The sequence below is a fragment of the Candidatus Pelagadaptatus aseana genome (genome assembly GCF_040362265.1).
Taxonomy (GTDB): domain Bacteria; phylum Pseudomonadota; class Gammaproteobacteria; order Pseudomonadales; family Cellvibrionaceae; genus Pelagadaptatus; species Pelagadaptatus aseana.
Map to the genome: position 1 here is coordinate 318112 of NZ_BAABNJ010000001.1, position 115343 is coordinate 433454.

The 115343-nt window shown below is 53.1% G+C and carries 106 protein-coding genes (2 of these 106 only partly in view); 37 read left to right on the forward strand and 69 right to left on the reverse strand.

Going from position 1 to position 115343, the window contains the following annotated elements; genetic code table 11:
- Positions 1-139, reverse strand: partial view of a helix-turn-helix domain-containing protein gene (locus ACPXV9_RS01485; protein ID WP_423893967.1) — the start only. The gene continues 866 nt to the left of window position 1, outside the view; 139 of the gene's 1005 nt are visible here — the first part of the coding sequence; its start codon is at positions 137-139; its stop codon lies off the left edge, out of view.
- Positions 140-294: 155 nt separating this feature from the next.
- On the opposite strand from ACPXV9_RS01485, the gene ACPXV9_RS01490 reads away from it, so the two are divergent.
- The 3 genes from ACPXV9_RS01490 (at position 295) to ACPXV9_RS01500 (ending at position 3249) form a co-directional block, all read left to right on the forward strand.
- Positions 295-1218: a fatty acid desaturase family protein gene (locus ACPXV9_RS01490; RefSeq protein WP_423893969.1), complete on the forward strand. Its 924-nt coding sequence runs from the start codon at positions 295-297 to the stop codon at positions 1216-1218.
- 123 nt (positions 1219-1341) lie between these two features.
- A complete protein-coding gene (locus ACPXV9_RS01495) occupies positions 1342-2235 on the forward strand; it encodes a sterol desaturase family protein (RefSeq protein ID WP_423893971.1) in 894 nt (297 codons plus the stop codon).
- A gap of 15 nt (positions 2236-2250) precedes the next feature.
- Positions 2251-3249, forward strand: coding sequence for a helix-turn-helix domain-containing protein (locus ACPXV9_RS01500; RefSeq protein ID WP_423893972.1), 999 nt, complete (start codon positions 2251-2253; stop codon positions 3247-3249).
- Positions 3250-3257: 8 nt separating this feature from the next.
- Here the strand turns inward: ACPXV9_RS01500 and ACPXV9_RS01505 are convergent, their stop codons facing one another.
- From ACPXV9_RS01505 to ACPXV9_RS01515, 3 genes are read right to left on the reverse strand one after another with little or no spacing between them, the layout of a single operon-like run.
- A complete protein-coding gene (locus ACPXV9_RS01505) occupies positions 3258-3476 on the reverse strand; it encodes a cysteine-rich CWC family protein (protein WP_423893974.1) in 219 nt (72 codons plus the stop codon).
- A gap of 12 nt (positions 3477-3488) precedes the next feature.
- On the reverse strand, positions 3489-4661 hold the full coding sequence (locus ACPXV9_RS01510) for a M48 family metallopeptidase (RefSeq protein WP_423893975.1): 1173 nt from the start codon (positions 4659-4661) through the stop codon (positions 3489-3491).
- Between the two features lie 29 nt (positions 4662-4690).
- A complete protein-coding gene (locus tag ACPXV9_RS01515) occupies positions 4691-6100 on the reverse strand; it encodes a YjgN family protein (protein ID WP_423893977.1) in 1410 nt (469 codons plus the stop codon).
- A gap of 185 nt (positions 6101-6285) precedes the next feature.
- Here ACPXV9_RS01515 and ACPXV9_RS01520 point away from each other — a divergent pair, with 185 nt between their 5' ends.
- Positions 6286-7062 carry a type IV pili methyl-accepting chemotaxis transducer N-terminal domain-containing protein gene (locus ACPXV9_RS01520; protein WP_423893979.1) on the forward strand — a complete coding sequence of 259 codons (777 nt, stop codon included), beginning with the start codon at positions 6286-6288 and terminating at the stop codon, positions 7060-7062.
- Between the two features lie 93 nt (positions 7063-7155).
- Here the strand turns inward: ACPXV9_RS01520 and ACPXV9_RS01525 are convergent, their stop codons facing one another.
- The 4 genes from ACPXV9_RS01525 to ACPXV9_RS01540 form a co-directional block, all read right to left on the reverse strand.
- On the reverse strand, positions 7156-8574 hold the full coding sequence (locus ACPXV9_RS01525; RefSeq protein WP_423893981.1) for an aldehyde dehydrogenase family protein: 1419 nt from the start codon (positions 8572-8574) through the stop codon (positions 7156-7158).
- 144 nt (positions 8575-8718) lie between these two features.
- A complete protein-coding gene (locus tag ACPXV9_RS01530; protein WP_423893982.1) occupies positions 8719-10155 on the reverse strand; it encodes a hypothetical protein in 1437 nt (478 codons plus the stop codon).
- A 145-nt stretch (positions 10156-10300) separates the two neighbouring features.
- Positions 10301-11710, reverse strand: a complete 1410-nt coding sequence (locus tag ACPXV9_RS01535) for a hypothetical protein (protein WP_423893984.1) — start codon at positions 11708-11710, stop codon at positions 10301-10303.
- Entirely contained in the window at positions 11707-13089 is a 1383-nt protein-coding gene (locus tag ACPXV9_RS01540) for a hypothetical protein (protein WP_423893986.1), read from the reverse strand. The genes ACPXV9_RS01535 and ACPXV9_RS01540 overlap by 4 nt, the downstream gene beginning before the upstream one ends.
- Before the next feature lie 193 nt (positions 13090-13282).
- Here ACPXV9_RS01540 and ettA point away from each other — a divergent pair, with 193 nt between their 5' ends.
- The gene (ettA, locus tag ACPXV9_RS01545) at positions 13283-14947 is read left to right on the forward strand and encodes an energy-dependent translational throttle protein EttA (protein ID WP_423893988.1); all 1665 of its coding nucleotides are present in this window, start codon (positions 13283-13285) and stop codon (positions 14945-14947) included.
- Positions 14948-15017: 70 nt separating this feature from the next.
- On the opposite strand, the gene ACPXV9_RS01550 is transcribed toward ettA, so the two are convergent.
- Together ACPXV9_RS01550 and ACPXV9_RS01555 are read right to left on the reverse strand one after the other, a co-directional pair.
- Positions 15018-17312, reverse strand: coding sequence for a fatty acid cis/trans isomerase (locus ACPXV9_RS01550; protein ID WP_423893989.1), 2295 nt, complete (start codon positions 17310-17312; stop codon positions 15018-15020).
- Positions 17313-17448: 136 nt separating this feature from the next.
- Positions 17449-18045, reverse strand: coding sequence for a DUF2780 domain-containing protein (locus ACPXV9_RS01555; RefSeq protein ID WP_423893991.1), 597 nt, complete (start codon positions 18043-18045; stop codon positions 17449-17451).
- A gap of 259 nt (positions 18046-18304) precedes the next feature.
- Between ACPXV9_RS01555 and ACPXV9_RS01560 the strand changes: the two genes are divergently transcribed.
- Both ACPXV9_RS01560 and ACPXV9_RS01565 read left to right on the forward strand, forming a co-directional pair.
- Positions 18305-18667 (forward strand): STAS/SEC14 domain-containing protein, encoded by a 363-nt coding sequence (locus ACPXV9_RS01560; RefSeq protein ID WP_423893993.1) that lies wholly within the window; start codon positions 18305-18307, stop codon positions 18665-18667.
- 217 nt (positions 18668-18884) lie between these two features.
- Entirely contained in the window at positions 18885-19217 is a 333-nt protein-coding gene (locus ACPXV9_RS01565; RefSeq protein WP_423893994.1) for a hypothetical protein, read from the forward strand.
- Between the two features lie 70 nt (positions 19218-19287).
- Here the strand turns inward: ACPXV9_RS01565 and ACPXV9_RS01570 are convergent, their stop codons facing one another.
- The 3 genes from ACPXV9_RS01570 to ACPXV9_RS01580 form a co-directional block, all read right to left on the reverse strand.
- Positions 19288-19725: a PaaI family thioesterase gene (locus ACPXV9_RS01570; protein ID WP_423893996.1), complete on the reverse strand. Its 438-nt coding sequence runs from the start codon at positions 19723-19725 to the stop codon at positions 19288-19290.
- 107 nt (positions 19726-19832) lie between these two features.
- Positions 19833-20216: a DUF2750 domain-containing protein gene (locus ACPXV9_RS01575; protein ID WP_423893997.1), complete on the reverse strand. Its 384-nt coding sequence runs from the start codon at positions 20214-20216 to the stop codon at positions 19833-19835.
- Positions 20217-20229: 13 nt separating this feature from the next.
- Positions 20230-20877 carry an MBL fold metallo-hydrolase gene (locus ACPXV9_RS01580; RefSeq protein ID WP_423893999.1) on the reverse strand — a complete coding sequence of 216 codons (648 nt, stop codon included), beginning with the start codon at positions 20875-20877 and terminating at the stop codon, positions 20230-20232.
- Between the two features lie 166 nt (positions 20878-21043).
- Here ACPXV9_RS01580 and ACPXV9_RS01585 point away from each other — a divergent pair, with 166 nt between their 5' ends.
- The gene (locus tag ACPXV9_RS01585) at positions 21044-21820 is read left to right on the forward strand and encodes an SDR family NAD(P)-dependent oxidoreductase (protein WP_423894001.1); all 777 of its coding nucleotides are present in this window, start codon (positions 21044-21046) and stop codon (positions 21818-21820) included.
- Positions 21821-21877: 57 nt separating this feature from the next.
- Here ACPXV9_RS01585 and ACPXV9_RS01590 read toward each other — a convergent pair whose 3' ends face one another.
- From ACPXV9_RS01590 to ACPXV9_RS01600, 3 genes are read right to left on the reverse strand one after another with little or no spacing between them, the layout of a single operon-like run.
- On the reverse strand, positions 21878-22729 hold the full coding sequence (locus tag ACPXV9_RS01590) for an adenylate/guanylate cyclase domain-containing protein (protein WP_423894002.1): 852 nt from the start codon (positions 22727-22729) through the stop codon (positions 21878-21880).
- The gene (locus ACPXV9_RS01595) at positions 22730-23602 is read right to left on the reverse strand and encodes a HAMP domain-containing protein (protein WP_423894003.1); all 873 of its coding nucleotides are present in this window, start codon (positions 23600-23602) and stop codon (positions 22730-22732) included.
- Positions 23592-24050, reverse strand: coding sequence for a hypothetical protein (locus ACPXV9_RS01600; RefSeq protein ID WP_423894004.1), 459 nt, complete (start codon positions 24048-24050; stop codon positions 23592-23594). Before ACPXV9_RS01600 ends, ACPXV9_RS01595 begins: the two co-directional genes overlap by 11 nt.
- A 240-nt stretch (positions 24051-24290) precedes the next feature.
- Between ACPXV9_RS01600 and ACPXV9_RS01605 the strand changes: the two genes are divergently transcribed.
- The gene (locus ACPXV9_RS01605) at positions 24291-25547 is read left to right on the forward strand and encodes a valine--pyruvate transaminase (protein ID WP_423894006.1); all 1257 of its coding nucleotides are present in this window, start codon (positions 24291-24293) and stop codon (positions 25545-25547) included.
- 22 nt (positions 25548-25569) lie between these two features.
- Here ACPXV9_RS01605 and ACPXV9_RS01610 read toward each other — a convergent pair whose 3' ends face one another.
- The 17 genes from ACPXV9_RS01610 to ACPXV9_RS01690 all read right to left on the reverse strand — a co-directional run bounded on the left by ACPXV9_RS01610 (position 25570) and on the right by ACPXV9_RS01690 (position 44168).
- Positions 25570-26016, reverse strand: coding sequence for a hypothetical protein (locus tag ACPXV9_RS01610; protein WP_423894007.1), 447 nt, complete (start codon positions 26014-26016; stop codon positions 25570-25572).
- Between the two features lie 29 nt (positions 26017-26045).
- Positions 26046-26486, reverse strand: a complete 441-nt coding sequence (locus ACPXV9_RS01615) for a hypothetical protein (RefSeq protein ID WP_423894009.1) — start codon at positions 26484-26486, stop codon at positions 26046-26048.
- A gap of 41 nt (positions 26487-26527) precedes the next feature.
- A complete protein-coding gene (locus ACPXV9_RS01620) occupies positions 26528-28402 on the reverse strand; it encodes a tetratricopeptide repeat protein (RefSeq protein ID WP_423894011.1) in 1875 nt (624 codons plus the stop codon).
- Between the two features lie 94 nt (positions 28403-28496).
- A complete protein-coding gene (gene parE / locus ACPXV9_RS01625; RefSeq protein WP_423894012.1) occupies positions 28497-30380 on the reverse strand; it encodes a DNA topoisomerase IV subunit B in 1884 nt (627 codons plus the stop codon).
- Positions 30381-30579: 199 nt separating this feature from the next.
- A complete protein-coding gene (locus tag ACPXV9_RS01630) occupies positions 30580-31158 on the reverse strand; it encodes a YqiA/YcfP family alpha/beta fold hydrolase (protein ID WP_423894013.1) in 579 nt (192 codons plus the stop codon).
- A 30-nt stretch (positions 31159-31188) separates the two neighbouring features.
- Positions 31189-31989, reverse strand: coding sequence for a 3',5'-cyclic-AMP phosphodiesterase (gene cpdA / locus ACPXV9_RS01635; protein WP_423894014.1), 801 nt, complete (start codon positions 31987-31989; stop codon positions 31189-31191).
- Positions 31986-32522, reverse strand: coding sequence for a DUF1249 domain-containing protein (locus tag ACPXV9_RS01640; protein ID WP_423894016.1), 537 nt, complete (start codon positions 32520-32522; stop codon positions 31986-31988). Before ACPXV9_RS01640 ends, cpdA begins: the two co-directional genes overlap by 4 nt.
- 121 nt (positions 32523-32643) lie before the next feature.
- Positions 32644-33270, reverse strand: coding sequence for an NUDIX domain-containing protein (locus tag ACPXV9_RS01645; protein WP_423894018.1), 627 nt, complete (start codon positions 33268-33270; stop codon positions 32644-32646).
- A gap of 27 nt (positions 33271-33297) precedes the next feature.
- Complete coding sequence (locus ACPXV9_RS01650; protein ID WP_423894019.1) at positions 33298-34689, reverse strand: hypothetical protein; 1392 nt, start codon at positions 34687-34689, stop codon at positions 33298-33300.
- Positions 34686-35375 carry a tetratricopeptide repeat protein gene (locus ACPXV9_RS01655; protein WP_423894020.1) on the reverse strand — a complete coding sequence of 230 codons (690 nt, stop codon included), beginning with the start codon at positions 35373-35375 and terminating at the stop codon, positions 34686-34688. The genes ACPXV9_RS01650 and ACPXV9_RS01655 overlap by 4 nt, the downstream gene beginning before the upstream one ends.
- The gene (locus ACPXV9_RS01660) at positions 35369-36358 is read right to left on the reverse strand and encodes a VWA domain-containing protein (protein ID WP_423894021.1); all 990 of its coding nucleotides are present in this window, start codon (positions 36356-36358) and stop codon (positions 35369-35371) included. The genes ACPXV9_RS01655 and ACPXV9_RS01660 overlap by 7 nt, the downstream gene beginning before the upstream one ends.
- Positions 36355-37377, reverse strand: coding sequence for a VWA domain-containing protein (locus tag ACPXV9_RS01665; RefSeq protein ID WP_423894022.1), 1023 nt, complete (start codon positions 37375-37377; stop codon positions 36355-36357). The genes ACPXV9_RS01660 and ACPXV9_RS01665 overlap by 4 nt, the downstream gene beginning before the upstream one ends.
- 2 nt (positions 37378-37379) lie before the next feature.
- Entirely contained in the window at positions 37380-37946 is a 567-nt protein-coding gene (locus ACPXV9_RS01670) for a DUF4381 domain-containing protein (protein ID WP_423894023.1), read from the reverse strand.
- Positions 37947-37949: 3 nt separating this feature from the next.
- Positions 37950-38915 carry a DUF58 domain-containing protein gene (locus ACPXV9_RS01675; RefSeq protein ID WP_423894024.1) on the reverse strand — a complete coding sequence of 322 codons (966 nt, stop codon included), beginning with the start codon at positions 38913-38915 and terminating at the stop codon, positions 37950-37952.
- Between the two features lie 10 nt (positions 38916-38925).
- Positions 38926-39891, reverse strand: a complete 966-nt coding sequence (locus ACPXV9_RS01680) for an AAA family ATPase (RefSeq protein WP_423894025.1) — start codon at positions 39889-39891, stop codon at positions 38926-38928.
- Positions 39892-40002: 111 nt separating this feature from the next.
- Positions 40003-43077: an efflux RND transporter permease subunit gene (locus ACPXV9_RS01685; protein ID WP_423894026.1), complete on the reverse strand. Its 3075-nt coding sequence runs from the start codon at positions 43075-43077 to the stop codon at positions 40003-40005.
- A gap of 5 nt (positions 43078-43082) precedes the next feature.
- Positions 43083-44168, reverse strand: coding sequence for an efflux RND transporter periplasmic adaptor subunit (locus ACPXV9_RS01690; protein ID WP_423894027.1), 1086 nt, complete (start codon positions 44166-44168; stop codon positions 43083-43085).
- A gap of 240 nt (positions 44169-44408) precedes the next feature.
- On the opposite strand from ACPXV9_RS01690, the gene ACPXV9_RS01695 reads away from it, so the two are divergent.
- The gene (locus tag ACPXV9_RS01695) at positions 44409-45803 is read left to right on the forward strand and encodes a TolC family outer membrane protein (protein ID WP_423894028.1); all 1395 of its coding nucleotides are present in this window, start codon (positions 44409-44411) and stop codon (positions 45801-45803) included.
- On the opposite strand, the gene waaA is transcribed toward ACPXV9_RS01695, so the two are convergent.
- Positions 45800-47080: a lipid IV(A) 3-deoxy-D-manno-octulosonic acid transferase gene (gene waaA, locus ACPXV9_RS01700; protein ID WP_423894029.1), complete on the reverse strand. Its 1281-nt coding sequence runs from the start codon at positions 47078-47080 to the stop codon at positions 45800-45802. The two genes, ACPXV9_RS01695 and waaA, sit on opposite strands and share 4 nt — an antisense overlap.
- A 120-nt stretch (positions 47081-47200) precedes the next feature.
- Between waaA and ACPXV9_RS01705 the strand changes: the two genes are divergently transcribed.
- The 4 genes from ACPXV9_RS01705 to ACPXV9_RS01720 all read left to right on the forward strand — a co-directional run bounded on the left by ACPXV9_RS01705 (position 47201) and on the right by ACPXV9_RS01720 (position 50900).
- On the forward strand, positions 47201-48427 hold the full coding sequence (locus tag ACPXV9_RS01705) for an FAD-dependent oxidoreductase (RefSeq protein ID WP_423894030.1): 1227 nt from the start codon (positions 47201-47203) through the stop codon (positions 48425-48427).
- Between the two features lie 8 nt (positions 48428-48435).
- Positions 48436-49233, forward strand: a complete 798-nt coding sequence (locus ACPXV9_RS01710) for an aldo/keto reductase (RefSeq protein WP_423894031.1) — start codon at positions 48436-48438, stop codon at positions 49231-49233.
- A gap of 6 nt (positions 49234-49239) precedes the next feature.
- Complete coding sequence (locus ACPXV9_RS01715; protein WP_423894032.1) at positions 49240-49887, forward strand: lipopolysaccharide kinase InaA family protein; 648 nt, start codon at positions 49240-49242, stop codon at positions 49885-49887.
- A gap of 119 nt (positions 49888-50006) precedes the next feature.
- Complete coding sequence (locus tag ACPXV9_RS01720) at positions 50007-50900, forward strand: glycosyltransferase family 9 protein (RefSeq protein ID WP_423894033.1); 894 nt, start codon at positions 50007-50009, stop codon at positions 50898-50900.
- 92 nt (positions 50901-50992) lie between these two features.
- On the opposite strand, the gene ACPXV9_RS01725 is transcribed toward ACPXV9_RS01720, so the two are convergent.
- From ACPXV9_RS01725 to waaF, 17 genes are all read right to left on the reverse strand, one after another.
- On the reverse strand, positions 50993-52993 hold the full coding sequence (locus ACPXV9_RS01725) for an acyltransferase family protein (protein WP_423894034.1): 2001 nt from the start codon (positions 52991-52993) through the stop codon (positions 50993-50995).
- A 36-nt stretch (positions 52994-53029) separates the two neighbouring features.
- Positions 53030-53557, reverse strand: a complete 528-nt coding sequence (locus ACPXV9_RS01730) for a serine acetyltransferase (RefSeq protein ID WP_423894035.1) — start codon at positions 53555-53557, stop codon at positions 53030-53032.
- Positions 53554-54984 (reverse strand): bifunctional D-glycero-beta-D-manno-heptose-7-phosphate kinase/D-glycero-beta-D-manno-heptose 1-phosphate adenylyltransferase HldE, encoded by a 1431-nt coding sequence (gene hldE / locus ACPXV9_RS01735; RefSeq protein ID WP_423894036.1) that lies wholly within the window; start codon positions 54982-54984, stop codon positions 53554-53556. Before hldE ends, ACPXV9_RS01730 begins: the two co-directional genes overlap by 4 nt.
- 90 nt (positions 54985-55074) lie before the next feature.
- Positions 55075-56820: a lipid A export permease/ATP-binding protein MsbA gene (msbA, locus tag ACPXV9_RS01740; protein ID WP_423894037.1), complete on the reverse strand. Its 1746-nt coding sequence runs from the start codon at positions 56818-56820 to the stop codon at positions 55075-55077.
- A 19-nt stretch (positions 56821-56839) separates the two neighbouring features.
- On the reverse strand, positions 56840-58057 hold the full coding sequence (locus ACPXV9_RS01745; protein WP_423894038.1) for an O-antigen ligase family protein: 1218 nt from the start codon (positions 58055-58057) through the stop codon (positions 56840-56842).
- Entirely contained in the window at positions 58047-59174 is a 1128-nt protein-coding gene (locus tag ACPXV9_RS01750; RefSeq protein ID WP_423894039.1) for a glycosyltransferase, read from the reverse strand. The genes ACPXV9_RS01745 and ACPXV9_RS01750 overlap by 11 nt, the downstream gene beginning before the upstream one ends.
- 21 nt (positions 59175-59195) lie before the next feature.
- On the reverse strand, positions 59196-60041 hold the full coding sequence (locus tag ACPXV9_RS01755) for a DUF6625 family protein (protein WP_423894040.1): 846 nt from the start codon (positions 60039-60041) through the stop codon (positions 59196-59198).
- Positions 60042-61007, reverse strand: a complete 966-nt coding sequence (locus ACPXV9_RS01760; protein WP_423894041.1) for a glycosyltransferase family protein — start codon at positions 61005-61007, stop codon at positions 60042-60044.
- Positions 61007-62107, reverse strand: a complete 1101-nt coding sequence (locus tag ACPXV9_RS01765; RefSeq protein WP_423894042.1) for a glycosyltransferase — start codon at positions 62105-62107, stop codon at positions 61007-61009. Before ACPXV9_RS01765 ends, ACPXV9_RS01760 begins: the two co-directional genes overlap by 1 nt.
- 9 nt (positions 62108-62116) lie before the next feature.
- Positions 62117-62824, reverse strand: a complete 708-nt coding sequence (locus ACPXV9_RS01770; RefSeq protein ID WP_423894043.1) for a sulfotransferase family 2 domain-containing protein — start codon at positions 62822-62824, stop codon at positions 62117-62119.
- The gene (locus tag ACPXV9_RS01775; RefSeq protein ID WP_423894044.1) at positions 62824-64560 is read right to left on the reverse strand and encodes a carbamoyltransferase family protein; all 1737 of its coding nucleotides are present in this window, start codon (positions 64558-64560) and stop codon (positions 62824-62826) included. Before ACPXV9_RS01775 ends, ACPXV9_RS01770 begins: the two co-directional genes overlap by 1 nt.
- 24 nt (positions 64561-64584) lie before the next feature.
- Positions 64585-65955, reverse strand: a complete 1371-nt coding sequence (locus ACPXV9_RS01780; RefSeq protein ID WP_423894045.1) for a lipopolysaccharide kinase InaA family protein — start codon at positions 65953-65955, stop codon at positions 64585-64587.
- Positions 65956-65957: 2 nt separating this feature from the next.
- On the reverse strand, positions 65958-66704 hold the full coding sequence (locus ACPXV9_RS01785; protein ID WP_423894317.1) for a lipopolysaccharide kinase InaA family protein: 747 nt from the start codon (positions 66702-66704) through the stop codon (positions 65958-65960).
- On the reverse strand, positions 66704-67504 hold the full coding sequence (rfaP, locus tag ACPXV9_RS01790; RefSeq protein WP_423894046.1) for a lipopolysaccharide core heptose(I) kinase RfaP: 801 nt from the start codon (positions 67502-67504) through the stop codon (positions 66704-66706). The genes ACPXV9_RS01785 and rfaP overlap by 1 nt, the downstream gene beginning before the upstream one ends.
- The gene (locus ACPXV9_RS01795; protein WP_423894047.1) at positions 67501-68634 is read right to left on the reverse strand and encodes a glycosyltransferase family 4 protein; all 1134 of its coding nucleotides are present in this window, start codon (positions 68632-68634) and stop codon (positions 67501-67503) included. Before ACPXV9_RS01795 ends, rfaP begins: the two co-directional genes overlap by 4 nt.
- A gap of 30 nt (positions 68635-68664) precedes the next feature.
- Positions 68665-69660, reverse strand: coding sequence for a lipopolysaccharide heptosyltransferase RfaC (gene rfaC / locus ACPXV9_RS01800; protein ID WP_423894049.1), 996 nt, complete (start codon positions 69658-69660; stop codon positions 68665-68667).
- A complete protein-coding gene (gene waaF, locus ACPXV9_RS01805) occupies positions 69660-70712 on the reverse strand; it encodes a lipopolysaccharide heptosyltransferase II (RefSeq protein WP_423894051.1) in 1053 nt (350 codons plus the stop codon). The genes rfaC and waaF overlap by 1 nt, the downstream gene beginning before the upstream one ends.
- 167 nt (positions 70713-70879) lie before the next feature.
- On the opposite strand from waaF, the gene ACPXV9_RS01810 reads away from it, so the two are divergent.
- Entirely contained in the window at positions 70880-71878 is a 999-nt protein-coding gene (locus tag ACPXV9_RS01810) for a branched-chain amino acid aminotransferase (RefSeq protein WP_423894052.1), read from the forward strand.
- 120 nt (positions 71879-71998) lie between these two features.
- On the opposite strand, the gene glnE is transcribed toward ACPXV9_RS01810, so the two are convergent.
- On the reverse strand, positions 71999-74926 hold the full coding sequence (glnE, locus tag ACPXV9_RS01815; protein WP_423894054.1) for a bifunctional [glutamate--ammonia ligase]-adenylyl-L-tyrosine phosphorylase/[glutamate--ammonia-ligase] adenylyltransferase: 2928 nt from the start codon (positions 74924-74926) through the stop codon (positions 71999-72001).
- A gap of 96 nt (positions 74927-75022) precedes the next feature.
- Entirely contained in the window at positions 75023-76840 is a 1818-nt protein-coding gene (locus ACPXV9_RS01820) for a GspE/PulE family protein (protein ID WP_423894055.1), read from the reverse strand.
- Between the two features lie 200 nt (positions 76841-77040).
- Here ACPXV9_RS01820 and ACPXV9_RS01825 point away from each other — a divergent pair, with 200 nt between their 5' ends.
- Positions 77041-77721 carry a TIGR00153 family protein gene (locus ACPXV9_RS01825; RefSeq protein ID WP_423894057.1) on the forward strand — a complete coding sequence of 227 codons (681 nt, stop codon included), beginning with the start codon at positions 77041-77043 and terminating at the stop codon, positions 77719-77721.
- 50 nt (positions 77722-77771) lie between these two features.
- Positions 77772-79040, forward strand: coding sequence for an inorganic phosphate transporter (locus tag ACPXV9_RS01830; protein ID WP_423894059.1), 1269 nt, complete (start codon positions 77772-77774; stop codon positions 79038-79040).
- Between the two features lie 352 nt (positions 79041-79392).
- Here the strand turns inward: ACPXV9_RS01830 and rpiA are convergent, their stop codons facing one another.
- Positions 79393-80061 carry a ribose-5-phosphate isomerase RpiA gene (gene rpiA, locus ACPXV9_RS01835; RefSeq protein WP_423894061.1) on the reverse strand — a complete coding sequence of 223 codons (669 nt, stop codon included), beginning with the start codon at positions 80059-80061 and terminating at the stop codon, positions 79393-79395.
- A gap of 160 nt (positions 80062-80221) precedes the next feature.
- On the opposite strand from rpiA, the gene ilvA reads away from it, so the two are divergent.
- Positions 80222-81736: a threonine ammonia-lyase, biosynthetic gene (ilvA, locus tag ACPXV9_RS01840; RefSeq protein ID WP_423894062.1), complete on the forward strand. Its 1515-nt coding sequence runs from the start codon at positions 80222-80224 to the stop codon at positions 81734-81736.
- Between the two features lie 52 nt (positions 81737-81788).
- On the opposite strand, the gene ACPXV9_RS01845 is transcribed toward ilvA, so the two are convergent.
- Positions 81789-81995, reverse strand: coding sequence for a hypothetical protein (locus ACPXV9_RS01845; protein ID WP_423894064.1), 207 nt, complete (start codon positions 81993-81995; stop codon positions 81789-81791).
- 92 nt (positions 81996-82087) lie between these two features.
- Positions 82088-82912 (reverse strand): 3'(2'),5'-bisphosphate nucleotidase CysQ, encoded by an 825-nt coding sequence (cysQ, locus tag ACPXV9_RS01850; RefSeq protein WP_423894066.1) that lies wholly within the window; start codon positions 82910-82912, stop codon positions 82088-82090.
- 112 nt (positions 82913-83024) lie between these two features.
- Between cysQ and ACPXV9_RS01855 the strand changes: the two genes are divergently transcribed.
- The 10 genes from ACPXV9_RS01855 to ACPXV9_RS01900 all read left to right on the forward strand — a co-directional run bounded on the left by ACPXV9_RS01855 (position 83025) and on the right by ACPXV9_RS01900 (position 93732).
- Positions 83025-83738, forward strand: a complete 714-nt coding sequence (locus ACPXV9_RS01855; protein WP_423894068.1) for a lysoplasmalogenase — start codon at positions 83025-83027, stop codon at positions 83736-83738.
- Positions 83735-84388 (forward strand): GMP/IMP nucleotidase, encoded by a 654-nt coding sequence (yrfG, locus tag ACPXV9_RS01860; protein ID WP_423894069.1) that lies wholly within the window; start codon positions 83735-83737, stop codon positions 84386-84388. Before ACPXV9_RS01855 ends, yrfG begins: the two co-directional genes overlap by 4 nt.
- A 15-nt stretch (positions 84389-84403) precedes the next feature.
- Positions 84404-84790 (forward strand): RNA-binding S4 domain-containing protein, encoded by a 387-nt coding sequence (locus tag ACPXV9_RS01865; protein WP_423894071.1) that lies wholly within the window; start codon positions 84404-84406, stop codon positions 84788-84790.
- The gene (locus tag ACPXV9_RS01870) at positions 84787-85215 is read left to right on the forward strand and encodes a DUF4124 domain-containing protein (protein ID WP_423894072.1); all 429 of its coding nucleotides are present in this window, start codon (positions 84787-84789) and stop codon (positions 85213-85215) included. The genes ACPXV9_RS01865 and ACPXV9_RS01870 overlap by 4 nt, the downstream gene beginning before the upstream one ends.
- A 141-nt stretch (positions 85216-85356) precedes the next feature.
- Positions 85357-87573 carry a type IV pilus assembly protein FimV gene (locus tag ACPXV9_RS01875; protein ID WP_423894073.1) on the forward strand — a complete coding sequence of 739 codons (2217 nt, stop codon included), beginning with the start codon at positions 85357-85359 and terminating at the stop codon, positions 87571-87573.
- Positions 87570-88271 (forward strand): FecR family protein, encoded by a 702-nt coding sequence (locus ACPXV9_RS01880; protein WP_423894075.1) that lies wholly within the window; start codon positions 87570-87572, stop codon positions 88269-88271. Before ACPXV9_RS01875 ends, ACPXV9_RS01880 begins: the two co-directional genes overlap by 4 nt.
- Positions 88272-88367: 96 nt before the next feature.
- Entirely contained in the window at positions 88368-89255 is an 888-nt protein-coding gene (gene hslO / locus ACPXV9_RS01885; protein ID WP_423894077.1) for an Hsp33 family molecular chaperone HslO, read from the forward strand.
- Positions 89256-89427: 172 nt separating this feature from the next.
- Positions 89428-90984: a phosphoenolpyruvate carboxykinase gene (locus tag ACPXV9_RS01890; RefSeq protein WP_423894079.1), complete on the forward strand. Its 1557-nt coding sequence runs from the start codon at positions 89428-89430 to the stop codon at positions 90982-90984.
- Between the two features lie 427 nt (positions 90985-91411).
- Positions 91412-92602, forward strand: a complete 1191-nt coding sequence (gene ubiM, locus ACPXV9_RS01895) for a 5-demethoxyubiquinol-8 5-hydroxylase UbiM (protein ID WP_423894080.1) — start codon at positions 91412-91414, stop codon at positions 92600-92602.
- Positions 92603-92655: 53 nt separating this feature from the next.
- The gene (locus tag ACPXV9_RS01900; protein WP_423894082.1) at positions 92656-93732 is read left to right on the forward strand and encodes an AraC family transcriptional regulator; all 1077 of its coding nucleotides are present in this window, start codon (positions 92656-92658) and stop codon (positions 93730-93732) included.
- On the opposite strand, the gene ACPXV9_RS01905 is transcribed toward ACPXV9_RS01900, so the two are convergent.
- The gene (locus ACPXV9_RS01905) at positions 93690-94361 is read right to left on the reverse strand and encodes a fumarylacetoacetate hydrolase family protein (protein WP_423894083.1); all 672 of its coding nucleotides are present in this window, start codon (positions 94359-94361) and stop codon (positions 93690-93692) included. The two genes, ACPXV9_RS01900 and ACPXV9_RS01905, sit on opposite strands and share 43 nt — an antisense overlap.
- A 145-nt stretch (positions 94362-94506) precedes the next feature.
- Here ACPXV9_RS01905 and serA point away from each other — a divergent pair, with 145 nt between their 5' ends.
- Positions 94507-95736 (forward strand): phosphoglycerate dehydrogenase, encoded by a 1230-nt coding sequence (gene serA / locus ACPXV9_RS01910; RefSeq protein WP_423894085.1) that lies wholly within the window; start codon positions 94507-94509, stop codon positions 95734-95736.
- Positions 95737-95812: 76 nt separating this feature from the next.
- Here the strand turns inward: serA and ACPXV9_RS01915 are convergent, their stop codons facing one another.
- The 12 genes from ACPXV9_RS01915 to ACPXV9_RS01970 form a co-directional block, all read right to left on the reverse strand.
- On the reverse strand, positions 95813-96592 hold the full coding sequence (locus ACPXV9_RS01915; RefSeq protein ID WP_423894087.1) for a substrate-binding periplasmic protein: 780 nt from the start codon (positions 96590-96592) through the stop codon (positions 95813-95815).
- 53 nt (positions 96593-96645) lie between these two features.
- Positions 96646-97038, reverse strand: a complete 393-nt coding sequence (locus tag ACPXV9_RS01920) for a rhodanese-like domain-containing protein (RefSeq protein ID WP_423894089.1) — start codon at positions 97036-97038, stop codon at positions 96646-96648.
- Between the two features lie 98 nt (positions 97039-97136).
- On the reverse strand, positions 97137-97487 hold the full coding sequence (locus tag ACPXV9_RS01925) for a HopJ type III effector protein (protein WP_423894091.1): 351 nt from the start codon (positions 97485-97487) through the stop codon (positions 97137-97139).
- Between the two features lie 23 nt (positions 97488-97510).
- Positions 97511-98485, reverse strand: coding sequence for an alpha/beta hydrolase (locus ACPXV9_RS01930; RefSeq protein WP_423894092.1), 975 nt, complete (start codon positions 98483-98485; stop codon positions 97511-97513).
- A 79-nt stretch (positions 98486-98564) separates the two neighbouring features.
- Entirely contained in the window at positions 98565-99629 is a 1065-nt protein-coding gene (gene fba, locus ACPXV9_RS01935) for a class II fructose-bisphosphate aldolase (protein WP_423894094.1), read from the reverse strand.
- Positions 99630-99686: 57 nt separating this feature from the next.
- A complete protein-coding gene (locus tag ACPXV9_RS01940; RefSeq protein WP_423894096.1) occupies positions 99687-100847 on the reverse strand; it encodes a phosphoglycerate kinase in 1161 nt (386 codons plus the stop codon).
- A 137-nt stretch (positions 100848-100984) separates the two neighbouring features.
- Positions 100985-102622 carry a methyl-accepting chemotaxis protein gene (locus ACPXV9_RS01945; protein ID WP_423894098.1) on the reverse strand — a complete coding sequence of 546 codons (1638 nt, stop codon included), beginning with the start codon at positions 102620-102622 and terminating at the stop codon, positions 100985-100987.
- A 98-nt stretch (positions 102623-102720) separates the two neighbouring features.
- Positions 102721-103749: a type I glyceraldehyde-3-phosphate dehydrogenase gene (gap, locus tag ACPXV9_RS01950; protein WP_423894100.1), complete on the reverse strand. Its 1029-nt coding sequence runs from the start codon at positions 103747-103749 to the stop codon at positions 102721-102723.
- Positions 103750-103779: 30 nt separating this feature from the next.
- Complete coding sequence (gene tkt, locus ACPXV9_RS01955; protein WP_423894102.1) at positions 103780-105780, reverse strand: transketolase; 2001 nt, start codon at positions 105778-105780, stop codon at positions 103780-103782.
- A 145-nt stretch (positions 105781-105925) separates the two neighbouring features.
- Positions 105926-106996, reverse strand: coding sequence for a hypothetical protein (locus ACPXV9_RS01960; RefSeq protein WP_423894104.1), 1071 nt, complete (start codon positions 106994-106996; stop codon positions 105926-105928).
- Between the two features lie 131 nt (positions 106997-107127).
- The gene (locus ACPXV9_RS01965) at positions 107128-108270 is read right to left on the reverse strand and encodes a PilT/PilU family type 4a pilus ATPase (protein WP_423894105.1); all 1143 of its coding nucleotides are present in this window, start codon (positions 108268-108270) and stop codon (positions 107128-107130) included.
- Positions 108271-108320: 50 nt separating this feature from the next.
- Complete coding sequence (locus ACPXV9_RS01970; RefSeq protein ID WP_423894107.1) at positions 108321-109355, reverse strand: type IV pilus twitching motility protein PilT; 1035 nt, start codon at positions 109353-109355, stop codon at positions 108321-108323.
- 42 nt (positions 109356-109397) lie between these two features.
- On the opposite strand from ACPXV9_RS01970, the gene ACPXV9_RS01975 reads away from it, so the two are divergent.
- The 8 genes from ACPXV9_RS01975 to hemW all read left to right on the forward strand — a co-directional run.
- Positions 109398-110075: a YggS family pyridoxal phosphate-dependent enzyme gene (locus tag ACPXV9_RS01975; protein ID WP_423894109.1), complete on the forward strand. Its 678-nt coding sequence runs from the start codon at positions 109398-109400 to the stop codon at positions 110073-110075.
- Between the two features lie 63 nt (positions 110076-110138).
- Positions 110139-110960, forward strand: coding sequence for a pyrroline-5-carboxylate reductase (proC, locus tag ACPXV9_RS01980; protein WP_423894111.1), 822 nt, complete (start codon positions 110139-110141; stop codon positions 110958-110960).
- Between the two features lie 93 nt (positions 110961-111053).
- Positions 111054-111653, forward strand: a complete 600-nt coding sequence (locus ACPXV9_RS01985) for a YggT family protein (RefSeq protein ID WP_423894112.1) — start codon at positions 111054-111056, stop codon at positions 111651-111653.
- Positions 111654-111686: 33 nt separating this feature from the next.
- Positions 111687-112835 carry a homoserine O-succinyltransferase MetX gene (gene metX, locus ACPXV9_RS01990; protein WP_423894114.1) on the forward strand — a complete coding sequence of 383 codons (1149 nt, stop codon included), beginning with the start codon at positions 111687-111689 and terminating at the stop codon, positions 112833-112835.
- A gap of 13 nt (positions 112836-112848) precedes the next feature.
- Positions 112849-113442 (forward strand): methionine biosynthesis protein MetW, encoded by a 594-nt coding sequence (gene metW, locus ACPXV9_RS01995; RefSeq protein WP_423894318.1) that lies wholly within the window; start codon positions 112849-112851, stop codon positions 113440-113442.
- Positions 113443-113459: 17 nt separating this feature from the next.
- On the forward strand, positions 113460-113915 hold the full coding sequence (locus ACPXV9_RS02000) for a DUF4426 domain-containing protein (RefSeq protein ID WP_423894116.1): 456 nt from the start codon (positions 113460-113462) through the stop codon (positions 113913-113915).
- The gene (rdgB, locus tag ACPXV9_RS02005; RefSeq protein WP_423894117.1) at positions 113908-114516 is read left to right on the forward strand and encodes an RdgB/HAM1 family non-canonical purine NTP pyrophosphatase; all 609 of its coding nucleotides are present in this window, start codon (positions 113908-113910) and stop codon (positions 114514-114516) included. The genes ACPXV9_RS02000 and rdgB overlap by 8 nt, the downstream gene beginning before the upstream one ends.
- Positions 114516-115343, forward strand: partial view of a radical SAM family heme chaperone HemW gene (hemW, locus tag ACPXV9_RS02010; protein WP_423894119.1) — the 5' portion only. The gene runs 372 nt beyond the window's last position; 828 of the gene's 1200 nt are visible here — the first part of the coding sequence; its start codon is at positions 114516-114518; its stop codon lies off the right edge, out of view. The genes rdgB and hemW overlap by 1 nt, the downstream gene beginning before the upstream one ends.

Here is a 115343-nt window from a genome sequence, read left to right on the forward strand (position 1 = left end):
AAGCCTCCATGGAAATATTGGCACCGGATTCCAGATCCTCGCGGGTCAGACCGGTGTCGAGCAACATCGCCTCCTGCACCTCGGCAGCGGCCACACTCTGCATCAGAAACAATGCGTAGACAGGGGAAATAAAATCCATTCGATTCGCCAAATAGTTTATTTGTGGCGAATTATGACACCGTTTTGGCGCAACAAACACTCCGATGCCATCACGCTTTTGGCGACCATAAAGCAACCGAAGACACCAATAAACAAGCAACCGACAACACAAATAAACAACCTATGGATACCGCCATGAACACAGACACTGCCGCAACCAGCCCCGATCATCAGGCGCTCAAGGTTGCATCCGAGCACATGGGCCAACTGGCCTGGCCAACGGCGATCTACGCCAGCAGCGTACTGCTCGGCTACGCCCTGCTGATCGTCTTCACACTGCAACAACTGATCCCCCTGTGGGCGGTCGCTCTGGGCAGTGCCCTGCTGACCTATCTGGCCTACACCACCCTGCATGAATCGGCCCACAACAACATATCGGGCAAGTACGCCCAGTGGCGCTGGCTCAATGAAGCGCTGGGTTATCTGTCAGCCATGGTGCTGTGCATGCCCCTAACCGCTCACCGGGTCGAGCATCTGGCGCACCATCGCTTTACTAACGACCCCGACACCGATCCGGACGCCATACTGGCCGGCTGCGGCAACTCGCCGATTAAAGTGTTCACCACCGCGATTCATCTGTTGATCCGACAGTACAGCTATTATCTCGACACCCGCTGGGGTAAGGCGCCTACCAAAGAAAAATGTATTTTTCTGGCGGAAGTCTGCGCCGCCATCACCTTTCGCGGTATGTTTATCGCACTGGGGCTGTGGCAGGAAGCACTGGCGCTGTTTGTGATTGGCAACATTGGCGGGCTGGGCATCACCCTGTATCTGTTCGCCTACATCGTTCACCACCCACACACCCAAACCGCCCGCTATGAAGGCACCTCCACCATTCGCGTACCGGGTAAAATGAACAGCCTGCTGACCGGTCTGTGGGTCTACCAGAATTACCACTCCATTCACCACCTGTTCCCCAAGGTGCCCTTCTATCGCTATCGCCAGGTGTTCGATCGCATCGAGCCCATCATGCGGGAGAAGAACGCCCCGGTGTATCGGCTGACATGGCGAGGCTTACAAACCGACCATGTGCAAACCGACTCTTGTCAAACCGACTAGGACAGGGTTGAACAAACCACCCAGATGGCCGAATCGGATATAAACTGGCAGTCTGGGTGATGTCTGACAGCATCGGCACATCACACAATATCCCCACGCTAACAACAACATGGGGATCTGCCGATGCAGGATTTTCTGATTCACGCCAGTCTGTTTCTAGCCATCGTCATCGCCTTTGTTCTGGTACTGGTGAGTTATGAAAACTGGTACTGGAGCAAGCGCGACAACAGTAAAACGCTGGGTTTGAAAGAGGTGCTCAGTAACTTTTCTCTGGGCTCCAGTTACAAATTGATCGACGCGGTTGTGATCGCCCTGACCGTGGTTCTTTTTTATGATGAGATCAAATCCTTCGGCCTCAATCTGGCCATGGGCGATCAGTGGTATATGTGGCTGGTGACGTTTTTCGCGGTAGATCTGGGTTTTTATGTTCTGCACCTGACCATGCACAAGGTGCGCTGGTTCTGGACATCCCACGTCACCCATCACTCGTCGGACCGCTACAACTATTCCGTGGCGTTGCGTCAGAATTTTACCATCGCCCTCAATGGCACCATGTTGATTCTCTGGGTTCCGGCCGCCTTGATCGGCTTCGATATGAACATGGTGCTGCTGGCACTGGAAATTAATCTCTTGTACCAATTCCTGCTCCATACGGAGATGCCTTCGCCGCTGGATCGTCTGGGCCTGATATTCAACACCCCCTCCCATCACAGGGTGCACCACGGCTGCAAACCCGAACAGATCGACACCAACTTCGGCGGCACCCTGATCATCTGGGATCGCCTGTTCGGTACCTTTGTGTCGGAGCAGGACGCGGGTGAATTGAGTTATGGCATCACCCGCAACCAACCGCGCAGCTACAATCCGTTTACACTGCTGTTTCACGAATGGCGCGACATGCTGGCTGATCTGTGGCAGACCAGAGATTTGCGGGTATTATGGAAAGGCCCCGGCTGGATTGATCAGCGCCAGACCGATAAAAGCCAAGCGCCATCTGAAACCGCCAATACCCTATAAGGTCGCCAACCCGTCATGCCTTACCGTTCCGAAATTCACGTCGACTACCTCTATGGGCTGCTGGAGTTACTCGAACAATCCGGTGCCAGCCCGGTTGAATTGTGTGAATCACTGAACATCCAATTGCCCGAGGAGGGCATGGTCAGTCTGGATCTGCTCGCCAGTCTGGTTGACTACGCTCAAACCAGCCTGCAGGGAGCTTCACTGGGCTATCAATTGGGCAATCGCATGGCCCCGGGCATGCACGGCTATCTGGGTTACGCCGCGCAAAGCAGCCACACCGTTTATGACGCGCTACTGATTGACGAGCAGTACATCAGCACCCGCATCACTTCTCTGGGGTTTATTGCCAGCCCCTATCAGGAAGGCATGGAGCTGACCCTGAGCTTTTCGGAACCCATGGGCAATCTGGAACAATTTATTGTCGAGTTTGTTATTTTTTCCCTGTCCCAGTTTTATCGGGCATTACTGCCCAGCTCACAACTAACGATGACGGCCAAAGTGCGTTACCCCCAACCGGCACACAGTTACAGTCACAGGGGGCACATCCATTGGCAATTTGATTGCGCCAACAACAGTCTGTGGATTCCCAACTCGGTGCTGCAACAAAAATTGCCTTCGGCCGACAAGATTCTGCTGCAACTTTCCACGGAGCAATGCCGCGCGCAACTGCAGAGCTATAAAACCAAATTCGACAACATCAGCCGGCGCACCCGCAGCCAACTGGCCAGTCGGCTGGCCTCACCACCGACCCTGTCGGAGCTGGCAAAATTTCAGGGCGTCAGCGAGCGGACCTACCGGCGCCTGCTGGAAAAAGAAGGCACGTCTTACAATGAATTACTGCGGGAGTTGCGCATCGAGCGCGCGCAACATCTGCTGAGAACCACGCCACTGGCTGTAGACGACATTGCCCACATCATTGGCTATGACAGCCCCAACAGTTTCAAGCGGCTTTTTAAAAGCTGGACTCACCAGACTCCCGGTCAATACCGCAAGTCCGGTCGAAGCGAATAGCAACCGGGTCAGGCCAGACTGGCTTTGAAAGCGGCCGGGTCCTGATTGAACGATTCAACACAGCGCTGACAGACACAGGCCTTGCGTCTGGCCTGCTCGGGCAACAGCGCCAGCAATTCCTGCGGCACACTCAAGGTAAAACACCAGCAGGGTTTATCGTCCTGGGCACCACAGGCATTGGACTGGTGACAAAAGGGGCACTGAAACTGATCGAACTGCTCAACCATAAAAACTTACCGTTACTCGTCTCTGAATTTAAGCAGCCGCTCTTCGGTGGCGGGATGACTGCTCAGGTAATCCCCCCAGCTTTCTCCCATGTTCGTCGGCGCTTCGATTTCTCCCGCCAACACCTTGTGCAGGCAGCCCTGCTCAAACTGGCGATAGGCGGCCTCGGCATCCACCTCGGCCTCGGGGTCAGCGCAACTGCCGTCCGGTGACTGCATACAGATACTGAACAACTGCAGCCGCGACATCAAATCAGGGAAGCTGGATTTATCGATGTTGTGCTCCAGCAAATAGCTCAGGGCAAAATCGTCCGACTCCCGTTCATAATTTCTTGAGTAGGCCATCTCGGTGAGAAAAATCGGCAGGGCCAGAAAAATTTCAGCCGTGGCGCCCACATCGCCGGACATCATCAACAGCATAAAAGCCAGCATCGAGTTCTGAACCAGAGAGCGCATGCCATGCCGGTAATACACGTGACCGATTTCATGAGCCAGCACCGCCAGCAGTTGATCGTCATGCTGGGCCAGCCGCACCATCTGATCGGTAAACACAATCGTGCCATCGGGCAGGGCAAAGGCATTGGCTCCCATTCCGGCACCATCGCGAAACAACACCCGAACATTCAAGTCGGCGTAGTGATCCAGCGCCGGTTGAAAATGTTGGAGCACCCGATCGCTGACTTCCGGTTCCAGCGTGCTGGCTTCAAACACACTGCTGTCGAGCAACTCCATGGTCTGCTCCGATGCCAGACTCAACACATCCGGCGGCAACTGATAGGCAATCCATTTGGATACAGCCGGCACACCATAAACCGTTGACCAGGTACCGACGGCAATCACCACCAGCAGCGCCAGCAACCCATAGCGGATTTTTGACTCCATCAGGTGCAGCAATTTTGCCATGGCGCTGGCGGGATGGCTGATGCCTTCGGCGCGCAACTGCTCAATCAGGGCATCCACGCCGTCGTTATCCAGCGTTTCAAATTTCTGACCATCGGCGAACTCGAAATAGCGCGGCGTATTACCAAGCCGGGAGGAAAGTTTAACGTTTAACCACTGGTCCTGATGCAATGGCAGCGAGTCATCGTCAGCGACCACCTGCATGTCACCGCGTTCACTTATCTGCAGAGTGCAAACTTGCTGGCGCGAACTGCTGCCGTCGTACCAGCGGCCTTCAAAACGTCCCACAAACTTTCCTCCGGCGTTGCTCACGGTGATTACAATCCGAAATCAAAATCGAACACTTCACCCAGCTCTTCACCCAGGGCACTGACTTGTTGTTGCTCATCGGCAACAAACTCGTCGAGATCCGACTGCGCTTCAAAACTGACGTGCTCGGCAATGTAATTGGCCGTTCGCACCGCCGCCCAGGGACGATACAAACCAATGGTCAACACGGTAAACAGAGTGTTGGTAAACAGCAGCCAGGCGTAAGAATTCAATTGCAACCGGGCACTGAAACCATTCAACCCCAAGGTCGCGTTATTGAAATTCAGGTTTTTAATGTGCACCGTAAAATACGCAAACAAATACAAGTACATGGTCAGCACAATCAAACCGAACAGCAAGGGCAGGGTCGCCTGCACCAAACCTGCCAACACCCCACCCAGCAGACCGATACCAAACAGCATCAGAAAAATGCGGTAGTAATCGCGGGCACCGGCGTGATACTCAAACTCACTGGTGCCATAGCGGTAGCCATTGATCATAAACTGATGCTGCTTACAGACTGCCAGTGGCATCAGAATACCCAGCGTTAGGGCGCCCAATACCGGCCAGACAATAAACGCCATCAGGGCGCCTTTGATATCACCCTTAAAATTAAAGCGAATGTTGCGATACGCGCTGTAGCGGGCATTAAAGGCCAGTGAGCGAACCACCATCCACGGCAGAAACACGATCAGCACCAAAAACAGGGCAATCCCCAGCGGCGGGAAAAAATTACCCGCCAGGGTGTAGATCGCAAAAAAGGCCACCGCAATCAGGCGGCCCTTTAGAATGCTGATGGGGCTGGCCAGATACTCGAAACGACTGCCGTCGAGATCGGTATTGCTATAGAAGTAACGCTTGTTGCGCACCTTGGCCCAGGCGGAGTAAATCCCCAGAGTCACAATCGTCAGCAAAATATTGACGATCCATATTTTGAAATATTCCGAACCGTTGCCGGTAAACTTGAACGGCAGGGTTTTCAGCCCCCCCGCGTCGACGTCGTCAGCATCATTAACCCGATCCCCATCGCCGGCAACCGTTTGGGAAGTGCCGGCAACCGCTTGAGAAGTCTCGGCAACGGACGCCTCAATGCGCGCACCGGTATTGGCGATGGCGTAGGAAGCCGCTGGGGCTTCGACAGCGGCATTGCTTTGCGTGGTTTCAAGTTCGGACAGCTGCAAACCGGCAGCGGGCAATTCAGGGCTGATGTAGATGCGCGCGCCCGCATCGGACAGGACCTCGCGATAGCGCTTGGCGGCGGCTTCATCGAGGCCGGATTTGAGTACCGCCGAGGGCACAGAGAAAATCTTTTCCACCCGCTCGGCACTTTGTTTGAACAATCTGGCAAACTCCTGCTTTACCCCGTCCTCGGTAAAACCATCCAGAACTTCCCCTTTGAATACAATGTCGTAGCTCACTTGAGACAACGCCTCCTTATTATGATTATTGTTTCCTGCGCTCATACTAACCCCGATGTAAAGCCTCTGCCATCTCCGACACTGGCCCCATTAAAAATTAGTGACGCCTGATTCAGCATCGACTGCAGACTGGCATCAAACCTGCTGTAAACATTCAAACTTCCACGGACGAATGGAGCACTGCAATGAAACAGCTCTTACTTTTATTCTCAATTTTGATTTGCACCGACGTTTACGCGTTCTCCATGGGCGATGCCATCAACATGGCCGGCCGCCAAAGGATGCTGTCACAGCGCATTACTCAGGCTTATATCCTGATGGGAATCCAACCGGATTCAGAAAAGCACAAGGCCGTGTTTGAACGCTGCTTCAACGAATTTGAACGGAATCTGGGAACCCTCGCCGGCTTCAAAGCCGCAGCCCCCGTGAGGAAGCAACTGGATCCGGTCTACCAGCAGTGGGACAAATTCAAAGCCATTGCCTCCCAGAAGGTGTCTGAGACCAACGCTCAGGACCTGTTCATCCAGAGCAATCAATTGCTGCCCGCAGCCCATCAGTACGTACTGGCACTGCAGGAACTCGCCAATCACAAGGCCGCTGAGTTGGTCAATATTTCCGGGCGCCAACGCATGCTGTCACAGCGCATCGCCAAGAACTACGTTGCACACTATTGGGGCGTGGGTGGAGGAAATGCACAAGAACTTTTATCCGAAGACCTGGCCGAATTTGAGCACATGCTCAATTACCTGATCGACAGCCCCCTCAATACCGATAAAATTGACACCAAATTAATGCGCACCAAAGGTCATTTCAAATACGCATCCAGAGGTTTTGATGGCGAGATCAGTACAGTGGGCGACCGGGTGATTTACGTCACCATCGGCACCACGGATATGATGTTGCACAATATGAATATCATTACCGGGATGTACGCGCAGGTGATGAATGACTTGGAAAAATAGGCCCGCCCTGCTGCACATTGCAAGGCGGGCCAAAAAGAACGGAGACCTTCAAGGCGTGGGCCCCGTTATGAGATTGAACAACTGACTATTTGTTCACTTCAATTTGGTAATGACATCACCGAACAGCTCATCATCCGCCGGGATCACTTTGGGCGTGGCCAGCGGTTTGGAAATCCAGGTGACGTTCACCAGATGCTTCCAGTTGATGTTTTCGTTGGTGGAGTTACCCCCCCAACTGCCACACCCCAGTGAGAAGGTCTGGCGCATGCCATTCCAGAGGTTACCGGAGTTGGAAGGTGCCTGTGGCTGATTGACCATCACGCGCGAGGTCTTGGTGCCCATACCCAACTTGAGAATGTTGTCATCGTTGTTGGAGTAGATGCCACAGGAGTGTCCCATTCCCTGATACGCTTGAATGGCGTTGGTCAGTTCAATCGCGGTATCAATGCACTTGACCTTGTAGAACGCCATGATGGCTGACAGCTTTTCACCGGAGAATGGATTGTCCGGCCCAACGCCCTCTTCCGGGACAATAATGAACTTGCGATCCTCCGGGATTTCAAAGCCGCACATTTCCGCCAGTACCTGCGGGCGCAGTACCACGGCTCGAGGGTTCAGCGCGCCGTTTTCCCACAGCACCGCCTCAATTTTGTCGGACTCTTCCTTGGAGGCGATGTAACCGCCTTCGGCCACCAGCTTTTCCAGCAACTGATCGTAAATGGATTCAAACGCTATAACGGAGTTATCGGCAGAACAGGAAGCGGCCAGATCCAGCGTTTTGGAAATGCGGATTTTCTCGGCCGCGTCATCCAGATCGGCGCTATCGTCCACGGTGATGACCGCATTGCCCGCACCCACACCCAAAGCCGGAGTTCCGGACGAATATGCCGAGCGCACCATGGCCGGACCACCGGTGGCCAGCACCAGATCACATTGCTTCATCAACTCATCGGTCAGCTCCAGCGATGGCACTTCAATGCCCTGAACCAGATCAGCCGGCGCGCCCATTTTTTCCAGCGCAGCGCGCATGTTGTCGATGATCATCTTGTTGGTGAGCTTGGCGCGCGGGTGTGGCGCCACAATGATGGCATTGCGACCCTTGACGGCATTGATGCCTTTGATCACCGGCGTGGCTTCAGGGTTGGTGGAAGGCGACAGCGCGCCAATCACACCCACAGGCTTGGCCACCTTGATGATATTGCGCTCTTTGTCTTCTTCGATCACACCCACTGAGACGTCATCGATGATGTCCAGCAGCGCAGCACGGGTCTTGGTGAAGATCTTGGCAAACTTGCCGTCGTAGTTACCCAGTTGGGTTTCGTCCACGGTGTGCTGGGCAATGCCCTCAGCAACACCCGGCTGACAACAGGACCAGACCATGGCTTTGATCAGCTCGTTTACCTGCTCCTGAGTATAGTTTTCTATCTGCGCCTGAGCGGCACGGGCGCGCTCCATCATGGCAGCGATCTGACGAGCTTCGTCGGTATCTGCAATTTTATTATCCAAAGCCATGTCGGTTCCTCTTTTAGCAATCTCTCGGGTGCCGCACGACACCACACTGGTTATCATTTAATCAACGGCAAGCATGATAAGCCGTCAACAACCGGGCTCCAATTCACTATATTGCTTATGGGATGGACTATATTGCGGAGAAAACTAATCCTCCACCAACGCTTCAGTAGCGTTTTTCTCCAGATAAATTCGCAACTGCTGCTCCAGAGGCTTTACCAATTCCTGGTGAGAGCGCTTAATGAACGGATAGAGATAGTATGGCTCGCCCAGACTGTGCCGATATAAAGGCGTGTCTATTTTCATTGCCCCCAACACCGTATCCTGCATCAGGCTGTTGTCGACAAAAAAGCCGATGCGCTTGGCTGCCAGCATTTTGATGCCAATATCCACGGTGGTAACACCAATGGATTTTCTGTCCCCGAGCAGCCCGAACTTCTGACCGGCCCACTGGCCACCACGAACGTAGGCCAGCTTGGCCTCGTGAGCCGCAGCAGCCACCCCGGAAAGGTCTTTGATGTGCGTTAACAATTGCGGGGTTGCCCTGGCCACGGGAACCTCAAGCTGAATCAGTTCGGCACTGCTGCTGAATGGCGCCACATTCGGACGGGCACAACTGCCATCCAAGCGGCCATTCAACACTTCAGCCACTTCCCGGGCCCGGGGCAAGGGAACCAGCGTAAAGTCATAACCCAGCTCGCCAAACGCCTGCTGATAGAAACGCTTCACCTGCTCAAAAGCCGGGTACTTCGGCGGCACCGAACAGCCAAATACGATATGACGCCGGTCACGCTGCTCAAACTGGGTGACATCGTAATCCGGGTAGGGCGACGCCTGCTTGCGCAACCTTATGGCTTGCTTCAGCTCGGGCAGCAGCCATTCGAAGCGCTTTGCAAGATGCACATAGACCGGAACAGTGTACAGGTCGCGGTGGTACACCAGATCCATCTGTTGCAACTGCGGCATGCGCACATCGATGGCGGCGTAATAACTGACAAACGCATCGACGTTACCGGCAGAGGCTTCCCTGGCCACCTGATCAAGGTCTTCAAAAATTCGCCAGCCCTTGTAACCCAGAGCCAACACGTCGTATTTGATGCTGTTCCAGCCTTTGGGAAACCCCAGAGCCAGCTCTTCAGGAGCAAGATCTCTCTTATCTTTTCGCCCCCAAACCACCACGGTCTCATTGCGGAACGCAGGCTCAACCCGGATCAATGCGCCATCAAAAAGACTGGAATAATAGGCGGAACGACCACAGTCGCCATCCACCGAGCCCTCGCGGATCGACTGGGTGATTTGCTCCGGCGGCATTTGCACAATCTCCAAACGCATACCGTGCCGATCCAGAACCGGCTGCATAATGCTCTGAAGAAATTCAGTATCCGGCATGCCTAAAGAGCTGAGACAACCCAACCGCAGAACATCAGAGGGAAGAGCAGCGGAGGAAAGAGCACCAGAGGAAGAATCGGCGTGTGCCGGCATCAAGCCAGAACCCAAACACCACAACAGCGTAACCAACCAGACCAGTCGCAATTTAAACATCGGCTGATTGTTGCTTTGATCACTGTGAAAGTTTGAGTTCATGCTTATGTCATTACCACGACAGACTGTCATGTTGTTATCGTTGTGTTTTGCTGTCAGTGGCTTACGGCTTTCCATCATGTCCGACGCCAACCAGCCTTCTACTCAGACTAGCAAATCAGATCCGGCAGACCAAACCCGTTAGGGCTCATTGCCACCCGACAATCAGATTGCCCGGGTATTGCTGCAACTGATGTCGCAATTGTTCGGCCAGTGGCTCGGCCAGCTCCTCGTAACGGCGGTTCAGATAGGGGTACAACAGCACAGGGTCACCAAATGACTTGCGATACAGCAGCGACTCAATGCCCAAAGTTTCCGAGACGATTTTGACCACCACGCTGTTATCGAGCAGATAATCAATCCGTCCGGCAACCAGCATCTTCAAGCCACTCTCCTGGGTATTGAGACCCACCACCTCCATGCCCGGGAAATGCTTCAGGGCATTGATACTGACCTGTGACCCTCGCACATACCCCAGTCGGCCGGATGTCAGGATCTGCTCGGGCTCACCGTCTAACTGCCGGGTCGAAAGGATGATCGTGGATACGCCGGCCAGCGGCACGTCCACCAGAATAAGATGTTCCTTGTCATTGAACGGCGGTAGATTGGTGCGCACACAGGAGCCATCCACCCGACCGTTAATCACCTCTGCCATCTCCCGTATTCTGGGCATGGGCACCATGGTAAAGCGGTAACCCAGTGCTTCAAAGGCCTGACGATAAAAATCTTCCACCACCTCAAACAATGGGTACTGAGCCGGAATCGAACAACTGAATACTATGTGCCGCTCGCCAGCCCTGTTCAGCTGCTTCAGATCCAGCTTGGGAAAGGGATTCTGGTTTTGCCGGCTCTCGATGGCGACACTGAAATAGGGCACCAGTGTCTGCCACTCAGGTCGCAAAAACAGATGAATGGGTACCGATACAATGTCCTGATGATGGCGGATACCCGCCTTAATCAGATCATCCTGGCGCTGACTGATACCGGCGCCATAACTGACAAAGGCATCCAGCTCGCCGGCAACGACCGCATCAAGCAAGTCATCAAAACCGGGATAACTTTTCAGGCTGCCGTAACCCAGGTTGGACAATATGGGGGAACCGACGAACCAGCCCGACGGCTGTCCCAGTCGCAAGTTCGCTACCGGCTCATGAACTTTATCCGCAGCCCCCCAGACACCAAACGTTTCATGACGGAATGGCGGATCAACCCGCAGCATATTCGGATAGGCATCACCGTAAGCTCGCCAACGCCCACAGTCACCTTTCAATTCACCCTGTTGCACCCGCTGATTGATGAGGGTCGCGTCACCGGATTCAATCTCCAGCTGATAACCGCCACGCTCAAGAATCGGCGTTATGATGCTGGCCAGGTATTGGGTATCGGGCATGTCTGGCGAACTGATGCAGCCCAGTTGAAACCGCTCCCGCTGCTCGGCCTGCGCATGGCACCACATCAAAGCAACTGACACGGACAGCAATAAGCGGCACACCTTGACCCCGATACTCTTCATGCTTTTACCACTTTGCTCCAGACAGGCCACATCCAATAAACTCATCGACCCAGAATGATATTTTCAGGGTAATTTCGCAACTGCAGAACCAACTGCTCCTGCAGCGCTTGCTGAATACCCAGATGACGTTTGTTCAAGAAGGGATAAACCGGTACCGGCTGACCATAAGGTTTGCGATACAGCGGGATATCAACCCCCAAATGCCGGAACATGATGTTGACGGCCACACTGTTATCCAGCAAGTAATCCAGACGACCGGCCGCCAGCATTTTTAATCCACTCTCACTGCTGTTCAGAACGATCTGCTCCATCTGCGGAAATGCCCGCAGCCACGTCAAACTGACCTGTGCGCCTCGAACATAGCCCAACCGCCCTTGTGGAAGCTGCCCAATGGGCACCTCAGGTAATGGGACCGGGGAAACCACCATCTGGGTGATATTGCCCACGGCGATATCGAGACGCTGGAGATTATTGGCCGAGCTGAACGGCTCAACATCCACCCGGGCGCACACACCATCCACCCGGCCATTGAGCAACTCGGCGATTTCCCGCGCCCGGGGCAAAGAAATCATGGAAAAATTGTAACCAAGGGCGGCGAATGCCTCGCGATAGAAAGATTCAAACTCGGTAAACAGAGGATAGCGATCAGGTACCAGGCAACTGAACACGATGCGGCGTTCCGATCTTGCGAACCATTGATCCGGCACCTCCTTGGTGTACAGAGGTTGCTGCTGTTTCAGCTGGATGGCTTTGGCAAAATCTTCAGCCAGCGCAGTCCAGCGGGGGTGCAGGTACAAATAAACAGGTAGGGAAACAATGTCTCGATGAAACATCACCGCAGCATGGCGTTCGGGGTCCCGGTGTTTATTTACGGCGGCGGTGTAACTCACAAACGCATCAATCTCTCCTGCCGCAACGGCATCAAGTAATGCCTTGGCATCACCATAGCCATGCAAACTCTGATAACCCAGAGTTTCAAGAATAGGCGACTTCATCACCCAACCTCTGGGATAACCAAGGCGCAGTCTTGCTGTTGAAGCCTGCACAAGTGACTGATCACCCCATATGGCAAAACCCTCGTGACGAAAGGAAGGCTCCACCCGGACCACTCCCTCCAGCTCATCGCCAAAAGTTTTCCAGCGACCACAGTCACCATCGAGCTCGCCACGAACCAGCATGTCATTCAAACGATCGGCGGCGTCGGTGATCATCTCCAGACGATAGCCTTCGCGCCTGAGTACCGGAGTAATAACGCTGGCAAGATAACGGGCAGCCGGCATATCCGGCGAGCTGACACAGCCAAGCCGGAAGGGTTTGAGCGCCTCAGCCAGCACCGGCGCGATCGGCGCAAGCGACAGCAAAACGCCCAGAAATATGAGGCGGCACAGACCCGTCCAATAGCCACCAGACTTTGATAACTGCAAACCCTTACTACCCAATTCCAATAATGACGGCCTAAAACCTGTTGATGCTTCAAGAATATACCCCCACCACTCAAACCACCAAGTTGCCCGGGCCGTTATGATTGTATTAAGGCCGCAGTTTCTGTACCTTTCCGCTCTTGTAACGCTATCTCACACAGCACTCGCTGCAGCAGATTCAAAGAGGTTTTAGCCCATGGCACAGTACGTGTATTCCATGAACCGCGTTGGCAAGGTGGTTCCCCCCAAACGCGAAATTCTGAAAGATATTTCCCTGTCCTTTTTCCCCGGCGCCAAGATCGGTGTACTGGGCCTCAATGGTGCGGGTAAGTCCACGCTGCTGCGCATTATGGCCGGCGTCGACACCGACATCAGCGGCGAAGCCCGTCCCATGCCCGGCATCAAGGTTGGCTACCTGCCACAGGAACCGGAACTGGACCCGGAAAAAGACGTGCGCGGCAATGTGGAAGATGGCGTGCGTGAAGCGCTGGATGCTATGGCCGCACTGGATCAGGTGTTTGCTGATTACGCTGAACCGGATGCCGACTTTGATGCTCTGGCCAAAAAACAGGGTCAGCTGGAAGACATTATCCAGGCCTGGGACGCCCACAATCTGGATCACAAACTGGAGGCCGCGGCCGATGCCCTGCGCCTGCCGCCCTGGGATGCGGATGTAACCAAACTGTCCGGCGGTGAGCGCCGCCGCGTTGCCCTGTGTCGCCTGCTGCTGTCGCGCCCGGACATGCTGCTGCTGGACGAGCCCACCAACCACCTGGATGCCGAATCGGTTTACTGGCTGGAGCGGTTTCTGGTGGACTTCCCCGGTACCGTGGTCGCCATTACCCACGATCGTTACTTCCTCGACAACGCCGCCGGCTGGATTCTGGAACTGGACCGTGGCCACGGCATTCCCTACGAGGGTAACTACTCCAGCTGGCTGGAGCAGAAAGAAGCCCGTCTGGAGCAGGAGCAGCGCACCGAAGCCTCTCATCAGAAAGCCATCAAGGCCGAACTTGAGTGGGTGCGTCAAAACCCCAAAGGTCGTCACGCCAAGAACAAGGCACGTCTGGCCCGCTTTGAAGAAATGCAGTCTCAGGAATTCCAGACTCGCAACGAGACCAACGAAATCTACATCCCACCCGGCGACCGTCTGGGCGACAAGGTCATCGAATTCCACAACGTCACCAAGAGCTTTGACGATCGCCTGTTGATCGAAGACCTGAGCTTTACCGTGCCCAAGGGCGCCATCGTCGGTATCGTTGGCGCCAACGGCGCGGGTAAATCCACCCTGTTCCGCATGATCGCCGGCACCGAACAGCCCGACAGCGGTGAAGTGGTTCTGGGTGAAACCGTCAACGTCGCCTTTGTTGAGCAGAGCCGGGAAAATCTGGATAACAGCAAAACCGTCTGGGAAGAAATTTCCGAGGGGCAGGACATTCTCAAGATCGGCAACTACGAAGTCAGCTCCCGCAGCTATGTCGGCCGCTTTAACTTCAAGGGCAGCGATCAGCAGAAACGCGTCGGTGAACTGTCCGGTGGTGAGCGCGGCCGCCTGCATCTGGCCAACACCCTGAAGCAGGGCGCCAACGTGCTGCTGCTCGATGAACCGTCAAACGATCTGGACGTGGAAACACTGCGTGCCCTGGAGGAAGCCCTCAACACATTCCCGGGCTGTGCTCTGGTAATCTCGCACGACCGTTGGTTCCTCGATCGCGTGGCCACCCATATCCTCGCCTACGAAGACGATGGCACCATTGAGTTCTTTGAAGGCAACTACACCGAGTACCATGAAGATCTGGTGAAGCGCAAAGGCGAAGATGCCCAACCCCATCGCATGCAGTACAAGAAGCTGAAAGACTGATACGGTCTTTTGCGCAAACAGAAAAAGGGCGGATTGATTCGATCAATCCGCCCTTTTTTTATTTTTTTGGTTAGCGATTCTCTAACCGGTTCAAGTCGAATACACCGTAATCCAGCCCCCGATAGTGATCGGCGGCGGTGTGCAGCAAATCACTGAACCGCCAGAAATCGGGGTGGGTTCTGCGAACCCCGTACTGATCCCTCAACTTGCGGTAATCCCGTTCATTGCGCACCTGTGACAACGCCTCAGTGAAACGCACAATGTCGGCTCGCGGGACATACCACAGGGCCCCCGGGTAATCGCCAATAAAGCCCGGCACCAGAGTGGCGCTGTCCTCTTCGGACAGATGACGGTCGTCCTCAAAAAACATCACCGCAATATTGGAATGGGCGTTGTTACGCAACAGACTGTAAGCCTCTGGCGAAGATTGCACCCGGGTAAAATCCTGATCATCGGCCACCAGTATCACCGAGACCTGCGGCAGTAATTGAATCGCGGTATTGGGCAACTCATTAAGAGCCTCGATGGGGTGCCTTACCTTATTGCGAAAACTAAAGCGGTGACTGAGGGCATCATCCACACGACCTTTCAATAGGGTCATCAACTCACTGAAGGGTTGATCGGTTTGATAGTTGATCGATACTGGAAGGTCCAGATAGTAATGAGCCTGGCCAATCAGACGATCAAACCCCCTGGGCGTATCGCGGTACCAGTGCCGGAACAGTTCACGCTGGGTCTCTGCCGGAAACAGTGACAGCAGTGCAAACTCGGCCTCATAGCGCAGGTAATCCATATACACCCGGGTATTGAACTGATGACCAACGTTACCAAACACATCGTAGCCGGCCACCAACAGGTAGTGGATTCGCTCCAGCATGGCGTAATCAATCAGCCAAGCGGTTTTGGGCACATTGCCGATCAACCCCTTCTCAACGGTAGCGCTATCGAAATGGCGAAACACCGTCAGCGCCGCGTTGGGGTTACTGCCATCGCCATCCCAGACGATCTCCGGGCCTATGGCACCGCCATCCTCCAGCACCGCTTTGACCCACGACTGCTTGGCAGCCACATAGGTTTTCTGGGAGTTGATGTATTTCAGCCAGTTGGTCAGGGTCAGGGCATTACTGCCGCTCTCGGCCGGCAATCGCAGGTTATCGGTTTGCTGCGCCAGCAGAGATTCAAACTCACCACGAACATTGGCGTCAGGGTCTACAAAAAACACCCAGAAGTGATCATTGACGACATTCAGTGCGGTCTGGCCTCGGCATACCGGCCCCTTGATAAAGCCCATGATCGTGAACTGACCGTTCATGATCAGGAACCGGTACTTGCTGTCCAGGGGAATCTGGGCAAAGGTTTTAAACGGATTGGAACCCGTGGCCACATCGTAGCCCGGCAGGGCGGTAACCGGATAGGGCAGATCAAACAGCAATTGTCTGACCGCCTGATACTGGCTTTTGCCCAGCGCTAATGGCATATGGGTTTTGGCCACCACCGTCTGCGGATCGCGCCACAATCGATAATAGACCCGCTCTACCCCGGGATCATCGTAGGGACGGCGCGTGGCAATCATCTGTATCGGCTGCCCCGGCGGCGTGGATGAGCGCACCAACTTGAAGAATGTGTCAGAACCGGCCTCTGGAAAGTGCAGCGAGCCCAAAAACCAGTGTTCATAAACATAACGGGCGGCCAACTGTGCCTGCAGGCTGTCGCCATTGAGCAGCGATTCCCACTGTTGGATTTGCGCCGCCTGCTCTTCATCAACAACATAGGATGGCGTGTCATCGGGTGCGCCCTGCTCGATCCAGTCAAGTAACACCGTCTGCTCAGAGGCATTCAAACCGGGCAAGGCATAGGGCATCCCCGCCAGCGGGTTTCGGGCAGCGTAATCCTTGAATTCAGCGGGTTTCGGACACTCACTGTCGCGGTTTAGCGACAGATCAAAGGCGTCACTGAGAATATCAGCCCGAGGCAATGGATTCTGCTGCTTTAACTGCAGCACCTGATGCATAAGACTGGAGTCGAGCTGCACCGCGCCACTGACCGGATCCGGCTCACCGAGTACGGAAGAAAAGCCCCGTTTACGCCACTGCGCCTCTGAGTGGGCATCGATAAACAAACGCTGCGGATCAATCGCCAGAGGACGAGCGCCGGAATAGACCTTCTGCTTGGAAGTCCCCCGGTGAATGCCCTCCAGAGACGTGTATTTAAGCTGACAGGGCGCGTCGTAGCAGGCATGGCAAACCACGCAGCGCTTCTCCAGCAAGGGTTTCACCTCATGGGTGAAACTTACGTCTGCACTGGCAGCAAAAACCGGTAGCAAAAGGCCACAGGCCATTACCAACAAACGAGCCAAATTACTCATGACAAGGGCGCCCAATCTGCACAATCAATGGATTAACTATGGCCGATTGCAGCCCCTGACGCCAAACGATTTCGGGCAATGGCGCCAATCTCATCACCAGGCGACAGAGCCGCGCCGTGACGAACAGCCGTGATCATCAGAGCAGGGTCGCAACCCCTTTGCCAAACAGCTCAACCGCCTGCTGGCCGCCGCTGGACTGCAAGAATTCATTGGTAATACGGATGTACTCGGGAATCATGGCCGGGTTCAACCCCAACTGCTGGAATTGCGCCGCGACGGTCGTCGCGCTGCTGACCGCATCACCGGGCAAACCGGCCATATTCATCAAGCCACTGGTCAAACCCTGACTCGCCGCCGGGGCCACTTCGGGGGCTGCAGCCAGCAACCCGGACATATCCGGCACCGCGTCACTCAACACGGAAAAGTCAGAAGCACCCAGCGTGCCCTGAGCCAATTGAAACAGCGATCCCAAACCACCACTGGCCTGCTCCGGGCTGACCCCCAGACCACCGGTAATGGCCGGCAGTAATTCCAGAGCGGTGGATGCCATATCCCCAGTTGTGGCGTTTTCGGCCGCGTCCACTGCCTCGTCACTGGTAGTCAGCACGTCACTGGCAACGGCCGTTGCTTTGCTGGCGGTATCCAGCAAGCCCGCAGCTGAATCGAAAAAACCGGCAGACGCCGGAGCAGAAGAGATAACCAGCAGCGCGGTAAACAGAGCCGTTTTTTTCATGGTGCACACATCCTTGGGGTGTTATTTGAGTATCTGGACAATAAAGAAGGACGGAATAATAGAAGCAGCAGCACCGGCCCTCAAGGATTTTTATTGTTGTTGCAACAATCTACCCTGCCGCAGCCGGCGAGAATTCTGGCTTATCACAAGATGGCGCAAAATTCGCCGAAACTTATTCCCTAAAAGTAGAACCCGACATTTTTTCCTGTCCTAAGATTGGTAGGCGCTTCTGATTTCCAACCCGCTTCTGGAGAGGCCCATGCTCGACTACGAACTGTTAAAAGATGAAGGCATTATCCGCATCCAACCGGAGAGCCCCCTGCTGGCAAGAGATTTTGCCGAGATCAACGAACTGGTGAATCGCTTTACCAGCCGCCACGGACACCTCAAGGGGCTGCTGATCAGCACCGAGGACGAGCCCGGCTGGGAAGAGTTCTCCGAGGGTGTCAATCACCTCAACTTCAGCGATGACAGCCTGCGCATTGCCGCGGTTTCCGATGCGGCCATCAACCAGCAACTGCAATCCATCGCCAGCCACTTCAGTGGCGCCGAGGTAAAACGCTTTTCAAGCAAGCAAGCTCATCAGGCCTTATCCTGGGTGGATCACGACACCCTGCAATAGCAATGACCAAGAACTTAAAAACAGTCTCACAGCCCGCATTTGCGGGCAACTTGCGAGACTTTGCATTGATTTTCCGAAATTAGTCTTGAAATTCACTTAACAGATCCTTACAGTAGGCTCCGTGAGTTTGGGTGTGCAGCACGTTGTCGCACCCCACACAGCTAAGGACAGCCTCACCGCCACTATAAAAAATTCATAAAAATACGGCTCTGAGACTATGCTACAGATCAATGACAACCACGTTCTTGGTGGACGTGAAATAACCTTACCAACCCACAAGCGCGATCAGTACAGGCACATCAACAACCTGCAAACCGATCTGGATCTGGTATTACTGGAAATGCTCGATATTGAAGAGGGCAGCCCACAGAAGCGCTTTACCCTGGCCACGGTCAATTACCGCCTGACCGATCAGGAGGCCGTCACCCCCATATTCGACTGCCTGAACAGCCTGAACGCCTACATTGCCGAGAATATGCACGACATCATTCAGAATTATCTGTTTGGCTTTGTCGAAGAGGATATGGAGCTGAGCAAAGTTTTAGCTTAAAACGGCACACCAGTCCGCTCGCAAACAATCACAACGGGGCCATGTTGAAAGACGTGGCCCCGTTGTTTTATCAGCCAGCCAGAACCGAGAAGTAGGTGGCGTTGACAACCGCCAGCAGATTACCGTCCTTGTCTTTCAGCTCGGTAACACGCTCAATTTTCATCTTGCCCTTGGCTTTGGTGGTGTCATAAATTTCCTGCCACTCATCATCACTCAGGCGCGCATCCACATAGACATCGCTCATGGCCGGCGCCATGTAACGGATGGTCATCTCACCCACCAGCGGGTACATGGGCTCAGTGCCAACGCGATTGAAAAACAGAAAGCCAAAAGGAAACTCAGCCAGAGAAAACAGGGCGCCGGCATAAGCCGCCTTGAAGTGGTTGCTGTTGCCTTCCAGAGGCATGCGCACATACACGCGTGAAGGACTGTCCTCAATCACTTCCAGGCCCATATTGGCCAGAGTGGGAACCATATCCAGTTTGTCTTGAGTGTTAGGCGCGGCCATACGTTGTCTCCGGTTGAAATTGCAGTTCGATCACCAAGGATACTGCCCCGGCTGAAACGACGTTAATCCGCAGACGACTTTAGAACTAGCAAAAAATCACAGAGGGCTTATTTGAGCTCCGCCTCGATCTCTGACAACAGATCCAGCGGTTCCACTTCCTGCCCTTCCATATCGGCATCCCAGTTGATGCCCACCAGAAACACATCGTCGTGCATCCCCGGCAGCCACTCGTCGAGCAGCTCTTCGAGGGACACCGCCACCGGCTTGTAAACGGACCATTCATCCACACAGTGAACCTGAGCAAACTCCGGCTGCGACCAGAACGGCATCACATCCGTCTCAGAGTGTTTTTCAGACGGGCAAAGCGCCCAACCATCGGGTCCCTCAAGCCCCCAGACGCAACCAGTGGCTATGGCCTCGACAATAAAGCGATCAAAATTTTCTTCTTCGCTTTTCGACAGGGGTTCAGACGACAGAACGCTTTTGCTCATGGACTCTCTCCGATCAACCGTAATTTTTATCCGCGACAAACGGGTTGCTGACCCGCTCCTGACCAAAGGTGGACATGGGGCCATGGCCCGGGATAAAGCGAACCTCGTCGCCCAGTGGCCACAGTTTCTGACGGATCGCATTCACCAGAGTATCGTAGTCGCCCTTGGGAAAATCGGTGCGACCAATGGAGCCCTGAAACAGCACATCACCCACCAGCGCCAACTGACTGTCGCGGTGAAACAGCACCACATGCCCCGGGGTGTGACCCGGGCAGTGCAGCACTTCCAGAGTCTGGTTGCCAACGGTCACCCGGTCATCCTGATGCAACCAGCGATCCGGCGTAAAGACATTGGCATCAAACTGAACCCCCATCATCTGCGCCTGCTGCGGCAGCATATCAATCCAGAATTGATCTTCTTCGTGGGGCCCCTCGATAGGGACACCGTACTTGGCGGCCAGCTCAGCCACACCGCCGGCGTGATCCAGATGGGCATGAGTCACCAGAATTTTTTCCAGTTCGACGCCGTTCTGGGCAATCGCCTGCTCGATGCGATCGAGATCTCCGCCCGGATCAACCACCGCCGCCTTGTTGGTTTCTTCACACCACAGCAAGGTACAATTTTGCATGTAGGCGGTTACCGGAATCACCTGGAATTTCATAGTCGCTCCACTTGGTTACAGCTCTGTCATCAATCGAGGCGCAGGATAGCACAGCCTAAAAAAAACAGCCCTATCGACAAGCAAGCTGCGCCATTTGGCCAACCGTCCTCGCCTGAAAATAACTACAATAACCCTCAATCAACAAATCCAACCAAAGGAGACTGTCATGGACATTCAAGGCAAAACCGCCATCATCACCGGTGGCGCTTCCGGCCTCGGTCAGGCCACCGCCAAAGCACTGGTAGACAAGGGCGCCAATGTGGTGCTGTTTGATCTGAACGAGGAAGCCAGCATTGCCACCTGCAACGATCTGGGCAATGACAACGCCATCTACGCTCTGGTGGATGTGACCAGTGAAGAGTCGGTGGAGAACGGCATCAGCAAAGCCAAGGCCGCCTTTGGTGAACTGCACATTGTGGTGAACTGTGCCGGTATCGGCCCACCGTCGAAAGTGATTGATCGCGAAGGCAACCCATTGCCTCTGGACAAGTTCAAGAAGATCGTCGACATCAATCTGTTCGGCACCTTTAATGTCCTGCGTCTGGCGGCGGCTGAAATGGCCAAAAACGAGCCAGTAAATGCTGATGGCGGCCGCGGCGTTATCATTAATGTCGCCTCTGTTGCAGCCTTTGACGGCCAAATTGCCCAACCTGCTTACGCCGCCTCCAAGGCCGGCATCCATGGCATGACCCTGCCGATCGCTCGCGAACTGGCTCGCTACGGCATTCGCGTCAACACCATTGCGCCGGGCCTGTTTATGACCCCGCTGGCCGCCTCACTGCCTGAAGCCGCGGTTGAAGCTCTGGGTGCTGCGGTGGAGTTTCCCAAGCGTCTGGGCGACCCAAGCGAGTTTGCTCACCTGGCGATTACCATGGCCGAGAACGATTACTTCAATGGCGAAACAGTGCGCCTCGACGGCTCCATTCGCATGGCCGCCAAGTAAGCGTCAGGTTCAATCCTTCCCGCTCAGGCACGCTCTCGCTGAGCGGGAATGGCACGGTTAATCGTCCAGGTCCTGCAGCACGTCCTGCAACTGTTGTTTCAGTTTTGCCTTCGCCTCTGGCGTTAAATCCTGTTGCCTGATTTTCAATTCAAACCCCGGCTCGATCACATCAACACCTGCGTGCTCTTCCCCGGCATCCAGCACCCGATACAACTGCACCGCAGCGGCAAGCCCCTTGGGTTTGAATTTTTGGGTCGGCACGGCTGCAAATTTGTCACGCACCAATAAATACGTATCTTCGGAAATACAGACACTGCCGGGTTCGGCACAGGATTCTATCCGACTGGCTAGATTCACCGCCGAGCCAACAATGGTGTAATCCAGACGATTTTCGGCACCAAAGTTACCCACCGTGCAATAGCCCGTGTGTATACCGACCCGAATAAAGAAAGGTTTGGAGAAACCGGAGGATCGCCACTCCTGTTGCAGTTCACACACGCGCTTCTGCATGGCCATGGCCATCTCAATGCACAGCACCGCATCCTGCTCTACGCCGCGGGATTTGGGATCGCCAAAGAAAATCATAATGGCATCGCCAATGTACTTATCCACGGTGGCACCGTATTCCAGCGCAATCTGGGTCATTTCACTGAGGTAGTGGTTGAGCAATTGAGTCAGGTCTTCAGACTCCATCTGATCGGAGGCGTCGGTAAAACCAACGATATCGGTAAAGCAGATGGTCAGCTTTTTTCGCGAAGACGTCAGGGTGACATCCCGCTCACCGGAAAAAATGGATTCATAAACCTGTGGCGACAGATACTTGGCCAGCTTGTTGGACAACCCCTGCAACATCTCGGAGCGCTGCCTTTCCTGCGATAATTTTAATTTGTTGGCACTCTCGTTTTTCAATTATTCGATCATGCCCTGCATGCCTTCAATCATGGTATTGAAAGCACCGGCAAGGCGACCGACCTCATCCGCGCGCTTCAAATCCACCCGCTTGCTGTAGTCCTGAGTCTCACTGATGCTGTGGGCGGTTTCCGACAACATCAAAATCGGCGAGGCGATATAGCTCGCCAACAGATAAGCCACCACAGCGATAACGATAACGCCGATGATGAGTGCCACCAACAAGGTTTGCGCAAAGCTCTCCAGCACGGCAAAAGCCGAGCGCTTTTCCTGAGACAGGATCAAGCGAAAATCCTGGCGCTTATCCAGCAGCTGATTCACCGAAATGGTGTCGGCATTTTCAGGAACGATTTCATCGGCCGCCAACAACCGGTAAGTCAGCTCCTCAGCCGCCGGCAGAAACCGCTCCAGGGTAGTAATCTGATAGTTGACCACCAGCGCCCCGATAGGCTGCTCACTCAAGGCCGACTTTATAGGCACCTCAATTGCCGCGGGCTCCTGCATGGCGGTACCGACTCGGGAAATCTCACTGGAGGCGATAATCGTCGCTGTGGCATCCACCACATCAATATCACCATGCAACTGCAGATCTTCTTTTTTGGCCCGAATCAGGGAGGTGATGCGTCGATCCAGATCGCCGGTAAAGATGTCGTTCATGATGTCGAGCGACGCCAGAAAGTTCATCTCATCGCGCAGCGCAATAATGCGCATATCCAACTGCCGCGCCATAACCGCCAACTGATAGTGCAGATTGTCGCGAATCCGGCTTTCGGCATCGCCACGATAGACATTGCCTGCCACCACCATGGTAATGACATAGGGGGTCAGACTTAACAGAACCACCAGCAGGATGGTTTTGACTCTAAAACTCATGCAGCACTTTTAACTCTTCGGTCACCATAGCCTTGGGAATATAGCCCAAGGCACCGTCAACACGGATAACAAATTGTCTGACCGCCTCAAATGACGCCTGGGTTGAGGGGGGCGACAGGTCCTGAAAATCACGGGTAATCCAATACCGGTTCAGGTCTTCGCGCGACATGTTCAGCACTTTGGACTCAAACCGGACCCGCACAGGAGGGTCCCCCAGAATATTGACCGGCACCAGACCCACCCCCGCCATCTCCTGAGTTTTACGCAAAAAGATATCTTTAACCGCAGCGGCCTCCAACGGCTCCAGCGGCGAATCTTTGGCCGCAACCACAGCGTACTGACTGACCCAGCCATCCAGAGGGGTGTCAACGATCAGACGATTGAACGGGAGACTGGGGCTACAGGCCGATAATGACAGGGCGGCCAACAGGCCAATAACAAAGCGCATCAAATATACCGAAACATAGTCAGGTGCCAAACGCCCGACAACGGCCCTGATATTAAATTCATACCGCCTCGATGTCTGCTGCAAAAGTGAATTTTCCCGCCATAAATTTGCCCTGTTTCCCGCCAAACAGGCGACAACTATACTTTTGCATATTTACTGTTGATCGCGCTGTCAAAGCCATTATGATCTGCCACCTGCATCGCCCCCAAAGGTGGTTAACCGCAACCAGGTAATGACTCTATGAAGCTTTCGCGCTTTGGCCAAAAATTCGCAGGTGAATCCGGTATCGTCGAACTGATGGACGATCTGGGTACCGCCCTCAACGAAAACCCTGACATGATTTTTATGGGCGGGGGTAATCCCGGCCGCCTGCAGCAGGTTGAGGCCATCTTTCAGCAGCGTCTTGACGACATTATGGATGACCCGAGGCAACGCCATAGCCTGTTTGGCATCTACCAATCACCACAAGGCGACAAGGAATTTCGCGAGCAGGTGGCCAGCTTTCTCAACAAGCAATTCGGTTGGTCGCTGACAGGCAATAACATCGCCATCTCCAACGGCAGCCAGGCGGCCTTCTTTGTGCTCTACAATATGTTTGCCGGGGATATGGGCAATGGTGAATCCAATGCCATCCATCTGCCTCTGGCGCCGGAGTATCTGGGCTACGCCGATGTCGGCCTGAGTGATAACTTTTTCACCGCAACGCGCCCCAGCATTGAACTGCTCGACGACAGGCTCTTTAAATACGGTGTGGATTTTTCACAACTGGATCTGGGCAACCACACAGGTGCCATGTGCGTGTCACGCCCCACCAATCCCACGGGCAACGTGCTGACCGACGACGAAATCAGCCATCTGGATCAGATTGCCCGGGAAAAAGACGTGCCCTTTATTATCGATGGCGCCTATGGCTTGCCCTTCCCCGGCATTATTTTTACCGAGGCCAAACCCCACTGGAACGACAATACCATTCTGGTGCTCAGCCTTTCCAAACTGGGACTGCCCGGTGCCCGCACCGGCATTATTGTAGCCAATGAAGACATCATTCAGGCCTACACCAACGCCAATACCATCGTTAGCCTGGCCTGCGGCACCCTCGGCCCGGCGCTGGCCAAGGAACTGTTTAAGACCGGTGAAATTGTCAGCCTGACCCGCGACTACGTTACCCCGTTCTATCAACAGCGGGCACAGCAAACGGCCCAGTGGTTAAGGGAAAAGCTGGGCGATGTCCCCTTCCATATCCACAAACCCGAAGGCGCAATTTTTCTATGGCTTTGGTTTGAAGGTCTGCCCATCACCAGTCAGGAACTGTATCAACGTCTGAAAAAACGCGGCGTGTTGATTGTGCCCGGCCATAACTTTTTTGTTGGCATGGACGATGACTGGGCGCACAAGCACGAATGCATTCGCGTGTCCTATGCGCAGGATGCCGCCATCGTAAAACGGGGTGTGGAGATCATTGCCGAGGAGGTTGCAGCGGCCTACGAAGACCGCTGAACCAGCAGACGGGCCGGAGTGGTTACAGTCCCAGCGCAGCAGAGAGCTTTTGGTTATCCATATGCTGCTCCAGACCACTCAATGCGGAAGCCACATTAGGATTGGCAAATAATTCCTGACCAGCAACCTGCCCCAAAACCGAAAAACCTTGCTGCACAGCCATCGGCCCTTCGTATTGAATGGCCTTTTTGGTTTGGGCCAAACAGGTCTCTGTCATTAACTTCACAAAAATATCCGCCGCCTCTTCATTGGCCCGATCCCGCTGCTGGTCGGTCACAGACGACATCATTGCCACATCCGGATGCAACGCCATCGAGGTAAACATCCATTTAACCAAGGCGGTCTTATCGGAAGAGGTTGAAGATTCCACCAGGCAGCGCGACAGGTCATCGCTGTAGATACCCGCCTGAGTGAAACAGGGCAACGAAAGGCTCGCACACAACAGCAGGGACTTAATTCCATTAGTCATAAAAACTCCATTTTTGACTGATTCGATGGTTAAAGAATACTGGCAATAAAACCTGCGAATAAAACCGCAAAACCACCAATTTCGGCAAACATCAAAACGTACATGGCCTTGGCAGTAGCCGATTTATCTTCGGCATCGCGCAACTGGTTATTGGTTTCATTCTTTATGCCCAACACGATATACAGCGCAATCGAGATGGCAAAAAACAGCAATGGGAAAACCGCGGCGATGGTATTGGTGGTATCGGAGAACGCGCTGAAATAGGCAAACACCGCCAGCAGCATGGCCGCAAAGGCGTACATCAGAGATGCGCGATGGGCCACGTCCACATAGTACGGAGCTTTGTAATTTTCACTTGCCACCATGGCAAAGTATTTCCAGGCACCGGTGAGCAGGCCCGTCATAAAAAACACGCCGCTGCAGAGCATGCTGATAACGACAGCGGTTTCATTTAAAGGATTAGTTAACATTATTTTTTCCCTTTATTTATAGGATGGCACTACGAGCATAATCAATTAACAGCCCGTAGAATTAATTTACGCAACTCTGCCTGAACCAGCCTACCCATTTCACCCGCCTGCGAAAGGTCGCTGTTCAAACCGGCAAATCGGTCCGCATTGGTCTCAATAATATCCGGGTACTTTTCACCCAATTCTCGCGCGGTCATCGCACAGATCAGTCTTGCCGGTACCGAACTCGGCATATAGGCACAAAGCTGAATCGCCCCCTGCAGTATTTCATGCTCACCATACAATGTACCCTTATCGGCAGAGTGACTATCCATATAAAGGGCCAATTGCTGTTCAAGGCGCAGCAAATAATTGGGGACATGTTCTTTCTGTGGAAATGAATACCATGCCGGCGGAGAAACCGTTGCTATTCCAGACAATGTCTTTATCACATCGGCAATATTGTCATACAGAACCTGAATATCTCTTACCCCATCCTCTTCCGTTAAAGGCTGAGAACACGTCATGCTTTTATTGGAAGTTATTGAAATAACCTTTGCCTCCACCCACACCTGACCGCCGTCATTATGGATAGAAAAATTTATGGCAACGGCTGCTTTGGACGAAAGCCTTTTTGCATGATCAACCAACTCCGAGGCATCAGGCGAGCGCTGAAACACAGCAAAACCAACCTGAGCGTGATAACAAATTGTATTGATCACCGATGCAGGCGTTTTAAACTGGAGGTACTCACCAAGTCCAAGCGGTATGGAACGCGATAGCCTGCCCGTCGTATCCGTCAACGAAGACTTACCGGCATCGTTTTGTTTATCTCTGATTACCACTCCGCCAAAAATAATCACAGAGGGGGCATTCACACCTTTCTCAGGAAAAAATTTCTCAAACGGCTTGTTGTAACCAAGCCAGATAGGTGCCTGAAAAGAATGATAGAAGAACTCATCATAATTGACGGCCCTCTCGGGCTCATTCTTAAGTTTATGTTCCGCAATATTGGAATCCCAGAAGTTCAGAGTCTCAGACCAATCCGGTCTATCAAGTCGAAACAACTCATCGACCAAACTTTTCGCCTCATCAAATCGTTCAAGGGTTACCAGCGCTTTAATAATATTATTACCGGTTTGGATGCCGTGAACTTCAGGCTGATAACATGGCTGCACCATAGTGGTTATTGCATTGATATAGCCATTTAAACCGAGGTCACCACTCATCTGAAAAAGAAAATCGGACGGAACAATGGATTCAAAATTCTGCAAGACTGTTTGGTAAATGCTAACGGCTTGCTTGATATCATCACGTTCAAGAGCGAATCGTGCCAGATACAATTGGGATCTCCAGCTGCCTGGAACCTCAGATATTTTCTTAAAGGCCGCTTCCTCGGCTTCCGCGCCACCCTTTTCCTTCTCCAGAGCGGCATACCATTCAAGGCCATTGTCCTGGTTTGGGTCCTCATTAAGTGCTGCCAAAAGGGTCTTAAACGCTAACTCTTCATCGCCTTTATTGTTATAAACCTTGGCTAGATTAGTCATCACTATTCCGGAAGGACCATCACTGGCGAGATAGTAATTGAACAATTCTTCAGCATCTTGCCAACGGTTGGTGTGCATTAAGCAAATACCCAACACCGTCGTTGAACGCTCGCGATCCGGATCAATGTTGTACAAATACCTGCTGAAGATCAGCACTTCCTGCATAAAACCATCGTGCATGGCACCAATGATCATATTGTAGAGCGCATCCGGGTCATCCTTAACCTTCTCCATATTATGGATAAGGACGTTATTGACCCACTCGTCACGATCAATTTCTAGTGTTCTGCCATACCTGTCCAAAACTTCGATGGGCTTGCCTGAATTTTTATCTTCAGGCTTTCCGCCAAACTTTTGAAATCGGGATACAACTTTACCCAGCAACCCCATAACCAATTTATCTCTTATTATTATTTTCGGAATTGGTTTCAGTGATGGCGACCTGGTTCAGTAAGTCGCCATCGAAACGATAAACAACAAAGAATCAAACCACCGCCAGATTACCTTTCTCTTCCAACCAACTCTTGCGATCCGAGGCCCGCTTCTTCGCCAGCAACATATCCAGAATTTGATTGGTGTCGTCACCGGGATCTACCGTCAGCTGCACCAGGCGGCGGGTATCCGGATCCATGGTGGTTTCGCGCAACTGCAGGGGATTCATTTCACCCAGACCTTTAAAGCGCTGCACGTTAACCGTACCTTTTTTCTTTTCGGCTTTGATGCGCTCCAGCACACCTTCTTTTTCCGCCTCATCGAGTGCGTAGAAAACGTCTTTGCCCACATCAATCCGGTACAGTGGCGGCATCGCCACAAATACATGACCAGCCTGGACCATGGCGCGGAAGTGGCGCATAAACAACGCGCACAACAGAGTGGCAATGTGCAGGCCGTCGGAGTCGGCATCGGCGAGGATACAAATTTTGTGGTAGCGCAGCTTCTCCAGATCTTCACTGGCCGGATCAATGCCCAGCGCCACGGAGATGTCGTGCACTTCCTGTGACGCCAGAATTTCCTGGCTGTCCACTTCCCAAGTGTTCAGGATTTTTCCGCGCAGCGGCATGATCGCCTGAAACTCGCGATCTCGAGCCTGCTTGGCGGAACCGCCGGCGGAGTCACCCTCCACCAGAAACAGTTCACTGCGCTCCGGTTCGCCGCTGGAACAGTCCGCCAGCTTGCCCGGCAGCGCCGGTCCCTGAGTCACTTTTTTACGGGCCACCTTCTTGCTGGAGCGCACCCGCTTCTGGGCGTTGCTGATGCAGAAGTCGGCGAGCTTATCGCCCTCTTCGGTATGCTGATTAAGCCACAGACTGAAGGCATCTTTGGCCACGCCGGAAACAAACGCCACCGCTTCGCGAGACGACAGCCGCTCTTTGGTCTGACCGGAGAATTGTGGATCGGCCATCTTGAACGACAGCACAAAACAGCAATTGGCCCAGATATCATCGGGGGTCAGTTTGACGCCGCGGGGCAACAGATTGCGAAATTCACAGTACTCGCGCATGGCTTCCAACAGGCCGGTGCGCAGGCCATTAACGTGGGTACCACCCTGCGCGGTCGGGATCAGGTTTACGTAGCTCTCTTGAGTCAGCTCACCACCTTCGGGCAACCACTGCACCGCCCAGTCGCAGGCTTCTTTCTCGCCGGAAAAATTACCGACGAAGGGCTTATCCGGAACCGATTCCCAGCCATTGGTCGCGGCTGACAAATAGTCGCGCAGGCCATCTTCGTAATGCCACTCGTCTTTATCGCCACTTTGCTCGTCTTTGAAGGTGACCTTCAGGCCCGGACAGAGTACCGCCTTGGCGCGCAGCACATGGCGCATGCGCGACAGGGAAAATTTGTGGGAATCAAAATACTTGGGATCAGGCAGAAACCGCACGCTGGTGCCGGTATTGCGCTTGCCGCAGGTGTCGATCACTTCCAGATCACTGGCTTTGTCGCCGTCTTTAAAACCGATGCGGTGCACTTCACCACCGCGGCGAATGGTCACCTCCAGCACCTTGGACAGGGCGTTCACCACCGACACCCCCACCCCGTGCAAACCACCGGAGAACTGGTAATTGTCGTTGGAAAATTTACCACCGGCGTGCAGTGTCGAGAGAATCACCTCGACACCTGGCTTGCCCTGTTCCGGGTGAATATCCACCGGCATCCCGCGGCCATCATCGGTGACCGTCAGAGAGTTATCCTTGTGCAGAATCACGTCGATATTGCTTGCGTGACCGGCTAGAGCCTCATCCACACTGTTATCGATGACTTCCTGAGCCAGGTGATTGGGGCGGGTGGTCTCGGTGTACATTCCGGGACGTTTTTTGACCGGATCGAGGCCCGTCAATACTTCAATATTTTCGGAGGTGTAATTGCTCATAGAATCGCTTAAAAAACCTACAACTTCGGCGAGTGGATATGAAAGATGGCTGTGAGACTACCTTTGGTAGGGATCGGTGTCTAGCGCTGCAAACCTATCTCTCTCACCTTTGTCATTATGAAGCACACAGTGCCGAAGAATCTCTTTGAGCCACCACATGAATGAGAGATCCCTCGGTGCTGTGCACCTCGGAACGACATTAGCGGAACAGGAAATCGATGATATCAGGCAGATGGCGATCGTAGTCCTGAAAGCCGTGATCCCCACCCTGCTCAATCGTGACATGGCAACCGTCATAGCGCTCTACCGCCTGACGATAGTCAAGGGTTTCATCACCGGTTTGCACCAGCACCCAATAGCGGGACTTGTCGACCAGCTCCGACGGATAGGCTTCGCGCAACTGACCGGCGTGTTCCGGCTGCATTTGATAGGTATCGTCGGTGTAGTAATTATTCAGTGTTTCACCCACCAACTCGGAAACAAATTCAAACGGTCGCACCGATGGATTGATCAGCACAGCGTTCATACCCGAATAATGCTCAATCAGCCAGGTACTCCAGAAGCCTCCCAGAGAACTGCCCACCAGGCCAACCTGCTGTCCTTCCAGGTCCGCCATCAAGTCCTTTAACTGCTGCTGAGCTTGCTGTGGGTAGGGACTCAGGTGCGGGCAATGATACTGAATCTGCGGGTGATACCGAGCCAGCCACTGCTGGGTTAATTGCGCCTTGTGAGAGCCCGGGGCACTGAGAAAGCCGTGCACATAGACCAGATGCTGCATAGGGAATCCGTGATCTGTACTGGAGTAAAATTAATAACCGGCGGAGTCGTAATCAATCCCGTAATCTTTTTCGGGAATGCGCTCAACCGCGGTTGCGAAGCTGCCATCGGCGTGCAAGTCAAACCAGCGGTAGCCGGGCATCTGCCGGTCTACTGCAAAATCTTCCTGCCCGGGCTTGAACTGGATACAGGTGGAGGGCGTGGCGTAAAACCTGACTCCATTGCGCTCTGCCTCAAAATCCTGATGCACATGGCCAAACACTATGGCCCGAACGTGATCAAATCGATCCAGCACAGCAAATAAGCGCTCGGCGTTATCGATCACATAGGTGTCGACCCAGGCACTGCCAACCGGCACCGGTTGATGGTGAACAAAAATCAGGTTGTGTTTATCGGAACTGGCCAACAAATTTTCCAGACGCTGTAATTCAGCCTCCGACAGCGAGCCACCCTCGGACCCGAGCACACTGGAATCCAGCAAGATGATCTGCCAGGCATCGAGCTGCACCACATCACTTTGAATCCTGCCCGCACCGATCGATTGCATCAGAGACGGTAAATCGTGATTGCCGGGCAACCACGCCATCGGCACCTGCACGTATTGCTGGATCAGATCGAGGAAGCGGTGATACGAGTTTTGCTGGCCCTTGTTGGCAATGTCGCCGCTGGCAACCAGCAGATCGATAGCGGTTTCACGCTGTTGCAGCAGCGTCATCACGTCATGGAAACCTTCATCGGTATCCATCCCCAGAAGATCTTCACCCGATTCTGCCCCAAGGTGGCAGTCGGTTACCTGCAACAAACGAATCACATCCTGATGGTTCTGGCTCACTCGGTAGGTCCTTTAGCGGCGTTGCTACCCACCTTATAGCGCATGGGGTCTGATTTTACGGAGTCCGGAATAGTAAAGTCCTGAACCGGCAAATGGCCGTATTCAATAACCTGCATCAGACAGTCGGCCAGATAGCGATTGAACTGGGCTTTTTCGTCCTGCTGATACATGGCGTGATTGGGGTATTCGTAGCGCGGCTGCAAACGGATGTGCTCTCGCCAGGCAATCACCTCGGCCATGCGCACATCGTGGTAGAGCCGCACTTGCATCTGCGGAGGCACACACCAATCACTGACACCGGAACACTGCTGTACCGACAACATGGTGGTATAGGGCGCCCGTTCGGTAATGGTCAGGCTCAAATTCAAGCTGGCCTCACCGATGCGGGTTTGATAATGCCATTGATCGCGCCCATCAAAATCCGGCATCAGTTTCAGCAAACGGGCATAATTGGCTTCACAACAGGCCATCTGCTCCCGCAGATTGACCTTGTACGGCCGGGTTGTCGCCTGTCTGGATGCCGTTACCTGCACGAATGACTGCCTCGTTGCTGTGGGGATTAATTTGCCTGATAGGTTCTATATTAGCACTCGCAGCTGACCCTGAGTCCAGTAGTTAGCGCTCAAGTCATTGACCCAGTTCACACTTACACCATCAAGCCCCGCCAGCCTGCTGCTGCAGCCGGGGCCGGTTTAGCTGCAGCCACTGCAGGGCGATCATGGTGGCCGCGTTGTTGAAGCGCCCACTGTACAGCTCGGCGAACACCTCTGCTGCGGCCATGACATGCAGTTTGATGTCTTCACCTTCCGCCACGAGCCCGTGAACACCGCCGGCCCCCTGCAGATTAAGGCGGGCGCAATAGACGTGCAGCCGCTCGTCACAACCACCGGGACTGGCCATGTACTCGCAGATGTATTCCAGGGCATCGGGTTTGAGATCGGTCTCTTCCTCTACCTCCCGCCAGGCGACTTCTTCGAGGCTTTCGTTGGCCTCCACCATGCCTGCCACCACCTCCATGCACCAGGGACCATGAGCGTCTTGTAAAGCACCAATACGAAATTGCTCCACCAGACCGATCAAGTCATTAACCGGATCGTAGAGCAGCACACCAACCGCTTCACCGCGGATAAAAATTTCACGGGTGATGGGGGCAGACCAGCCCCCCTGATACAGCCTGTGGCGCAAGGTGACTTTATCGGCCTTGAAAAAGCTGCGGAACAACGGCTCGGAATCGAGAATTTCCACATCGTCGGTGGAATAGGGTTCTTTGGGTAAGGGCACGGCAATACATCTCAAAAAGAAACGACTTTACCGCAGATGTCCGGGGGGATTCAAAGGTGGCAACGGCCGGCGGCCAGAGCGCTTGATCTGAGACGATGCGGTTCGTTTGCGTTGCACCGACAACAGCTGCAGCCACTGCCAACGCAACCTCAGAGACAGAGACTGCCGCCGACGGTAATGATCATAGAGCCGAGCCAGAAGGGTATTAACCTCATCACCATTGCCATCGGAACAGGCTTCAACCCTCTCTGCTTCCAGTACTGAGTGCCATCGATAATAACAGCGCAGAATGGCTCCGGGAGGCCATACCAGCGATGCCAACCACAAACGCCAGCGCCAGCCTCGCTCGGACTGCCAATAGGACAGCAGCCGATCACGCAAGCGCGACCCGAAGGCAAGCAGCAGCAACACCAACAGCAAACAACCCAGCGCCAACCCCTTGATCCAGTCAGGCGCCGCTGTGGCCACGTACCAGATATCCTCCACGACCCACTGCAGATCACGAGACAAGGCCCCCTCGGGCTGTTCGCCCCGAGCCGCTGGCGCTATGCGAACAGTCTTCTCTGGCAACACCGATTGCTGCCAATCCTGTTGCTCTGGATCCCACCAGTTAAACCGGACCTGCGGCAGGGTAAATTCTCCGTGCCGCTCGAAGATGTAGCTGCGCACCTCGGTTCGCTCCGCCCAAACGATGCCGCGATTGCCGCTGTCTTTAACCTGCGTCCTTGCAGTTTGCTGCCGCACACCGCTGAGTTCAGGCCAATCCAGGGGGGGAATCAACATGGACAGACTGTCTCTGGCCGCCACGTCCACCTGACGCTCCAGAACATCGCCGATCTTCAGATTGGTTGTGTCTCCGCGGTAATACTCTTCCATCACCACTTCCGTTGAACTCAACGGCCGATCGACATCGACTTGTGCGAAAGCGTTATCCGGCAGGGGCTGCACCGTCAATAACAACGGGCTGGAGCGCGCGCTCATATGCCTGCCGGGCTTGTCTTCGTAACCGGCCACCAGCGCCTTGACCTCGATACCCGGCACAATCATCTGCCCCGAACGCTGCGGAAAGACATCAAATTTCCAGCGCTGCACCGTATAGACATCGCCCTGAATATGCTCGGAAAAATTGGTGGCAAATCGCTCCGTGCGAACCACGATGGCGCCATCAATCGTGAACGAATTGACTCTGGGGGCCTCGGCAAACCAGGTGTCGGTATAGATATCCACCAGCAACGAGAAGCGCTCAGACTGACGAATATCGAGCTGTTGAGTGAGCTCATCATTGGCTCCCAGAAAATGGCTTTTTACCAGCATGATCTGTGAGGCTCCCGCATCAACCGGGTCATCGGCCAGAGCCAGCCATGGCAAAACCAAGCTCGCAGCAGCCAGCAGGCGCAGACAAAAACATCGAGGCCTCATTGGGTCAAACTCTCTTCTGCCGGATCGCTGCCATCGCCACCGCCAGTGGGCGCCTGTTGATGCTGATGCAAAAACTTCAGCCGCAAGAAATCAGCCGGTGTGGATTGCAGGCGATCAACCCAGAGCGCCTGAATTTCCTTGGCGGACCGATCCATATCATCCGTCACCTGTTCTGCTTTGGCGTTGGCCATGCGGTTGGAATCGCTCGACAGCGTCACCTCATCGGCACCGATCTGATTTTCAGACGGTGAGTGATAGTTGTCCGGCATCTTGGGTTTGGCACCCAGCACTTTCACCAGCGCCAGATTGTCTCTGGCCGCCGGCCAATCCGGACGCAACTGCAAAGCCAACTGATAGCTGTCCGCCGCCCCCTGATAATCTTGCAGGTGAGCCAGAGCGTTACCGCGATTGAACAGAGAATCCGCACCGGGTAGGCGCGACCAGATAGCCGCCGCAGGCTTGAACTGTTGCGCGGCGTACAGCGCCATGGCCCGCCAGTTTGGATTGTCAAAACGCTGGGCCGCCAACCGATATTCGCCCCGGTTAAAATACCGCATGCCCTGTTGATCACGGGTCAGCAGCAAATCCTGCCAGTACCACTGCGCCTGAGAGGGCGCCGCACCGACCAACAACGCCAGCAGTAACAGGCCTCGCAGCCAGCCTTTAGCCGGGGGCACGATTACCATTGCAACACCATCCCCCGGCGAAACCAGATCAGCATCAGGGCAAACAGCAGCCACAGGAAATAATAACCACTGTCGACCCAGATAACAGTGTCGTCGTTGGCCTGCAGATTCTCCCAGTGATGACTGACGTTCCTGAGCAGCTCATCAATGTCATCATCACTGGTCTGTATGGTCACCCGCTCGACATTCAGACCGCGAGCCTGATCGGCAACGTAAGCCTGCTGCCGGGCCAAATCACCCACTGTCTGTAACAGACTCAGTGATACCTCGCGAGGCACAGCTATGGGCCACTGTTGCAAACTGCCCAATTGCGCAGCCACAAACACCATAGAGCCGCCTGCCAGAGAATCCCCCCGGCTGCTGCTGGCATCCGCCGCTGCAAGCTGTGTTTTTTGCAACAGGCGCAAGGCCTGAATCAAGGCCTGCGCCGGCTCATCACCAATTTTGGGCATAATCTCTGGAGACAGATCCTGCAGGTAAAAAGACAACAGCTCGACATCCTCAGTGAGCGGCAACACCGTATGACTGCTGCCGGCATAGACAATCAGCGCCGTGGGTGCACCCCGCCGCCGGGACAACAAAGACTGAATTTTTAACTTGGCCTGAGCCAAGCGGCTGGGCTGAAGGTCGTCTTCAAGCATGGCCTGATCCAGTGACAGGGCAATCACCAGTGGCGCCTTATCATCGGCCAATGGCGTGCTCTGCTTGTGCCAGGCGGGCCCGGCCAGAATAAACACGCTGAGAAAGAACATGAGCCCCGCCAACCGTCTTGGGGTCAGCCAGGACTCGGCTCTGGAACTGAGCAACATCGCATCCAGCAAATCGGCATCGATAAAATGTTGCCAGTCCGTCTTTACTTCCCGATGCCGCAGCCGCCACATCAGCAACAGCATCACCGGCGCAACGGCAAACCACATAGGCCGAAGAAAATGAAATTGCTCGAAGAGCTGCAGCAGCGTCGGGAATAAAAAGAAATCATTCATGATTTTTGCTCCGGCACCGAAGAAGCGGCAACTCCGGCCAGAGACATTTTTGAATCGCGCCAACTGACAAAGGCCAACCAGATCTGGGTCAACAACTGCAGCATCACCATCAGCGCGACCGGCCAGTGAAACAGCGTTTGTCTGGGGCGGTAACTGACCACCTCAACATCCTGCCCCACGAGCTTATTGAGCTGTTGATAAATCAGACTCAATTGCTCGCCATCGGTCGCCCGAAAGAAGACGCCACCGGTAACGCGACTGATCTGTTGCAGGGTTTCAAGATCCATTTCCTGTTCGCCAGTTGCCGCCGGATCGCCAATGGCAATGGTGTGAATCACAACCCCTTGATCCAGCGCCACTTTTGCCGCTTCGGCGGGCGGCACCAGACTGCCAGAGTCGTTGCCATCGGTCAGTAGAATAAGAATCCGGTCTCGGGCCCGACTGCTTTTAAAATTTTTGACCGCCAGACCGATGGCATCACCGAGCATGGTTTTCGGCCCGGCCATGCGCACCTGCACCTCTGACAACAGACGCAAAAACAGATCGTGATCCAGACTGAAAGGGATCTGCAGGTAAGGCGCCGAACCAAACACAATCAGACCCAGGCGATCCTGCTCGCGCGCAGCGACAAACTCACCCAGCACCTGTTTTACTCCAGCCAGACGCTCTATGGGTTCAGCACCAGCAAAGACAAAATCCTCGACCTCCATCGAACCGGACAGGTCTACGGCCATCATCAAATCTCGGGCGGATTGTTGTTTGACGATAGGTTTACCCACCCAGTGGGGATCGGCCAGAGCAACCAGCAACAGCAACCAACTGATCAGGATGGCCAGCTTCTGCAACCGGTTGCGCCGCAACACCAGCGCCCCATCACCGGGCTGATAACCGGAGAGATCCACAAAGCGTTTAAAAAAAGGCACCCGCAAAGCATCGCGCTGGGTTTTATAGGCACGACCAAAATAGGCCACCAGCAGTGGCAGCGGCAGCAGCAAAAACACCCACAATTTATCGAACACAATCACGCCAGCAATCTCTCAGCAACGGCCTGCAGGTGCTCTGGTTGGTGATCGCGCAACCAGCCACGACACCAGATAAAATGATGTTGCGCCTGTTGATCAGAAATGGACTGGCGCTGCTCTGGCGGCATATAGGCCAGCGCGCAGAACTCAGAGACCGACGCAACCGTCTCGCCATCCGGCCAGCTGTGTCGCAAAAACTGCGGCCAAATGTCGCCCTGTAAAGCCACGACAGTTTCCCGGGGCAGAATCGCCAGTAGCGTCTGTCGCAGCAGCGCCGGCAGGCATTTGAGCGCCTCGCTATCGCCTTGCTGGAAACGCTGTTGCAACCGGTCGATCTGTTCGAGCGCCATGCGTCGATAGGCGTTGCGCCGCCAGCGTCGATAACCGCACCAACCCTGCCGCACCATCACCGCCACCGCTACAGCGCCGAACAACCAACCCAAAGGCGTATCGGGCCACCAGCTGATTGCGGCCGGCTGCACCACCTCGGCCATATTGCTCAGCCAGGGGTTGCCAAAATCTTCGGTTTTGAACGCCGGGGCTGAGGGCAACTGTGATTCTGACATCCGTCACACCCCCAGCATTTGAAACAATTGAGACTCCAGCGGCTGAGCGGTGGTCAGCGGTAACACCGGAATGTTGCGCGTCTTTAAAAAGCTCTGGATTCGGTTCATACGCGCGGCAAAATCACGGGAATATTTTTGCTGCAAATCTTGATCGGCGGCATCCAGCTCTACCTGAAAACGGCCATCACTCAGTGCCAGATTGCCCTGCTGAGGCAGTGCTTGCTCCAGCGGGTCATGGATAAAATCGATCACCACATTATTGTGCTGCATCAGTTGCGACAAACGCTGCCCGGTCTCGTCATTGGCACCCTCCAGGTCGCTGACAAGGTGGATCAGGGCATCGTGCCCCACCAGTTTTCTGACTTTGGCCAGCATCGGATTGAGACGATTGCCATTGTCATCGAGCGATGCCAATGCCGGTCGCTGCTCGGCGGTTACCGAGCGCTTGAGCTTGTCGCCATAGTCACACAACCGATTGAGAATCTGCAGAATCTGACTCTGACGATTGGCGGGCCTCACTTCGGTGCTGTGCTGATCATTGAACACCAGCATACCGACCCGATCCCCGCGATCAACCACATGCCAGGCCAGTAATGCGGCCATCTCAGCCGCCACCACCGACTTCATCATACGGCGCGAGCCGAAAAACATGCCGGCACGTTGATCCACCACCAGAATCACCGGCCGCTCCCGCTCTTCGGAATAGATGCGCACGTGGGGCTTACGGGTTCGGTTGGTTACCTTCCAGTCCATCTGGCGAATGTCATCGCCCACCCGGTAGTGGCGCAACTCTTCGAAATCCATGCCGCGCCCCCGGGCCCGGGAGCGGTGCCGCCCCACCATCAGACTGTTGACCATCTGATAATCTGTCAGCGGCAGGCGCCGGGCCGGATACTGCAGCTTGATCAGCGCCTGCAGATTGGCCACAGTTTTATGGTCGTGCTGATGCAGCGATTCAGAGGCAGCCACGATCGTCACCTTACACGGCCGCGACCAACTGTTTGATGCGGCGCACCACATCCTGCGCCGAAATGCCCTCGGCCTGTGCTTCGTAGCTGGTGATAATGCGATGGGTCAGTACTGGCTCGGCCATGTCACGCACATCCTCCGGGGTGGCATAAGAGCGGCCGGCCAACCAGGCTTTGGCTCGGGCACAGCGATCAAGGGCAATGGTAGCTCGGGGGCTCGATCCCACAGCAATCCAGCGTGACAGTTCTGCCTCATAGCGCCCCGGATCGCGGGTGGCCATGATCAATCCCACCACATACCGTTCCAATGTTTCATCCACATGAACTTCATGAATTTGCTCACGGGCACGGAAGACCGCTTCTTGCGGTACTCTGGCGACTGACTCTGTGTCTTGCAACTCTTCGCTGCGCACCAGACGCATGATATCGAGCTCCTGCTCATCGGCTGGGTAACCCATATTGACCTTCAACAGAAAGCGATCCATCTGAGCTTCCGGCAGTGGGTAGGTACCCTCCTGCTCGATCGGATTCTGGGTCGCCAACACCATAAACAATTGCGGCAGCGGGTAGGTTTTGCCGGCCACGGTTACGTGCTTTTCTTCCATCGCTTCCAACAGTGCGGACTGCACCTTGGCCGGCGCCCGGTTGATTTCGTCGGCCAGCACCAGATTGTTGAACAGCGGTCCCGGTTGAAACACCAACTGCTCACCCTCGCCTTCGTTGTGAAACACCTCGGTACCGGTGACGTCGGAGGGCAGCAAATCCGGCGTAAACTGAATGCGCCCCAGAGTTGAATCCAGAGCTTTGGACAGGGATTTAATCGAACGGGTTTTGGCGGTACCGGGTAACCCCTCGAGCAATACATTGCCATTACACAGCAGGGCAACGATCAGGTTTTCAGCGACGTGTTGCTGCCCCAGCACCGCGCGATTCATCGCCTCGCGCAGGGTTAATATCTGTTCAAGAGTACGGCTCATAGTCTCTCTCTGATGGCCTGTTGGATGTTTTTATTGTTATGAGTCTGCTTCTTATTTTTATCTGCCGGGCCATTTCGGGCCCGGCTGCAGGATAACGTCAGCCTCGCAATATCAGGATTTTACCGGGGCTTTGACGTTAAAGAAAATCACATAGAACACCGGCACAACCGTCAGCGTCAGCACACTGGCGAAGGTCAGACCCGCCATGATAGTTACGGCCATACCAACGAAGAACGCATCCATCAACAAAGGCAACATGCCCAGTACGGTGGTTCCCGCGGCCATCATCACCGGGCGGCAGCGGGACAGTGACGCCTGTACCACCGCATCCCAGACATCCTCGTTGCTCTTCAATTCCAGATTGATTTGATCCAGCAGAACAATTGCGTTCTTGATCAACATCCCGGACAAGCTCAAGAAGCCCAGTAACGGCATAAAACCGAAGGGCTCATTGGTCGCCAGCAGCCCCGCCGATACCCCGATCAGCGCCAGCGGCACAGTCAGCCAGATAATCAGCGGATGCCGGAGTGAATTAAACAGCACCACGGTGATGATCATCATCAACGCCGCCATCACCGGAATGCCTCCGGCCAACGCGCCCTGAGCGTCACTGGAAGATTCAAATTCACCGCCCCAGCTCATCTCGTAACCCACCGGCAATTCCAGCGCCATCACCTTGGGCAACATGCGTTCAAACAGTTCACTGGCCAACTCGCCTTCCGGTGGCTCGCCACCGACGGTAATGGTGCGCTTGCGATCGAGGCGATGTATCTGTGCGTCTTCCCAGCCGGTGCTGAATTCCGACACCACCTGATTGATCTGAATGGTGGAACGGGTACCCGGACTCCAGATCAGAATATTGCCAATCTGGGAAACATCCTTGCGCTCAGCTTCCGGGGCTCTGGAATAAATCGGGATCAGATCGTCGCTCTCGCGAAACACACCCACCAGCGTGCCGTTGAAGTTGCTTTCCAACGCTTCGTTGAGGTCGGCGCGATCAACCCCGGCAAACTGGGCCTTGTACTCTTCATAAACCGGCCGCACCACCTTGACCCGCTGGCGCCAGTTGTCTTTGATGGCCACCCCACCGGATTCACGCAACAACAGTTTTACCTGCTCGGAAAGGTCTCTCAGTACCTCGGGATTGGGCCCGGTAAATTTCACCTCATAGGATGAGGCCGGACTCGGCCCCAGATTCAAACGCTGCAATTTGGGTTGAGCGTCCGGGAAATTCACCTGAATATAGTCACCGAACTTCACCATCAAATCCGCTATGTCGCGATGATCAGTGACATCCACCAGCAACATGCCGTAGCTGGAATTGGCCTTCTCTGCCGGATAGGTCAGCATAAACCGGGGAGCGCCGGCCCCGACAAACGTAGCCACCTGAGTCACCCGATCATCGGCCATAACAAAGGCTTCGATGTCTTCCAAATCGGTGGATGTCTGACGAATATCGGAACCTTCGGGCAGCCAGTAGTGAATCAAAAATTTGGGTATGGTGGATGACGGGAAGAACGACCCCTTGAGCTGGGCAAAGCCAATGATCGCCAGCACCATCAACACCACCAGCACCGCCACCGCCAACCAGCGCCGGGTCATACAGGTTTCCAGTACGTTGCGATACATATGGAACAGTTTGGAATCGTAGAGCGGGGCCGTGGTGCCATTGTCAGACTCGGACGAACTCGCGGCCTGCGGAATAAACCAGTAGCACAGCAGCGGTGTGATGGTGATGGCGGTTACCCAGCTCAGCAACAGAGAGTAGAGCATCACCTGAAACAGGCTGCGGCAGAATTCACCGGTGGAATCCTCCGATGTACCAATGGCAGCAAACGCCAGTATCGCAATCAGGGTAGCCCCCAGAAGCGGCCACAATGTCTGCTGAACGGATTCCTCGGCCGCCTTCAGGCGATTCATGCCCGACTGAATGCGCACCATCATGCCCTCGGTAATGACAATGGCGTTATCCACCAACATACCCAGAGCAATGATCAGCGCCCCCAAAGAAATCCGCTCCAGTGCTACGTCGTTGAGCCTCATAAAAATAAACGTAGCAACGACCGTAATCACCAGCACACTGCCGATGATCAGGCCGGCGCGCAGCCCCATAAAAATCAGCAGCACCACAATGACAATGATCAATGCCTGCATCAGACTCAGGATAAAACCATCGATGGCTTTTTTAACCGCATCGGGCTGAAACGCGATAGGTGAAACTTCAAGGCCTATAGGCGTTTGCTCCTGCAGCTCCTGCAGTCGGGCCTGCACCCCCTTGCCCAGCTTCATCACATTGCCACCACTGATGGTGGAGATTGACAGGGCAACCGCCGGGCGACCATTGAAACGCAAAATTTTACTGGCCGGAGAGATGTCTTCGCGATACACCCGAGCCACATCCCGAAGGTAAATCAGGTTGGCATCTTCATCCGCCTCGGAGCTTTCACGCAAGATCATGGCGCCAATATCACTGACCTCACCAATGCCACTGGGGGCATCCATGCGCACATAATCTCGACCCACCCGGACACTGCCGGCAGGAACAATCGAATTCTGCTGACTCAGCTTTTGGTAGACCTCATCCTGACTGATTCCCAGCGACGCCAGTTTTTCCCGGGAAAATTCTACGTAGATGCCTTCACGCTGCGCCCCCCACAAATCCACCTTGGCGACATCGGGCACCAGCGACAATTCCCGCTGCAGGAACTTGGCGTGCTCGTAAATTTCCTTGGAACTGAAGCCGTCACCGGTCACGGCGTAGACCACACCAAATACGTCGCCGTAGTCGTCCTGCACAATGGCGTCTTCGACACCCGGCGGCAGATTACTCTGGGCATCGCTCACTTTGCTGCGTAACTCCTGCCAGATGCCAGGCAAACTGTCCTTGTCGTATTTGTCTTTCATCTCCACGGTTATCATGGAGATACCGGCCTTGGACAAAGAGCGGATTTCATTCACCTGACTCATGCGCTGGATTTCCCGCTCCAGCACCTCGGTCACCTCCTGCTCCACTTCTTCAGGCGAGGCGCCCGGATAACGGGTGATCACCATCGCCTCTTTGATGGTGTACTCAGGATCTTCCAGCCGGGACAACTCCTTGTAGCTGACAAAACCGCCAACCACCATCACCAGCGTCATCACAATCGTGACGATTTTGTTTTCAATAGCGTAACGGGCGATATTCATAATGATCAGGCTCCGTCACTGCTGAGCAGGCGCACCTGATCACCTTCGGCCAGATAATTGACACCCGCCGTAACCACACGCATGCCAATTTGAAGACCTTCGGTCACCTCAACCTTATCCCCTTGCAAAACCCCTATTTTCACTTCCAGCTGACTGACCGTCAGATTTACCGGATCAACAATCCAGACGTACTGCTTTTCGGCGTCGGTTGGCGACGCAAAGATGGCAGAAGCCGGCAGTAACAGATGGCGTTCGTCGTCCATGGGCATGGTGGCCTCTACGGCCGCGCTCATACCGGGATAGATATTGACGTCGCCGGGGTTGCGCATCTGCAAAACCAGTTCAAAGGTCTGGGTTTTCGGATCCGCATCGGGCGCAAACTCCTTGATACCCAGATCAAACACGCGATCGTCCACCCCCTGAAAACGGGCGTAGGCTTCAACATCCTTGCTCTCTTCTTCGATGGTGGCATCAATGGGAATATAGTTTTCCGGTACCTGCACGACGATTTCCAGATCGGACATATTCTGCAGACTGAGAATCGCCTGCTTGGCCGTGATATCTTCAAAATTATCAACATAACGCTGAGTCACCACGCCGGAAAAGGGGGCCACTAAGCGGGTATCGTCGAGCGCCTTCTGGGCCTTTTCTACGTTGGCTTCCGCAATGTCTCTGGCCGCTGTTTGCCGATCAAAGTCGGTCTTGGAAATCAGCTGCCTTTCGACCAACTCCTTGAAGCGGCGGTAATCCGCCTGGGCTCGCTGATATTCGGCTCTGGCCGCCTTCAGATTGCTGTTGAAATCGCGGTTATCCAGCTCGGCCAACACCGTACCGGCGGCAACCCGCTGACCGTTGAACGCATTGAGCATCTTCAACTGCCCGGACACCTGAAAGGCCATATCCACCTTCTCTGACGCCCTAACCTTGCCGGGTAACACCCGGACGATAGCAGCGTGGTGATCCTCCACCAGCATGGTCTTTACCGGGCGAATCAGTTTGACCGTTTCCGTTTCTTCGGCACAACCCCAAAGCACCAAAAGTGACATAATCAGCGACAGATGTGCCATCAAGGCAGTTATTTTTTTTCTCATTTGAACTTCCCGGAAGTTTGCGGTGTCTTTAGTAGCCAATAACCGTTGTGATAGCCATTCTAGACAAGCGTTAAACAATTTACTGCGCCCTATATTAAAGAAAGGTAAAAAATCGCTGTAATACGGGTATTTTTATGCAAGTTATTCGCCGCCAAAAAATCTTGTCGCTATACTGTGATTGGATTGATGCCAGCGTATGGTTTTAAACGGCATTCGTAAGCTTAGGAAGAAGGAAACCCCATGATCAAAAAGCGCATTTCCATGGTGATTGCCAGCGCTGTCGGCGCTCTCGCGCTGCAGGCAAACGCCGAGACACTGAAAGACATTTACACTCTGGCGCTGGATAATGATCCACAACTGCGAGCCGACACGGCCGCCTATGAAGCAGGTAAAGAAGCCCTCACTCTGGGGCGCGCGAATTTGCTGCCACAAATTAATGCCGTTGCCCGCTACGGTGAAACCGACGTAGATTCCATCGCACCGTTTGGTGGCACCACAGCTCCGATCAAATACAACACCGATGCCGAAAGCAATTTGTATCAAGTTAACTTGACACAACCCCTGTTTAATATGGCCGCCTGGTTTGGTTATGAGCAGGGCAAGTCCCTGAGCCAGCTGGCCGAAGCCCAATTCAGTGCCGACCAGCAAAATCTGATCGTGCGCGTATCCGAGGCCTACTTCAATGTGCTGCGCGCCATCGACAATATGGAAACCGCCCAAGCCGAGGAAACCGCTCTGGGCCATCAGCTGGAACAGACCCGCCAGCGTTTTGAAGTGGGACTGACCGCCATCACCGACGTACACGAAGCTCAGGCCGCCTACGATAACGCCACGGCCAGTACGCTGGGTGCCCGCGGTCAATTAGGTATCGCCTACGAAGAATTGGAAGTGATTACCGGTCAAGCCCATAACACCGTGGCCCCACTGGTAGATGAATTCCCCGTGGTTGCCCCGGCACCTTCCAATCGCGCCGAATGGGTGGATACCGCACTGACCAACAACTACAGCCTGAAGGTTGCCAAGCTGAACTCCGATGCAGCCAAAAATAACGCCAAATCCAAATCCTCGGGACATCTGCCTACCATCTCGGCCTCGCTGTCCTATACCGATATGAATGACACCAATGCCGATATCGAGTCACTGAGCTACAACGGGTCTTACGATTCTCGGGATTACGATGGTACCGCCGTTGCCATACAGCTGGATGTACCCATTTACAGCGGTCATCGGGTTTCCGGTGAACGCCGTCAGGCCTACGCCCAATCCAATGAGGCCAAAGAGCTGTACAATAAGGCCCAGCGTGACACCATTCAGGGCGCTCGCGCTCTGCACCTGTCCGTAGTGACCGGCGTTGCTCAGGTCAAAGCCCGCAATCAGGCCATTACCTCAAGCACCAGCGCACTGGAAGCCACCCAGGCCGGTTATGAGGTTGGTACCCGGAATCTGGTGGACGTTCTGGTTGCCCAGCGCAACCTTTACAGCTCCCAGCGCAACTACGACAACACCCGTTACGACTACATCATCAACATGCTGAAACTGAAAGAAGTGGCCGGCAACCTGACCCCGGACGATGTGTTGAAGCTGGACAAATGGCTCGACAGCGCCAAGCTGGTCAACAAAAGCGATTACGATTAATTCGAATCGCTTGCTGTTAACAGCTCATCAATGATGTTCAAAAGGCGCTGCAAGGCGCCTTTATTTTTTTCCGCCACCTGACTGGCCGCCTGCCCCATTTGCCGCGCCTGATCGGGGTGGTCCAGTAACCGGATAACACCCTCAACCAGAGCCTGAGGGTCAGCGACAACCGCTACACCCCCTGCCTCAATCAACAGACCGGACACTTCAGCAAAATTAAACAGACTCGGGCCAGTAAACTGGGGTTTACCCCAAACTGCCGGTTCGATCAGATTGTGGCCACCGCTGTCCACCCAGCTGCCACCCATAAAACAGATATCGCAGGCGCCCAACAGGGCCATCATCTCACCCATGGTGTCGCCGATCAGCACCTGACTTGAAAGCGCTACGGGTTCAGCCGCACTGTGCCTTTGCACCTCAAAATCGCGGGCGGCCATATCGGCAACCCGATCAAATCGCTCCGGATGACGAGGCACCAAGACCAGCAACAAATCAGGCCGCTGTTGCAGCAGGGCTTGATGAGCCTGTAACAGCAATTCATCTTCGCCTTCATGGGTGCTGGCAGCAAGCAGGATGGGACGCTCCGACTGCCCCTTCCAGCGACGGGCATAGTCTGCTGCCCTATCTTTGTTTTGCGGAGAAACATCAATATCAAACTTGATGCTGCCCGTTACATTCAGTTGTGACTCACGGGCACCAATCCAGCCAAAGCGCTCCGCGTCTGCCTGATTTTGCACCGCAATTCGGCTGATATAACCCATCAGCTCGCGAGACAGACCGGCGAAGCGCTTATAACCCTTGGCGGACTTTTCAGAAAGCCGAGCATTGGCGATCAATACCGGAATATTGCGCTGGCGACAGCCGCGCAAGGTATTGGGCCACAATTCCGTCTCCATGATAATGGCCAGCTCCGGCTGCACCCGGCTCAGAAAACGGCCAACGGCATCGGGTAAATCATAGGGGGCATAAACGTGAAACACCGAGTCCCCAAGTGCCGCCCTGACTCTCTCGGAACCCGTGGGCGTCATTGTGGTCACAATCAGCTGATGATCGGGGTAGCGTTGCTGCAGTTGTCGCATCATCGGCAAGGCAGCCAGCGTTTCCCCCACTGACACCGCATGCACCCAAATGGTTTTATCTCCTTCGGGCTTGTTAAAAAAGCCAAAGCGCTCGGCCCAACGCTCAGAGTAGGCCGGAGCAGAGCGGGCCCGCCACAGCAATCTCAGGATCACCAGTGGCAAAGCCAGATAGAAAATCAGGGTATAAACAAGGCGCATTCGATGGATTACCGTCAGTGCATCTATGGTGGAGCAGTCTCCGCCTCAGATGGCTCATTATAATGAAACAAATAGTTTATAATCTTTGCCCTGTTCAAAACAGCGGCCGCTGAGAAATCCATGACCCAGTCAAATCACACAGTACAACTCGACATTGCCATCATCGGTGGCGGTATTGCCGGCCTCTGGCTATTGAATCGCCTGAAACACGAGGGCTACGACTGCGCCCTGTTTGAAGACAAGGCTCTGGGCAGCGACCAATCCGTTGGCTCCCAGGGCATGATTCACGGCGGCATCAAATACACCCTCAGCGGGGCCCTGACCGGTGCGTCGGAAGCCATTGCCGATATGCCAGAGCACTGGCGAAAGTGCGTTCAGGGCGAAGGGGATGTCGACATCAGTGGCGCCCGTATTTTAAGTGATCACTTTTATATGTGGTCCAGCGCCAGCGTCACCTCAAAGCTCACCACTTTTTTTGCCAGCAAGGCCACCCGCGGCCGAGTTGACAAGGTTGCAGCCAGTGACCGACCCGCCGCATTGCAAAACCCCGCATTCAGCGGACAACTCTACAAGCTGGTGGATATGGTTCTTGATGTTCCCAGCGTTGTGCAAACTCTGGCCAGTAATGCCCACGGTCAGACCTTTTTGCTGCCGGCAGACCAGCAGCATTGGCACCGTGACAATGCCGGGCACTGCCAGCTGCAATTCAACCATCAGGGGGTAAGGGTCAATGTCAGCGCCAAGCAATTTATCTTTACCGCGGGCAAAGGCAATGGTCAGATACTGGAACAACTACAGGCTCAAAAGCCACAGATGCAAATTCGCCCGCTGCAACAGGTGATGGTCAAACACGACTACCCTCACCCATTTTATGGCCACTGTCTGGGTGCCGATAAAACCCCTCGCCTGACCATTTCCAGCCATCAGGCACAGGACGGTAAATGGGTGTGGTATCTGGGCGGCAGTCTGGCCGAAAAAGGGGTAAAGCAAACACCCCAGCAATTGATCCAGGCCGCCAAGAGTGAATTGGCAACGCTGATGCCCTGGATTGACTTGTCCAATGCCCAATGGGCTGCACTGGCAATCGATCGCGCCGAGCCACGGCAAAAAAACCTGGTTCGCCCCGACAAGGCCTTTATCGGTGCACTGGACAGTGTCGACAACGCCTGTGTCGCCTGGCCGACCAAGCTTTCTCTGGCACCTAACCTGGCGACAGAAACCGCCGACATGCTTAAGAGCAAAGGTATCACGCCCTCCGGTAGCAACGGCGTCGAAACCCTTGCCCAGTGGATACCACAGGCCCCCGTGGCACCCTGCCCCTGGGACGTGCCCGGCATCTGGAGTTGACACTGATCATGCCGCTTCATTCACACCGACGTCCGATCGCCAACACCGGTATCGAAGTCAGCCCTATTGGACTGGGCACGGTTAAGCTGGGCCGCAATCAGGGGGTGAAATATCCTACCGGTTTTGAACTGCCAGATGACAGACAAGCCCTGAATTTAATCGCTCAGGCCAGAGATCTCGGCATCAATCTGATCGATACCGCGCCGGCTTATGGCATCAGTGAAGCGCGGCTTGGCACATTGCTCAAGGGCCAGCGCAACGACTGGATTATCTGCTCCAAAGTCGGGGAAGAATTTGAAAACGCCGAGTCGTCTTTTGATTTTTCACCTGAGCATACCCGTTTCAGTGTCGAGCGCAGCCTCAAGCGGCTCAACACCGATGTGATCGACATGGTACTGGTTCACTCCGACGGCAACGATCTGCACATCATCAATCATTGCGGCACTCTGGACACCTTGGCCGAATTAAAGCAGCAAGGTTTGATTCGCTGTTTCGGCATGTCCACTAAAACCATTGAAGGCGGATTGCTCGCCGCCGAAAAGTCCGATTGTGTTATGGTGACCTATAACCTCAACCACCTCGACGAACAACCGGTTCTGGATTACTGCGCTCAACACAACAAAGGCGCACTGATTAAAAAGGCACTGGCCAGCGGTCATATTGCGATCGAAGACGGCGAAGACCCGGTGCAAAAGAGCATGAACTTCCTATTTGCCCACCCCGGTGTCAGCAGCGCCATTATCGGCACCATCAATCCGAATCATCTGAGCGACAACATCATCAAGGCCGAGCAAGCACTTAAGTAATTATTCATGAAATCCATTACCCGAATCGAACTCGAAAAACTGATTGCCGCCGGCGACATTCTGGAAAAGGATGGCTACGGCGTAAAGGTCGTACGCCTTAACGATGATCGCTACCTGAAGATTTTTAATCGTCGCCCCGGCATCAGCATGGCGAAAATATTTCCCCGCTCAAAACAATTTGCCCGCAACGCCAGAAACCTGAAAAAACGCAGAATCACCACAGTGGGGATTGTTGAGGTTTTCAAAATCAGCGACGCCGAAAGCGATTGCGTCATTTATCACGGCATACCCGGCAACACCCTGCGCGATGTATTTAAGACCAAACCCAAAGATCCGGAGCTATCCAAACAAGCCGGCGCCTACATATCCCAGCTTCACGATGCCGGCGTTATGTTCCGCTCACTGCACTTTGGCAACATCATTGTTTTGGCCGACGGCAGCTTTGGATTGATTGATATTGCGGATATGCGGGTGAATGTTTTTCCGTTGAATCGCTGGCAGAGGAAGCGGAATTTTCAACATGTGTTTCGTTATCAGCCGGATATTGATACAGTCAACATGCCTGCATTTATTGAGGGGTATGAAGCATACTCTTCCTCAGCACAGGGATTGAGCAAAACAATATCATCCATAGAGCCGGAAAAACAAAGATAACTTCATGACTGACAAGCCCTGCAAAGCGATCATATTTCCCTATCAAAGCTTGGGCGACACACTTATCTTTTCAATTCTGGCTCAAAACTTGAGCAATGCCGGTTATCTGGTTGAGATTCATGCCCCCCGCGTTCACCTCCCTTAGTAACTGGTTTTCGGATTTAGATATTGCAAACACCGATCTCGATCTTTATTCCAAGGAAATCCTGGAAAAATACGATCTTATTGTCTGTGACCCACAAGACAAGAGGAACACCATCCGCCAAATCCTAAAAGATGAACCACAGCTTAGCAAAAAAACCCTATGGATCAGTTGCACATCACTACCACAAGAATATGAGGCCCATACCAGCCAACCTGATATAAAACCGGTTAATTTTAATCTGCACATTCAAGCCAACAGGCCATTACGCTGCAAAGTAGAAAAAGGTCCCTCGTTGGTTCAGTTCGCTCACCAATACTGTCGGAATTTTTTTAACATTGAATCCGCAAAATTTATCCCCGAGCTGACACCCCCGGACAACCTTCAACACCGGAAGCATAAAAATCGCATACTTATTTTTCCAACGACCAACCGGGATAAAAAAAATTATTCTACAGAAGGCTTTAATAAACTGGCTAAAAAACTAGCCAAGCTAGGACACCATATTGAAATCGCTGTTACACCTGAAGAAGCTGATGAGTTCAAACTTCTCTACCCCGAATTCAACGTCATATTCTTTGAAAACCTGGAAGGGATGTTCAGCTATATTTATGAAAGCGGCTTTGTTATCAGCAACGATTCTGGCAGCGGCCATGTCGCCTCATTACTCGGTATATCCACGGTCACTATTTACAAAAAATATGATGAATTTGAATGGCGCCCAGGCTGGAAAGAAAGTTTTATCGCACGACCGAGAATTCGATTAAAAGTTGCTGGGAAACGGATCTGGAAACCGTTTATTTCTCACGCAAAAATCATAGACCATATAAAGAGAAACATTCACGCAGAACAAGAAACATCTATTGTGTAAAAAGCTCTACAAAGCCTGATATTAAAATAGATGGGTGCCATTTTCATAGCACCCTTGATTCCACAGCGATAACCAGATCGCCTGCAAAGAAGTTAAAACTGGCCGTCCCCAAAAGCAGCAGAGAATATACTTTCCAGGTACATCGCACCAAAGTTGGACAAGTGATCATCGTCTTTATAAAGAGATCTCCCATCAACTATAGCCTTACACTCATGGTCGTCACACAAACCAGACTCCGTATTGATTATCTTGATAGAGTCATTGTCTCGTGCGGCGTTTATCAACAATCGATCAGTGAACCCAACCCTGAGTCTATGCTCAGCCAATGTTAAAAGCTCCGGAATAGAATCGTCTCCTTTCATTACAGACTTAGTCATAAATTCTGCAACATCATATTTTTGCAATGGAACTTCTGTCACCAGCCAAACAGTCGCATCAAGCCCGCTAAACTGCTTAACGATTCTTTGAAACTCCAACTCATAGCCTGATTCCGTCAACTTATCATAAGACTTTTTATCGGGCTTATAAGATTCCTCTTTCAAGCCACTCGACCAGCGACTAGCCACAATCACATCGGTAACATCATTATTTTTAAGGTAGGTAAAAACCTCGTCATTGAATAATTTACATCCTGCATCGGGAACCAAATCATCAACCATAAGGTTACAAGCAGTTTTGCCAAAGTGCTTAACATGCACCTGATGCTTTTCCGCCATTGCTTTGTAGAGCGGTAGCAAAGCCGCATTATGGCTATCCCCCCAAGTCACAATGATTTTTTCAGACTGATCTGACTTGGGGCCAAAGCGACAGTAATCAGAATTTCGTAGGCGCTCAGCTGTCAATTCGGAACATTTTTTCTGGAATTTCCCCCACTCCCTATCATTCGCATAGACTTTTGCAGCCTCTGGCAGCCTGTCTATATATCCATGTTCCTTACGAATAAACTGCCCTACAACAGCCAATACAACGGCAAAGAAAATACAAACAGCAGCGACCTTTTTGCCGCTGACATTTGAACCAGAGCGCCTTACTGGCTGCTCTACAAGCCTGTATGACAAATAGCTCACAAGCAAGCTGGCAATCAACAACAAGAAACGTTCAGATTCATTCAGGGCACCATAAACATACGTAAAATAGGCATAAATTGGCCAGTGCCACAAATAGAGAGAATAGGAAATCAGTCCCACAAAAACCAACACTTTTGCGGACAATAATTTGCGGATGAATGTATTTTCTACAGCGCCTGAATAAATCAACAAGACCGCCCCCAACACCGAAGGTATCGCCGACCAACCAGGAAAAACCGTATCGTGATCTAAAATAAATACCGGCGCGACAACAAGCAACAAACCAATGACACCCAGAACTTCTGCTTTGAGAACACCAGGACTCGCTTTATGGGAGGAGAGAAAAACCGCCAAACACGATCCTGCCAGTAATTCCCACGCTCGCAGGTGTGTAAAATAAAAAGCCCTAAGTGGATCATCGGCTATAACATAAATACTTCCTGACAGAGAAAGTAAAAGCAGCAATAGGAATAAACCAAGGGGCGAACGCCCTTTAGACACCTTGTAAGCCAAGATGCAGATCAATGGAAAGGCAATATAAAACTGTTCTTCCACCGCCAAAGACCACATATGCAACAATGGCTGATATGCCAGCCCTTCCGAAAAGTAATCTACCGACTCATAGAAAAAAATATTGGAAGCAAAGAAAACTTGCTGCCTTACGGCCCGACCAATACTTTCATAATCTGTTGGTGCTGAATAAAACCACCCATAAATTAAAACTGCCACAATAACCAAATACATGGCAGGCAAGATTCTTATTGCCCTTCTCTTCCAAAAATTACCAAAGGTAAATTCACCTTTAGAAATATCCTTCCAGATAATAGACGTTATCAAAAAACCGGATATGACAAAAAAAACATCCACACCAACAAAGCCACCCGAGAACACACCATATCCCAAGTGGTATAAAACCACGGGTATAATTGCCAAGGCTCTCAAGCCGTCAATATCCTGCCTATATTTCAACATTTTAAAACTCGTATTTTGATAAACTGAAAGCCCAAAAGTTAAACTGATGGACAAGGCTCACCGGGAAGGTGACAACAATTCATGTAAAGATCAGTGAGAAACGACGACCATCTCTTTTTTTGTATAGACGGTACTGTCAGAGGGTACATTTTTATTCACAAATGACATTGCCCCAATATTGACATTGTCACCTATAATCAGACCCGACCCAATAATGCAGCTATTTGCCCCCATAGTTACATTATCACCAATAACAATCGGTTCGGTGGTCTTAAAATCTGTTCCAATTGTACAATTTTGCATGATGGTAAAATTCTTACCAATCACCACTTTTTTCCTGATAACAATGCCGATGTTATGCGCGATATTCAGCCCTTCACCAATATTGGCCCCGAGCATAATATCAGTATTATGTTTTGCTACCAGACGTGAATGTATGGATTTAGCAAGAGATTTGGAGAAACCTTTTTTTGTATGCAAATGGTTAGCAACTCTCCACCAAAATAAAAAATTACTTCCCTTACTTCTTCTTGCACGCCTGATAACCTTCCACCAGGAAAACGGCCTGTCTTTGCCACCAATAATTTCAGCGTGGAAATATTCCTTCAAACTGCTCAAGTTTCATTCCTTTTAATCTTTTCAACGATCGCAGTAGTGGAGCAGTTATCGAAAAAGCTCAACACCTTCACCTCTCCCCCATAAGCTTTGACTATTTCCCAACCGACAACCTGATCTTCAGCGTAATCTCCACCCTTCACCAGAACATCTGGCTTAATTAGTTCGAGCAAACGCTCTGGTGTATCGTCTTCAAAAGGCACAACCCAATCAACAGATTCCAGTCCGGACAATACCGCCATACGCCTATCTACGGGATTGATGGGCCGCTCCTCACCTTTTAGACGTTTTACGGACGCATCGCTATTAATCGCCACCACTAGCCTATCCCCTAAGCTACGCGTATCCTCCAAATAACCAACGTGACCAGCGTGAATAATGTCAAAACAACCATTCGTGAACACGATTTTTTCACCGTGAGCACGGGCGTCTTCTAGCGCAATCAGCAACTGCTCTTCGCTCATGGCACCGCGCTCAGAGCCCTGCTCTGTTTGGATAGCCCTTCTTAGTTCAGGCCCACTAATGGTCGCCGTACCCAATTTGCCAACAACTATACCCGCGGCCAGATTTGCCAACGCTACTGCCTCTGGCAATTCGGATCCAGCCGCCAGCGATGACGCCAAAACTGAAATAACAGTATCTCCAGCCCCAGTAACATCAAACACTTCACGGGCGCGTGCTGGCAGGTGAAACTCCGGCATATTGGGACGCAACAAGGTCATACCATGCTCCCCCCGGGTTACCAGCAACGCCGACAAATCCAGAGCCAGCATCAACTCCGTACCTTTTTCCACTAACTCGGATTCATGCTCACAACGACCGACTACGGCTTCGAACTCATGCAAATTCGGGGTCAGTAGGGTTGCGCCACGATAGCGCTCAAAATCAGTGCCTTTGGGGTCAACCAAGACGGGGACATTGTGCTTTCTTGCCGCTGTGATGAGGGTTTGGGTATCTTGAAGGCTACCTTTAGCGTAATCAGAAAGAATCACTGCACCCATCATAGGCAGCAACGTCTCTGCCTTTTTAACAAAATCAACACTGTCTGAGGAAATAAAACCCTCTTCAAAGTCCATCCTCAGCAACTGCTGATGACGGCTTATCACTCGCAACTTGGTTATAGTCGGCTTATCTTCTGAAATTTGAAAATCCGTATGAATGCCCACCGAGCCCAGCCGTGCACGGAGGCTCTCACCAGCCTCATCATCTCCAACCACGCTGATCAAAGAAGCACCAGAACCCAAAGCGGCAATATTAAGCGCCACATTGCCAGCCCCGCCGGGACGATCTTCAATTTGATCCACCTTAACAACGGGTACCGGAGCCTCAGGCGACACTCGGGATGTGCCACCATGCCAGTAGCGATCCAGCATCACATCACCAATGACAAGCACTTGAGATTGGTCAAAACGGGGCATCGTTAGCTTCATAGGGGTTAATCCTGATTGATATAGGCGTCAAACTGGGCCTATCGGTAAGAGGCCCAACCTGCGTAAATAAGGCGGTATTTTACCTTCGAGTTATGTTTCCTGAAACTGGATATCGTGCAGTCTGGCGTAGGCACCTTTGTTGGCTATCAGTTCATCGTGAGAGCCCACCTCAACTATGGAGCCTTTATCCATCACCACAATTTTGTCGGCATTCTCAATGGTGGACAAGCGATGCGCAATAACAATGGTGGTGCGTCCTTTCATTAATTCATCCAGTGCTTCCTGTATGGCGCGCTCCGATTCAGTGTCCAATGCAGAAGTAGCCTCATCCAAGATCAGAATGGGGGCATCCTTCAGCAAGGCCCGGGCAATTGCCAAACGCTGCCGCTGACCACCTGACAAACGAGTGCCGTCTTCGCCAATAAGCGTATCAAAACCATCGGGCATACGATCGATGAATTCCGTTGCATGTGCCATATCAGCTACCGCACGAATCTCAGATTCAGAAGCCCCGGCCAGATCACCATAGGCAATATTATTGGCCACAGAATCATTAAAAAGGACGACATCCTGATTAACCAGTGCAATCTGTTTACGCAAGGAAGCCAAGGTAAAGCTCTTGATAGACACGCCGTCAATTTCGATTTCCCCTTGCTGATAGTCATAAAATCGGGGAATTAAACTAGCCAAAGTTGTCTTGCCGCTGCCCGAACTTCCAACCAAGGCGACAGTTTCCCCAGCTTCGACACTCAATTCTAGGTCGTGAAGAACATTACCTTCAGCTTCGTCGTAGGCAAAAGATAAATTGGAAATTTGAATTTGTCCCTTTACCCGATCAGCAGAATAATCACCACGATCAACTTCAGGTTCTTCATCCAATTGCTCAAAGATACTTTGAGCTGCGGCTATCCCTTTCTGGATTGTTCCATAAACTTCGCTCAGTTGACGCACAGGCTTAGGAATCAGTCCAGCCGCAGTAATATAAGCAATAAATGCTCCTGAGCTACTGGTATCCATAAACGTCATAGCCAGATACACCAACACACCCATCGCAAGAGCAACCAGCAGCTGCATTACGGGCGTGGCAATAGCACTTGTTTTAACTAACTTTAAATTTTGCTTTAAATTTTCCTGGCTTGCGTCCGAAAATCTTCTCTTTTCATACTCTTCACCGGAAAAGCTGCGCATAACCCGGTAACCAGAAATCATTTCAGAGCAAATTTGGGTAATATTACCCATGACAACCTGAATTTTGCTGGCAAGCTTTTTCAAACGCTTGCCCACATAACTGACAAGAAAACCGATAAACGGAGCGATCACTACAAACACCATTGTCAGCTTCCAATCTTTCCAAAGCAGATAAGCCAGTAGAAAAATGACAGTAAGACCTTCACGTATAATAACTTTCAAAGCCTCGGTTGCCGCCCCTGTGACACCATTTACATTGTAAGTAATTCGTGAAATAAGATTGCCGGAGTTATGATCATCAAAGTATGAGCCAGGAAGTACCGTAAGCTTATTGAAAAGCTGTATTCGCAACGTGTGCACAATATTCAGGGAAACTTTGGCAATAAAATAATTACCGATAAACGAGCCAAGCCCCCTGATGGCAAATATCGCCATCATCATCAGCGGAATCAGTACTCGATCATCTTTATCTCCGCTTTCTATGGCATCAATCAAATATTCCATCACTTGAGCCATTGCTGGCTGACTCGCAGAAAAGACCATGAAGCCTGCAATACTGAAAGCAAACAATAGCCAATGATCACGCAAATAACTTAATAACCTTAAATAGATGCGAACATCGCTTGACTGGGTATTTGGAGTATCCATAGTTCAATACAGCCCTAAGTTATTTATCTCTTTCGCCGCGAATACGCTCGCTGGCTTCAAGTTCTTCAGCAATAAACCAGCCGATGGGCAACCACAATAAAAACCAATAAAAATTTGGCCGGGAAAGGAAAACATGAACTTCTACCAGTTGCACACCGGCAGCAAAACCAAAGAGAAACACCAAGTGCCGACTTCTTTTCATTCGACCAAAGCAAATACTAGCAAGCGGATATATATACATCGCCGAAAATAGCGCAAAGCCTGCAACACCGGTATAAAACAATGCCTGCAGATAAGAATTATGAAGATGCTCCATCGGTTTACCTCTGCCCCCGATAAAGCTACCTTCGTAATCAAGACCAGAGCCAAATAGTAAATTACTTCGAATAGTATCCATCGAATTAATCCAAATTGGCAGCCGATTACTTAAAGTCGATATGGAATCCAGGTTTACCAAGCGCCACGAATCTGAAAGCCACATAAAAAAGGCAAACACCACCACCATAGCTACAAAAGAATTAAAAAATTTCTTAACGTCGCCGCGTGAGATCAGATAAAAGATCACTGCCGCTGAAAACCCCAGCACAACGGTTTTAGACCAAGTAAAAATACTGACCACAAACAGAATCACAGCGCACAATTTCAATCCATGAGATGCCATCCGACTCCAAGTGGAAGCCCTTAATAAGGCATAGGCCAGCACTGACAACCCACCTGACACAATACCTACAACAACGGGATTCCTTGTATCCAAGCCAAAACCTCTCAATCTACTTTTAAAAGATTTGTCAGCATAAAAATCAAAAAAGGAATACGCTAAAAGCAGAGTCGCAACAACAACCCCCAGATACAGCACCCTGTAAAAAAGTTGCTGATGATAGAACCTTAACCAGGCAACACCCATCACAAAAACGGTGATGCACAGAAGCCTTAGAAAAATTTTCGAAAAATCTTCACTGACAACCCATGAAGACACAAGACACCACAACATCAGAGAAGACAGAATTTTGAATAACGTCGAGTCCGCCACCAGACGCTGAATAAAGCCAAGACGATGAAAATCGACAATCGCCATCACAATTGTGAAAAATATTACTGTCAGATAGATTTTCGTCGTGAATGCATTTTCAATATAAAAATTGCCTGAAACAACCAAGAAAACACCCAGAACCATCATCCCAAGGGAAGCTTTCGTTATGTAATCACGACTGCCACTCAGGGCATCTTTAACATTCAATTTCCATCATCCTACTTACGAGCTTTCGATAAGCGCCTTTCATTGAAGAAACATCAAACCATGTCAAATCGTAATCAACAGGCCACTTATCTTTTTTATCCATCAACGTTAAACTGCCAACAAGCTCATCATCGGAACCAATTACCTGACAGAACTCAGAATCCGATCGAGCCTGAATCTCTCTAAAAACAGGTATATCGCTTAAAATAATCGGCAACTGCGCCAGTTGCGCTTCCAGTACAGACAAACCTAAACCTTCAGCCTTGGACAAGAGAACAAAAACATCCAGCGCCATTAAATACTGATCCGCATTTTCTAAATAGCCAGGCATTAAAACCGAGCCGCTAATACCTTCACTTAGGCAAAAATCACGGACAGCGTCAAATTCATTACCATCACCAATCAACAGCAGCTTAGCTTTTGGATTGCCTTTCAAGTAACGTCGAAACCCAACTACCAGCTCCTTAATTCCCTTATGCTTTTCTATTCGAGCCAAACAACCTACAACAAAATCATCGTCAGACAACTCGAAAATAGCTCTGGAGGCCTGTCGCTCCAGGCGCCTGTCGGCTAACATTTTCACATCCAGACCGCTAAAAATAACCTCAACATTAGCGTTCTTAAGATCAAGTGATTCATTTAGAGAAGTCTCTACCGCCCCTGAAACACAGGAATAAAAAAACAGCTCCGACGAAAGATAACCAAGACGCCGTTTAACCAACGGTTTGATCTTTAACACTTCCCCGTGAACCACGGTCAAACATTTCACCGCTAGTGAAGTAACTTCCTTAGAAATGAGAGCCGAAGTCAACAAACCATCTGTTATCACCAAGTCATAATTCGATATCAACTTCCCGAGAGCCTGCTCAAAGCGACATCTGGAAAAGAAGTTCAATGTGCGATGGGCTTTGGTAACCATTCTTTTGCTTTCGCACAGAAACCTATGGCCGCAACTATCTGGAAAAACTTCAATATTCCCACAGTCACCCGAAATAAATACAACATCAGACTTTTCAACATCGTCTATAGACTTAAGGATATTGCCGTGTACCTGATGAATAGAAACTGCGTCTCGGTCTCCCATCAACAACAGTGTTAGTACTTTTAGCTTTCTCACATTACAACCAGAATTCAAACATCAAAGACAATGAAAGCCTGCAGAATCTATTCTCCAGCTTTGGGATACCAGAGGGTCAACATGAGCCTCTCCAGCCCACTCCCTTTTCCACTTTAAAAAGTGAAAGTACAGAAAATTTTCGCTGGCGGCATTATTTGTCAGCACTCCAGAATTCCAATACCACTCTGTGGGAAAATTTCGACTGCCATCCACCCAATCATAACGCAGACCAGGCGTCGAATAACGCTCCTTAAATAAGGACCTCCGACTTAAAGGCAGGAAGATTTTGGACAGCAGCCTTTTAGACCAATCCGGATGGTTTTTAAACTTAATAAACAAATCTGAAAAAGATTTCTCATCAAAACAATGATGTTCAACATCCTCAAAAGCTACTTTCCAGTCAGCACACTTTTTGAACACCGAATTATTTTCGACATTATTACGAACAAGAAAAAAATGCCCTGACACCCTGCGTCCAAAGGCACTCACAAAATCAAACCGGGACAAAACCTCATCTGTCATAAAACTGCGAATATCGCCAAATATCAGATCAATATCACAGAATCCCCAGAAGTCGAATTCTTCAATCTCTTCATAGTGAAGCAATCCATAAGCTGGCTTAATATCACAAAGTTTGTAAGCTGACTCAGGGTTAAAATCAACATCCAACTTACTACTGACAAGGCTTTTATATTCGGAAAATTCCATTTTTTTATACATGAAATTCTCCGGCAAATCAGTAGGCTGATCGTTGTCACTTATAAGGAAAAAATTAACCGATTCATTGCGCCTGCAACTCTCGAGAAAATACGCCATCCAAAATGGAAAAGGACCAAAATACGGAATCACAAAGCAGATAGACTTCATTTATTTACCAATATATGCAAGAAGCCTCTCGGAAAGGCTTTGTTCACGAGTCTTTATTACAGGCTCAATCAACTCTTCGGATACTTTCTCTGCCAAACAAGAAAGGCCAAAGTTATTTTCTGCCAATTGACGTCCAGATTTTGCAATAGCATCTTCTAAAGATTTATCGGCCCTGACAATTGCCAGCTTTTCCTGAAGCTCGGAGGCATCACCATAGAGAACAACATTCTCCATATCTCTAAGACCTAACGCCTCTTCTTCTCCATTACCCTGCCTATAACAGCAAAGAACACAGCCAGCAGCCATTGCCTCATAGTTTTTAATCATGTACTCGCCCAAGCCGTGATCAGCACTTACAAAAAAGCGAATCCGGTTAAGCATTTTGTTATAAGCTTCCCCGGGCTCTGTCCTGATCAGCTTAAGACCAAGCTTCTCTACGCACTCATCGAGAAACTCTTTTCTTTTATCGTAGGCGGCCTTCTCGACGCGGCCAATGAATCCAACTTCTATATCACGCTTTTTATTCAGGCATTTAATTTCCGATTCGTTGTACCCTTTAGGAACAAAGCGCGCATCAAAACCTTCACGCCGCAACCTATTTGAAACATTAAAGCCTGTCGATATAACTCTTAAACTGGTTAGTGATGAATAGTACTTTGACCATGCACCTTCATATTTCCCGCCTTTTTTATAATTTTGATTGGCATCTGTCTCATATTCAACCAAATTTGGCAGACCACCCAAAAAATGCCGTTGACGTAACTGCTGCTTAAATCTCAGCTCCAGAAAAATCCTGTCATAACTAGAAACATCGATACTTTTGAAATATTTTTTTAAATTTACCTGTTGTTTCTTATTTAATTTCTTAAAGTCCAAATCAACATGACGACCTAATTCTTGATAAAAAAGATCCCAGTTGGGCATCCTGTCATATTGCGTTAGCGCTAAAACCTTCAAGCGACTCATCACCCAGAAACTCCGGAAACAAAAGGCAGACCTTTAAAATAGCTTGACACTGCAGAGACATCATATTCAGAAAAAACTTTTTCATTAATCCTCTGCTGAACCTGCAATCTATCGTCCTCAGTCAACTTATACACAGCTTGCATATGCTCACTCAACGACGCTGCATCTCCCACATCAAAAGACCAACCAACGCCCTCTATCGCCTCTTCGCTCCCCGTACACCTACTCGCAATACAGGGTATTTCAGCGGCAAATGCTTCAAGCAAGGCAACAGGAAGCCCTTCAAATTTCGAAGAAAGAACAAAACAATCAAAAGCCTTAAGGTAAAGTCGAGCATCAGGGACCATGCCAGTAAAAGTCACGCAATGACTGAGACCCAGCTCATCAACCAGCCCCTCAAGATATCTCCTGAGCTTCCCTTCACCCATTAATACCAGATGCGAATCTGGCATATTTTTGTAAGAACCGCCAAAGGAACGAATCAAAGTTTCCTGGTCCTTAACCTCATGCAGCCTTCCAACATTGCCGAATATAAATTTATCCTCTGGCAAACCCAAAAAGGCTCTAGCTTTATCTTTTTCAACCAACTCTTTTCTTAAATCCGAATAATTCAAGCTGTTGTACAGATAACTTATATTATTTTCAGGGTAATCAGGCAGTGAATGTTTAATGTCGTCCCTGATCGCCTTGGAAACCCCAAGAAGAAATAATCGATTTTTCTTTGACTTAATAAAAATCTTCCTGAAAAAGTTATTAAAAACATCAACAATGTGAGCAACACCAACCACATACAATCCTTTGACATGGAGAGCCAGATAAATAGATTTATACCGCTGGGCCACACAGAACTCGTAGTCAGCCTTACTGCAAATTTCACGAACCTTTTTTATCGCCTTTAACTTCAGCCCTTTAAGATCTGACGTTTTAAGATTTAAGAAAATTACTTCACCTGACATCTCTTCAAGAACTTCTTTATTGTTTTCCCCTTTAAGAAAAACAGTCACCACCTCAAATGAAGAATTTTGCAGAAGCAATTCATATTGCTTCGCAACACTCAAAAATGGCGGGTTATAGCTATGGCATAACTGAAGTACTTTCATAATTTATCTTTAGTCAAATTTATAACCAAACGCTGAGATATCTTGCCTGTATATTTCAGCCACTTTTTCAGCGGATTTATCCGAAAACAAGATGCGATAATCGACTTTTGTTCCAACATTATTTCTTGGAAGGTTTGATTTTATTTTTAATTTTTTACTAATCTCATCAAAATCAGATTCTATGGTTTCAAATCGGCCTAAATAATCGACACCAATCGCCCCTGTTGAATTCGTCAAAAAATCCAACTGCGGAACAAAAAGCATTTGCTTATAGATATTTTCAGGGCTCAACCAATGCTCAACAAAATCATTAAAATCACTGAAACCATTAACCATATCAACCCATTTGCCATCTCTTTTCGGGGCGCCTCCAGATGACAAATAGTTAAACGCGGAAACCAGTCGAGACCATGGATTTCTGACAAAACCCACCTTTAAATAGTCCTGATAACGTGAATCCTGGAAGGACTCAATATAACTTAGAGGCAAATGGCCAACCCATTTACCCTCTAATAACGGATTAACAAGACTGCTCCCCGCCACCTTGGGAACGTGAATAAAAACCACTTTATTCGTATCATAAGCAGCTGGAAATTCCGCTCTATTCGACAGAATTTTGTTATAAGGACCCTGCTCATGAGCCGGTACCTTTGATAGAAAATAGTCTCGGTTTTGTCTCGATAAAGACTTCCAGAGCAATCGTGTTAACACGCTCATCAGCCTTCCTTTACCACCAACACATTTTCCATAATCAGATACTGCAAATCCGATCCGAAAAACATATTCAGCGCATCTTGCGGCGAGCAAATCATCGCCTCACCTCGTCGATTCAGAGAGGTATTCATCACCACCGCATTACCGGTCAGTTTTTCCATCTCTTCCATCAACTTGTAGTAGGGGTCATTGACACCGGGCTGCAATGCCTGAGCACGAGCAGTGCCGTCTTCGTGAACCACTTCAGGCACACGATCTTTCCAGTCTTCATTCACCTCAAACGTGAAGGTCATGTAGGGAGCGGGGTGATCCACCTTGAACATCTCTGGTGCAACCCGGCTCAACATACTTGGGCAGAATGGACGCCAGCGCTCGCGGAATTTGATCTGTTCATTGATACGATCAGCAACACCGTCGACACTTGGGCAACCCAAAATGGAACGGCCACCCAGAGCGCGAGGACCAAATTCCATACGCCCCTGAAACCAGGCAACCGGATCACCACCAGCCAGAATCTTGGCAATATCCTTGGGCACATTGCGTACTTTTTTGTACTTGGGTTTTTCCGGATGCTTTTCGCAGGCAGCGATAATTTCTTCGGTGGTGTAGCTTGGACCGAGATAAACATGCTCCATTTTTTCTACAGACACACCACGCATTTCTGACGCATAAGCCGCAGCACCAATGGCCGTACCGGCATCACCGGAAGCCGGCTGCACAAACAGCTCTTTCAGCTCATCGCGCGCGACAATCTTCTGGTTCAGCTTAACGTTCAGTGCGCCACCACCAGAAAAGGCCAGCTTGCCAGTTTCTTTGAGGATGTCACCCAGATAATAATCCATCATTTGCAGAGCCAGATCTTCAAACAACTTCTGCATGGACGCAGCGTAATGAATGTATGGCTCGTCAGCGATATCACCTTCGCGCTTTTCTCCCAGCCACTCAATCAATTTCGGCGAGAAATAATAGCCTTTGCCTTCCCCGTCTTTATAGCGGCGCAGGCCGATCACATTGGCGTACTCGGTATTGATTTTCAGCTCGCCTTTTTCAAATTTGGCCAGCCGAGACAGATCATACTTGGAGGTATCGCCATAGGGCGCCATACCCATCACCTTGTATTCACCATCGAGCATCTCAAAGCCGAGGAATTCGGTGATGGCACCGTAGAGACCACCCAGTGAATCCGGGTCGTAAAACTCTTTGATCTTGTGAATCTTGCCGTTTTCGCCGTAGCCAAAGAAGGTGGTGGCGTACTCGCCCTTACCATCAATCCCCATAATGGCGGTCTTCTCTTTAAAGCCACTGCAGTAATAGGCGCTAGCGGCGTGAGACAGGTGATGCTCTACCGATTCCAGCTCCACTTCTTTAGGGTTAATACCCAACTGCTCCAGCAACCAAATCACCTTGTTGCGGTAACGACGATAGCGGCGATTGCCATTAAACAATGCATCCAGAGCACGGTCAGGGGCATACCAGTAGCGCTTGGCGTAGTGCCAGCGAGCCGGATCTTTCAGACTGATTGGCGCAAACGGGATGGCCACCACATCAATATCGGAAGGCTTGATTCCGGCTTGCTGAATACAGAACTTGGCAGACTCATAAGGCATGCGATTCTTGGCGTGCTTGTCACGCACAAAACGCTCTTCTTCGGCTGCAGCAACCAATTCTCCATCAATGTACAAAGCCGCCGACGGATCGTGATTCAGCGCTCCGGATAAACCTAAAACAATCAATGACACGAGGAACTTCCCTCTCTCTAAAATCTAAAAATGTAATTCTTTAATCATCTCTGACATCACTCTGTGCTGCTCCGAGCCTTCCGGCCAGTTGCGCAACAATCGACTGATATCTTTCCCAAAGGCCTTTCGCCACTTGCCGTGATCGCGATGCCACTGCACCGCATCGAGATCGATCAGATGCAACTGACCGTCCCACAGCAGGTTGGTGCCCTTAAAGTCTCCGTGCGAGATTTTCTCACGGATGAAAATCTTCAGCATGGCGGCAATATCAGCCGCCACCGCTCTGGTGGATTCGGCATCCTTGCAGGCAACAAGGATATCGTCTCCGGGCGCCTGTTGACTGAGCAGAAAGCCTCTGCCACGCAGCGGCCCGAATCGCTCTTCAGCCATAACCAACGGTTTTGGCGTTGGCACCCCCAGCACTCTAAGACGATGCCCGACAAACCAACTGTGCCAGGCCCGGGTTGGCCGCCAGAAACGCTTCAGCCAATGACGCCAGTTTTTCAGGTTGTAACGCTTGAGCACCAATTTTTGCTGGCCGTATTCTATCAGGCCTACCGTAGCACTGCCTCCGTCTTTTAGCCGCTCCCCCTGCTCCAGCAGCGTGTCCCAATCAGACGGGATTGCAACACCGTCACGCCAACCGCTGGAAAAGCCTCTAACTGTCTGATTTACTTGAAAAAGCGTACAATCCCTGAGGCTTTTTCGGGCCAAATCCAGAGCCCGCCAGGCTCGCCATTTGTGAGCCATGGCAACAACATCGTCGTGATCAGACTCGCTTGATTCAAGTTTATTGAGGACATCCGACACCCAGACTGGTGGTATTTGAGCCAGAAAAACCGCCAGGTTTTGTTTTTTTGCCTCTGCCTCTGCTGAGAGAACTACGTCTGCAGCATCCACAACCCACCACTGGCCTGACGCAAAGATAAAGTTACCGGGGTGCAAGTCCTGCTGAATCAAGCCCCCATCGTGCATTCGAGCGATTAATTCCGCCACCTGCAACACCGACTCCGGACACCGCTGATGCTTCGACGACAAACCCTCAACAGAGATTCCAGCCAGTTGCTGCAACGTGATCGCTTGATCCAACCACTGATAAACAACCCAACCCCGGTTGCCAGACACTCCTGATGCCAGCAGCTCCGGGGTTGGCAAGTTGCGCTCAGCCAGCGCCTGAGACCCGGCAATTTCAGCCTCAACCTTTTTTTGAGCACGACCACCCAAAAACAGTTTAACCAGCACCAAGCTGTCATTAAGCAGCGCCTTGGCGACATAACGCTTACCCGGCAGCACCCGCAACCATTGCTGCAATTGCAGTTGCGGCGCCTCCAGCTGTAAAGGCAACTGCGGCTGCCGCTCACCCTCGGCAAGTTTGTCCCAGCCCGTTTTCAGCACCGCTATTCCCGCCCCTTGAAAAAGCCCTGCACCTTGGCAATCACTTTGTGATCTTTGGCCGTCAGGTCAGACGAGCCAGTGTACATTTTATAGAACCGCAAACGCTGATCCTGATCCAAGATTTTTGAGGCAACCTTATCAAGGCAGGCAAGATCTTTAATTCTGCGGTATTCAAAGAACGGATTGATCCACGACATGCCGGAAGGACAATCAATCATAAAAATTTCAGGGCGCCCCTGCTCATCATCACGCACCAGAATATTGCGCCACTTCCAGTCATTGTGCGCAAAGCGGTGCTGATGCATCACCCGGGTTGCATGAGCCACCTGAGCCATCACAGCATCCACCCATTCGGCGTTCTGCAATTTGGGCGACCCCTTATCAAACAGGCTTTTTAAATCGTCCGAGCCATCGACTCCCAGAGTCACCAGAGCAGCTGTTCGCGGCCGGGAAAAATACGACACCTCACCGTAAGCAGCCAGATCCACGGCCGGCAACCCCCAGCGCTGGAATAACTGCAGATTTTGCCACTCCCTGCGCGCCTTACTGACGGGCGAAAAATTGGCAACGCCATCACCGGCATTGAAATACTTTTTTACAAAGTAGTAACGGCCATCCAGCAGCACCCGCTCAACCGTACCCAATTTACTTCTGGAAACCACCTCACCCTGCAAATCTAAGACTGACGTCAAGCTAGCAAATGCCTGCCGGGCTTCCGGCAGGTCATCACCAATGCCGTTTACCCACATCACCGCACAATCCCTTTGCGCAACGCCTTCTTGTAGAGTTTTCTGGCCTTCTTGCGAACTTTCTTCCACAACACAGCGTCACGCTGCAGAGCCTCCCGCAGAGGTACGCCACTGTAACAGCGGATAAAGCGCAGCTTGTCACGCTGGGTCAATGGAACATCAAAAGCCGAATAATAAAGGCTGGCCAAATCTTTGAGGCGCCAGCGAAATGGCATATCTGAGTGAATCAGCGCTCGATGCAAATCGATCAACTTGAGATCCAAAGACTCCGCACCTTCAGCCGAACTTAATAAAAAGTGGCAGATATAAAAGTCGCGATGATTGACCCCGGCAGCGTGCATACGCCGGGTTATCTCGGCCACAGCCCTGATGTATTGACGCTTTTCCACGGCAGTGGGCGGCTGTGTGCGCCACTCGATGGCCAGGTCTTCCAGTGAAATGGAGGGCTCAATTGCCTCGGTAACGATAAACGATTCCTGCCGCGCCGGATTGAGACCGCGACTGCCACAGGCGGCCATGGACATGGTTGCAACACCAGCCTCTTCCAATTTCAGAATCGCATTCTTTTCATTGGCAGCCCCCAGAATCGGCAAGCGCAGCTGCAACAGGTTTTTAACTATTTCGCGCCAACCCACCCCCTTGTGAGACTTGAGAAAGTAGCCCTTACCATCAATCTCAAAGCGCAGGGTCCGGCGTGCCTCCAACTGGCGATAGACCTTGCCCTGAATTAGATCCACCTCGGCAAACGGGTCTTTGTCCTGCCACAGACGTTCGAAATCCGGATTGAGAATCAGCGTCATTGTTTGGCCCGGGCAATCTCGATGATTTTTTCCGCCGCCGTTTCAGGCATGCTGTAAATGTCGGCCTGCTGCGCGAACACCTTGCTGCGCTTACGCCAGATGTGACGCTGATCGTCATCGGCCGACAACAGAAATTTCATATTGGCCGCCAGCATGCCCTCTGAAAATGGCGATGGCATCACTACCCCCATATCGGCATCCTTGACATAGTGAGCGTAACCACAGACATCGGTTACCAGCACCGGCAACCCTGCCACCAAGGCTTCCAGCAACACCGTGCCGGTATTTTCATGACGCGCCGGATGTACCAGCAAATCCGATCCCATCATAAACCGGGGAATATCATCGCGGCCGGCAAACACCTGGAAGCGGTCGCCCAGCCCAAGCTTTTTGGCCTGTTTAACAACCCCTTTGGGGTTATCCTGACCAATCACAAACAGGCGGGTCTTATCGCGCACTTCTGTGGGCAACTGCGCCATGGCATTAACCGCCCGGTCCACACCCTTGGTTTTGAATCCGGAACCCACCATCAGCAGCAAACGCTCGTCATCGGCAATATTGAATTCATCACGAAACTGCTGACGAATTGCATCGGCATCATCCGGGGCCACTCGATCCCGGGCAATGCCCGGCGGCAACAGGTGCATGCGCTCATCAGGAGTATCGTAGTACTGCTGAAAGATCGGCATCTGCAAAGCGGAGATCATTAACACCTGGGTGCTCGACTCGACTCCAAATACCGCGTTTTCATAGGCCGAAAAATGTTTGTAGCGCCCACCCATACGGTAGACGTTGCCATACAGCTCCGTCACTCGGGCCTCGTAACAGCCGTCTGCTGCGTAATAGATGTCCAGACCCGGCATTTTATTGAAACCTATCAGCGCATCCACCGGATGCTGCTGTATATGGCGCTGTACCGACTCCAGAAAATGGCGGTTTTTTTTGTGACTGCTGAAGCCTTTTTTGCCAATCAGTTGCACATCAATCCAATCGGGAATATCGCCCTGCCAACCAAAGGTATAGACGCGGATGTCACAGCCGCGCTTATGACAGGCTTCAGCAATCCGCAACAGGTCGCGCTGCAAACCGCCATAAGGGAAATATTTGTACAGGGCAAAGGCCAGCTTCACGGTTGCTCCAGATCGTTAACGGTCAATAAATTATAGCCCCAACATGGGCTCAAGATGCTGCAACAAGCGCTCGGGGGTCAGCGGCGCAAATACCTCGGGATCGGTTATCGCATCGACAGGATCCATCTGGGATGCGCACAAGTGAATCTGGTTTTCACCATAGGCGCCAATCAAACCCGGATTGGTAGGACCATAGAGGGAGACGGTCGGAATATTCAATGCGGCACTCAGATGACCAAGGCCGGTGTCCACTGCCACCACCGCCGATGCCTGTGCCAACACGCCAGCCACCCCGGCCAGATTGAGTTTGGGCAGCACTTCCACATGCTCCAGTCCTCTGGCAATGTGCTCGGCGCGTTTTCGCTCATTGTCATTCCCCCACGGCATGCGCACCTGAAAACCCTTGGCGCCCAGTCGTTCGGCCAACTGCTTCCAGTAAATCTCCGGGTAGTGTTTATCCGCCCGGGTAGTGCCGTGCAGAAACACGACGTTGGGTTGCGCATCTACGGCTGTGCAAAAACGGCTCTGGGACAAACCATACTGTCCCTTGGACTCAGGCTTCTGATAGTTCAGCGCCTTGGCAAACAGGGTTCGAGTCCGCTCCACGGCGTGCATATCCACGGGCACGGAGAAGCGATGCTGATAGACCAGACTGGCAAGCCGTTCGCGTACCGAGTGTTTGTCATAGCCCGCTGCCGGCGCCTTAATCAGGCGACATAACCAGGCGCTCTTCAACAAGCCCTGAGCATCAATCACCAGATCGTAGTGGTGCTTCTTGACCAGGTTGCGAAATTGTCGCCACTCGGTCGACCCCATGGTTTTAAAAACACTCTTGCGCCAGCGCCTAATCGCCACCGGAATCACATCGCTGACTGCCGGGTGCCATTTGGGAATTTCCGCAAACCCTTCTTCCACCACCCAGTCAAACTCGATATCCGGGCAGGCGGCCTTGGCATCCGTCAATGCCGGCAAGGTGTGAATCACATCCCCCATGGAGGAGGTTTTAACAATCAGTACTCGGCGCATCAGGCAGACACCTCCAGCACCTGCTCATCGGCAACCACGCGCTGCAACGCATCCAGCACCTGCCCCGGCAACAGAAATTTCAGGCATTTAAGATGCCCTTGCGGACATTGCCGCTCAAAACATGGACCGCAATCCACCTCCAACTGAACCACTTCTACCCGTTCTGACAGTGGCGGGGTAAAACCCGGAGATGTGGAACCGTAAACCACCACCAGCGGTTTTTGCAGCGCTGCGGCAATGTGCATCAATCCAGAATCATTACTGATGACCGCATCGGCCTGAGACAACAGGTCAATGGCATCGGCCAGCTCAGTGGCGCCTGCCAGAATATGGCAGTGATCCGCCTGTTCCGGCTGCAGGTGCTCAACAATGGTCTCTGCAACCGGCTGATCCTTGGCCGAACCGAGCAACCACACCTGCCAACCCTGATCAATTTTTTCACGGGCCACAGCCGCGTAGTGCTCTTCCGGCCAGCGCTTGGCAGGGCCAAATTCTGCCCCCGGACACAGAGCCAGCACCGGCCGCTCATCCGTCAATTGGAATTTGTCTCGCAGCGCTGCAGCCTGCTCGTTATCGACCTGCAAGGCGGGGCGGGGCAATGGCTGCTCGAGAATCGCACCTTTCGGATGCGCCAGCGCCACAAAGCGCTCAACCATCAACGGGTAGTAGGATTTATCCAGCTTGCGAATGTCGTTAAGCAGCACATAACGCATTTCACCGCGCCAGCCGGTGCGCTTCGGAACCTTGGCAAAATAGGGAATCAGAGCGGACTTGAGAGAATTGGGCAGCACGATGGCCTGATCATACTTACCCTGCAGACTTTCACCCAGAATGCGCCGCTCTTTCAGCAACAACTGGCCATGACCGATGGGCATATCAATGCTGTCGCGAATTTCGGGCATGCGTTCAATAATCGGCCGACTCCAGGCTGGTGCCAGCACATCGATCTCAACCTCCGGTTCGCTTTGCTTGAGGGCAATAAACAGGGATTGCGCCATTACCATGTCGCCCACCCAGGAAGGCCCGATAATCAAGATACTGCGATTCGCCATTAATGCCCTACACCCTAGAGTTGAAAGCCGCGCATGATACCGTATATGCACCGCTGCAGTCACCGGCAATCTGTCTATAGAAGCAGCAGCACTATTCCAATTTTATGGCAGGCTAATTACAATTCCCGCCCTTGTACTGACAACAGATAATCTTGAGGTTTCCCCCTATGACTGCCTTTGGTAGCGTTTTTATGCCAGAAATGGCCCTGACCCAGTTCGACGGCGAAAAATGGGGCAACCATGAGATTGTCAGCAGCGACAGCATCAGCCTGCATCCGGGCGCCCATGTGCTGCACTACGCCAGCACCTGCTTTGAAGGCTTGAAGGCGTTTCGTCACAGCGACGGCAGCGTCAAGATTTTCCGCATGGACTGCAATATTGCCCGCTTTGCCCAAAGCAGCGACCTGCTGGCCCTGCCCGCCATTGACGCCGAGCAAACCCGCCAAATGATCAACGGCATTGTCGAGCGTTTTGCCGATCAGGTTCCCGAAGTACCCGGCTCTCTTTACATTCGCCCGACTCACATCGGTACCGAGCCCGCCATCGGCAAAGCCGCGGGCCCTTCGGCCACATCACTGCAATACATTCTGGTATCGCCAGTGGGCGACTATTTTGCCGGCGGCGGTGACAGCACCCTGCGCCTGCTGCTGGAAGAGGACGGCATGCGCTGTGCACCTCACATGGGTCGCATCAAAAGTGGTGGCAACTACGCCAGCTGCCTGCTGCCCACCCTCAACGCCAAGCGCGATCTGCAAGTGGATCAGATCCTGTTCTGCCCGGATGGCGACGTACAGGAAACCGGCGCCGCCAATTTCCTGCTGATTGATGGCAACACCATCATCACCAAGGCACTGGACAGCACCTTCCTGCATGGCATTACCCGCGATTCCATTCTGACGCTGGCCAGAGATCTGGGCATGAATGTGGAAGAGCGCAGCCTCAGCGTTGAGGAGTTGTTAGAGCGCAGCCAGAAGCCAGACTGTGAAGCGGCCCTGTCAGGCACTGCCGCGGTATTGGCACCGGTGGGTACCCTGCTGCACAACGGCAAAGAATATCAGGTGGGCAATGGCAAGCCCGGCGCCACCACCAACAAACTGCGCAAGACCCTGAACGACATTCAATGGGGCTTGGCTGAAGACCAGCATGGCTGGTTAACCAGCATTTAATTCTATTTATTACCGGTTTAAACCACCGTCATTGCGAGGAGTGCAGCGACGCGGCAATCTCTTGGTTCTGGTACGTAATTGCCAAGATTGCCGCGTCGCTATGCTCCTCGCAATGACAGATTAACTGCCCAGCCACTCCTGCCAGATGGCTTTAACGGCCGCCCGCTCAGCCGCAAACTCGTCACCGCCCACAACCCCCGGGCGGTTTTGCAGCGCCAGTCTGTGGCCGGCTGAGCGATAGGCTTTATAGGCAGAAATCAACGCCTCACTCTGCGCTTCAGACATCAGCCCCTCAGCCACCAGATCCCCCAGAATCCGAATGTTGTCACTCCAGAAAGCCACCTTAGGGTTTTCCGCGGCACGACTGAGCACCGCGTACTGGACCAGAAACTCGATATCGACAATGCCACCGGCATCCTGCTTGAGATGAAACTGGCCAGCCTTCTGCGTTTCAGTTCCCTTGCTGCCCAGATGCTCACGCATCTTCTCGCGCATGGAAACCACATCCGCCACCAGTTGGCCCCTGTTTCTTGACTGGCACAGAATCCCCTGCCGCAACCGGGAGAATTCTCGGGCCAGATTCTCGCCACCGGCCACGACTCTGGCGCGTACCAGAGCCTGATGCTCCCAGGTCCAGGCCTCTTCGCGCTGATACTTTTCAAACGCCGACAGCGAGCTGACCAGCAAACCGGAGTTGCCGGAGGGCCGCAGCCGCATATCCACTTCATAGAGCTGACCGGACAGCGTCTGGGTATTGAGGACATGAATAATCTTTTGTCCCAGACGGATAAAGAAACTCTGATTGTCGATGGATTTTTCACCCCGGGTATAGGATTTCGAATCCGCATTGTGAACAAACACCAGATCCAGATCCGAACCGTGCCCCAGTTCGATACCACCCATTTTGCCGTAACCCAGCACAATAAATTCTGGGGCCGGCTCACCCTCTTTCACGCCGGGCTCACCATGGCGTGACACCATTTGCGACCAGACCAAATCGAGCACGTGCTCAAGAATCACTTCAGCAATCCACGTCAGGCTGTCACTCACTTTCATCAACGGCAGAGCGCCACTGACCTCACAGGCCGCAACATGCAATGCCCGCGACATGCGAAAGTAACGCAAGCCCTCCATCTGCCCTTCGAGATCGCCCAGCTCGATGCGCAACATATGCTGACGCAACTGATCGCGCAATTCGGCTTTATCCGGAACCCGATACAGCGCCCTCTGATCCAGCAGCTCGTCGAGCAATGCCGGATGTCGCGACAACTGCTCAGCAATCCAGGGGCTGGCACCACAAAGCCGGATCAATTGCTGCAGGGCACCGGGATTCTCCATCAGCAGCACCAGATAAGCAGTCCGACGGCAAACACCTTCAATCAGGTGGGTCACACGCCTGAGGGTTTCCGCTGAGCCGGCTGACGCCTGAACCGCCTTCAGCAAGCGCGGCATCAAACCATCGAGACGCTCACGCCCCTCGGCCTGCATATAGGTCAATGCGCGGCTTTTTTTGAGGTCGCCGATCACCTTGGCAATGCCTTCACTCTCCGCAAAGCCCTGCTGCTCAAGCGCCTGACAAAGCCCCTCCCGGTCCAGATCATCGAGCCACAACGCCTCCCATTCAGCCCACTCGGAGACCTGTTGCTGCTCATCTTCCGGATCGGAAATCACCGACTGAAAATGGCTGTTTACAAACTCGCGATGCCCATCCATCTCGGCAACAAAGTCGGACCAATCGGCGCAACCCATGGTCCAGGCCATGCGCAACTGGTCTTTTTCATCCACCGGTAAACTCTGGGTTTGCTTGTCCTGATAGCCCTGAATCGCGTGCTCGGCATTGCGCAGAAAAATATAAGCACTCGACAGTTTCTCGGCCGCACCCTCAGGCAAATAACCCTCACTCTCCAGCAGCGGCAACAACATCAACACCTGCCGCTCGCGCAGACGCGCATCACGCCCGCCGCGAATCAACTGAAACACCTGAACCACAAACTCGATTTCGCGAATGCCGCCGGCTCCGAGTTTGACATCCCCCTGCTTACCTTTGCGCTTCACCTCGCGATTGATCATGGCTTTCATGGAGCGCATGGATTCAATGGCGCTGTAATCCAGATATTTGCGGTAGGTAAAGGGAGCTAACATGGTCATCAGCTGTTCACCGGCAACCGCACCCCCCTCACAGGCATTGGCGGAAACCACCCGGGCCTTGATCATGGCGTAGCGCTCCCACTCCCGCCCCTGGGTTTGGTAGTACTCTTCCATGGAATCGAAATTGAGCACCAGCGCACCACTCTGGCCGTAGGGGCGTAACCGCATATCCACCCGAAAAACAAAACCGTCAACCGTGACGTTATCGAGACTGTTGATGACCTTCTGGCCCAGCTTGACAAAAAACTCCTGATTGCTGACGGACTTGCGCCCACCTTCGGTATTACCGCTCTGGGGGTAGGTAAAAATCAGGTCGATATCCGAAGACACATTGAGCTCACCGCCACCCAGCTTGCCCATGCCCAGTACCACCATAGGCTGAGGCTTGCCGTCGCTCTTACCGATGGGCAAACCCCAACGGGGCTGCAGCAGGGCGTAGTGGAAACGGATGGCCGCCTGAATCGTTACCTCGGCCAAATGGGTGGTATCGGCAACCGTTTCCTGCATCGAGCCCAACCGGCAGAAGTCGCGCCAGACAATGCGCTGCATCATATCCCGGCGAAACTGTCGCAGAGCCCGGTCAAAACCAGCCTCGTCCAGATCATCACCAGTACTTAGGCGAGCGTCCAGCAGCTCAGCCATTTGTGCTTGCGTCAGGCTTTTTCCCAAAAGGCCCGATTCCAACAGGTCGACAAACGCGGCCGACTGCTGCAGAGCACCCTTGGCAACAAAATCGCTGGCCACCCACACCCGGGCTAACTGTTGTTTAAGCTCCGGACACGCCTGCAGGCACCGCTGCAGCCGGGACTGCTGCTCATCGCTGGCCCGCCCCTGCCACAGGTCAATTTGCTGCTGCAGGTCCGGGTGAAACAACTGGGGAATATGATCGAGAGGCAACATAGAAAATCCGTACTGACTTACTGCAACAAGAGGGAAGAATTAAGTCTAGCCAATGACTTGGCACTGGCATTATGACCACGATCAACATAACCCCTATCAGTCGGAATTTTCGCCCGCAGGCGCGACGCTCAGCACCTCTTCGATGGTCGTTAGCCCCTGAGCAACCTTGTTGGCGCCAGACAAACGGAGTGAGTGCATACCTTCGCGCATGGCCGCATTGCGGATGCCGGCCAAGTCACAATCACTGCCGACAAACCGATGCAAACTTTCACTTAACGGCATGATTTCATAGATACCCTGACGCCCGAGATAACCGGTATTGCGACACTCCAGACACCCTTCAGGCTCGTAAGCTACTTTCGGCTGGGCGGCCTTCCAGGGGCTCACCAAGTGCTTCCAGGCCTCGGCATCCACTTGCGCCTCTTTTTTGCAATGAGGGCACAGAGTTCGCACCAGACGCTGGGCCATAATACCGATCACCGTCGACTTGATCAGATACCCCGGCACCCCCAGATCCAGCAGACGGGTGATACCGGTGGCGGCGTCATTGGTATGCAGCGTAGAGAGCACCAGATGCCCGGTCAATGCTGCCTGAACCGCCATCTGAGCGGTTTCAAGATCACGGATTTCACCCACCATAATAATGTCCGGATCCTGCCGCATCAGGATGCGAATGCCCGCGGCAAAATCCAGATCGATGTTGTGCTGTACCTGCGTCTGGTTAAAGCTCTCCTCAACCATCTCAATGGGGTCTTCCACCGTACTGACGTTGACCTCACTGGTCGCCAACTGCTTCAGTGACGAGTACAGCGTGGTGGTCTTACCCGACCCGGTTGGCCCGGTCACCAGCACAATGCCGTGAGGGCGATCAATCATGCCGCGCCAGCGGCGGTAGTCGTCTCCGGTCAATCCCAGCTCACCGAAACTGCGCAGCAGCACATCCGGATCAAAAATCCGCATCACCAGCTTTTCACCAAATGCGGTGGGCAGCGTCGACAACCGCAGTTCCACCTCGCTGCCGGTGGGGGTCTTGGTCTTAACCCGGCCATCCTGCGGTTTGCGTTTCTCCGCAACGTTCATCCGGCCCAGAATTTTAATCCGGCTGGTGACCGCAGTGGTAATCGCTGCAGGCAGTTCATAGACCTGATGCAGAACACCATCGATACGAAAACGCACCCGACCACAATCGCGACGGGGCTCAACATGGATATCGCTGGCGCGCTGGTCAAAGGCGTACTGCAACAGCCAGTCAACGATATTGACGATGTGCTGATCGTTGGCCTCAGGGTCTTTTAACGCCCCCAGCTCCAACAGCTGTTCAAAATTGGTGACATTGGAAGCACCCGCCATGCCCTTGGCACCGCTGATCGACTTCGACAGGGTATAGAACTCAAGGGTGTAGCGCTGAATATCGGAAGGCACGGCAAACACGCGCCGGACCTGACGGCGAGCCACATGCTCCAACTGCGGCACCCAGGAAGAGGTGTACGGCTCGGCACAGGCTACTGTCACCTCATCGGCATTGAGATCAACACACAGAATGCGGTGACGCTTGGCAAACGCGTAAGACATGACATCGGTCACGGCCGATACGTTCATCTTCAGAGGGTCAATATGCACCAGCGGCAGTCCGGCCTTATCCCCCAGCCACTCACTCAACGACAGCTCATCGAGCAGCTTGCCCGGACAGGCCTGATCCTCCAGATGGTGACTGGCAACGTAACTCAATGGGTGCATGGCCGCCTGCTCACGCGAACGGGTCTGGGAGGAGAGCACATTGGCGTCTTCCTGGGCCAATCGACCATCAGCCACCAGATCATCCAGTATCGAGCGCAGATCCAGCACCCGGTCGGCGGCGCCTGTCTGCAACTGACCCTGCCCCTGAATGGCGCCACTTGAGGCCGTATCGTTCATACCAATTCCCTGTTCATTATTGCTTTTCAGGAATTGTAGCCAGAAACACACCGCTGCGGATACCGCCAATCAAACTGACGCAAATCAACTGGCAATAAAAAATTCATATTTTCCACACAAAACTGTCATTTCCTGCTGTTTTCTCACCGCCGTGCCTCTATACTTCGCAGCGCGTGAATCGACCTACACGAGACCTTGCTATGCCCATATCAAACCCACTGGCCAACCTGTTTGGCAAATCACCCATCACCCCCATTCAGGAGCATATGGCCGCTTCCCATAATGCCGCCGCGTTACTGGCCGATTTTTTCGACGCATCCAATCAGGAAGACTGGGAAAAAGCAGAGGAAATTCAGCAAAAGATCTCGGAACAGGAAAACCTGGCCGACGACCTGAAGAAACAGATTCGTCTGGAACTGCCGAAAAGCCTGTTCCTGCCAGTTCCGCGGGGCGACCTGTTGGAACTGCTGTCGATGCAGGATCAAATCGCCAACTGCGCCAAGGACATCGCCGGCATCATGCTGGGCCGTGAGATGCGCATGCCCAAAAAAATTCGCAAGGATATGACCGCCTTCGTCAAAGCCTCCATTGCCACATCCGAACAGGCCATGACGGCCATCAATGAACTGGATGAACTATTGGAAGCCGGTTTTGGCGGACCAGAGGTCAAACTGGTACAGAAGCTGATCAAAAAGCTGGATGATCTGGAAAATAAAACCGATAAATTGCAAATCTCCATTCGCAGCAAACTGTTCAAGGTAGAAAAGGACCTGCCACCTGTAGACGTGATGTTTACCTACCAAATCATTGAATGGGTCGGCGAGCTCGCCGACAAAGCCCAAAAAGTTGGCTCCCGCCTGCAAATGCTGCTGGCTCGCTAACGCGCAATTTACGCGCAAGCCACCAACTTAATCGTTTCGGAGAATTATAAATGAGCATTTTAGCTGAACACGGCCAGACACTGCTGATTCTGGCCTGTCTTTTCGGTGTCTTTATGGCCTGGGGTGTTGGCGCCAATGACGTCGCCAACGCCATGGGCACTTCGGTAGGCTCCAAAGCCCTGACCATCAAACAGGCGATCCTGATCGCCATGGTATTCGAGTTTCTGGGCGCGTACCTCGCCGGCGGCGAAGTAACCTCCACCATCCGCAAGGGCATTATTGATCCATCCAATCCGCTGATGACGCCGGAGCTACTGGTGTTCGGGATGATGTCGGCCCTGCTTGCCGCAGGCACCTGGCTGTTGATCGCGAGCGCCTTGGGCTGGCCGGTCTCTACCACCCACTCCATTGTCGGCGCCATTGTCGGCTTTGCCGCCGTGGGCATTTCCGTCGACGCCGTTGAATGGGCCAAAGTCAGCAAGATCGTCGCCAGCTGGGTAGTATCGCCGGTTCTGGCAGGCACCATCTCCTTTATGCTGTTCCGCAGCGTCCAGAAATCCATTCTCAACACCGACACACCGTTCGCCAACGCCCAGCGCTACATTCCCATTTATATGTTCTTTGTGGGCTTCCTGATGGCCATGGTCACCATCCTCAAAGGCCTGAAGCACGTATTCAAAGACATCGGTATGAAGCTGAGCTTCGGGGAAAGCATGGCCATCGCCGCGCTGATCGGTTTGGCTGTGATGATGATCGGCATCTACTTCCTGAGAAAAGTGAAAGACGAAGGCAACGAAGACAATCGCTACGCCAGTGTTGAGCGGGTGTTCGCGATCCTGATGGTATTTACCGCCTGCGCCATGGCGTTTGCCCACGGCTCGAACGATGTGGCCAATGCCGTTGGCCCTCTGGCCGCGGTATACGGCGTGGTAAGTACCGGCGAAATCGCCGTCAAAACCGCCATGCCTGGCTGGATTTTGTTGCTCGGTGGCGCCGGTATTGTGATTGGTTTGGCCACCTATGGCTGGAAGGTAATTGCCACCATCGGCAAGAAAATCACCGAGCTGACCCCAAGCCGCGGCTTTGCCGCCGAGCTGGGCGCCGCAGCCACCGTGGTACTGGCGTCCGGTACCGGCCTACCCATCTCCACCACCCACACTCTGGTGGGTGCGGTTCTGGGTGTTGGTTTGGCACGCGGGATTGGCGCTCTGAACCTGCGCGTCATCGGCACCATCTTTACCAGCTGGCTGATTACCCTGCCTGCCGGTGCTGGATTGGCGATTATTTTCTTCTTCTTGTTTAAAGGGATTTTTTCTTAACTTCCTTTTTTAGCCCTGCTCGCGTCCAGTACTAACGGCGGGAGCGGGGCAACTGGTTTCCGGGGACGCCGTAAACCCATCCGTGGGGGCTCTTCACAGACATCCATGTCTGTGGAGCCCCGGAAACCAGTCACCCCACTCCCCCTGCATCTCACTTCGCACTGAGTACAAAAACATTTTTTGGAAAGAAGCTTCAGCCGGATTGAAGAGCTGTGGCAGGTATGGGGACCCGGACACCTTCGGCAGCATGGATGCTGCCGAAGAGCCTACATGGATGTATTCACGGCGTGTTCCGGATACCCATGGCTGTCGCAGATCGCCACGACAGAGAAAAGAAATACGAATTTAAAACTTACTTGATAACCTCAACGCCAGATTCGCGCCCAATCATCATCACATCGGCATTGCGCTGAGCAAACAAACCATTGGTCACCACACCCACGATCTGATTGATATCGGCTTCCAACTGCTTGGGGTTGGTAATCTGCATATTGTGAACATCGAGGATTACATTGCCGTTATCGGTCACACAACCCTGACGATAAACCGGATCGCCACCCAGCTTAACCAGCTCGCGAGCCACATGAGAGCGGGACATCGGAATCACCTCAACCGGTAACGGGAAAGCGCCCAGGGTATCCACCCACTTGCTGCCATCGGCAATGCAGACAAACTCATCGGCCACCGCCGCAACAATTTTTTCGCGGGTCAGAGCGGCACCGCCACCTTTGATCAATTCCAGATCCGGATTGGTTTCATCGGCACCGTCGACATAAACCACCATGCCATCCACTGCATTGAGATCGTAAACCGGAATGCCATGGCCTTTGAGACGCTCGGCGGATGCCTCGGAGCTGGCCACAGTGCCATCGAATGAACCTTTGATTTCCGCCAGATAATCAATGAAATAGTTGGCGGTTGAGCCGGTGCCGACACCGACAATACTGTCACTGTCGAGCTTGGGTGCAATGTAATCAACGGCAGCCTTGGCAACGGCCTGTTTCAATTCGTCCTGGGTCATGGTGGTCTCAGTGTAAAAGCGGAAAGTTTCTAGAGCGGGGTATTATAGGTGGGCGACGCCCTGTCCACAAAAGAATTTCAGCCCCACCCATTTATCAAAGACAGATGAATGGATTACCATCTGCGCTCATCCCCATCCCGAGTTCACCACAGGCCACAACATGCCCCAGAGCTACATCAAGCGCATTCTCGATGCCCGCATCTACGACGTCGCAGTAGAAACACCACTGGACTACGCTCGCTTTCTGTCGAAACGACTGGGCAACAACATTATGCTCAAGCGTGAAGACCTGCAGCCAGTGTTCTCTTTTAAAATTCGGGGAGCTTACAACAAACTGAGGCAACTGCCGGAAGCCGAGAAAGCCCGTGGCGTGATTGCCGCCTCCGCGGGCAATCACGCTCAGGGGTTGGCCCTGTCGGCGCAGGCGCTCAGAGTCAAAGCCACCATCGTCATGCCTCGCACCACCCCGGCTATCAAAGTCGAAGCCGTCAAATTTCGTGGTGCGCGTGTGATATTGCACGGTGACACCTACGATGAGGCATCAACCCACGCACAGAAACTGGTGAAGGAAAAAGGCCTGACCTATATCCACCCCTACGACGACCCCGATGTCATTGCCGGGCAGGGCACTGTGGCGATGGAAATTCTGCGCCAGTACAACAAACCCATCGACGCCATTTTTGTGCCTGTAGGCGGCGGCGGTTTGTGCGCCGGAGTGGCGGCCTATATCAAATACGTGCGCCCGGAAACCAAGGTCTTTGCCGTCGAACCTGAGGACGCCGCCTGCCTGAAAGCCGCACTGGATAAAGGCCGTCGAGTCACTCTGCCTCAGGTGGGCATTTTTGCCGATGGTGTCGCAGTGGCTCAAATCGGCAAGGAAACCTTCCGGGTCCTGAAAGAAACCGTGGACGGCGTCATTACCGCTAACACCGACGAAATTTGTGCCGCCATCAAAGACGTGTTTGAAGACACCCGCGCCATCAACGAACCGGCCGGCGCACTGGCGCTGGCAGGGTTGAAAAAATACGTTGAGGATAGTGGCTGTGAAAATCAGACTCTGATCGCCATCAACAGCGGTGCCAACACCAACTTCGATCGCCTGCGCTACATCTCCGAGCGCACCGAGATCGGTGAAAAACGCGAGGCCATTCTGGCCGTCACCATCCCGGAAAAACCCGGTGCCTATAAGTCCTTCCTCAAGGATCTGGGCAAACACAATATTACCGAGTTCAACTATCGCTACGCCGATGATGACAAGGCCCGGATTTTTGTCGGCATTCAGGTTTCCCCCGATCAGCAGGACCGACTCGAAATGGTCGAGCGATTAAAATCGAAAGACTATCAGGTGGTGGACATGACCGATAACGAAATGGCCAAACTGCACATCCGTCATATGGTGGGAGGCCACGCACCACAGGTCGATAATGAATTGGTGATTCGCTTTGAATTTCCGGAGCGTCCCGGCGCGCTGCTGAACTTCCTGAACCAGATGGCCGGGCGCTGGAATATTTCCATGTTCCACTACCGCAATCACGGCTCGGCGTACGGCAGAGTGCTGGTTGGCATGCAGGTGTCGAAAAAAGAACGGGGCGAATTCAAACAATTCCTCAAAGAGCTGAACTACCCCTTCTGGGATGAGACCGATAACGAAGCCTATCAATTTTTTCTTGGCTGATGCGGTTATGGCCCAAGTGATTTGCTGCAAGTAACCTACTACAAGTAACCCACTAATTGGGCAGCGATCCGAGAATTTCCCGTCGCGCGTGAATCATTTCACGATAGGTCTGCTCCAGTGAGCGGTCTACGCGGCGGTCATTGCATTGCAGGCGCTCCAGATCCCTTTCCAAGCGAGTAATTTCTTGCAGCAACCGCTCGCGCATCAGACAGGAATTCATGGAATCAACGTTGACCAGTGAAACCGCGGGCTGGGCCATAAGGCACCTCCATAGACTTGTGTTAAATAGCCTTACTTATTCTTTGGGGCGCTTTAAAGCTTAGCCAATACCCGCACTTCTGCTTGGAACATTTAGTTATTACCTTCAACCAGAAAACCCCAGTCAAACTGCCTGTCACCCACCACAAAAAAATTCGGATTGAGCAACGACTCCTTGCGGTTGTAGCGCAGTGGGCGCAAGTTGTGATCCAGCAGAGCACCTCCGGCAGCCTCCACCACCGCCTGAGCCGCCGCGGTATCCCATTCACTGGTTGGCGCCAGGCGCGGGTAGAAATCTGCAGCGCCTTCGGCGATCAGGCACATCTTTAATGAACTGCCAATGTGGCGCGTTGCCACAGCGCCAAGCGATGGTGGCAGCTTGGCCAGCAATCGGTCCACAGCCTCGGTACCGTATCGGCGACTGGACACAACCGTAAATGACCGAGCATTGCCTGTCTGGTCGGTGAGCTTACTGGTATTAATCGGTATCGTATCGGCGACGATTTTGTTGGCACCGCCACCCGCAATCCCCGTATAGGCAACGCCGGAAACCGGCACATAAACCACACCCAAAATCGGACAGCCATTGTCAATCAGGGCCACATTCACCGTGAACTCACCGTTACGATTGATAAACTCCCGGGTGCCATCAAGAGGATCCACCAACCAATAACGGGACCAATGCTGACGCACTGAAAAATCCGGTATGCCGCCTTCTTCCGACAGCACAGGAATGCCTGGCAACAACTTTTCAAGGCCGGGCTCCAGAATGTTATGGGCGTTCAGGTCGGCCCGGGTGACAGGAGAATCATCAGCCTTTGTCTGTAACCCCATGTCAGCACCACCATGGTACACATCAAGGATCGCCTGGCCTGCCTCACGGCAGAGTTCAACAACAGGGTTTAACAGCTGCTGCATTTGAATCGACCTCGATTTCAGCTCAATAGGGCCCCGCAGCATAACCAGAGCCCTTCAGCATCTCCAGCATTTGCCGTAAGCTGGTCATCAAACTCTTTAAAAGGAATCCGGTGTGCCCAACCCTACACCCTCACAACACCCTCCTCACCGCGACAACTTCTGGTGTGGCAGCCAATGGCTGATGGTAGCCGTCGCGCTGTCGCTCTGTTACCTGTTATCGATGTTGGCACTGCCCTATCCCCTGCATTTTCTGGTGAAAGCCAGTCCGATTCTCTGGTTGGCTCTGTGCTGCAACAAACTGCTGCCCACTGCCGTTCGCACACCTATGACCCTGGCACTATTGTTTTCAGCCGCAGGGGACATGCTGCTGGCACTGAATTTTGAGCATTCCTTTGCCGCGGGCCTCAGCTCTTTTCTATGTGCTCAGCTGATCTATATCTCGGTATTTTTCAAACGCCGGGGGCAGCTGGGTGACAAGCGACTGATGCTGCTGGCCATTGCCATTTTTTATATTGCCATGCTGGGTTTGATTCTTCCCGAGACCGGTGAACTGAAAATCCCTGTGACCGTATATATGACGGCAATATGTTGCATGGGGGCTCTGGCGGCACTGCATCGCGGTTCAGCGCTGGTTTTATTGGGCGCCATCAGCTTTATGGTGTCGGATGCGGTGATTGCCATCGACAAATTTCTGGCTCCCTTTGATGGCGCCAGACTGGTGATTATGAACACCTATTATCTGGCTCAGATATTGATAGTAACCGGCCTTGTTGAGACCTACAGAGCAAATGCTGACACAGACAAAACCACAGAGACCACCGAATGATTGACTGGCAAGCTATCGATACTGTCCTGCTGGATATGGACGGCACCCTGCTGGACCTCCACTACGACAATTACTTCTGGCTGACCCACTTACCCAAGCGCTATGCCCAGGCCCACAATGTTGACGAGGCAGAAGCTTTCCGCCGACTTGAGGCCCACATCAAAGCCCACGAGGGCACTCTCAACTGGTACTGTCTGGAATTCTGGTCAGATTCACTGCAGCTGGATATTCGCGCCCTGAAAGAAGAAGTCAAACACAAGATCCAAATTCGCCCCTTTGTTGTCGACTTTCTGAAAGCTCTGAAACAGCAGGGAAAAAGACTGGTGCTGATCACCAACGCCCACCCACAGAGTCTCGACCTGAAACTGGAAATCACCGAAATCGATCAATGGCTGCACATGGTAATTTCCTCCCATGAATTTCAGCAACCCAAGGAAGCTCAGGAATTCTGGCAACAATTGATCGTTCAGGAACCCTTTGATCCTGAGCGGACTCTGTTTATTGACGATACGGTGCGCATTCTCGACTCAGCCAAAGAATTTGGTATTCGCCACCTGCTGTGCATCCAGCAACCGGACAGTCAGCGGGAGCAAAGGGATATTACCGAGTATCCCGCCATCCATCACTTTGATGAAATCATTCCCCAATAAGTACAAACTCAAGCTATGGAAAAAGTACGTATCGACAAATGGCTCTGGGCCGCCCGTTTTTTTAAGACTCGCTCACTGGCCAAACAGGCCATTGATGGCGGCAAGGTACATTGCGGCGGACAACGGGTAAAACCCAGCAAAGAGATAGAAACCGGCGTGCACTTGACCGTTCGTCAGGGCTGGGACGAAAAAGAAATTGAAGTCATCAAGCTGTCCGATCAACGCCGTGGGGCACCGGAAGCTATACTGCTGTATCAGGAAACCCCGGCAAGCATCCAGAAGAGGGAAGAACAGGCCGTACAACGCAAAGCCCTGAGAGGCATTATCGGTCAACCGGAGCATCGCCCCACCAAGAAACAACGCCGCCAGATTCACCGTTTTCGCGAACAGGATTTTGAATGATGATTCGCCTGCTGTTGCTCGTTCTGATGATCACCCCCGCTCAGGCAGCGGTTTATCAATGGGTGGATGAAGACGGCAAAAAGCACTTCAGCGACACACCACCGCCCGACAAACATCAGGCCAAAGATATCTCCGATACCCTCAAGCCCGCCAATATCGATCAGGGCCAGGCTGAGCAGCAAAAACTCAAAAAGCTGTTTACCAAGCCCGGCAAAGCCGAACAGCAATACGAACACAACAAAAACAACGGCAACAAAGCCCGTCAACAGCAGGCTTATTGCGACTATCTGCGCAACCGACTCAGAACCATCAGCGGCCGGGTCATGTTTGTCGACAAACAGGGCAAGGACGTCAAAGTATCGGAGGCCGAGCGCAAACAGCGAGTCAAAAGCCTAGAGAAGAAAATCAAACGGGAGTGCAACTGATCCCTGAATTGATCGCCATCAATTACGATGCAACTTAATCGGCGCATTAATCCACGCAGCCCCCCGTTATGGATTACACTCTAGGGGTCGACTATCGTCTGTTACACCAGACACCGTGAGGCCAGCAAAAGGAATTTACCTGTGACCAGTCGCGTTGCACCCAACAACCGCCAGCCCCATCACTCCGCAACATCGCCCACAAAGCAGTGGCGCGAGCGGGCACTTTGTACCGCCATTCGCAGCCTCTCGACCGGATTACTGTTGACCGGTGCCAGCCAGCTACAGGCACTGGGGTTGGGCGATCTGAGTCACAGCAGCTACCTCGGCCAACCTCTCACTGCCAGCGTGGTGATTCTCGACAGTGACGGCGACTACGGTCCGGGCGACATCAAAATTCGCCAGATTTCTGCCACCGAAGCCGCAGATACCCTCGATCTGGACATACTTAACAACAATTACCGTCTCAAACTGACCCCCACGACCATGGATGGTGAGCTGCAAGTTCAAATCAGAAGTCGCCAACCCATTAACGAACCCTTTGTCGATCTGGTGCTGGAGCTGTCATGGAGCGGCGGTCAGGTATTCCGCGAGTACACGCTGTTAATGGATCCTCCACCGGTTGCGGCCAAGCCAGCCACCGCATCAACGCCCGCCCCAACAAAACCTGCGACTCGCACAACAGCCGTAAAAGCTCGACCCAATGCACCGTTTGAGCCGGGCACACTGGGAGGCAGCTACACCATTCGCAGCGGCGACACCCTGTCTCAAATCGCCGAGCAGTGGCGCCTTGGCAGCGACCACTCACTGGCAGGCACCAAACAGTGGTTGCTGGCCAATAACCCCAGGGCCTTCCTTAATGGCGACCCCAACCAACTGATGCTGGGTGCTCGATTGCAACTGCCATCGGGCGACAATCTGCCGCCAGCGGACCTGCAACCCGGCTGGTCAGATACACGGCCAGCCAATGTTGCCCATAACATTCCTCTGGCCCCCGGTGAGCGTCAGACGATACCAGCAACCGGGACAACTCCCGCCGATACCCAATCGAATTCCAAGCATCTGTCCGGTAAATTGCACCTTGGCAAACAGGCAGTGGTTGCACCTGAAGAACTTCAGGACATGGTCGATGCAAAGCCCATTGAGGAAATCCGGGAACTGATCCACATTACTCAGGAAACAGCGGATCGCATCATTCGCGAGAATGAAGATCTGAGGCGCCGCATCGAAAATATTGAAAATTCCGACTACATAAAAAGTATGGAAGAGCTGATCGCCCTGCAGCGAGATGAAATAGAGAGTCTACGCGCCAATCTCAGTTCTTCTGCAGACATCCAGCCGGCCGATTATCAACCCGCTCTGGTTTCCACCAGCAACGATCCAGTGCCTGCGCAATCGCCTGAGCCTCCCTCGGCAATGGCAACCACCAGCTCAACAGTTACCGATCCCACAGCCACGGCACCAGCCAACCCCGTCAGCCAACTGACCGAGAAGCAACCGGCAGCAGGGCCATGGTTCTGGGTTCTCAGCGGTCTGTCGGCACTGCTGGCCATGATCATCGCCGTACTGGTGGCCTTTCGCATGGGCCAACGCAGTCAGGAAACCGCCCGGGCGACCGCGGATTCAGGCTCACTGACCACCCCGGTACTGGAGAACAGCGCTGATGACGATCTGGGGCCAGTAAGCGCACCGGAGGATCTCGGTGAAGAGGACATCATTCCGCTGCAGCTCGATGGCGGCGATGAACCGGAGGACGATCCAAGCTCACTGGACGACATTGACCTGCTGCCAGAAGATGAAGAACTGCTGACCTCCAGCGACAACCACCCGCAAACCCTGCAAGTGCCCCGGGAAACCATTCTCGACAACAATCTGCAGGGCCTCGACAGCATTATTTTACCGGCCGCCGAGTCCGAGATTATCTCCACCCATGTGGACTTTTCCGCAACCCTGTCATCCGACACATCCGATGCCTCTGATCCCGAGTCACTGGAAAAGCCCGAGGTTCCAGAAGAACTGCCGTTTGCCGCAGAAGAACTGGAAGACTCCGAACTGACTTTCGATCTCGAGCTCAATGAAGACTTTGTCGACTCTCAGACACAGGCAGAGGCTCCGGCCTTTGATCAGGATCTGGATGACATCGATCTGAACCTCAGCGCGCTGGAAGAAAACATTTTCAAGGACAACCGCGACGATGTGGATGAGCTGATTTCGCGAGCGATGATTTTTGCCTCGTTCGGCGACTTCGATAAAGCCGAGGAAACCCTCATCGATGAACTGGCGCTCTATCCGGACGAAACCCGAATTTCCGATGCTCTGGAGCAGTTCGCCAAAGACCGCAAAAAGGCTGAAGACCAGTGAACCGCTGGCAACGCCTGAGCGCACAACATCCACTCTGGTGGCCAAATAATTTGCTGGCTCTGGGATTGCTCATACTGGCATTGGCTTCGCCATCCCTGCTCGCCGCACCCGCAGCTGGGCAGATTCTCTTCAGCAAGGGATCACTGCAAATCGTTCATCAGGGGCAACTGCAAACCGCCAGCCGCGGCAGCCAGGTCTGGCCGGGCGATACCCTGATCACAGGCCATAACTCCCGAGCGTTGCTGCGCTTTAGCGACGGCACCCGCACGACCCTGGGGGACGACACCGAATACCGGATTGAGAATTTCTCATTGAATGTTCAAGGGCAATCGCGAGCCACCTATCAACTGGTCAAAGGCGTATTCAAGACTGTCACCGGTGCCATCGCCAAAGACGGCCCTGATATAAAAGACAAACCACTGGTCGTACTCACCCCGCTGGGCACACTGGGCATCCGCGGCACCACCTTCTGGGGTGGCTATCTGGAACCCGGCAAAATAGACGTATTGCTGATTGCAGGCGATCACGCCGTCGAGGTGAGCAACGCCATAGGCAGCCGGCTACTGACAACGGCCGGCGAAGGCACCACGCTCACCGCTGGGTCGGCACCGGGCACAGTCAAAACCTGGCCAGAGGCAAAGGTCAAACGCGCCACAGCAACCGTCTCCTGGCCGGAATTACCCGAGGCTCTGCACTAGGCGCCACCGCCACATCCCAACGTTCCTTTACTGACCTTCCACAGACTATCCGTGCTAGAATCCGGTCCCTGTCGAATTCTGTGTGAGTAAGTACTTATGTGCAGCAAAGACCTGATGCACCGTTTCCTGTTTGATAAAAGTGACATTCGCGGCGAGATCGTGACTCTGGCCAACAGTTACCAGCAAATCGCCGACAACAATCCGGACCTGCCCGGTAACGTTCAAACCGTACTGGGTGAATTTGTCGCCGCAGTAAGCCTGCTGTCGAGCACGCTGAAATTTGATGGGGTTATCACCCTGCAGGCACGCGGCAACGGACCGGTATCCATCGTCATGGCCGAGTGCAACCATCACAATACCCTGCGAGGCATCGCTCGCCTCAACCCTGACACCGGTCGCGACGACTTCCGTGAGCGCGATCTGCGTCAGCTGCTGGGCAGCAACGCCACACTCACCATCACTATCGACCCGGACAAAGGCGAACGTTATCAGGGCGTGGTTCCCCTCGACAGTGAAAAACTGAGCGAATGCCTGGAGCACTACTTTTCCCAATCCGAGCAACTGCCTACCCGATTCTGGCTGGCCTCCGACAGTGAAAAAGCCAGCGGCCTGATGCTGCAGGCACTGCCACGCCAACTGACCAGCGAAGAAGACAATACCCAGCTTTGGCAAACTGCCGTGCATCTGGCAGAAACCGTGAAACCCGAAGAATTGCTGGAGCTGGAGCACGCCACCATCCTCTACCGTCTGTTCAATGAAGAGGAGGTACGCCTGTTCGAACCCGCAGCCCTTCACTTCGCCTGCAGCTGCTCCCGCGAGCGCTCGGCCAATGCCTTGATTTCACTGGGCAAGCTGGAAGTTGAGCGGCTGTTGCAGGAGCAGGAAATCATCAAAATCGACTGCCAGTTCTGCAATCAGAGCTACACCTTTGGACAGCGGGATTTGGGCAGTCTGTTTGGCGGCAGCAATCAAACTCTGCACTGATCAAAAAAGCGCCATATTGGGTTCGCTTCCCAGATATTTTCTGACATAATAGCGCCCCCAAAATTTGTAACCCCCGGAGCAGGTACCCCTTGCTTCAGGATTTGACTGAATTTGCAGCCGTGAATTTAACCCTCATCGCTGCAGTTTCATGAGTACACAGGACCACAAACCCATGACACAAACTGATACGGCACCCAAGGTTTTCACCGACCTGAGCTCTGCAGAACTGATCCAACAGGCCATCGAGCGTGGTGAAGGCTATCTGACCCACACCGGCGCACTGGCTGCCGAAACTGGCAAGCGCACTGGCCGCTCTCCAGCTGACCGCTTTACTGTTGAGGAGCCATCCACTGCAGACAGCATCGACTGGGGCTCAGTAAACCGCCCGTTCCCCGCCGACAAGTTCGACGCCCTGTGGAGCCGTGTTGAAGAGTATGTATCCGAGGTTGATACCTTTGTTTCTCACCTGCACGTGGCCGAAGATACGGACCACTACCTGCCGGTTAAAGTGACCACCATGACTGCGTGGCACAACCTGTTCGGTCGCAACATGTTTATCCGCACCGAAAACTACAACCCGAAGAACAAAGAAGAGTGGAAAATTCTGCACGCCGCTGACTTTGTATGTGAGCCAGAGCGTGACGGCACCAACTCCGAAGCCGTTGTTATCGTTAACTTTGCCCAGCGCAAAGTACTGCTGGCTGGCATCAAGTATGCCGGCGAAATGAAGAAAGCCATGTTCTCTGTACAGAACTTCCTGCTGCCAGAAAAAGATGTCATGCCAATGCACTGCTCTGCCAACGTTGGCAAAGACGGCGACACCTGCCTGTTCTTCGGTCTGTCCGGCACCGGTAAAACCACCCTGTCCGCTGATCCAGAGCGCTACCTGATTGGTGATGACGAGCACGGCTGGGCCAAAGGTGCGGTATTCAACATGGAAGGCGGCTGCTACGCCAAGACCATCGACCTGTCTCAAAAGAACGAGCCAGTAATCTGGGATGCCATCAAGTTCGGCGCCATCGTTGAAAACGTTGTTCACAACGACAAGCGCGAGCCTGACTACTGCGACACCAGCTTGACTGAAAACGGTCGCTGTTCTTACCCTCTGGAGCACGTTGAAATGCGTGTTGAAGAGAACCGTGCCGGCGAGCCAAAGAACGTTATCTTCCTGACCTGTGACGTTACCGGTGTTATCCCACCTGTTTCCATCCTGTCCAAGGAAGCCGCTGCTTACCACTTCCTGTCTGGCTACACCGCTCGCGTAGGTTCTACCGAGATGGGTGCCGAGGCCGGCATCAACCCAGCCTTCTCCACCTGCTTTGGTGCGCCTTTCATGCCGCGCCCTGCTCGCGAATACGCCGAGCTGCTGATGAAGCGTGTTGAAGAGTTCGAATCCAACGTTTACCTGGTTAACACTGGCTGGACTGGTGGTTCCGGTGGTGCTGGCGGCGAAGGCAATCGCTTCCCGATTCCTGTCACTCGCGCTGTGGTTCACGCTTGTCAAAACGGTTCTCTGGAAGGCGTTGCCACTGAAACTCTGGAAACCATGAACCTGGTTATCCCGACCGAAGTTCCAGGCGTAGACAGCAAGTACCTGAACCCTCGTAACGCCTGGTCTGACCAAGCTGCTTACGATGAAGCCGCCTCTAAACTGGCCGGCCTGTTCGCTGAGAACATCAAGAAGTTCAACGTCAGCGAAGAAGTTGAAGCCGCAGGCCCTAAAGCTTAATCAAGTTTTAACCCTGAGCGTTTCAAAAGCCCGAGCGGAAAAATCCTCTCGGGCTTTTTTTATGTACAGGATGTACGGGCAGATAAATGCTCCTGCAGTATCTGCACTTCCGCCATCCTTGGCGGGCGTATTCGCGAGAGGCAGGAAGCCGGTAGCGGCCTCTATGGGATTAGCATGCCATCTAAATCGGAGCGATCTGCACCGAGGATTGGTTTCTGAAACACGCTGTGAATACGTCCCTGTAAGCTCGGATGCTGCATCCTTGCGGCATACGGTTTCAGAAACCAATCCCCGCCACAGATCTTCAGCCCGAACTCTGGAAAACTACCCACAAATCAATATCCCTATAACAAATTGATTACGATCAGCTTTTTATAACGCTCCCTGTGATAGCGTCTCCCTGTTTTAAATTTGCAGAGTAAGCGCTATGTCTTCACCACAAACCATGCACAAAGATATCGTTATCGTCGGCAGTGGCCCGGCGGGGCTCAGTTTTGCCTGCGCACTGGCCAAGTCCGGCTTACAGGTTGTGGTGATCGACCAGCAAAGTCGCGAACAGATCGCCAACCCGGCGATGGATGGCCGCGACATCGCCATGACCCATTTGTCGAAAACCATTTTGCAGGAACTCAACGTCTGGCAGCGCTTTCACCCGGAGCACATCCACCCGCTGCGCGAAGCCACCGTACAGGATGGCGACTCACCCTATGCCCTGCACTTTGAACGCAGCGACGATCAGGAAGCGCCTCTGGGTTATCTGGTAGCCAATCATCGTATCCGTCAGGCGCTCTATGACGAAGTCATCCATCACCCCAACATTGAACTGCTACTGGAACAGAAGGTGGCGACGGTATCGAGCTGCAATACCTCCGCCCTGATCACATTGGAAAGTGGCCACCGCATTGAAGCACCACTGGCCGTCGCCGCCGACAGCCGCTTTTCCGGCACCCGCCGCATGATGGGCATTGGCGCCAAGATGAAAGACTATGGCCGAGTCATGATTGTCTGCAACATGAAGCATCAACTGGATCATCGTAACACCGCCCAAGAGTGCTTCCGCTACGGCCGCACCTGCGCCATTCTGCCATTGGGAGAGCTGCAATCATCCATAGTCATCACCGTACCAGCTGCCCGTGCCAGTGAACTCACCGACCTCAGTGCTGAAGATTTCGCACACCAAGTAAAAGACATGCTCGACCACCGGCTGGGTGCCATGGAACTGATCAGCGAGCGCTTCGCCTACCCGCTAGTCGGCGCCTACTCTGATCGATTCATTGGCAAGCGCTTTGCGCTGATTGGGGATGCCGCCGTGGGCATGCACCCGGTCACAGCGCACGGCTACAATCTGGGGCTGCGCTCGGCCGACACTCTGGCCAGTCAAATCATCAAAGCCAAGCAGCAAGGTAAAGATATTGGCAGCGCGTGGGTGCTGCACAACTACGAGGCCCGCCATCAATTGCTTGCCAGACCTCTGTACGACAGCACCAATCTGATTGTAAAACTTTATACTGACGATCAACCGGTGGCGCGTCTGGCGCGCAAAGCGGCCCTGCGTATCGGCAACAATATTTCGCCTTTCAAAAAGCTGATAACCCATCGCCTGACACAAATACGGTAAAGTTTTCTTTAGCTGTATTTAACCTCGGCGATTTTGGTTGTTACAATCAATGCATGACTGAGCGCCCGATTATTTCATCCAGCTATTTAAAGCACTTCTTTGAAGGGCCAGTTTCCTGTGGCTTCGACCCACAGGAAATCCTGTTGCAAGCCAATCTGGATCCACAGTTACTGGATAACAGCAACGCCTGTATCACTCTGCATGAATACGAACGACTGCTCACAACCACCTGGACATTAATGGGTGACGAGTCCGGCGGCTTCTACAAGCACTCCTTTAAACCGGGCACCTTTGCCATGAGTGCCATGGCCAATATCACCGCCCCGACACTGCGCAAAGCGATCAAACGCCATGCACGCTTTTACGCTCTGTTCCACAATGATTTGAGCATCAGCCTCACCGAAAGCGGCGAAGAGGCCACCATCAGTTACGAAGTCAACAATGAAAAAGGCCTCAACGAAGCCTTTATCATCACCTCGCTGTATCTGATTATCACCCGCTGGGCCGGCTGGATGATTGATCGACCGATTCTGCTGGAGCGCATCAACTGCCGATTTGAAAAGCCCGAGTGGGAAGAATTGTTTGACGCCATGTTCCCCTGCCAACAATTCTTTGGCCAACAGAGCAACAGCATTGTTTTCGGCAGCCGCTTTCTGGACATGCCGATTGTGCAAACCCAGCAGAGCCTGTCGGAGTTTCTCGACGAAGCACCCGCCTGCCTGCTCACCCACTATCAGACCGACAATAGCCTGACCGCTACGGTTCAGCGCATGCTGCAAAAAGAAGATGCCGTGGAAAAACTGCCCTTCGAAGTGGTTGCCGAACGCCTGTTCACCACCACCCAAACCCTGCGTCGCCGACTCAAGGAAGAGGGCAACACCTACCAGGAAATCAAAGACAAGGTACGCCATAACAAGGCGGTGTATCACCTGGTGGAACTCAACACCCCCATCAACGAGATCGTTTCTTTAATGGGATTCTCAGAACCCAGCGCCTTCACCCGGGCTTTCAAAAAGTGGACCGGCATGACGCCGGGCCAATACCGTGAGACCCATCTGGCGCAAAGAAACAACCAATCGGGCGCCGCTCAAGAGCAACGTGCGACCACCTCTGAAGCCACAGACAGCTGATCATCCAGTACCGCCAACAGTTCATCTCCAGCACTTAATGGCCCCACTCCGGCCGGCGTCCCGGTCAACACCACATCCCCGGGCTGCAACGCAAAATGCTGAGCAATGTGACTCAACAGCTCCGCGACTGCGGTAATCATATCCCCGGAGTTGCCCTGTTGTTGCACCGCGCCATTGCGCCGCAATTCTATCGAAACATCATCCCAGCGAAACCCTGAAGGTGAAACAAAAGGTGAGAGCGGGCAGCTGCCATCAAAAGCCTTGGCCTTCTCCCAGGGGTGCCCCTTGTCTTTCAGGCGGTTCTGGACATCGCGCAGGGTCAGATCAAACCCCAGGCCCACACCGATAATGGCTTCCAGCACTTGCGGCCCGGTGTCGCGGCGCAACTCCTTGCCTATCAGCAGCGCCATTTCGGTTTCTATGTGACAACTGCCCTGATCTTCCGGAATCACGATTGGCTGGCGCATATCCACCACAGCGCTGGCAGGCTTGATAAACAGGATGGGCTCCGTCGGCACCGGATTATTTAACTCTTTGGCATGCTCGGCATAGTTGCGCCCCACACAGACAACCTTGCCCACAGGCAGATCAACTATTTCACCGTTTTTCATGGTGTGCTGATAACTCATATTTTCCCCGGTTAAAGATTCATCAAAATAGAGATTTTTGGTGCTAATTTCTGGTAATATGCGCCCCCAAAATTTTTGCCGGCGCCTGAAGCTCAGCTTCATGGGAACTCAGACGCCAGATTACCAAATACAGGTTAAGAGCTATATGGCCAATACATCTCTGGAAAAAAGCAAAATCCGCTTTTTGCTGCTGGAAGGCGTTCATCAGTCCGCCGTTGAAACCCTCAACGCCGCTGGTTACGACAATATTGAGTACCTTAAAACGGCTCTGCCGGAAGCCGAGCTGATCGAGAAGGTTAAAACCGCTCACTTTGTTGGAATTCGCTCGCGCACTCAATTGACCCGTAAAGTCTTTGAAAACGCCCCCAAACTGATTGCCGTGGGCTGCTTCTGCATCGGCACCAATCAGGTCGACCTGAAAGCCGCCCAGGAACACGGCGTTGCCGTCTTTAACGCGCCATACTCCAACACCCGCTCCGTAGCCGAGCTGGTATTGGGTCAGGCCATTCTGCTGCTGCGTGGCATTCCCGAGAAAAACGCCGTGTGCCATCGCGGCGGCTGGCTCAAGTCTGCAGTAGGATCTTTTGAGACCCGCGGTAAAACCCTGGGCATTGTTGGCTACGGCTCTATCGGCTCGCAGGTTTCGGTTTTGGCCGAAGCCTTGGGTATGAACGTAATCTTTTACGATACCGTCACCAAGCTGCCACTGGGCAACGCCACCCAGATCCGCGACCTGCAAACCCTGCTCAATAAGGCCGATGTGGTGAGCCTGCACGTACCGGAAACCGCCGCCACCAAAGATATGATGGGCGAGGCCGAATTCGCCGCGATGAAGCCCGGCAGCATCTTTATCAATGCCGCTCGCGGTACCGTGGTGGATATTCCCGCCCTGGCCGCAGCCATGGAATCCAAGCATCTGGCCGGCTGTGCCATTGATGTCTTCCCGGTGGAGCCACGCGGTAACGAGGAAGAATTCGAAAGCCCGCTGCGCGCCTTCGACAACGCCATCCTGACCCCGCACATTGGCGGTTCCACCATGGAAGCCCAGGAAAACATCGGTCTGGAAGTGGCCGAGAAGCTGGCCAAGTACTCAGACAACGGCACCACCATTTCTTCCGTGAACTTTCCGGAAGTGGCCCTGCCAAGTCACGCCAACGCCCACCGCCTGCTGCACGTTCACAAGAACGTGCCCGGCATTCTGACCAAGATCAACAGCGTTTTCTCTGACAACAACATCAACATTGCTGCGCAGTATCTGCAAACCAATGAAAATGTTGGTTACGTGGTTGTGGATATCGACGCCGATTACAGCGATGTCGCACTCAAGCAACTGCGTGAAATTGAAGGCACTGTGCGCTGCCGGGTATTGTTCTGATATCCACGCCATCGCGGCACACTTAGCGCCATAGGCAACGGGCTGAACCTGAAAGGGTGCAGCCCGTTTTTTTTGGCTACGGCACCACAGCAGGGAAGCGCTCAATCACAGCCTGATTAATGGCGCTAAACAGTGCCTCGCCCTGTGGAGATTTTCTGGAAATGATCAATGCCACCCGCCTCTCCTGAATCAGGTGGCGGTGCAACGTAATCTCGGGGTGCATCGGCAGCAATGCCTCAATGGGAATGCCATAATCGAGCAGATAATCGACCCGACCACTGACCAACATTTTAAACGCATTTTCATGGCTGCTGGTTTTGTGAATATTCACCTGAAATTCCGGCGCCTCGATCTTATTGATAAGACCACGATAGGTGAAACCGTTAATCACAGCCAGACTCTGGCCGCGCAGATCCTCCAGCTCAACCGTTTCCGGCGTACCGGCTTTTCGCCAAAGGTAGAGTGTAACGCTGTACTGCTCCGGGAGCTGAACCTCCCACACATGCCCCTGCAAGGTGGGCACCCCTTGGGGCCCGAGGTAGAGATCCAGTTCACCGACCTTGAGTTGATGATAGATTCTTGCGGTCGGTTTGGAGCCCAATGTGTAGGAGAACTGACGGGTATCCAGTAATTCTCTGGCAATTTCCACTATGGTGCCCTTAGGCACCCCGTCGATATCGGTATAACCGTAGGGCCGAAATTCGGTAAAGGAAACCTTCAGCGGCTGGGAGATGGCCAGCGGAACAGATTGCTCGCTGCCAGCATGAACCGGCTGCACCAGCCAGACCAAAGACAGCAACAATAAGGCGTTGCGCAACCAGCGCACCAACCCAGAGGCAAACAGCGAATAAGTCATGAGAAAAGTATAGACCCTGGGAGCCATTACCTCAGACTGCCCCAGAGAATAACTCACTGTTTGGGTTTGATATCCAGACCGGCCTTTTTCCAGGCGTTGAAACCACCCTCTATATGACAGACATTATCCAGCCCCATGCGCTGTACGGTGGCGGTCGCCAGCGCCGAGCGCCAGCCGGACTGGCAATAAAACACAAACAACTTTTCTTCGGCGAACACCGGTTTGAAATAGGGGCTCTCAGGATCGATCCAGAACTCCAGCATGCCACGCGGTGCATGAAAAGCTCCGGGAATCATTCCCTCTCTTTCCAGCTCACGGACATCGCGGATATCGACAAATTGCACGCCGGAATCCGATCGGCGAGCATCGGCCTCTTCAAGGGATAGGGTGTCAATCAGGCAATTGGCTTCCTCGACCAATTGCCGGGCACTGATCAGCAAAGACATGCACTACTCCACAAACAGTTTTGCCGCAGTCTAGGGAATATCCGTGCCAGCCACTATTACACCAAGGTCTAGGGGACCCAGATTAAATCTGCAGCTTTCTACGCCTCTTTCTCGGTCAGCGGGTTGGCATCAAACAGCACGCCCTCCCAGCCCTGTTTCATAAAATTGCGAATGTTCTGGTGATCGCTGCCGTTCAGGTGTTTGAGCACATCGCTGCGATAGTAATCCCCGAACAGCGCCAGAGTCTGAGGCTCCGACAGGTTCTGCAGGCGGGCAAAGCCAAAAATCTTGCACGAACCGTTGTTTTCACCCGCTTCATTGCGAGTGTCACCGTTGGTAAAACCGGTTGGTTCAAAATCGTAAACCGCATCAATCACTGCCATGACGTCAGCAAATTCGATACTCTGCGGTGATGTTTTTACCTGATTCAGCAAGCCCTCAAGATTCATTTTATGTTCCTTCCTATCGATAATTAATCGGCCTTGAATTGGTTCAACCAATCCAGCGCTTCTGTGAAAATCTTATGCCGCAGCGATTCGGATTCATTAACAACCTGATGGCGAACCCCCGGAATCACCGTAATGTCTGCCTGCGGAAATTTTTCTTTAATAACGTTTAAATTCCAATCGGCATCCACCGTGCGATCGCAATCGCCCGATATTATTTTCAATGGCCGATCACTTTTGGGGGCGCTCATAAAGGCATCGATGTTATCGCGCATGGCAGCCACCCAGCGCATAGGGGTTCCGGGCGGCTGCATCAAATCGTGATTTTTTACGAAAGCCAGAAACTCCGGATCATTGGAATTCTTGCTGAAAACGCGCGGTCTCAAAGAGGTGACATGACGCAATATCGGAAACAGGAATTTTAATCTGTGCCAGTTCAGGATACGAACCAGCGGCGCAAACATCACCACCGTATTCACCTCGCTGTCACTGTCGTGCTGGCGCAAGTAATTAAACCAGATTGCCCCACCCGTGCTCTGACCGGCGCCATTCCAAGGCTTTGGCAGGTTGCCACGAGCCAGTTTCAGACAACGATCCAGACAGGCACGGTATTGATCAAAGGACCCAATGCAACCTATTTTGCCGGAGCTTAAACCATGCCCCGGCAAATCAAACGCCACCACCGCCCAGCCATCGCACAAAAAAGCGCGCAAAGCGTGCTGCATCAATCCGACATTATCGGTATAGCCATGCTTAAAAATGATCGTGCCCTTGACCGTCACACCGGGTCGCCAGATATGGCAGGCCAGTTTAAATTCAGGCGCCTGAAAATAGCCAAAGTTATGACTGACTCCATCCAACTCCCGGGAAAAATTTATGCGGTAATGATTGAGGTAAGACTGAACCAGAGGGTCATCAACAAACCTGCCGTGCGCATGCCCAAAGTCCAGTACCGGCATGGCCCGTTTAATGGCATTCAAATCATTGGTTGTCAGTGGCATGGCCTTTTCCTTGCGCCGAATAAACAAAAGGCTTTTACGATCACTCGTAAAAGCCTTTGAAGAAAATAACCGTCTTGGCTTATTTTACTTTAGCATCCAGCTCACCACTCTCGTAGCGTTGGAACATATCGTCCAGGCTGACTACTTTGATTTTGCTGGCGTTACCGGCAGTGCCAAAGGCTTCGTAGCGAGCCACACAAATGTCTTTCATGGCATCCACGGTTTTGCTCAGGAATTTACGTGGATCGAACTCACTTTTGTTCTCAGCCATAAAGCGACGCACCGCGCCGGTAGACGCCAGACGCAGATCGGTGTCGATATTGACCTTGCGCACACCGTGCTTGATGCCTTCAACGATCTGCTCAACCGGCACACCGTAAGTCTCAGGGATTTCACCACCGAACTCGTTGATCACCGCCAGCCACTCCTGGGGTACCGATGAAGAACCGTGCATCACCAGGTGAGTATCGGGAATGCGATCGTGAATCGCCTTGATACGATCGATGGCCAGAATATCGCCTGTGGGCGGGCGAGTGAATTTGTAAGCACCGTGGGATGTGCCACAGGCAATGGCCAGAGCATCGACATTGGTCTTCTTAACAAAGTCTGCCGCTTCTTCCGGATCGGTCAGCATCTGGTCGTGAGTCAACTTGCCCGCTGCACCGATGCCGTCTTCTTCACCGGCTTCACCGGTTTCCAGAGAGCCCAGACAACCCAGCTCACCTTCCACGGAAACACCACAGGCGTGGGCCATATCCACAGTGCGCTTGGTCACGTCGACGTTGTATTCGTAGTCGGTCGGGGTCTTGCCGTCTTCACCCAGAGAACCGTCCATCATCACCGAGCTAAAGCCCAGCTGAATAGAGCGCTGGCACACGGAAGGCGAGGTACCGTGATCCTGGTGCATACAAACCGGGATGTGCGGAAATTCTTCGATGGCCGCCAGAATCAGATGACGCAGAAATGGAGCACCGGCGTATTTGCGAGCACCGGCAGACGCCTGAACAATGACCGGAGAATCGGTCTGGTCAGCGGCTTCCATGATGGCGCGCATCTGCTCCAGGTTGTTAACGTTGAAAGCCGGTACGCCGTAACCAAACTCGGCGGCGTGATCCAGCATTTGACGCATGCTAATCAGGGCCATGATTTTTCCCTCTTAAATGTAAAAAAATTATTTTGTGTCATTGTTAATGACAGCCGGTCACTTGGCGCGCTCTTCCAACATCGCTACCGCTGGCAGCACCTTGCCTTCCACATACTCCAGGAAGGCGCCGCCGCCGGTGGAGATGTAGGATACTTTATCGGCAATCTCGTATTTGTCCACCGCCGCCAGAGTGTCACCACCGCCGGCAATGGAGAAACCGTCACTGTCGGCAATCGCCTTGGACAGGGACTTGGTGCCTTCGCCAAACTGGTCAAATTCAAATACACCCACCGGCCCGTTCCAGATAATGGTCTTGGCATCTTTGAGGATATTGGCCAGAGCGGCCGCAGAATCCGGGCCAATGTCGAAAATCATATCGTCGCCAGCGACATCGCCAGAGGCTTTCAACTCGGCGGTCGCACTTTCGGAGAACTCTTTACCAGTAACTACGTCGGTGGGCACAGGAATATCGCACTTGGCCATTAACGCTTCGGTCTGGGGCAGCATATCGGGCTCGTACAGGGACTTGCCTACCGGCTTGCCGGAAGCCGCCAGGAAATTATTGGCAATACCGCCGCCAACGATCAGTTGATCGACCTTGTCAGACAGGGCCTCCAGTACGGTCAACTTGGTAGACACCTTGGAGCCACCCACAATAGCCACCATCGGACGGGCCGGATTGGCCAGAGCTTTTTCCAGAGCATCCAGCTCACCCGCCAGCAACGGACCAGCACAGGCAACCGGAGCAAACTTGCCCACGCCGTGGGTAGAGGCCTGAGCGCGGTGCGCGGTGCCAAAGGCATCCATCACAAACACATCACACAGTTCGGCATAGGCTTTGGACAGCGCTTCGTCGTCTTTCTTTTCACCGACGTTAAAGCGTACATTTTCCAGCAGCACCAGCTCGCCATCATCGACATTCACACCTGACTGCCAGGCTTTGACCACCGGTACATGACGACCCAGCAGCTTGCCCAGATGATCGGCAACCGGCTGCATGGAGAACTTCTCTTCGTATTCGCCTTCGGTAGGACGCCCCAGATGGGACATAACAATTACCTTGGCACCGGCTTTTAATGCCAGCTCAATGGTTGGCAGAGAGGCACGGATACGGGCATCACTCGTTACTACGCCATCTTTCACAGGTACATTGAGGTCTTCGCGGATCAGGACGCGCTTGCCAGCCAGGTCCAGATCAGACATTTTGATTACAGACATAGAAGTTATTCTCTAGCTTGTCGGAGGGTCAAATTTTCAGGCCGCTATGATACCGGAAGCGCCCCGATTCTCACAGGCTCAAGCCGCAAAATATGCGTCTTACCCTCACCGCTCAATCGACAGCAAATTAGCACTCATCACGACAACTTGAAACGGCTGACAACCTCGGACATTTGTTGACTGCTGTCGCGTAAGTGGCTGCTGGTCGCAGCCAGTTGATTTGAAACCTCGGCAGACTCATCCGCAACCCCCGACAGCTCATTGACCCGCTGGGTAACTTCGTCCACGGCTTCTGATTGCTGGTTGGTCGCCCGGGCAATCTGGCTATTCATCTGTGAAATGGTTTCCATCAACTTATCAATTTCAGACAGGGCCGCATCGGCGCGGCCTGCCATTTCAATGGTTGCCTGTGAGGTTTGCTGACTTTCTCCAACCGCCGCTACCGCCTGCTGAGCCTCAGACTGCAGACGCTGAATCATTTGCTGAATTTCATCGGTACTCTGCCCGGTGCGACTAGCCAAAGTGCGCACCTCATCGGCAACCACCGCAAATCCACGGCCCTGTTCACCAGCTCTGGCAGCCTCAATCGCCGCATTCAGCGCCAACAGATTGGTTTGCTCAGCAATGCTGCGGATCACATCCAGTACCGTGCCGATATTATCGGACTCCTGAGACAAGTTGGTTATCACTCCACTGACCCTGTCGATACTGCCAGACAACGAGGTAATCTGCTCGATCGTTTCCGACAGCGTCTGCTTGCCCGAACTGGTATTGTCCTGTGCCGCTATCGCTGCCTGCTCGGCATTTTCAGCGTTACCACTGACCTCTTTGACATTGACCGACATCTGCTCCATGGCGGCCGCAACCTGAGTACTGGCATCGTTTTGCAACTGGGTTGAGCCATTCAGTGAGTGGCTCGCCTGTTGCAGCTCATCGGCATAATCCATCACCCCCTTGGAGCTCGCGGACAACTCGCTCAATGAACAGCGCATTTTTTCGGAGAAGACATTGAAATGATTGGCCAGATCCGAAATTTCATCTTTACCGGACACATCGAGACGGCGCGTCAAATCACCCTCACCTTCGGCAATATCTTCCATCAACTGAGAAATGCGATTGGCCGGCAATAAAATACTGCGCCCGGTGAAATAGACAAAGCCCGCCACCACACCTATCACCACAAACGCGATCATCAAGTTGGTCGCCATCTGCCGGGCAAACATGGTATCGACATGATCGAGATAGACTCCGGTGCCCACGATCCAGCCCCAGGGTTCAAACCCTTTGACAAACGACAGCTTGTCCACAGGCTCATCCGCGCCGGGCTTGGGCCACTTATAGGGAACAAAACCTTCGCCTTGGGCTTCAACCAGCTCCACCATGTTGCGGAACATAAAGGTGCCATCGGGATCCTTGCTTTCACGCAGATACTGACCCTGAAGCTGGGGTTTGAACGGGTGCATCAACATGACTGGCTGATAGTCGTTGAGCCAAAAATAATTGTCACCTTCATAGCGCAGGCTGGCAATTTCACTCATGGCCAACTGCTGGGCCTGTTGCTCCGTCAGAGCCCCATCGAGCTGTTGCTTATGACGCGCCACCATAATGCTGTAGGCAGTCTCGACCAAAGATTTGATCTTAACTTGCTGCTGGGTATAGAGCGTGGAATGCTGAGTCGACAAATTCACCCCAACCATCACGGCCATACCGAGAACAACGCCACTAACAATCAGAACCAAGCGGACACGAATGGACACAGCGCGTAGGTATTTCATCATCAATTCTCCACCAAACAGAGGATCAACCTAACTTAATAGTTTAGGCATTATTTGAGGCGAGCATTGAATTGATTGTCGGCAGAGGGCCGAAGATATTAAGCGTTTGCAGTCTGACCCAGCCAGTAGCGGCTGACATCCAGCATGCGATTGGCGTAGCCCCATTCATTATCAAACCAGAGCAGCACCTTGATCTGATTCCCTGCCACGCGGGTCTGTCCAGCGTCAACAATGGCTGAGTGGGGATCGTGATTGAAATCGCAGGAAGTGAGCAGTTCTTCGGTATAGCTCATCACACCATTAAAACTGTTTGCAGCGGCCAGTTTTAATGCCTGATTCACCTGCTCCACCGTCACCGGAGATTGCACACTCAGCGTCAGATCAATGGCCGAAACATTGGCCGTGGGGACGCGCATGGCCTGCGCGGCAAAACACCCCTTGAGGTTGGGCAGCACCCGCTCAATACCTTTAGCCAACCCGGTGTCCACCGGAATCATGGCGGCAATGGCCGAGCGAGTCTTGCGCAGGTCGGTGTGGTGGTAGGCATCAATCACCGGCTGATCGTTCATGGCCGAGTGCAGGGTGGTGATAATGCCGCTCTCGACCCCAAAGGCATCGTCCAGAGCCTTGATCGCCGGCACACTGCAATTGGTGGTACAGGAAGCGCTGGAGGCTATGGTATGGCTCGACTTAAGTGAAGACTCATTAACCCCAAACACCACAGTTGCATCGACACAGGGTTCCGATGGCTGGGAGAACAGGACCCGCCTGGCCCCCTGTTGAATATGCCGTTCGGCGGTGGCGCGATCGCTGAAGGCGCCGGTACATTCCAACACCAGATCCACCCCCAGCTCAGCCCAGGGCAAATCCTGAATGTCTTCGTGATGAAGAATCCGAATGGTATGTTCGCCAATCACCAACTCGTCATTGGCCACATCCACCGGCAGCGGAAAGCGGCCATGGGTAGAGTCGTAGCGGGTAAGGTGGGCAATGGTTTTACAGTCAGCCAGTTCGTTAATGGCCACAACCTGCAATTGATCTTGCAGATTATTTTCGAACAGGGCCCGAAGAACACAACGCCCTATGCGACCGTAACCGTTAATGGCCAGACGATAGGGCGTTTTCATACAGCGATGTTGTTCTGGAAAGCTCCGGGATTAACCCAGAGTTTCCTCAACGGCGGCAATCACGTTTTCAACGGTGAAGCCGAATTCTTTCATCAGCTCACCGCCGGGCGCGGATTCACCAAAGGTGCTCATGCCGACGATGCGGCCGTCGAGTCCTACAAACTTGTACCAGTAGTCTTCGTGCGCGGCTTCCACCGCAACGCGGGCAACCACTTCCAGAGGCAGAACCTCCTGACGGTAGGCGGCGTCCTGAGCACAGAAAGCTTCGGCACACGGCATGGAGACCACACGTACTTGCTTGCCCTGACCATTCAACTGGTCAGCCGCAGCAACCGCCAGCTCAATCTCGGAACCGGTGGCAATAATGATGGCTTCCGGTGCGCCGTCACAATCTTTCAGAATGTAACCACCGCGAGCGATATTTTGCAGCTGTTCTTCGGTGCGTGGCTGAGGCGCGAGCCCCTGACGACTGAAGATCAGAGAAGTGGGGCCGTCACGGCGCTCAACCGCAGACTTCCAGGACACCGCTGATTCCACGGTGTCACAGGGGCGCCACACCTGCATATTCGGGGTGGTGCGCAGGCTGGCAATCTGCTCAACCGGCTGGTGAGTCGGACCGTCTTCACCCAGACCAATGGAGTCGTGGGTGTAAACAAAGATGCTTTGCTGCTTCATCAGTGCGGCCATGCGCACGGCGTTGCGGGCGTATTCCATAAACATCAGGAAGGTGGCGCCGTAGGTGACGAAACCGCCGTGCAAGGCGATGCCGTTCATGATCGCGCTCATACCGAATTCGCGCACACCGTAGTAGATGTAGTTACCACTGGCGTCTTTGGCTTCCACGCCCTTGCAACCGCCCCACAAGGTCAGGTTGGAACCGGCCAGATCAGCAGAACCGCCCAGCAGTTCCGGCAGCAGTGGACCAAAGGCGTTCAGGGTATTTTGGGAAGCCTTGCGGGAGGCTACTTTTTCAGCTTTTTCCTGACACTCGCGGATGTAGGCATCGGCTTGCTTAGAGAAATCTGCTGGCAGATCACCCTTGATCACGCGGCGCTCGAATTCAGCGGCCAGCTCAGGGTGGGCGCCTTTATAGGCTTCAAAGCGGCCATTCCACTCGTTTTCAGCCTCGCTACCGGCTTTCTTGGCATCCCAACCTTCGTAAACCTCGGCAGGCACTTCAAACGGGCCGTGATTCCAGTTCAGGGTCTTGCGCACCAGAGCGATTTCGTCGTCACCCAGAGGCGCGCCGTGACACTCTTCTTTACCCTGCTTGTTGGGCGAACCAAAACCGATCACGGTTTTGCAGCAGATGATGGTGGGTTTGTCGCTTTCAGCGCGGGCGGCTTCGATGGCAGCCTTGATGGCGTTGCTGTCGTGACCATCAACGCCCGGAATCACGTGCCAGCCATAGGATTCAAAACGCTTCGGCGTATCGTCGGTAAACCAGCCTTCCACTTCACCGTCGATAGAGATGCCATTGTCATCGTAAAACGCAATCAGCTTGCCCAGACCCAAAGTACCCGCCAGTGAGCAGGCCTCGTGGGAGATACCTTCCATCAAACAGCCATCGCCCATAAAGGTGTAGGTGTAGTGATCAACGATGTCGTGGCCATCACGGTTGAATTGGTCAGCCAAAATTTTCTCAGCCAACGCCATACCCACAGCGTTGGTGATGCCCTGACCCAGAGGACCGGTGGTGGTCTCAACACCCGGTGCATAACCGTATTCGGGGTGACCCGGGGTCTTGGAGTGCAGCTGGCGGAAGTTTTTCAGATCGTCGATGGACAGATCGTAGCCGCTCAGGTGCAGCAGGGAGTAGATCAGCATGGAACCGTGACCGTTGGACAGGATAAAGCGGTCGCGATCGGCCCAATCCGGGTTTTGCGGATTGTGCTTTAAAAAGTCATTCCAGAGTACTTCGGCAATGTCCGCCATACCCATTGGGGCACCGGGGTGACCACTGTTGGCTTTCTGGACGGCGTCCATGCTCAGGGCACGGATGGCATTGGCTAATTCAGCGCGAGATGACATGAATTGAAGACTCCTTCGGATGGTGATTTCGGCGGGGGAAAGGCACAGATTTGGCCCCCTGAAAAAAAGGGCGCCATTCTCTCTCACAAGGCCATGACAGTAAAGGGCTAAGCGGCTAAAAAATCATCAATCTGGGCAAATCATTTCAGATTGGCTTGACCCGGGCGATCAGGTTGTCTGAATTTACCCAACTCAGGAAATCCTCACCCATTTCAGCGGTGCGATCGACCACCTCCTGCCACAGGCGAATGCGCTCATCATTGTTGTCGGCCATGGTGACAAAATCAGCGCGATCGGGAATACGCCCCAGTTCGATGGCGTCGAGAAACTGCTGTGACGGCGAGATCATAATCACGTTATCCATCAACTCCGCGGGTGCCTTACGCCATTTCAGCAGCTTATCGAACCAGCCCTCTTTGCAATACGGGTAAAAGTGGGGGTAGAGAATCAACTCGTCGCTCTGCCACAGATTGCCCGGCACCGGATGATAGTCCAGCATGCCTCCGTCGCGGTAAACACCGGGGCCGGCACCGCCTATGTCCCGCACCTCGTGCATATAGATTGGAATGGATCCCGAAGCCTTCACTGCCGGGGTAAAGTTATCCCGGGTCAACTCAACCTTGTCGGTGCGATAGCCATCGACGCCCGCAATGGGAAACTCGGCTCTAGGGTCACAGAACACCACACGATCGAGCTGTTTTACCAAACCTCGACGCCCGGTTACATTTTTTAACGCCGCACCGGTCGCCGCCAGTTTCTGCCGGGTCTGACTGGTGCTGGCCAGGCCGCCGTGACAACGCACCGCACCACAGGAAAAACGGTACTTGGGATGAGATAAAACCTCATCGGCCTTATCTGCACTGATGATGCCTTCGGTAATTTTCTTGAATTCGCGTTCAATCTCATCCGGACCAATATGATCGCCGGGATAGCTCTGGTGAATATAGTTTTGAGCCAGTGACGCCATCGCAGCGTTGCCATCAGCGTGGCACGCAGAAGCGAGCTTGAATGCACCCACTGAGGTGCCAAACAATTTCACCGGCTGCTCGGACTGCGGCAACCATTGATTGAGTATCACCTGATCCAACCCATAGATCGCCAACCACTTGGCCGCACCGGATGCACCAAAAACCGTGGCAATATGCTCTGGTCGCAAGCCGTTGTGTTCAATGTGGCGACGCGCGCTGGCACCGGCAAAAATATCAATCATGCTCATGGCAACTGCTTTATCCCTAACCGAAAAATTCTATCCAGAAAAAACGGCGCCAGTGTAACCGTCCACACTGGCGCCGTTGAGGTTTTTTACTTTTGCTTACAAAGCCTGGGCGGCCAAGTTTGTCACCGACCTTAGAACAAACGCCGATCTTCAGAGCCATCGTCCTGTAAGGTCAGCCCTTCTGAAGCACTGTGCAAAGACTCCGCATCATTGTCTTTACCCAGCTTGATCATCAGGCGCAGATCGTTGGGCGAATCAGCGTAGACCAATGCGTCCTCATAGGTGATCTCATTGGACTCATACAATTTATAGAGCGCCTGATCGAAGGTTTGCATACCCACCTCGGTGGACTTCTTCATCAGCTCTTTCAGGTCCGCCACCTCGCCCTTGCGAATCATGTCCGCAGCCAATGGGGTATTGAGCAACACCTCCAGACAGGCGCGACGACCTTCGCCATCAGGGGTTGGGATCAACTGCTGTGCCACGATCGCCTTGAGATTAAGCGACAGGTCCATCCATAACTGCGAGTGCCGATCGGCCGGGAAGAAGTGAATAATGCGGTCCAGCGCCTGGTTGGCGTTGTTGGCGTGCAGGGTGCACAGACACAGGTGACCGGTTTCAGCAAAGGCAATGGCGTGATCCATGGTCTCACGGGTACGCACCTCACCAATCAAGATCACATCCGGCGCCTGTCGCAGGGTGTTCTTCAGTGCCACTTCAAACGAGTCGGTATCAATGCCCACTTCCCGCTGGGTGACAATACAACCGCGATGCTGGTGAATAAATTCGATGGGGTCTTCAATGGAGATGATATGACCCTTGGAGTTTTCGTTGCGATGCCCCAGCATCGCAGCCAGCGAGGTGGACTTACCGGTACCGGTAGCCCCCACAAAAATAATCAAGCCACGCTTGGTCATGGCCAGATCGTGAATAATGGCAGGCAGCCCCAGATCATCGATTTTCGGAATCTGGGTTTCAATGCGCCGCAGCACCATACCCGCCAGATTGCGCTGATAGAAGGCACTGGTCCGGAAGCGTCCAACACCGCGGGCACTGATGGCAAAGTTCAGCTCTTTTTTGTCGAGAAACTCTTTGCGCTGCTTCTCGTTCATCACATTCAGCACCGTCTCACGGGCTTTCTCCGGGGACAGCGGAGTGGTTGTCACTGGCACCACCTTGCCATGCACTTTCATTGAAGGCGGCACACCGGCGGTGATAAATAAATCCGATGCGCCCTTTTCGACCATCAATTTCAGCAGTTTTTCAAAATCCATCTTTTTGGCTCTTTTATTTTTTTAATGCGTCTTAGTGAACGTCTCAGGCGTTAGAAATTTTCCGGCATCTTGGCTTTTTCACGAGCGTGCTCACGGGAAATGATCTTGCGCTCCACCAGATCCGCCAGACACTGATCCATGGTCTGCATGCCCACCGAGGCGCCGGTCTGGATTGCCGAATACATCTGCGCCACCTTATCCTCCCGGATCAGGTTACGAATCGCCGGGGTACCGCGCATGATTTCGTGGGCCGCCACACGACCACCGCCATTTTTCTTCAGCAGAGTCTGGGAAATCACCGCCTGCAGAGACTCCGACAGCATCGAACGCACCATGGCTTTTTCGTTAGCCGGGAATACATCCACCACCCGGTCAATGGTCTTGGCCGCTGAGGTGGTGTGCAAGGTACCGAACACCAGATGGCCTGTTTCCGCCGCGGTCAGAGCCAGGCGAATAGTTTCCAGGTCCCGCATCTCACCCACCAGAATGATGTCCGGATCTTCCCGCAACGCCGAGCGCAGGGCTTCGGCAAAGCCGTGGGTGTCGCGGTGCACTTCCCGCTGGTTGACCAGGCACTTCTTCGATTCGTGCACGAATTCGATGGGGTCTTCGATGGTGAGAATGTGCTCGTACTTGTTGTCGTTGATGTAGTCCATCATTGCCGCCAGCGTGGTGGACTTACCGGAACCAGTGGGCCCGGTCACCAGTACGATACCGCGCGGGGTGGCCGCGATATCGCGAAACACCTGCCCCATACCCAGCTCTTCCATGGTCAGCACCTTGGAAGGAATGGTCCGGAATACCGCACCGGAACCGCGGTTCTGGTTAAAGGCATTGACCCGGAAGCGGGCCACACCCGGCACTTCAAACGAGAAATCCGTTTCCAGAAACTCTTCGTAATCTTTGCGCTGCTTGTCGTTCATGATCTCGTAGATCAGGCTGTGTACTTCCTTGTGTTCCATTGCCGGCAAATTAATGCGGCGCACATCGCCATCAACCCGTATCATGGGCGGCAATCCCGCCGACAGGTGCAAATCCGACGCTCCCTGTTTGGCGCTGAACGCCAGAAGTTCTGTAATATCCATACGACAACCTTACGCTAGAGCTTTTATTAGAATACTAAGTATATGTCTAAGATGATTCCAGACAACCTTGTTGTTGTCCAAGACCGAATTCACAAAGCTCTGCAACAGGCCGGACGCAAACCGGATAGTGCCCGATTGCTGGCCGTCAGCAAAACCAAGCCCTGCGAGGACATTCGAGCCGCCTATTCGGCTGGACAGCGCTGCTTCGGTGAAAATTACCTGCAGGAAGCACTGGAAAAGCAACAGCAACTTAACGATCTGGATATCGAGTGGCACTATATAGGCCCGATCCAATCCAATAAAACCCGGGCCATCGCCGAGCATTTTGACTGGGTCCACAGTGTCGACCGGGAAAAAGTGGCCCGTCGTCTCAGCGAACAACGTCCGGCGGACCTGCCGGCTCTGAATATCTGCCTGCAAATCAACGTAGATAATGAAGACACCAAAGCGGGTATCACTCTGGCGGAATTGCCAAAGCTCTATCATGCCATCAAAGCATTGCCAAACCTCCACATCAGAGGGTTAATGGCTATCCCAGCGCCATCTCAGGACGTCAGTCAACAGCGAGCCACCTTTGCCAAAGTGCAACAGGCGTTAGCGCAACTGGACAGCGACATGGATACCCTCTCCATGGGCATGTCCGGCGATCTGGAAAGCGCCATTGCAGCGGGCTCCACCATTGTTAGAATAGGCACCGACATTTTTGGCGCCAGAAACTGACTCCGGAAGCGCTTGTATCATTTCCGCGCCTTGCACTAAACAACAGATTTGGAAATTAGAACTTTGACTACAGCAAAACTGACCTTTATCGGCGGCGGCAATATGGCCAGCAGCATCATTGGCGGCCTGATCAACAAGGGTTATGCCGCCTCACAGATCAGCGCCAGCGACCCTTTCGAAGAAAGCCGTAATAAACTGCATCAACAGTTCGGTATCGCCACCCACGAACACAATGCCGAGGCCGTTGCGGGTTGCGATGTCATTATTCTCTCGGTAAAGCCTCAGGTTCTGGAGCAGGTGTGCACGGCGCTGCAGCCCCATCTGACCCATCAACCGCTGATTATTTCCATCGCTGCCGGTATCGATATGCGCAGTCTGGACCAGTGGCTGGGTAATAATCTGGCCATCGTGCGCTGCATGCCCAACACACCGGCACTGGTGCAAACCGGCGCCAGCGGTCTCTACGCCAACGCCAACACCAGCAGTGAACAACGGGCACTGGCCAACGACATTCTGGAAGCCGTAGGCATCGTCCAGTGGCTCGACAGCGAGGCACTGATCGACCCGGTGACTGCGGTTTCCGGCAGTGGCCCGGCCTATTACTTCCTGATGATGGAGGCAATGATTGAAGCCGGTGTGGCTCAGGGGCTGACCCGCGAAGCGGCCACCGAACTGACCCTGCAAACCGCACTTGGCGCCGCCAAGCTGGCACAGAGCAGCGATGTGGATGTCGCCGAATTGCGACGACGGGTGACATCACCGAACGGCACCACGGAACAGGCTATTCTGTCTTTTGAAGCCGACGGATTGCGTGACACCGTGGCCAAAGCCATGCAGAAGTGTTCCGATCGCTCGGTGGAAATGGCCAAGGAATTGGGCGCCTGAGGCGCGGCAGAAAAAACGTAACCAACAACACGACCAACAATGCAAAGCGTGCCGCCAACACCCAAGGCACGCCAAATACACAAAGGATCAACTATGCCTGCACTTCAGGAAATCGGCATTCTGGTTATTCAAACTCTGGGCTCACTGTATCTGCTGATTGTGATGCTGCGCTTTCTGCTGCAACTGGCCAGAGCCGACTTTTATAACCCCATATCCCAGTTTGCAGTAAAAGCCACCAACCCACTGCTGATTCCCCTGCGCCGGATTATTCCAGGCGTTTTTGGTATCGACGTGGCCTCACTGATACTGGCACTTGCTCTGCAATATCTGGTGATTCAGGTCAGCGCGTTGATCATGGGGGCCGGCGTACTCAATCCGGTACAAGTGATTACCTGGGCCGTGATTGGCCTGCTGTCACTGACCGCCAACGTTTACTTCTGGAGCCTGCTGATTATGGTGATCGCCAGCTGGCTGGCTCCCAACAGCCCCAACCCGGCACTGATGCTGATTCATCAATTGGTAGAGCCGGTGATGGCACCGTTCCGCAAAATCATGCCAGACATGGGCGGGATTGATATCTCGCCCATCTTTGCCTTTCTGGCGTTGAATGTTGTCCAGGTCATTATCAAGCACCTGGCCAACGCCGCCGGCATGTACAGCAGCGGCGCTCACGCCCTGGTATTAGGCATATAGTTTTTGGCCATATAAGCAGCGATCGGATTCAGCATGACCAAAGTATTTCCCGAAGATTCTGTGGGGTTGGTAACCCCCCAGACGTTTCACTTCGACGAGCCACTGACACTGGCCTCAGGGCGAGAGCTCAAGGCCTATGATCTGGTGGTCGAAACCTATGGTGAGCTCAATGCCAGCAAGTCGAACGCGGTATTGATCTGCCACGCCCTGTCGGGCCACCACCACGCGGCCGGTTTTCACTCCGAAGACGACCGTAAACCCGGCTGGTGGGACAAGTACATAGGCCCGGGCAAGCCCATCGACACCAACCGCTTTTTTGTGGTGTCGCTGAATAATCTGGGAGGCTGTCATGGCTCCACCGGACCACGCAGCATCAACCCCGACACTGGCAAGGTGTGGGGCAAGGATTTTCCCAACCTGCGCGCCCGCGACTGGGTCAACTCTCAGGCTCGCCTAGCCGACAAACTCGGCATTCAGCAATGGGCCGCGGTGGTCGGCGGCAGTCTCGGCGGCATGCAGGCCATGCGCTGGGCACTGGAGTACCCGGAGCGCCTGCGCCACTGCGTGGTGATCGCCTCCGCCATGAAACTGACGGCCCAGAACATTGCCTTCAATGAAACTGCGCGGCAGGCCATCACCTCCGACCCCAATTTTTGTGGCGGCGATTACGAAGCCGAAGGCACCTACCCCAAGGATGGCCTGTCGGTGGCACGCATGATCGGCCATATCACCTATCTGTCCGGGGACGGCATGGGTCAGAAGTTCGGCCGCGAATTGCGCTCAGGCAGTTTTGCTCTGGGCAGCGATGAGCCCGTGGAGTTTCAGGTAGAGAGTTATTTGCGTTATCAGGGCGACGCCTTCTCGGACAGTTTTGACGCCAATACCTATATCCTGATGACCAAGGCGCTGGATTACTTCGATCTGGCCCGCGAGTACGACAATGATCCGGTTAAGGCCTTCAGCCACGCCCAATGCAAATTTCTGGTGGTATCGTTTACCACCGACTGGCGCTTTGCCCCGGAACGCTCACGAGAAATCGCGAATGCACTGATCGCCGCCAATAAATCTGTGAGCTACGCCGAGGTCGAATCCGAGTTTGGTCACGACGCGTTTCTGATCCCCATCGAGGACTACCAGAACATCTTCACCAGTTACATGAAGGGGATTGAGATCGATGATTAAAGCCAATCACAAGGTGCGCAGCGATCTGGACATTATCGTCAACTGGATCCCCAACAACAGCCGGCTGCTGGATCTGGCCTGCGGTGAAGGCGAGCTACTGGCCCGCCTGAAACAGGACAAGCAGGTGGAAGGCTACGGCCTGGAAATTGACAACCGTCAGATCAACGCCTGCATCCAGAACAACGTCAACGCCATCTATCAGGACATCACTCAGGGGTTGGACAACTTTGCTGATGCCAGCTTTGACATGGTGGTTATGACTCAAGCCCTTCAGGTCATGCGCGAACCCCACAAGGTACTGGCTGACATGTTGCGTATCGGCAAGGAGTGCATCGTCACCTTCCCCAACTTTGGCCACTGGAAAGCCCGCTGGCACCTGCTGACCAAGGGGCGGATGCCCGTATCGGATCTGCTGCCCTACGAGTGGTACGACACCCCGAATATCCACTTTTGCACCTTCAAAGATTTTGAGGTGCTGTGCCATGAGATGGACATTGATGTATTGCACCGGGAAGTAGTGGCAGAAGCCGGGCTTGGCGAACAGCTCAAAAACGTCCAACCCAACCTGTTTGGCGTAACAGCACTGTACCACCTGCGTAAAAAATAGATTCGGAGATTACCGTGATGTACCTCAACCTCGTTCGCTCATTTATGGGGCTGTTACTGCTTGTAGCAACGGCCACCAGCCAGGCCTCTGACAACCCGTCACCGTTTCATCAATTCGATCGCCACACCGTGATTGTCAGCGTCTTTACCAGTTCGTTTCTGCAGCCGGAAATTGCCAACACCTATGGTTTTTCCAGAGGCCGGGATCAGGCGTTGATCAATGTCTCGGTAGTACCCAACCCCAATACCGGCAACAGTGTTGGTCTGGCTGCCGACCTCAAAGGCACCGCTACCAACCTGATGCAGCAGCAATCGCAACTGAAGTTCCAGCAAATCAAAGAGGGGGATGCCGTTTACTATCTGGCACCGTTTCGCTTCATCAATGAAGAGATTGTGCACCTGGATCTGACTGTCGCCATCGACGGTGAAAACTACACGCTTAATATCACCAAGAAGCTCTACGTCGATGAGTGACACCAAGATGCAGCAAGTGGTTCTGGCCAGCGGCAACGCCGGCAAACTGAAAGAATTTCAGCACATGTTAGCGGGGCTGGGTTTTGAAGTCCTGCCCATGTCCGACTTCACCAGTGACAGCCCGGAGGAAACCGGTCTGTCCTTTGTCGAAAATGCCATCATCAAAGCCCGTTTTGCCAGTCACCACTCCGGGCTGCCGGCTCTGGCCGACGATTCAGGATTGGAAGTGGACGCCCTGCGCGGCCAACCCGGGATCTACTCGGCGCGTTTTGCCGGCGCCGATGCCACCGATGCCGACAACAATCAAAAGCTGCTCAACTGCCTGGAAGGTTTGACCACCGAGGAGCGCACCGCCCGGTTCCAGTGCGCTCTGGTGTTTATGGAGCACGCCGAAGACCCGACTCCGCTGATTACCCAGGGCAGCTGGGAAGGGCATATTCTGCACGCACAGGCCGGTGCTGGCGGCTTTGGCTACGACCCGCTGTTTTATGTCCCGGAGAAAAACTGCAGCTCGGCAGAGCTCACCAAGGAACAAAAAAATGCTTTGAGCCACCGCGGTAAAGCGCTGGAACAAATGCTGGCGTTACTCGGCGACCGCTGATGGAATTGCCGCCGCTCTCGCTCTATGTCCACATCCCCTGGTGTGTTCGCAAATGCCCCTATTGCGACTTTAATTCTCATGTCGCCACGGGCGTTAATTCTCATGTCGCCATCGGCGTTAATGCTCAGACTGCCAGCGACAGCGGCCTGCCCGAAAGTGATTACATCGATTGTCTGCTGCAGGATCTGGCGCAGGACGCTCATTTGGTGCAAGGCCGGCCCATCCACAGCATCTTCTTTGGCGGCGGCACTCCCAGCCTGTTTGGCCCCGACAGCTTTGCCCGATTGCTCGATCAGCTGGAACAGCGAATTGGCTTTGAAAGCGACATTGAAATCACTCTGGAAGCCAACCCCGGCACCGCCGAACAACAAAAATTTTCCGGCTTCCGTGAGGCCGGCATTAACCGCCTCTCCATCGGCGTTCAAAGTTTTAATGGCGCACACCTACAAAAACTCGGACGTATCCACAGCAGCGATGAAGCCCTGCGTGCCGTGGAAATGGCGAGAACCGCAGGCTTTGACAACCTCAACCTCGATCTGATGCATGGTCTGCCCGATCAAACCCCGGAACAGGCCTGCGCCGATCTGACTGCGGCGATAGACTGCAACCCTGAACACCTGTCCTGGTATCAACTGACAGTAGAACCCAACACCGAATTCTATTCGCGCCCACCGTTACTGCCCGAAGACGACCTGCTCGCTGACATTCAGGATGCCGGAGAGGCCCTGCTGGCCAATGCCGGCTTTGAACACTACGAAGTTTCAGCCTACGCACAACCGGGCAAGCCATCGCGCCACAACCTCAATTACTGGCGTTTCGGTGATTAT

What these genes read in the sequence shown, in the direction of transcription:
- ACPXV9_RS01490 (WP_423893969.1), top strand. Translation starts at nt 295, where the DNA reads ATGAACACAGACACTGCCGCAACCAGCCCCGATCATCAGGCGCTCAAG.
- ACPXV9_RS01495 (WP_423893971.1), top strand. Translation starts at nt 1,342, where the DNA reads ATGCAGGATTTTCTGATTCACGCCAGTCTGTTTCTAGCCATCGTCATC.
- ACPXV9_RS01500 (WP_423893972.1), top strand. Translation starts at nt 2,251, where the DNA reads ATGCCTTACCGTTCCGAAATTCACGTCGACTACCTCTATGGGCTGCTG.
- ACPXV9_RS01505 (WP_423893974.1), bottom strand. Translation starts at nt 3,476, where the DNA reads ATGGTTGAGCAGTTCGATCAGTTTCAGTGCCCCTTTTGTCACCAGTCC.
- ACPXV9_RS01520 (WP_423893979.1), top strand. Translation starts at nt 6,286, where the DNA reads ATGAAACAGCTCTTACTTTTATTCTCAATTTTGATTTGCACCGACGTT.
- ACPXV9_RS01525 (WP_423893981.1), bottom strand. Translation starts at nt 8,574, where the DNA reads ATGGCTTTGGATAATAAAATTGCAGATACCGACGAAGCTCGTCAGATC.
- ACPXV9_RS01530 (WP_423893982.1), bottom strand. Translation starts at nt 10,155, where the DNA reads ATGAACTCAAACTTTCACAGTGATCAAAGCAACAATCAGCCGATGTTT.
- ACPXV9_RS01535 (WP_423893984.1), bottom strand. Translation starts at nt 11,710, where the DNA reads ATGAGTTTATTGGATGTGGCCTGTCTGGAGCAAAGTGGTAAAAGCATG.
- ettA (WP_423893988.1), top strand. Translation starts at nt 13,283, where the DNA reads ATGGCACAGTACGTGTATTCCATGAACCGCGTTGGCAAGGTGGTTCCC.
- ACPXV9_RS01550 (WP_423893989.1), bottom strand. Translation starts at nt 17,312, where the DNA reads ATGAGTAATTTGGCTCGTTTGTTGGTAATGGCCTGTGGCCTTTTGCTA.
- ACPXV9_RS01555 (WP_423893991.1), bottom strand. Translation starts at nt 18,045, where the DNA reads ATGAAAAAAACGGCTCTGTTTACCGCGCTGCTGGTTATCTCTTCTGCT.
- ACPXV9_RS01560 (WP_423893993.1), top strand. Translation starts at nt 18,305, where the DNA reads ATGCTCGACTACGAACTGTTAAAAGATGAAGGCATTATCCGCATCCAA.
- ACPXV9_RS01565 (WP_423893994.1), top strand. Translation starts at nt 18,885, where the DNA reads ATGCTACAGATCAATGACAACCACGTTCTTGGTGGACGTGAAATAACC.
- ACPXV9_RS01570 (WP_423893996.1), bottom strand. Translation starts at nt 19,725, where the DNA reads ATGGCCGCGCCTAACACTCAAGACAAACTGGATATGGTTCCCACTCTG.
- ACPXV9_RS01575 (WP_423893997.1), bottom strand. Translation starts at nt 20,216, where the DNA reads ATGAGCAAAAGCGTTCTGTCGTCTGAACCCCTGTCGAAAAGCGAAGAA.
- ACPXV9_RS01580 (WP_423893999.1), bottom strand. Translation starts at nt 20,877, where the DNA reads ATGAAATTCCAGGTGATTCCGGTAACCGCCTACATGCAAAATTGTACC.
- ACPXV9_RS01585 (WP_423894001.1), top strand. Translation starts at nt 21,044, where the DNA reads ATGGACATTCAAGGCAAAACCGCCATCATCACCGGTGGCGCTTCCGGC.
- ACPXV9_RS01595 (WP_423894003.1), bottom strand. Translation starts at nt 23,602, where the DNA reads ATGAGTTTTAGAGTCAAAACCATCCTGCTGGTGGTTCTGTTAAGTCTG.
- ACPXV9_RS01600 (WP_423894004.1), bottom strand. Translation starts at nt 24,050, where the DNA reads ATGCGCTTTGTTATTGGCCTGTTGGCCGCCCTGTCATTATCGGCCTGT.
- ACPXV9_RS01605 (WP_423894006.1), top strand. Translation starts at nt 24,291, where the DNA reads ATGAAGCTTTCGCGCTTTGGCCAAAAATTCGCAGGTGAATCCGGTATC.
- ACPXV9_RS01610 (WP_423894007.1), bottom strand. Translation starts at nt 26,016, where the DNA reads ATGACTAATGGAATTAAGTCCCTGCTGTTGTGTGCGAGCCTTTCGTTG.
- ACPXV9_RS01615 (WP_423894009.1), bottom strand. Translation starts at nt 26,486, where the DNA reads ATGTTAACTAATCCTTTAAATGAAACCGCTGTCGTTATCAGCATGCTC.
- ACPXV9_RS01620 (WP_423894011.1), bottom strand. Translation starts at nt 28,402, where the DNA reads ATGGGGTTGCTGGGTAAAGTTGTATCCCGATTTCAAAAGTTTGGCGGA.
- parE (WP_423894012.1), bottom strand. Translation starts at nt 30,380, where the DNA reads ATGAGCAATTACACCTCCGAAAATATTGAAGTATTGACGGGCCTCGAT.
- ACPXV9_RS01630 (WP_423894013.1), bottom strand. Translation starts at nt 31,158, where the DNA reads ATGCAGCATCTGGTCTATGTGCACGGCTTTCTCAGTGCCCCGGGCTCT.
- ACPXV9_RS01650 (WP_423894019.1), bottom strand. Translation starts at nt 34,689, where the DNA reads ATGAGGCCTCGATGTTTTTGTCTGCGCCTGCTGGCTGCTGCGAGCTTG.
- ACPXV9_RS01655 (WP_423894020.1), bottom strand. Translation starts at nt 35,375, where the DNA reads ATGGTAATCGTGCCCCCGGCTAAAGGCTGGCTGCGAGGCCTGTTACTG.
- ACPXV9_RS01660 (WP_423894021.1), bottom strand. Translation starts at nt 36,358, where the DNA reads ATGAATGATTTCTTTTTATTCCCGACGCTGCTGCAGCTCTTCGAGCAA.
- ACPXV9_RS01670 (WP_423894023.1), bottom strand. Translation starts at nt 37,946, where the DNA reads ATGTCAGAATCACAGTTGCCCTCAGCCCCGGCGTTCAAAACCGAAGAT.
- ACPXV9_RS01680 (WP_423894025.1), bottom strand. Translation starts at nt 39,891, where the DNA reads ATGAGCCGTACTCTTGAACAGATATTAACCCTGCGCGAGGCGATGAAT.
- ACPXV9_RS01685 (WP_423894026.1), bottom strand. Translation starts at nt 43,077, where the DNA reads ATGAATATCGCCCGTTACGCTATTGAAAACAAAATCGTCACGATTGTG.
- ACPXV9_RS01690 (WP_423894027.1), bottom strand. Translation starts at nt 44,168, where the DNA reads ATGAGAAAAAAAATAACTGCCTTGATGGCACATCTGTCGCTGATTATG.
- ACPXV9_RS01695 (WP_423894028.1), top strand. Translation starts at nt 44,409, where the DNA reads ATGATCAAAAAGCGCATTTCCATGGTGATTGCCAGCGCTGTCGGCGCT.
- waaA (WP_423894029.1), bottom strand. Translation starts at nt 47,080, where the DNA reads ATGCGCCTTGTTTATACCCTGATTTTCTATCTGGCTTTGCCACTGGTG.
- ACPXV9_RS01705 (WP_423894030.1), top strand. Translation starts at nt 47,201, where the DNA reads ATGACCCAGTCAAATCACACAGTACAACTCGACATTGCCATCATCGGT.
- ACPXV9_RS01710 (WP_423894031.1), top strand. Translation starts at nt 48,436, where the DNA reads ATGCCGCTTCATTCACACCGACGTCCGATCGCCAACACCGGTATCGAA.
- ACPXV9_RS01715 (WP_423894032.1), top strand. Translation starts at nt 49,240, where the DNA reads ATGAAATCCATTACCCGAATCGAACTCGAAAAACTGATTGCCGCCGGC.
- ACPXV9_RS01720 (WP_423894033.1), top strand. Translation starts at nt 50,007, where the DNA reads ATGCCCCCCGCGTTCACCTCCCTTAGTAACTGGTTTTCGGATTTAGAT.
- hldE (WP_423894036.1), bottom strand. Translation starts at nt 54,984, where the DNA reads ATGAAGCTAACGATGCCCCGTTTTGACCAATCTCAAGTGCTTGTCATT.
- msbA (WP_423894037.1), bottom strand. Translation starts at nt 56,820, where the DNA reads ATGGATACTCCAAATACCCAGTCAAGCGATGTTCGCATCTATTTAAGG.
- ACPXV9_RS01755 (WP_423894040.1), bottom strand. Translation starts at nt 60,041, where the DNA reads ATGAAGTCTATCTGCTTTGTGATTCCGTATTTTGGTCCTTTTCCATTT.
- ACPXV9_RS01760 (WP_423894041.1), bottom strand. Translation starts at nt 61,007, where the DNA reads ATGAGTCGCTTGAAGGTTTTAGCGCTAACGCAATATGACAGGATGCCC.
- ACPXV9_RS01765 (WP_423894042.1), bottom strand. Translation starts at nt 62,107, where the DNA reads ATGAAAGTACTTCAGTTATGCCATAGCTATAACCCGCCATTTTTGAGT.
- ACPXV9_RS01770 (WP_423894043.1), bottom strand. Translation starts at nt 62,824, where the DNA reads ATGAGCGTGTTAACACGATTGCTCTGGAAGTCTTTATCGAGACAAAAC.
- ACPXV9_RS01785 (WP_423894317.1), bottom strand. Translation starts at nt 66,704, where the DNA reads ATGTGGGTAAACGGCATTGGTGATGACCTGCCGGAAGCCCGGCAGGCA.
- rfaP (WP_423894046.1), bottom strand. Translation starts at nt 67,504, where the DNA reads ATGACGCTGATTCTCAATCCGGATTTCGAACGTCTGTGGCAGGACAAA.
- rfaC (WP_423894049.1), bottom strand. Translation starts at nt 69,660, where the DNA reads ATGCGCCGAGTACTGATTGTTAAAACCTCCTCCATGGGGGATGTGATT.
- waaF (WP_423894051.1), bottom strand. Translation starts at nt 70,712, where the DNA reads ATGGCGAATCGCAGTATCTTGATTATCGGGCCTTCCTGGGTGGGCGAC.
- ACPXV9_RS01810 (WP_423894052.1), top strand. Translation starts at nt 70,880, where the DNA reads ATGACTGCCTTTGGTAGCGTTTTTATGCCAGAAATGGCCCTGACCCAG.
- glnE (WP_423894054.1), bottom strand. Translation starts at nt 74,926, where the DNA reads ATGTTGCCTCTCGATCATATTCCCCAGTTGTTTCACCCGGACCTGCAG.
- ACPXV9_RS01820 (WP_423894055.1), bottom strand. Translation starts at nt 76,840, where the DNA reads ATGAACGATACGGCCTCAAGTGGCGCCATTCAGGGGCAGGGTCAGTTG.
- ACPXV9_RS01825 (WP_423894057.1), top strand. Translation starts at nt 77,041, where the DNA reads ATGCCCATATCAAACCCACTGGCCAACCTGTTTGGCAAATCACCCATC.
- ACPXV9_RS01830 (WP_423894059.1), top strand. Translation starts at nt 77,772, where the DNA reads ATGAGCATTTTAGCTGAACACGGCCAGACACTGCTGATTCTGGCCTGT.
- rpiA (WP_423894061.1), bottom strand. Translation starts at nt 80,061, where the DNA reads ATGACCCAGGACGAATTGAAACAGGCCGTTGCCAAGGCTGCCGTTGAT.
- ilvA (WP_423894062.1), top strand. Translation starts at nt 80,222, where the DNA reads ATGCCCCAGAGCTACATCAAGCGCATTCTCGATGCCCGCATCTACGAC.
- ACPXV9_RS01845 (WP_423894064.1), bottom strand. Translation starts at nt 81,995, where the DNA reads ATGGCCCAGCCCGCGGTTTCACTGGTCAACGTTGATTCCATGAATTCC.
- cysQ (WP_423894066.1), bottom strand. Translation starts at nt 82,912, where the DNA reads ATGCAGCAGCTGTTAAACCCTGTTGTTGAACTCTGCCGTGAGGCAGGC.
- yrfG (WP_423894069.1), top strand. Translation starts at nt 83,735, where the DNA reads ATGATTGACTGGCAAGCTATCGATACTGTCCTGCTGGATATGGACGGC.
- ACPXV9_RS01865 (WP_423894071.1), top strand. Translation starts at nt 84,404, where the DNA reads ATGGAAAAAGTACGTATCGACAAATGGCTCTGGGCCGCCCGTTTTTTT.
- ACPXV9_RS01870 (WP_423894072.1), top strand. Translation starts at nt 84,787, where the DNA reads ATGATGATTCGCCTGCTGTTGCTCGTTCTGATGATCACCCCCGCTCAG.
- hslO (WP_423894077.1), top strand. Translation starts at nt 88,368, where the DNA reads ATGTGCAGCAAAGACCTGATGCACCGTTTCCTGTTTGATAAAAGTGAC.
- ACPXV9_RS01890 (WP_423894079.1), top strand. Translation starts at nt 89,428, where the DNA reads ATGACACAAACTGATACGGCACCCAAGGTTTTCACCGACCTGAGCTCT.
- ubiM (WP_423894080.1), top strand. Translation starts at nt 91,412, where the DNA reads ATGTCTTCACCACAAACCATGCACAAAGATATCGTTATCGTCGGCAGT.
- ACPXV9_RS01900 (WP_423894082.1), top strand. Translation starts at nt 92,656, where the DNA reads ATGACTGAGCGCCCGATTATTTCATCCAGCTATTTAAAGCACTTCTTT.
- ACPXV9_RS01905 (WP_423894083.1), bottom strand. Translation starts at nt 94,361, where the DNA reads ATGAGTTATCAGCACACCATGAAAAACGGTGAAATAGTTGATCTGCCT.
- serA (WP_423894085.1), top strand. Translation starts at nt 94,507, where the DNA reads ATGGCCAATACATCTCTGGAAAAAAGCAAAATCCGCTTTTTGCTGCTG.
- ACPXV9_RS01915 (WP_423894087.1), bottom strand. Translation starts at nt 96,592, where the DNA reads ATGACTTATTCGCTGTTTGCCTCTGGGTTGGTGCGCTGGTTGCGCAAC.
- ACPXV9_RS01920 (WP_423894089.1), bottom strand. Translation starts at nt 97,038, where the DNA reads ATGTCTTTGCTGATCAGTGCCCGGCAATTGGTCGAGGAAGCCAATTGC.
- ACPXV9_RS01925 (WP_423894091.1), bottom strand. Translation starts at nt 97,487, where the DNA reads ATGAATCTTGAGGGCTTGCTGAATCAGGTAAAAACATCACCGCAGAGT.
- ACPXV9_RS01930 (WP_423894092.1), bottom strand. Translation starts at nt 98,485, where the DNA reads ATGCCACTGACAACCAATGATTTGAATGCCATTAAACGGGCCATGCCG.
- fba (WP_423894094.1), bottom strand. Translation starts at nt 99,629, where the DNA reads ATGGCCCTGATTAGCATGCGTCAAATGCTGGATCACGCCGCCGAGTTT.
- ACPXV9_RS01940 (WP_423894096.1), bottom strand. Translation starts at nt 100,847, where the DNA reads ATGTCTGTAATCAAAATGTCTGATCTGGACCTGGCTGGCAAGCGCGTC.
- ACPXV9_RS01945 (WP_423894098.1), bottom strand. Translation starts at nt 102,622, where the DNA reads ATGAAATACCTACGCGCTGTGTCCATTCGTGTCCGCTTGGTTCTGATT.
- gap (WP_423894100.1), bottom strand. Translation starts at nt 103,749, where the DNA reads ATGAAAACGCCCTATCGTCTGGCCATTAACGGTTACGGTCGCATAGGG.
- tkt (WP_423894102.1), bottom strand. Translation starts at nt 105,780, where the DNA reads ATGTCATCTCGCGCTGAATTAGCCAATGCCATCCGTGCCCTGAGCATG.
- ACPXV9_RS01960 (WP_423894104.1), bottom strand. Translation starts at nt 106,996, where the DNA reads ATGAGCATGATTGATATTTTTGCCGGTGCCAGCGCGCGTCGCCACATT.
- ACPXV9_RS01965 (WP_423894105.1), bottom strand. Translation starts at nt 108,270, where the DNA reads ATGGATTTTGAAAAACTGCTGAAATTGATGGTCGAAAAGGGCGCATCG.
- ACPXV9_RS01970 (WP_423894107.1), bottom strand. Translation starts at nt 109,355, where the DNA reads ATGGATATTACAGAACTTCTGGCGTTCAGCGCCAAACAGGGAGCGTCG.
- ACPXV9_RS01975 (WP_423894109.1), top strand. Translation starts at nt 109,398, where the DNA reads ATGTCTAAGATGATTCCAGACAACCTTGTTGTTGTCCAAGACCGAATT.
- ACPXV9_RS01985 (WP_423894112.1), top strand. Translation starts at nt 111,054, where the DNA reads ATGCCTGCACTTCAGGAAATCGGCATTCTGGTTATTCAAACTCTGGGC.
- metX (WP_423894114.1), top strand. Translation starts at nt 111,687, where the DNA reads ATGACCAAAGTATTTCCCGAAGATTCTGTGGGGTTGGTAACCCCCCAG.
- ACPXV9_RS02000 (WP_423894116.1), top strand. Translation starts at nt 113,460, where the DNA reads ATGTACCTCAACCTCGTTCGCTCATTTATGGGGCTGTTACTGCTTGTA.
- rdgB (WP_423894117.1), top strand. Translation starts at nt 113,908, where the DNA reads ATGAGTGACACCAAGATGCAGCAAGTGGTTCTGGCCAGCGGCAACGCC.